The 99141-nt window shown below is 71.7% G+C and carries 97 protein-coding genes, 5 tRNA genes and 1 pseudogene (1 of these 103 cut by a window edge); 25 read left to right on the forward strand and 78 right to left on the reverse strand.

All coding sequences use genetic code 11. From position 1 onward, the window contains the following. The 17 genes from whiG to proS form a co-directional block, all read right to left on the reverse strand. On the reverse strand, positions 1–50 hold the 5' portion of the coding sequence (gene whiG, locus ACIP64_RS26170; RefSeq protein ID WP_360911209.1) for an RNA polymerase sigma factor WhiG. The gene continues 787 nt to the left of window position 1, outside the view; the window shows 50 of its 837 coding nt (coding positions 1–50); it begins with the start codon at positions 48–50; the stop codon falls past the left edge of the window. Between the two features lie 150 nt (positions 51–200). Then, entirely contained in the window at positions 201–1436 is a 1236-nt protein-coding gene (gene dprA, locus ACIP64_RS26175; RefSeq protein ID WP_401591364.1) for a DNA-processing protein DprA, read from the reverse strand. Next, entirely contained in the window at positions 1433–3058 is a 1626-nt protein-coding gene (locus ACIP64_RS26180) for a YifB family Mg chelatase-like AAA ATPase (protein ID WP_401591367.1), read from the reverse strand. The genes dprA and ACIP64_RS26180 overlap by 4 nt, the downstream gene beginning before the upstream one ends. Beyond that, the gene (locus ACIP64_RS26185) at positions 3058–3429 is read right to left on the reverse strand and encodes a YraN family protein (RefSeq protein ID WP_401591371.1); all 372 of its coding nucleotides are present in this window, start codon (positions 3427–3429) and stop codon (positions 3058–3060) included. The genes ACIP64_RS26180 and ACIP64_RS26185 overlap by 1 nt, the downstream gene beginning before the upstream one ends. A 119-nt stretch (positions 3430–3548) precedes the next feature. Further along, on the reverse strand, positions 3549–3875 hold the full coding sequence (locus tag ACIP64_RS26190; RefSeq protein ID WP_018562949.1) for a DUF2469 domain-containing protein: 327 nt from the start codon (positions 3873–3875) through the stop codon (positions 3549–3551). A gap of 39 nt (positions 3876–3914) precedes the next feature. Continuing rightward, positions 3915–4397, reverse strand: a complete 483-nt coding sequence (locus ACIP64_RS26195) for an NUDIX hydrolase (RefSeq protein WP_401591373.1) — start codon at positions 4395–4397, stop codon at positions 3915–3917. A gap of 2 nt (positions 4398–4399) precedes the next feature. Next, positions 4400–5173 (reverse strand): signal peptidase I, encoded by a 774-nt coding sequence (lepB, locus tag ACIP64_RS26200; RefSeq protein ID WP_401591375.1) that lies wholly within the window; start codon positions 5171–5173, stop codon positions 4400–4402. A 43-nt stretch (positions 5174–5216) separates the two neighbouring features. Continuing rightward, the gene (lepB, locus tag ACIP64_RS26205; protein ID WP_401591377.1) at positions 5217–6086 is read right to left on the reverse strand and encodes a signal peptidase I; all 870 of its coding nucleotides are present in this window, start codon (positions 6084–6086) and stop codon (positions 5217–5219) included. Further along, positions 6013–7152, reverse strand: a complete 1140-nt coding sequence (lepB, locus tag ACIP64_RS26210) for a signal peptidase I (protein WP_401591379.1) — start codon at positions 7150–7152, stop codon at positions 6013–6015. Before lepB (ACIP64_RS26210) ends, lepB (ACIP64_RS26205) begins: the two co-directional genes overlap by 74 nt. After that, positions 7145–7783 carry a signal peptidase I gene (gene lepB / locus ACIP64_RS26215; protein ID WP_401591381.1) on the reverse strand — a complete coding sequence of 213 codons (639 nt, stop codon included), beginning with the start codon at positions 7781–7783 and terminating at the stop codon, positions 7145–7147. The genes lepB (ACIP64_RS26210) and lepB (ACIP64_RS26215) overlap by 8 nt, the downstream gene beginning before the upstream one ends. A 42-nt stretch (positions 7784–7825) precedes the next feature. After that, positions 7826–8176: a 50S ribosomal protein L19 gene (gene rplS / locus ACIP64_RS26220; protein WP_401591383.1), complete on the reverse strand. Its 351-nt coding sequence runs from the start codon at positions 8174–8176 to the stop codon at positions 7826–7828. A gap of 131 nt (positions 8177–8307) precedes the next feature. Beyond that, positions 8308–9117, reverse strand: coding sequence for a tRNA (guanosine(37)-N1)-methyltransferase TrmD (gene trmD, locus ACIP64_RS26225; RefSeq protein ID WP_401591385.1), 810 nt, complete (start codon positions 9115–9117; stop codon positions 8308–8310). Next, positions 9117–9716 carry a ribosome maturation factor RimM gene (rimM, locus tag ACIP64_RS26230; RefSeq protein ID WP_401591387.1) on the reverse strand — a complete coding sequence of 200 codons (600 nt, stop codon included), beginning with the start codon at positions 9714–9716 and terminating at the stop codon, positions 9117–9119. The genes trmD and rimM overlap by 1 nt, the downstream gene beginning before the upstream one ends. Before the next feature lie 91 nt (positions 9717–9807). Then, positions 9808–10047 (reverse strand): RNA-binding protein, encoded by a 240-nt coding sequence (locus tag ACIP64_RS26235; protein WP_319659722.1) that lies wholly within the window; start codon positions 10045–10047, stop codon positions 9808–9810. A 2-nt stretch (positions 10048–10049) separates the two neighbouring features. Continuing rightward, positions 10050–10481, reverse strand: a complete 432-nt coding sequence (gene rpsP, locus ACIP64_RS26240; protein WP_401591389.1) for a 30S ribosomal protein S16 — start codon at positions 10479–10481, stop codon at positions 10050–10052. Between the two features lie 220 nt (positions 10482–10701). After that, positions 10702–11295 carry a hypothetical protein gene (locus tag ACIP64_RS26245; protein ID WP_360911184.1) on the reverse strand — a complete coding sequence of 198 codons (594 nt, stop codon included), beginning with the start codon at positions 11293–11295 and terminating at the stop codon, positions 10702–10704. A 190-nt stretch (positions 11296–11485) separates the two neighbouring features. Next, entirely contained in the window at positions 11486–12898 is a 1413-nt protein-coding gene (proS, locus tag ACIP64_RS26250) for a proline--tRNA ligase (RefSeq protein ID WP_401591391.1), read from the reverse strand. A gap of 227 nt (positions 12899–13125) precedes the next feature. Here proS and ACIP64_RS26255 point away from each other — a divergent pair, with 227 nt between their 5' ends. Continuing rightward, positions 13126–13950 (forward strand): methyltransferase domain-containing protein, encoded by an 825-nt coding sequence (locus tag ACIP64_RS26255; protein ID WP_401591393.1) that lies wholly within the window; start codon positions 13126–13128, stop codon positions 13948–13950. 52 nt (positions 13951–14002) lie between these two features. On the opposite strand, the gene ftsH is transcribed toward ACIP64_RS26255, so the two are convergent. The 7 genes from ftsH to ACIP64_RS26290 all read right to left on the reverse strand — a co-directional run bounded on the left by ftsH (position 14003) and on the right by ACIP64_RS26290 (position 24212). After that, on the reverse strand, positions 14003–15952 hold the full coding sequence (gene ftsH / locus ACIP64_RS26260) for an ATP-dependent zinc metalloprotease FtsH (RefSeq protein WP_401591395.1): 1950 nt from the start codon (positions 15950–15952) through the stop codon (positions 14003–14005). A gap of 48 nt (positions 15953–16000) precedes the next feature. Beyond that, positions 16001–16516: a GNAT family N-acetyltransferase gene (locus tag ACIP64_RS26265; protein ID WP_401591397.1), complete on the reverse strand. Its 516-nt coding sequence runs from the start codon at positions 16514–16516 to the stop codon at positions 16001–16003. A 73-nt stretch (positions 16517–16589) separates the two neighbouring features. Then, entirely contained in the window at positions 16590–18122 is a 1533-nt protein-coding gene (gene ffh / locus ACIP64_RS26270; RefSeq protein ID WP_401591399.1) for a signal recognition particle protein, read from the reverse strand. Positions 18123–18206: 84 nt separating this feature from the next. Beyond that, positions 18207–20684: a [protein-PII] uridylyltransferase gene (locus ACIP64_RS26275; protein WP_401591401.1), complete on the reverse strand. Its 2478-nt coding sequence runs from the start codon at positions 20682–20684 to the stop codon at positions 18207–18209. 61 nt (positions 20685–20745) lie between these two features. Beyond that, on the reverse strand, positions 20746–21084 hold the full coding sequence (locus tag ACIP64_RS26280; RefSeq protein WP_401591403.1) for a P-II family nitrogen regulator: 339 nt from the start codon (positions 21082–21084) through the stop codon (positions 20746–20748). Continuing rightward, positions 21081–22430 carry an ammonium transporter gene (locus ACIP64_RS26285; RefSeq protein ID WP_401591405.1) on the reverse strand — a complete coding sequence of 450 codons (1350 nt, stop codon included), beginning with the start codon at positions 22428–22430 and terminating at the stop codon, positions 21081–21083. Before ACIP64_RS26285 ends, ACIP64_RS26280 begins: the two co-directional genes overlap by 4 nt. A 318-nt stretch (positions 22431–22748) precedes the next feature. Further along, positions 22749–24212, reverse strand: a complete 1464-nt coding sequence (locus tag ACIP64_RS26290; RefSeq protein ID WP_401591407.1) for a hypothetical protein — start codon at positions 24210–24212, stop codon at positions 22749–22751. A 293-nt stretch (positions 24213–24505) separates the two neighbouring features. Here ACIP64_RS26290 and ACIP64_RS26295 point away from each other — a divergent pair, with 293 nt between their 5' ends. Further along, a complete protein-coding gene (locus ACIP64_RS26295) occupies positions 24506–25180 on the forward strand; it encodes a bifunctional DNA primase/polymerase (protein WP_360911164.1) in 675 nt (224 codons plus the stop codon). A gap of 97 nt (positions 25181–25277) precedes the next feature. Here ACIP64_RS26295 and ftsY read toward each other — a convergent pair whose 3' ends face one another. The 6 genes from ftsY to ACIP64_RS26325 all read right to left on the reverse strand — a co-directional run bounded on the left by ftsY (position 25278) and on the right by ACIP64_RS26325 (position 32978). After that, positions 25278–26504, reverse strand: a complete 1227-nt coding sequence (ftsY, locus tag ACIP64_RS26300; protein WP_401591410.1) for a signal recognition particle-docking protein FtsY — start codon at positions 26502–26504, stop codon at positions 25278–25280. A 160-nt stretch (positions 26505–26664) separates the two neighbouring features. Continuing rightward, positions 26665–28080 carry a sugar porter family MFS transporter gene (locus tag ACIP64_RS26305; protein ID WP_401591412.1) on the reverse strand — a complete coding sequence of 472 codons (1416 nt, stop codon included), beginning with the start codon at positions 28078–28080 and terminating at the stop codon, positions 26665–26667. A gap of 257 nt (positions 28081–28337) precedes the next feature. Further along, positions 28338–31895, reverse strand: a complete 3558-nt coding sequence (gene smc, locus ACIP64_RS26310) for a chromosome segregation protein SMC (RefSeq protein ID WP_401591414.1) — start codon at positions 31893–31895, stop codon at positions 28338–28340. Positions 31896–32071: 176 nt separating this feature from the next. Then, on the reverse strand, positions 32072–32260 hold the full coding sequence (locus tag ACIP64_RS26315) for a hypothetical protein (RefSeq protein ID WP_319659739.1): 189 nt from the start codon (positions 32258–32260) through the stop codon (positions 32072–32074). 61 nt (positions 32261–32321) lie between these two features. After that, on the reverse strand, positions 32322–32618 hold the full coding sequence (locus ACIP64_RS26320; RefSeq protein ID WP_401591416.1) for a hypothetical protein: 297 nt from the start codon (positions 32616–32618) through the stop codon (positions 32322–32324). A gap of 78 nt (positions 32619–32696) precedes the next feature. Next, positions 32697–32978 (reverse strand): acylphosphatase, encoded by a 282-nt coding sequence (locus ACIP64_RS26325; protein ID WP_401591418.1) that lies wholly within the window; start codon positions 32976–32978, stop codon positions 32697–32699. A gap of 127 nt (positions 32979–33105) precedes the next feature. On the opposite strand from ACIP64_RS26325, the gene ACIP64_RS26330 reads away from it, so the two are divergent. Further along, complete coding sequence (locus ACIP64_RS26330) at positions 33106–34005, forward strand: CAP domain-containing protein (RefSeq protein ID WP_401591420.1); 900 nt, start codon at positions 33106–33108, stop codon at positions 34003–34005. Positions 34006–34028: 23 nt separating this feature from the next. Here ACIP64_RS26330 and ACIP64_RS26335 read toward each other — a convergent pair. After that, positions 34029–34230 (reverse strand): annotated as a pseudogene (locus ACIP64_RS26335) (site-specific integrase); the annotation flags it as partial. A 192-nt stretch (positions 34231–34422) separates the two neighbouring features. Here ACIP64_RS26335 and ACIP64_RS26340 point away from each other — a divergent pair. Next, a complete protein-coding gene (locus ACIP64_RS26340; RefSeq protein ID WP_401591422.1) occupies positions 34423–34665 on the forward strand; it encodes a DUF5302 domain-containing protein in 243 nt (80 codons plus the stop codon). Between the two features lie 482 nt (positions 34666–35147). Here ACIP64_RS26340 and mutM read toward each other — a convergent pair whose 3' ends face one another. The 10 genes from mutM to ACIP64_RS26390 form a co-directional block, all read right to left on the reverse strand. Next, the gene (mutM, locus tag ACIP64_RS26345) at positions 35148–36026 is read right to left on the reverse strand and encodes a bifunctional DNA-formamidopyrimidine glycosylase/DNA-(apurinic or apyrimidinic site) lyase (RefSeq protein ID WP_401591424.1); all 879 of its coding nucleotides are present in this window, start codon (positions 36024–36026) and stop codon (positions 35148–35150) included. A 103-nt stretch (positions 36027–36129) separates the two neighbouring features. Beyond that, the gene (gene rnc / locus ACIP64_RS26350) at positions 36130–36876 is read right to left on the reverse strand and encodes a ribonuclease III (protein WP_401591426.1); all 747 of its coding nucleotides are present in this window, start codon (positions 36874–36876) and stop codon (positions 36130–36132) included. 19 nt (positions 36877–36895) lie between these two features. Further along, positions 36896–37069, reverse strand: coding sequence for a 50S ribosomal protein L32 (rpmF, locus tag ACIP64_RS26355; RefSeq protein WP_026251550.1), 174 nt, complete (start codon positions 37067–37069; stop codon positions 36896–36898). 2 nt (positions 37070–37071) lie between these two features. Then, complete coding sequence (locus ACIP64_RS26360; protein WP_401591428.1) at positions 37072–37698, reverse strand: YceD family protein; 627 nt, start codon at positions 37696–37698, stop codon at positions 37072–37074. Between the two features lie 92 nt (positions 37699–37790). Then, positions 37791–38882: a cell division initiation protein gene (locus ACIP64_RS26365; RefSeq protein WP_401591430.1), complete on the reverse strand. Its 1092-nt coding sequence runs from the start codon at positions 38880–38882 to the stop codon at positions 37791–37793. Positions 38883–38892: 10 nt separating this feature from the next. Further along, the gene (coaD, locus tag ACIP64_RS26370) at positions 38893–39372 is read right to left on the reverse strand and encodes a pantetheine-phosphate adenylyltransferase (protein WP_360911140.1); all 480 of its coding nucleotides are present in this window, start codon (positions 39370–39372) and stop codon (positions 38893–38895) included. Between the two features lie 35 nt (positions 39373–39407). Next, on the reverse strand, positions 39408–39989 hold the full coding sequence (gene rsmD / locus ACIP64_RS26375) for a 16S rRNA (guanine(966)-N(2))-methyltransferase RsmD (RefSeq protein WP_401591432.1): 582 nt from the start codon (positions 39987–39989) through the stop codon (positions 39408–39410). Positions 39990–40058: 69 nt separating this feature from the next. Then, positions 40059–40592, reverse strand: coding sequence for a hypothetical protein (locus tag ACIP64_RS26380; RefSeq protein ID WP_360911137.1), 534 nt, complete (start codon positions 40590–40592; stop codon positions 40059–40061). Positions 40593–40687: 95 nt separating this feature from the next. Continuing rightward, complete coding sequence (recG, locus tag ACIP64_RS26385; protein WP_401591434.1) at positions 40688–42886, reverse strand: ATP-dependent DNA helicase RecG; 2199 nt, start codon at positions 42884–42886, stop codon at positions 40688–40690. Positions 42887–43477: 591 nt separating this feature from the next. Further along, positions 43478–45136, reverse strand: a complete 1659-nt coding sequence (locus tag ACIP64_RS26390; RefSeq protein WP_401591436.1) for a DAK2 domain-containing protein — start codon at positions 45134–45136, stop codon at positions 43478–43480. A 274-nt stretch (positions 45137–45410) separates the two neighbouring features. Here ACIP64_RS26390 and rpmB point away from each other — a divergent pair, with 274 nt between their 5' ends. Further along, complete coding sequence (gene rpmB, locus ACIP64_RS26395; RefSeq protein ID WP_014628431.1) at positions 45411–45596, forward strand: 50S ribosomal protein L28; 186 nt, start codon at positions 45411–45413, stop codon at positions 45594–45596. An 83-nt stretch (positions 45597–45679) separates the two neighbouring features. Here rpmB and thiD read toward each other — a convergent pair whose 3' ends face one another. Both thiD and ACIP64_RS26405 read right to left on the reverse strand, forming a co-directional pair. Next, on the reverse strand, positions 45680–46471 hold the full coding sequence (thiD, locus tag ACIP64_RS26400; protein WP_401591438.1) for a bifunctional hydroxymethylpyrimidine kinase/phosphomethylpyrimidine kinase: 792 nt from the start codon (positions 46469–46471) through the stop codon (positions 45680–45682). A 22-nt stretch (positions 46472–46493) separates the two neighbouring features. Further along, on the reverse strand, positions 46494–47453 hold the full coding sequence (locus ACIP64_RS26405) for a thiamine-phosphate kinase (protein ID WP_401591440.1): 960 nt from the start codon (positions 47451–47453) through the stop codon (positions 46494–46496). A gap of 162 nt (positions 47454–47615) precedes the next feature. On the opposite strand from ACIP64_RS26405, the gene ACIP64_RS26410 reads away from it, so the two are divergent. Both ACIP64_RS26410 and ACIP64_RS26415 read left to right on the forward strand, forming a co-directional pair. Beyond that, positions 47616–47849: an Lrp/AsnC ligand binding domain-containing protein gene (locus ACIP64_RS26410; RefSeq protein WP_360911127.1), complete on the forward strand. Its 234-nt coding sequence runs from the start codon at positions 47616–47618 to the stop codon at positions 47847–47849. Positions 47850–47904: 55 nt separating this feature from the next. Further along, positions 47905–48369, forward strand: a complete 465-nt coding sequence (locus tag ACIP64_RS26415; RefSeq protein ID WP_401591442.1) for a DUF3515 domain-containing protein — start codon at positions 47905–47907, stop codon at positions 48367–48369. A gap of 19 nt (positions 48370–48388) precedes the next feature. Here ACIP64_RS26415 and ACIP64_RS26420 read toward each other — a convergent pair whose 3' ends face one another. From ACIP64_RS26420 to ACIP64_RS26430, 3 genes are read right to left on the reverse strand one after another with little or no spacing between them, the layout of a single operon-like run. After that, positions 48389–49525, reverse strand: a complete 1137-nt coding sequence (locus ACIP64_RS26420) for a D-alanine--D-alanine ligase family protein (RefSeq protein ID WP_401591444.1) — start codon at positions 49523–49525, stop codon at positions 48389–48391. Positions 49526–49552: 27 nt separating this feature from the next. Further along, positions 49553–50554 (reverse strand): NAD(P)H-dependent glycerol-3-phosphate dehydrogenase, encoded by a 1002-nt coding sequence (locus ACIP64_RS26425; RefSeq protein WP_401591446.1) that lies wholly within the window; start codon positions 50552–50554, stop codon positions 49553–49555. Continuing rightward, complete coding sequence (locus ACIP64_RS26430; RefSeq protein ID WP_401591448.1) at positions 50551–51276, reverse strand: lysophospholipid acyltransferase family protein; 726 nt, start codon at positions 51274–51276, stop codon at positions 50551–50553. Before ACIP64_RS26430 ends, ACIP64_RS26425 begins: the two co-directional genes overlap by 4 nt. A gap of 176 nt (positions 51277–51452) precedes the next feature. Here ACIP64_RS26430 and cofC point away from each other — a divergent pair, with 176 nt between their 5' ends. Both cofC and ACIP64_RS26440 read left to right on the forward strand, forming a co-directional pair. After that, positions 51453–52115 (forward strand): 2-phospho-L-lactate guanylyltransferase, encoded by a 663-nt coding sequence (gene cofC, locus ACIP64_RS26435; protein ID WP_401591450.1) that lies wholly within the window; start codon positions 51453–51455, stop codon positions 52113–52115. 55 nt (positions 52116–52170) lie between these two features. Continuing rightward, positions 52171–52389, forward strand: coding sequence for a hypothetical protein (locus ACIP64_RS26440; protein ID WP_360911115.1), 219 nt, complete (start codon positions 52171–52173; stop codon positions 52387–52389). A 76-nt stretch (positions 52390–52465) separates the two neighbouring features. Here the strand turns inward: ACIP64_RS26440 and ACIP64_RS26445 are convergent, their stop codons facing one another. The 4 genes from ACIP64_RS26445 to leuC all read right to left on the reverse strand — a co-directional run bounded on the left by ACIP64_RS26445 (position 52466) and on the right by leuC (position 55604). Continuing rightward, positions 52466–53071 (reverse strand): HU family DNA-binding protein, encoded by a 606-nt coding sequence (locus tag ACIP64_RS26445; protein ID WP_401591452.1) that lies wholly within the window; start codon positions 53069–53071, stop codon positions 52466–52468. Between the two features lie 123 nt (positions 53072–53194). Then, on the reverse strand, positions 53195–53428 hold the full coding sequence (locus ACIP64_RS26450; protein WP_401591454.1) for a hypothetical protein: 234 nt from the start codon (positions 53426–53428) through the stop codon (positions 53195–53197). A gap of 155 nt (positions 53429–53583) precedes the next feature. Continuing rightward, the gene (gene leuD, locus ACIP64_RS26455) at positions 53584–54177 is read right to left on the reverse strand and encodes a 3-isopropylmalate dehydratase small subunit (RefSeq protein WP_401591456.1); all 594 of its coding nucleotides are present in this window, start codon (positions 54175–54177) and stop codon (positions 53584–53586) included. 5 nt (positions 54178–54182) lie between these two features. Next, positions 54183–55604, reverse strand: coding sequence for a 3-isopropylmalate dehydratase large subunit (gene leuC / locus ACIP64_RS26460; RefSeq protein WP_401591458.1), 1422 nt, complete (start codon positions 55602–55604; stop codon positions 54183–54185). 160 nt (positions 55605–55764) lie between these two features. Between leuC and ndgR the strand changes: the two genes are divergently transcribed. Then, positions 55765–56481: an IclR family transcriptional regulator NdgR gene (gene ndgR, locus ACIP64_RS26465; RefSeq protein ID WP_360911105.1), complete on the forward strand. Its 717-nt coding sequence runs from the start codon at positions 55765–55767 to the stop codon at positions 56479–56481. Positions 56482–56511: 30 nt separating this feature from the next. Here the strand turns inward: ndgR and ACIP64_RS26470 are convergent, their stop codons facing one another. Continuing rightward, entirely contained in the window at positions 56512–57003 is a 492-nt protein-coding gene (locus ACIP64_RS26470; protein WP_401591461.1) for a DUF4188 domain-containing protein, read from the reverse strand. Positions 57004–57167: 164 nt separating this feature from the next. On the opposite strand from ACIP64_RS26470, the gene ACIP64_RS26475 reads away from it, so the two are divergent. Beyond that, a complete protein-coding gene (locus ACIP64_RS26475; RefSeq protein WP_401591462.1) occupies positions 57168–57812 on the forward strand; it encodes a MerR family transcriptional regulator in 645 nt (214 codons plus the stop codon). Positions 57813–57892: 80 nt separating this feature from the next. Here ACIP64_RS26475 and ACIP64_RS26480 read toward each other — a convergent pair. The 10 genes from ACIP64_RS26480 to ACIP64_RS26525 all read right to left on the reverse strand — a co-directional run bounded on the left by ACIP64_RS26480 (position 57893) and on the right by ACIP64_RS26525 (position 62732). Beyond that, positions 57893–57965, reverse strand: a tRNA-Glu gene (locus ACIP64_RS26480). 14 nt (positions 57966–57979) lie between these two features. Further along, positions 57980–58051 (reverse strand) — tRNA-Gln (locus tag ACIP64_RS26485). 12 nt (positions 58052–58063) lie between these two features. Beyond that, positions 58064–58136, reverse strand: a tRNA-Glu gene (locus tag ACIP64_RS26490). Between the two features lie 27 nt (positions 58137–58163). Next, a tRNA-Glu gene (locus tag ACIP64_RS26495) sits at positions 58164–58236 on the reverse strand. A gap of 17 nt (positions 58237–58253) precedes the next feature. Next, a tRNA-Gln gene (locus ACIP64_RS26500) sits at positions 58254–58325 on the reverse strand. Positions 58326–58410: 85 nt separating this feature from the next. Continuing rightward, positions 58411–59148: an HAD family hydrolase gene (locus ACIP64_RS26505; protein WP_401591463.1), complete on the reverse strand. Its 738-nt coding sequence runs from the start codon at positions 59146–59148 to the stop codon at positions 58411–58413. A 9-nt stretch (positions 59149–59157) separates the two neighbouring features. Continuing rightward, on the reverse strand, positions 59158–60111 hold the full coding sequence (locus ACIP64_RS26510) for a pseudouridine synthase (RefSeq protein ID WP_401591464.1): 954 nt from the start codon (positions 60109–60111) through the stop codon (positions 59158–59160). Between the two features lie 65 nt (positions 60112–60176). After that, positions 60177–61661: a glutamate--tRNA ligase gene (gene gltX, locus ACIP64_RS26515; protein ID WP_401591466.1), complete on the reverse strand. Its 1485-nt coding sequence runs from the start codon at positions 61659–61661 to the stop codon at positions 60177–60179. Further along, entirely contained in the window at positions 61654–62445 is a 792-nt protein-coding gene (locus tag ACIP64_RS26520) for a fumarylacetoacetate hydrolase family protein (protein WP_401591468.1), read from the reverse strand. Before ACIP64_RS26520 ends, gltX begins: the two co-directional genes overlap by 8 nt. An 86-nt stretch (positions 62446–62531) precedes the next feature. Then, positions 62532–62732, reverse strand: coding sequence for a hypothetical protein (locus ACIP64_RS26525; protein WP_401591470.1), 201 nt, complete (start codon positions 62730–62732; stop codon positions 62532–62534). Positions 62733–63478: 746 nt separating this feature from the next. On the opposite strand from ACIP64_RS26525, the gene ACIP64_RS26530 reads away from it, so the two are divergent. The 11 genes from ACIP64_RS26530 (at position 63479) to ACIP64_RS26580 (ending at position 75584) form a co-directional block, all read left to right on the forward strand. After that, positions 63479–66871, forward strand: a complete 3393-nt coding sequence (locus ACIP64_RS26530) for a nitrate- and nitrite sensing domain-containing protein (protein WP_401591472.1) — start codon at positions 63479–63481, stop codon at positions 66869–66871. A gap of 9 nt (positions 66872–66880) precedes the next feature. After that, complete coding sequence (locus ACIP64_RS26535) at positions 66881–67294, forward strand: roadblock/LC7 domain-containing protein (RefSeq protein ID WP_319660047.1); 414 nt, start codon at positions 66881–66883, stop codon at positions 67292–67294. 71 nt (positions 67295–67365) lie between these two features. Further along, positions 67366–67773, forward strand: coding sequence for a DUF742 domain-containing protein (locus tag ACIP64_RS26540; RefSeq protein ID WP_319659775.1), 408 nt, complete (start codon positions 67366–67368; stop codon positions 67771–67773). Further along, a complete protein-coding gene (locus ACIP64_RS26545; protein WP_319659776.1) occupies positions 67754–68362 on the forward strand; it encodes an ATP/GTP-binding protein in 609 nt (202 codons plus the stop codon). The genes ACIP64_RS26540 and ACIP64_RS26545 overlap by 20 nt, the downstream gene beginning before the upstream one ends. Before the next feature lie 456 nt (positions 68363–68818). After that, positions 68819–71962, forward strand: a complete 3144-nt coding sequence (locus tag ACIP64_RS26550) for a nitrate- and nitrite sensing domain-containing protein (RefSeq protein ID WP_401591474.1) — start codon at positions 68819–68821, stop codon at positions 71960–71962. A gap of 9 nt (positions 71963–71971) precedes the next feature. Next, entirely contained in the window at positions 71972–72385 is a 414-nt protein-coding gene (locus ACIP64_RS26555) for a roadblock/LC7 domain-containing protein (protein WP_018562059.1), read from the forward strand. A gap of 71 nt (positions 72386–72456) precedes the next feature. After that, on the forward strand, positions 72457–73020 hold the full coding sequence (locus ACIP64_RS26560) for a DUF742 domain-containing protein (RefSeq protein ID WP_401591476.1): 564 nt from the start codon (positions 72457–72459) through the stop codon (positions 73018–73020). Next, complete coding sequence (locus tag ACIP64_RS26565) at positions 73001–73579, forward strand: ATP/GTP-binding protein (protein ID WP_360911084.1); 579 nt, start codon at positions 73001–73003, stop codon at positions 73577–73579. The genes ACIP64_RS26560 and ACIP64_RS26565 overlap by 20 nt, the downstream gene beginning before the upstream one ends. Before the next feature lie 155 nt (positions 73580–73734). Beyond that, positions 73735–74715, forward strand: coding sequence for a hypothetical protein (locus ACIP64_RS26570; protein WP_401591478.1), 981 nt, complete (start codon positions 73735–73737; stop codon positions 74713–74715). Then, positions 74688–74840, forward strand: coding sequence for a hypothetical protein (locus ACIP64_RS26575; protein ID WP_401591480.1), 153 nt, complete (start codon positions 74688–74690; stop codon positions 74838–74840). Before ACIP64_RS26570 ends, ACIP64_RS26575 begins: the two co-directional genes overlap by 28 nt. A gap of 51 nt (positions 74841–74891) precedes the next feature. Then, complete coding sequence (locus ACIP64_RS26580) at positions 74892–75584, forward strand: hypothetical protein (protein WP_401591482.1); 693 nt, start codon at positions 74892–74894, stop codon at positions 75582–75584. 70 nt (positions 75585–75654) lie between these two features. Here ACIP64_RS26580 and ACIP64_RS26585 read toward each other — a convergent pair whose 3' ends face one another. From ACIP64_RS26585 to ACIP64_RS26600, 4 genes are all read right to left on the reverse strand, one after another. Next, complete coding sequence (locus ACIP64_RS26585; protein ID WP_401591484.1) at positions 75655–75873, reverse strand: acyl-CoA carboxylase epsilon subunit; 219 nt, start codon at positions 75871–75873, stop codon at positions 75655–75657. Between the two features lie 14 nt (positions 75874–75887). Then, a complete protein-coding gene (locus ACIP64_RS26590) occupies positions 75888–77510 on the reverse strand; it encodes an acyl-CoA carboxylase subunit beta (protein ID WP_401591486.1) in 1623 nt (540 codons plus the stop codon). A gap of 167 nt (positions 77511–77677) precedes the next feature. Beyond that, the gene (locus ACIP64_RS26595; protein ID WP_401591488.1) at positions 77678–78550 is read right to left on the reverse strand and encodes an HpcH/HpaI aldolase/citrate lyase family protein; all 873 of its coding nucleotides are present in this window, start codon (positions 78548–78550) and stop codon (positions 77678–77680) included. Next, the gene (locus tag ACIP64_RS26600; RefSeq protein ID WP_401591490.1) at positions 78547–79617 is read right to left on the reverse strand and encodes an HpcH/HpaI aldolase/citrate lyase family protein; all 1071 of its coding nucleotides are present in this window, start codon (positions 79615–79617) and stop codon (positions 78547–78549) included. Before ACIP64_RS26600 ends, ACIP64_RS26595 begins: the two co-directional genes overlap by 4 nt. 225 nt (positions 79618–79842) lie before the next feature. Here ACIP64_RS26600 and ACIP64_RS26605 point away from each other — a divergent pair, with 225 nt between their 5' ends. Then, the gene (locus tag ACIP64_RS26605; RefSeq protein WP_401591492.1) at positions 79843–80676 is read left to right on the forward strand and encodes an MOSC domain-containing protein; all 834 of its coding nucleotides are present in this window, start codon (positions 79843–79845) and stop codon (positions 80674–80676) included. Positions 80677–80752: 76 nt separating this feature from the next. On the opposite strand, the gene ACIP64_RS26610 is transcribed toward ACIP64_RS26605, so the two are convergent. The 11 genes from ACIP64_RS26610 to ACIP64_RS26660 form a co-directional block, all read right to left on the reverse strand. Next, a complete protein-coding gene (locus ACIP64_RS26610; protein WP_360911066.1) occupies positions 80753–81259 on the reverse strand; it encodes a hypothetical protein in 507 nt (168 codons plus the stop codon). Positions 81260–81440: 181 nt separating this feature from the next. Further along, positions 81441–81776 (reverse strand): hypothetical protein, encoded by a 336-nt coding sequence (locus ACIP64_RS26615; RefSeq protein ID WP_401591495.1) that lies wholly within the window; start codon positions 81774–81776, stop codon positions 81441–81443. Positions 81777–82220: 444 nt separating this feature from the next. After that, positions 82221–83822, reverse strand: coding sequence for a citramalate synthase (cimA, locus tag ACIP64_RS26620; RefSeq protein WP_401591497.1), 1602 nt, complete (start codon positions 83820–83822; stop codon positions 82221–82223). Between the two features lie 285 nt (positions 83823–84107). Beyond that, positions 84108–84713, reverse strand: a complete 606-nt coding sequence (locus tag ACIP64_RS26625) for a TetR/AcrR family transcriptional regulator (protein WP_401591499.1) — start codon at positions 84711–84713, stop codon at positions 84108–84110. A 25-nt stretch (positions 84714–84738) separates the two neighbouring features. After that, positions 84739–85773, reverse strand: coding sequence for an agmatine/peptidylarginine deiminase (locus ACIP64_RS26630; RefSeq protein WP_401591501.1), 1035 nt, complete (start codon positions 85771–85773; stop codon positions 84739–84741). A 14-nt stretch (positions 85774–85787) separates the two neighbouring features. After that, positions 85788–87476 (reverse strand): urease subunit alpha, encoded by a 1689-nt coding sequence (locus tag ACIP64_RS26635; RefSeq protein WP_401591503.1) that lies wholly within the window; start codon positions 87474–87476, stop codon positions 85788–85790. Next, positions 87473–88156 (reverse strand): urease subunit gamma, encoded by a 684-nt coding sequence (gene ureA, locus ACIP64_RS26640; protein ID WP_401591505.1) that lies wholly within the window; start codon positions 88154–88156, stop codon positions 87473–87475. The genes ACIP64_RS26635 and ureA overlap by 4 nt, the downstream gene beginning before the upstream one ends. 243 nt (positions 88157–88399) lie before the next feature. Then, positions 88400–89488: a branched-chain amino acid aminotransferase gene (locus ACIP64_RS26645; protein WP_401591507.1), complete on the reverse strand. Its 1089-nt coding sequence runs from the start codon at positions 89486–89488 to the stop codon at positions 88400–88402. A gap of 207 nt (positions 89489–89695) precedes the next feature. After that, a complete protein-coding gene (locus ACIP64_RS26650; RefSeq protein WP_401591509.1) occupies positions 89696–90733 on the reverse strand; it encodes a 3-isopropylmalate dehydrogenase in 1038 nt (345 codons plus the stop codon). Between the two features lie 609 nt (positions 90734–91342). Next, positions 91343–92974, reverse strand: a complete 1632-nt coding sequence (gene pruA / locus ACIP64_RS26655) for an L-glutamate gamma-semialdehyde dehydrogenase (RefSeq protein ID WP_401591511.1) — start codon at positions 92972–92974, stop codon at positions 91343–91345. 42 nt (positions 92975–93016) lie between these two features. Then, entirely contained in the window at positions 93017–93946 is a 930-nt protein-coding gene (locus ACIP64_RS26660; protein WP_401591513.1) for a proline dehydrogenase family protein, read from the reverse strand. A 143-nt stretch (positions 93947–94089) separates the two neighbouring features. On the opposite strand from ACIP64_RS26660, the gene ACIP64_RS26665 reads away from it, so the two are divergent. Together ACIP64_RS26665 and ACIP64_RS26670 are read left to right on the forward strand one after the other, a co-directional pair. Beyond that, complete coding sequence (locus ACIP64_RS26665; RefSeq protein WP_401591515.1) at positions 94090–95277, forward strand: PucR family transcriptional regulator; 1188 nt, start codon at positions 94090–94092, stop codon at positions 95275–95277. A gap of 133 nt (positions 95278–95410) precedes the next feature. Further along, positions 95411–96694 (forward strand): glycosyltransferase 87 family protein, encoded by a 1284-nt coding sequence (locus tag ACIP64_RS26670; RefSeq protein ID WP_401591517.1) that lies wholly within the window; start codon positions 95411–95413, stop codon positions 96692–96694. On the opposite strand, the gene serA is transcribed toward ACIP64_RS26670, so the two are convergent. Together serA and ilvC are read right to left on the reverse strand one after the other, a co-directional pair. Continuing rightward, complete coding sequence (gene serA, locus ACIP64_RS26675) at positions 96678–98267, reverse strand: phosphoglycerate dehydrogenase (protein WP_401591519.1); 1590 nt, start codon at positions 98265–98267, stop codon at positions 96678–96680. The two genes, ACIP64_RS26670 and serA, sit on opposite strands and share 17 nt — an antisense overlap. Before the next feature lie 250 nt (positions 98268–98517). Continuing rightward, on the reverse strand, positions 98518–99141 hold a 624-nt coding region (gene ilvC / locus ACIP64_RS26680; protein ID WP_401591521.1), incomplete at its 5' end, for a ketol-acid reductoisomerase.

A 99141-nucleotide genomic window follows, 5' to 3' on the forward strand; every position in this document is an offset into this window, starting at 1 on the left:
ACGGTGGTCGCCGCCGTCGCGCGGTCTGACCCGGGGGTGTGCGGGTGCATGCGTGGATTTGAGCCGTTCTGCTGTGACCTGCGGGGCGGACGGGAGTCGGACCTCCTTGAGCGTAGCGTGACGGCGAGGTCGCAGACCGCGACGTTTCGGCGTCGACATAAGCACGCCATCCAGGAGGTCCCAGGTCAAGAACCGTCCTGTCACCTGATGGTGTGTTCACCGGCGGAGCGTGTCGGCGCAGACCCCTCCTTCAGATGGTTTTCCGCCAACTTCCAGCGCGGGCCGTCACGTTCCACAAAGCCGAGAACATGCAGTTCAAGGAGGTGGCCGAGGGTGGCGTCGGGCGTGCTCGCGGCGGCCGCCGCGATCGCCGCGCACTCGGCGCCCGCCCGTCCGCCGGGCAGTGCCTCCAGGACCCGTGCGGTCTCCGGCGGGAGCAGATCGCGCGGCAGGAGGGCACCACGGCGCTCGGGCGCGAGGTCCTGGCCGATCCGGCCGACGAGTTCGGCCACATCGGCCGCGCCGGTCACCAGCGTGCCGTCCGCGCGCAGCAGTTCGTGCACCCCCTGGGACAGCGCCGACGTGCAGGGACCGGGCACTCCCATCACGAAGCGTCCCAGTTCACGGGAGCGGCGGGCGGTGATCAGCGAGCCGCTGCGGTACTGGGCCTCGACCACGACCGTGCCCCGCGTCAGGGCCGCGATCACACGATTGCGGAGCACGAACCGGGCCCGCGTCGGGTGCGCGGCGGGCGGCAATTCACTGAGGAGCAGACCCTGTTCGGCGATGCGTCCGATCAACTCGGCATGACCGGCCGGATAGGCCACGTCCACCCCGCAGGCGACGACCCCCACCGTCGCGCCCCTGACGGAAAGCGCCCCGCGGTGCGCGGCGCCGTCGATGCCGTACGCCGCGCCGGAGACGACGACCCAGCCCGACTCGGCGAGCTCCGCGCCGAGCGTGGAGGCCATGTGGGAGCCGTACTCCGTGCACGCGCGGGCGCCGACGACGGCGACCGAGCGCAGCGCCCACATCCGCAGTGAGGGCCGCCCGCGCGTCCAGAGCCCGAACGGCCGCTCGTCCCCGAGGTCGTCCAGCTGGGTCGGCCAGTCCGGGTCCCCCGGGCACAGGAACCGCCCGCCCAGGGCCCGCACGGCGGCAAGGTCCCGCGCCGGATCGGCGCGCGCCGCCCGCAGGGTGTAGCCCGCCCGCCGCTGCTCGCTCGCCCCGGGCAGGGCCTCGCCGGCCGTCAGCGCCTTGAGCGTCTCGACGGGGCCGAGTTCTCGCAGCCAGCGTTCGACGACCACATCGCCGGGATCGGCGACAGCGGTGAGCGCGGCCCGGGCGAGGCGCTCCTCCTCCGTCGGGGGCGGTTCGTCCCCGGGTCCGGGTCCGTCCAGCGTGTCGTCGGTGCCGAAGAGCGTGCCGTGCGTCATGGGACCTCCTTCGCCGCCGGCGCCGCCCCTGTCGCCGCGAGACCGCGGCGGATCCCGGTGCGCAGTTCCAGTGCGCGTTCCATGTCGACGCCGTCAGGCCGGTCACGACCGGCCAGGTCGGCGACGGTCCAGGCGACCCGCAGCACCCGGTCGAGACCGCGGGCGGTGAGCAGGCCGCGCTCCATGTCCCGTTCGACGGCGCGCAGGGCGCCCGGGGCGGCGGCCCAACGGGTCCGCAGCTCATGGCCGGGGACCTGGCTGTTGCTGCGCCAGGGGGTGCCCACGTACCGCGCGGCGGCCCGTTCCCTTGCCTCGCGCACCCGTTCCGCGACCGTCCGCGTGCTCTCGGAACCGGCGGCGCCGCCCATCAGTTCGGAGCGGCTGACCGCCTCGACCTCCACGCGCAGGTCGACCCGGTCCAGCAGCGGCCCGGACAGTCTCCCCTGATAGCGGCGGACCATGCTGGGTGTGCAGTCGCACAGGCCGCCGACCGACCCGTACCGCCCGCAGGGGCAGGGGTTGGCGGCCAGGACGAGCAAAAAGCGTGCCGGGAGGCGGACGACGCCGGCGGCGCGGGCGATGACAACGTGTCCGGCCTCCAGGGGCTGGCGCAGCGCGTCGAGCGCCTGGCCGCTGAACTCGGGTGCCTCGTCGAGGAACAGCACGCCCTTGTGGGACAGGGAGACGGCGCCGGGGCGCGGCAGGGCGTTCCCGCCGCCGACGAGCGACTGCATCGTCGCCGAGTGGTGCGGAGCGCAGTAGGGCGGCTCCTCGACCAGCGGCTTGCCTGCGGGCAGGATGCCCGCGACGGAGTGCACGGCGGAGACCTCGACCGACTCCTGCCGCGTCAGCGGTGGCAGGAGCCCGGGCAGGCGTTCCGCGAGCATGGTCTTGCCGGCGCCGGGCGGGCCCTTGAGGTAGAGGTGGTGGCCACCGGCCGCCGCCACTTCCAGGGCGAGGCGTGCCGCGCCCTGCCCGGCGACGTCGGCGAGGTCGGGTGTACCGGCGTCGGAGAACCCCGTGCCGTGTCCCGCGCCGGGCAGGGCGAGGCCGGCCAGCATGGGATCGGGGCGCCCTTCGCCCGGGTCCTCGGGTTCCTCCGGGGCCAGTTCGTCGTTGAGGAGCGCGATCAGCTGCCGCAGGCTGCGCACCCCGAGGACATGGACGCCCGGCACGAGCGAGGCCTCCGCCACCGTCCGCTCGGGCACCACCACGTGCCGGTAGCCGGCTTCGGCGGCGGCCAGGACGGCCGGCAGGACCCCGCGCACGGGCCGGACACGGCCGTCGAGCCCCAGTTCCCCGATCATCATCAGGTCGGCGATGTCCCTGGGGGCGACGCGCTCGTTGGCGGCGAGCACGGCGCAGGCGACGGCCAGATCGAAGCCGCTGCCGCCCTTGGGGACGGACGCGGGGCTGAGGCCCACGGTGAGCTTCTTCTGCGGCCAGGTCTCGCCGCTGTTGACGAGCGCGGCGCGGACCCGGTCGCGGCTCTCGGTCAGGCTCTTGTCGGGCAGCCCCACCAGCGTGAATGCCGGCACGCCGGGTTCCAGGTCGGCCTGGACCTCGACGACGACGCCCTCCACGCCGAGCAGCGCCACCGAACACGTACGGGCGAATCCCATCAGGCGGCCCCCCGTACGTGCTCGACCCGGGCGGCGCCCCGCTGCGGCAGGGTCACGCCGACGACGTCGATGCGGATCCCGCCCGGTGGCGGACCCCCGTGGTCGGCCAGCCAGCATTCGGCGAGCTGCCGCAGCCGTTCGGCCTTGCGTGCGGTGACCGCGGCCATCGGGTGCTCGCGGCCGCCCTCCGTCCGCGACTTGACCTCGCAGACGACCACGGCGTCCCCGTCGGCCGCCACGATGTCGATCTCGCCGTGGCGTTCGCGGTGCCGGCAGCGCCAGTTGCGCTCCAGCACCGTCATCCCGGCGGCCGCCAGGGATCGCGCCGCCACGTCCTCGCCGTACCGTCCGATCGCTCCTCGGGCGTTCATGTCACACCACCTCCGTCACTCACTGTGACGGAGGTGGTGCCCCAAAGATGATCTTGCCTGCGCCCTGTGGATAACTTTCCCGGGAGGGCCGAGGCGCCGAGCCCGCCGGGCCGGCCGACTCAGCCGTTGAAGCCCGAGTCGTCCGACGGGAGGTCCAGATCGGCCTTGTTGAGCTCCTCGATGTTCACGTCCTTGAACGTGAGCACCCGTACCTGCTTCACGAACCGCGCCGGGCGGTACATGTCCCACACCCACGCATCGGCCATCGACACCTCGAAGAAGACCTCACCCTGGACCGAGTGCACCTGCATCTCGTAGTCGTTGGTGAGGTAGAAGCGACGCTCGGTCTCGATCACGTACTTGAACAGGCCGACGACATCCCGGTACTCCCGGTAGAGCTTGAGCTCCATCTCGGTCTCGTACTTCTCGAGGTCCTCGGCACTCATGGCATGTTCCCCTTCAGCCGTACGTCCCCCCATTGTGCGTCAGTCACGCTCCGTCCCCAGGTGGATCGGGGACAGTGGGGGTCCTTCGCCCAGCAGCTTGCCCAGCAGTCCGGCGAGTCTGGTCGGATACACCGTCTCACGCGTGCCGAGAAGTTCTTCACAGGTCCACCATCGCAGGCCTGTGACGCTGCGCTGCTCCAATTCCGTCAATCCGGCGGTATGGAATCGGGTGTCGTCGGTACGGGCCAGGAAATACCACTCGTCCTGCTCCCAGCGCCGCCCGTCGAAGTCGAACGCGCACGACCGCTCCCAGAGCACCGGCCCGAGCTTCACGCCCGTGATGCCGGTCTCCTCGGCGAGCTCGCGCAGCGCCGCGTCCTCCAGGCTCTCGCCCTCCTCGACACCGCCGCCGGGGGTGAACCACCAGGTCACCGACGGGTCGTCCGGCTCGTAGCCGTGCAGCAGCAGGATCCGGTCAGTGGGATCGAGCAGGATGACCCGCGCCGCGCGCCGCCGCGCCACGGTCAGCGCGCCGTCCGCCGGCGGCCCGCGAGACGGGCCACCGGCCCGTACGCAGCCCCGCAGAAGATGAGCACGGCACCGCCCACCACCGCCGCCACGACCGCCTTCAGCGGCCCCGGAGCGGACGGTCCGTCCCCGGACAGGCCCGCGAAGGCCGTGGGGCGCTCCAGCATGCCCGCGCGGCCCGCGGGCCAGGCGATGGCGTCGGCGCGCGCGCTCACCGCGCTGCGCGGCACGGAGCCGTCGTCGGAGTCGGTGAGCCGGACCCGGGAGTCCTCTGACGTGGCGCGGTTGTCGCCCATCATGAAGAGATTGCCCTGGGGCACGGTGGCCGTGAAGCCGGTCGGCGAGGCCGGTGCCTTGGGATCGAGCAGGTACGGCTCGTCGATCGGCTTGCCGTTGACCGTCAGCCGCCCCTGCTTGTCGCAGCAGGCCACCTTGTCGCCGCCGACCGCCACGACCCGCTTGACCATGGGGACGTCGCCCCAGAGCGAGTCGTTGAAGACCACGATGTCGCCGCGGCGGACGTCGGAGCCGTCGATGCGCTGGGCGAGGATCCGGTCCCCCGCGTCCACGGTCGGAGTCATCGACCCGGTCGGGACGGTGTAGGGCTGGTAGAGGATCGCGCCCCAGACGAATCCGCCGAGGAAGAGAACGGAGCCGAGGGCGACGGCCAGCCCGGAGAGTATCCCTCCGGCCCGTCCGCCGCCCTCACCGCCCGTCCCGCGCGTGCCGCCCGTCGTCGTACGCGTGCCCGTGCGTGTGCCTGTGCTCATGCGACCGCACCCTACCCGGCGGTACGGATTCCGGGCAGCCCCGTCACTTCGCCTGGTTGATCAGCCGGCGCCGCCGGAGCAACACCAGCGGCACCGCGCCCGCGACACCGGCCGCGGCGGGCAGCCCCGCGGCGGCGGCCGCGCTGATGCCCGGCTGGTCGAAGGTGCTGGGGATGGGCAGGGTCGACCAGCGGCCGATCGGCCACGCCACGACGATCGCCCGTCCGACGACCTCGTCGTTGGAGACCGTGCCGTTGCCCGGGAGGTCCTGGTGGTAGCGGGAGTCCAGGGAGTCCTGGCGGTGGTCGCCCATCACCCAGATCCGGTCCTTGGGGACCCTGATCGGACCGAAGGGGCGGTCGCCGCAGGGCGTGTTCCCCGGGTAGATGTACGGCTCGTTCAGCGCCTTGCCGTTCACCTTGACCGGGCCGGTGCCCTGGCACTCCACGGTGTCGCCGCCGACCGCGATGACCCGCTTGATCAGGTCCTTCTCCTCGGCCGAGGGCATCAGGCCGACGAAGCTGAGGACCTTCTGGATCGCCGAGGTGACCGGGTTGGTGTCGACCGGCGCGGTCTCGCCGAGCCAGCCCCCCGGGTCGTGGAAGACGACGACCTCGCCGCGCTCGGGCTCCGAGCCGAACCAAGGCGTCAGTTTGTCGACGAGGACCCGGTCGCCCTCCTGCAGCGTGTTCTCCATCGACGCGGACGGGATGGAGAACGCCTGCACCAAAAACGTCTTGATCAGCAGCGCGAGCACCAGGGCGATCACGATGAGCAGCGGCAGTTCCTTCCAGAACGAGCGCTGCTTCTGCGGCGAGTCGCCTTCGCCGTCCGTCGTGTCATCCGCCTCGTCGGAGGAGCCTCCCGAGCCGCCCGAGCCGGATTCCGTGCGCGCCCCGTCTCCGGGCCTCACACCGTCCTCGCCGGTCGCGCCCTCCGAGGAACCCTGATCTTCCGGCTCTTCGCGTCCGGACCTTGCGCCGACCACCAGGTCCCCCACATCCACTCCTCACTCCACGCTGCCGCCCGCGCCGGATTCGGCCCAGGCCCACGACTCCCATAACGAGCGGGAGTTCCGCAGGAGGCGGGAGCGCAATCATTCCTTGCCGATTGTTGGATGTTGCCACCCTATGGCTCGCGGTGGCGGGAGACGCGCCAGGGAGAGCCGGTGCGGCGACGGTGGAGAAAGTTGTCGGTTCCTTCAGTCCGGCCCAGTGGCCCAAGGGCCAGGCCACCGCGAAGGCACGGCCGACGACCAGGCTTTCGGGCACGGTGCCGTTGCCGGCGTCCTTCAAATGGAACCGGGAGTCCGCGGAATTGGAGCGGTGGTCGCCCATGACGAACAGCCGGCCCGGCGGAACCTTGACCGTGAATTTAATGTCCGAGGGCGGATTGCCCGGATAGATGTACGGCTCGTCGAGCGGCGTGCCGTTGACCGTGACCCGTCCGTCCTTGTCGCAGCACTTCACCGTGTCGCCGCCGACCGCGACGACCCGCTTGATCAGGTCCTGCTCGTCAGCGGACGGCAGCAGGCCGATGAAGGTGAAGAACTCCTTGATCTGCTTGACCCCCACGGGGTCCTGGCCGCTCTGGGCCTGCTCGCCCTCCAGCCAGTTGCCGGGGTCCTTGAAGACGACGACGTCCCCGCGCTGCGGCTTGCTGCCGAACCAGGGGGTGAGCTTGTCGACGACCACGCGGTCGCCGATGCGGATCGTCTGCTCCATGGAGCCGGACGGGATGACGAACGCCTGGAGCAGGAAGGTCTTCAGGACCAGGGCGATCAGCAGCGCGACGCCGATGAGCAGCGGTATCTCGCGGGCCGCGGAGCGCCGGCGTTTGCGCTTGACCTTCCGGGCCAGCCTGCGGCGCTCGGCGCGGCCACCGCTCCTGCGCGGCCCCGCGGCGCCCTCCTCCTCGTCGTCGCCCAGGTACGCCGCGCGGACGGGCCTGCCCTCTCCCGACCGTCCCCGGCTACCCATGGGCGCCGTCCAGCGACCGGCGCCGGCTCAGCGGCCAGATGGTGAACTCGGCCCTGCCGATCACCTTGTCCACCGGGACCGTGCCTCCGCCGGGGTCACCGAGATGGTCCCGGGAATCCCGGCTGTCGGCACGGTGGTCGCCCATCACCCACAGCCTCCCCTCAGGAACCTCGATGTCGAACGCTACCCGTGACGGTGTGTCGCCGGGATAAAGATAGGTCTCGTCCAGCGGACGGCCGTTGACGGTGATCCTGCCCTGTCGGTCGCAGCAGGTCACCCGGTCGCCGCCGACGCCGATCACACGCTTGACGTAGTCGGTACGGCCGGACTCCTGCACGAACGATCCCTCGCCGTCGAACACCACGATGTCGCCCCGGGCCGGGGCGCCGCCGAAACGGTACGCCAGTTTGTCGACCAGCACTCGGTCCCCGGGGCGCAAGGTGTTCTCCATCGACCCGCTGGGAATCTCGAAGGGCTGCGCCACAAAGGTGTTGACCGCGGCGATCACGGCGGCGCAGGCCACGACGAGAAGCGCATACCGCTGTGTACGTACGCCGAAGCGCGACCGCTCATCCCGCTCTGGGGCGGGATCTGCGCGGTCGCGCTTCGCAGGAGGTACCTCGGTGTCCATCGAGCGCAGAGCCTATACGGCCCCGCATATGCCCGGACGGACTCAGCGGTCGCGCTTCTCCTTGATCTTCGCGGCCTTGCCGCGCAGCTCACGGAGGTAGTACAGCTTCGCGCGACGGACGTCGCCGCGGGTCACGAGCTCGATCTTCTCGAAGATCGGGCTGTGCACCGGGAAGGTACGCTCGACGCCGACGCTGAAGGAGACCTTGCGGACCGTGAAGGTCTCACGGACGCCGGAACCCTGGCGGCGGATGACAACGCCCTTGAACTGCTGGATACGGGAGCGGTTGCCCTCGATCACGCGGACGTGGACGTTGACGGTGTCACCGGGGCGGAAGGCCGGGAGGTCGCTGCGCAGCGACGCGGCGTCGACGGTGTCGAGCAGGTGGGACATGTGTGTCTGCTTTCTTCGCCCATGCCACAGGTCATCGGCGGACATAGTGATGGTGATGAGTGCCGCCGCGTCGGACGGGCGTCGTGTCCCCCTGTGGCAGGGGCGCGCGGCGGACGCAGAGCGGCAGCCGCCTATTCTTCCACGGCTTCCGGGGCTCGCCAAAATCGGCCGTCCTCGCGCGGTGCCCAGCCGAGGGCGGCGAGGATCGCCCGGTCGTGCTTGTCGAGGGCCGCGGGGTCGCAGCGCTCGATCAGATCCGGGCGATGAGCCGAGGTGCGGCGGAAGGCCTCGTCGCGGCGCCAGCGGGCGACCTTGCCGTGGTGGCCGCTGAGCAGCAGGTCCGGCACGCCGCGGTCCCGCCAGACCGGCGGCTTGGTGTAGACGGGGCCTTCGAGCAGGTCGGCCATCGCGCCGGGGGCGAAGGAGTCGTCGCGGTGGGACTCGGCGTTGCCGAGCACGCCCGGCAGCAGCCGGGCGATCGCCTCGACCATGACCAGCACCGGGGCCTCGCCGCCGGCCAGCACGTAGTCGCCGATGGAGACCTCGCGCACGTCGAGCCGGTCGCCGTACTCGTCGATGACGCGCCGGTCGATGCCCTCGTAGCGGGCCGGGGTGAACACCAGCCAGGGCCGTTCGGACAGTTCGACCGCGAGTTCCTGGGTGAAGGGGCGCCCGCTGGGGGTCGGTACGACGAGCACCGGCGCACCCTCGCCCGAGGCCAGGACGGCGTCCAGCGCCTCGCCCCACGGCTCGGGCTTCATGACCATCCCCGGGCCGCCGCCGTAGGGGGTGTCGTCGACCGTGTTGTGCCGGTCGTGGGTGTGCTCGCGCAGGTCGTGGACGCGGACGTCCAGCTGGCCGCGCGTCCTGGCCTTGCCGACCAGGGAGACGTTCAGCGGCTCCAGGTACTCCGGGAAGATCGTGACGACGTCGATGCGCATTACGCCGGCTCCGCCCCGCCCTCGCCGTCGGCCTTGCCTCCGTTGTCGGCGCTGCCGGTGCTGTCGGCGCTGCCGGCCGTCTCGGCCTCGGCCTCGTCGAGCAGGCCCGGCGGCGGGTCGATGACCGCCCGCTGCGCCTCCAGGTCGATCTCGGGCACGATCTCGCCGACGAAGGGCACCATGACCTCGCTGCCGTCCGGGCGTTCCACGACGAGCAGGTCGTGGAAGGGCAGGTGGGAGATCTCGGTGATGCGGCCGACCTCGGTCCCGTCGACGGTGACCACGTCGAGGTCGATCAGCTGGTGGTCGTAGAACTCCTCGGGGTCCTCCGGACGCTCCTCCGGGTCGACCTCGGCGATCAGCAGGATGTTGCGCAGCGCCTCGGCGCCGGTGCGGTCCTTGACGCCCGCGAAGCGCAGCATCAGCCGGCCGCTGTGCACGCGCCCGGTCTCGATCGTGAGCGGTCCGGCCGAGGCCGGGTCCGTGGCCAGTACGGCGCCCGGGGCGAGCCGCAACTCCGGCTCGTCGGTGCGTACCTCGACCGAGACCTCGCCCTTGATGCCATGGGCGCGGCCGATGCGTCCCACTACCAGCTGCACTTGTTCGCGCTCCTGTGCGTTGCCTGTCGGATACGGCTCGGGCCGGGGGCGGCGGTGACGCCTCCCCCGGCCCGTGCCGGTGCTTCGTGTCTCAGCGAACCTGGTCGACGTCGACGAGGTCGACGCGCACACCACGTCCGCCGATCGCGCCCACTACGGTGCGCAGGGCACGGGCGGTACGGCCGTTGCGGCCGATCACCTTGCCGAGGTCGTCGGGGTGCACCCGGACCTCCAGGACCTTCCCACGACGCAGAGTGCGCTCGGCGACCTGCACGTCATCGGGATTGTCGACGATGCCCTTGACCAGGTGTTCGAGGGCCTCCTCGAGCACGATCAGGCCTCGGTCGACTCGGCCGCCTCGGCGGCCTCGTCCTTCTTGTCCGACTTCTTGGCCTTCTGGGTGATGGCCTCACCCTTGGGTCCGTCCCCGGCGTCCTTGGCGGCAGCCTCGAACAGGTTGCGGTGGTCGGCCTTGGGCTCGGCGACGAGGAGCGGGGCCGGAGCCGGCTCGCCCTTGTACTTCTGCCAGTCGCCGGTCTTCTTCAGGATCGCGAGCACGGGCTCGGTCGGCTGCGCGCCGACACCCAGCCAGTACGCCACGCGCTCCGCGTCGACCTCGATGCGGGACGGGTTCTGGACCGGGTGGTACAGGCCGATCTCCTCGATGGCCCGGCCGTCACGGCGGGTCCGGGAGTCGGCGACGACGATGCGGTAGTGAGGCGAACGGATCTTGCCCAGACGCTTCAGCTTGATCTTGACTGCCACGGGAGTGGGTTCTCCTGGTGTTGACGTGGGTTGGGCACACCTGACCGCCACGTGGGGTTGTGGAGGCGGATGCCCGACGGACGCGTCAGCCGAAGGAGAGAGGGGTCCTGCACGGCTGCCGAGTGCTCAGCTGACCATTGTGCCATACGGCGGGCATGCCGCCGCACGCCGGGAGCGGCCCCGGCGGTGCTTGCCGTGCCCGCCGCCGCGGGCGGCCGCCTCAGGCGACGGCCGCCGCGGCCTCCGGAATCCGGAAGGGTGTCCCGCACGCCCCGCAGACGATCGGCGCCTGCGCGAGCACGGACGGCACGACGCGGACGTTGCGCCCGCAGTCGCAGACCGCCTTCACCCGTACGCCGCCGCCCGAGGACCCGTGCCGGGCGGCGGGCCCGCGGAAGCTGCGGGCGGTGTCGGCGGCGGTCGCCGCGGTGTGCGCTCTGAGGGCGCGCTGCAGCCGGTCGATCGTGGCCCGGTAGCGCTTCTTGGTGTCGGGGCGCATCTGGACCAGGGAGAAGCCGCTGCTGGGGTGCGGCTCCTCGGCGTGGTCCAGGCCGAGTTCATCGGCGATGGCCAGGAACCGACGGTTGTGGTAGCGGCCCGCCCGCGAGGTGTCCCGGACGCCGCGGGCGGCGGCGACTCCGTGGACGGCCTCGTGCAGCAGGCGCTCGAAGGAGAGCTCCGTGCCGCACGCGGACGAGGACTCTCCGATCAGGGACTCGGGGGCGGCCAGATCGGGCAGCTCGGGGTGGTGCCGTTGAATGTCGGCCCATGCGACTGCCAGCTCGGCGGCGAGGACTGGTGGTGTCGTGCTCACGTCGTGACAACGAGCCGGGGGCGCCCGGTGTTCCGATACCGGGCCATCCCAAATATTTTGCACGTACTAGTCAGTTCAGGATGATGAGTACGGCCGAGGGCGGGTGCGGAGAACAGTGGAGAAGTCACGCACCCGCCTCAAGGAAGGACGTACTGCCGATTACGTACGTCGCTTTTCAGTCACCTGACGGTCAGTATGCCCGCGCGACGACCGCGACGGTACCCGGCGCGTCGTCCGAATCCGGCACGGCCCCGTCCTCGGTGAGCAGGCAGCGCACGGACACTCCCTGCTCGGCGAGCTTGGCCTCGCCCTCCGGGCCCAGGTCGGCCCACGGAATGCGGGCCCAGCCGGTGGCCGCGGCCTCGGCGGCCTCGCCGATGGTCGCGACGTCCACGGTGCGCGACTCGCGGCGCTCGCGGGACTGGCGCAGCAGCGTGGCCTGGTCCTCCTCCAGCGCCTTGGGGATCAGCGCGGTGAGCTCGTCGATGGCCACCGGCTCCTTGCCCCCGGGGATGCGGCGGGCCAGCATCGCGGTGCCGTTCTCCAGGTCGCGCGGGCCGACCTCGACGCGGACGGGCACGCCCTTGAGCTCCCAGTCCACGGCGCGGCGGCCGAAGGGGGTGTCGGTGCGCACGTCCACCTGCACGCGGACGCCCGCGGCCTTGAGCCGGTCGCCGATCTCGCGGACCTTGGCGACGACCGCGTCGTCCCCCTTGATCGCGAGCACGACGGCCTGCACGGGTGCCAGCCGCGGCGGCACGCGCAGTCCGTTGTCGTCGCCGTGGCTCATGATCAGGCCGCCGACCATGCGGGTCGAGGTGCCCCAGGAGGTCTGCCAGACCAGCTCCTGCTGCCCCTCCTTGGACAGGTAGGAGGTGTTGAAGGCCTTGGCGAAGTTGGTGCCCAGCTCGTGGCTGGTGCCGAGCTGCAGCGCCTTGCCGTCGCCCATCATGCCTTCGAGCGTGAGGGTGTTGATGGCGCCGGCGAAGCGCTCGCGGGCGGTCTTGCGGCCGAGCAGGACGTCGATGCCGAGGATGCCGGTCATGAAGTCGCCGTAGACCTCGCGGTGGATCATCGAGGCGTAGTCGCGCGCGTCCTCGAAGGTGGCGTGCGCGGTGTGGCCCTCCTGCCAGAGGAACTCGCTCGTGCGCAGGAAGAGCCGCGAGCGCATCTCCCAACGGACGACGTTCGCCCACTGGTTGATGAGCAGGGGCAGGTCGCGGTAGCTCTGCACCCACTTGGAGAAGTACTCGTTGACGATGGTCTCGGAGGTGGGCCGGACGACGACCGGCTCCTCCAGCTCCTTGCCGCCGCCGTGGGTGACCACGGCCAGCTCCGGGGCGAAGCCCTCGACGTGCTCGGCCTCCCGGGTCAGGTAGGACTGCGGGATGAAGAGCGGGAAGTACGCGTTCTGGGCGCCCGCCTCCTTGATCCGCGCGTCCATCTCCTGCTGCATCCGCTCCCACAGCGCGTACCCGTACGGCCGGATGACCATGGTGCCGCGCACCGGGCCGTTGTCGGCCAGTTCGGCCTTGTTGATCAGGTCCTGGTACCAGCGCGGGAAGTCGTCCGCCTGGGGCGTGAGTACGGGAGCCTTTGCCATGCCGCAGATGGTACGGGTCCGCCGCCGCCGGACGTGAATCGACGGGGCGTGCGCCCCGTCGCGGGTTCGGCTCAATCCCCGCCTTCAAACCTCTGGACTACGGCCCGGAAGGGGAGTTGGCTGACCTAGGGGGCGTGCACCGCGTAACCGGGAACATGCGCGGCGTAACGGGGGAGCGGACGAGGAAAGCTTTCAGCGAGACCGCGACGCGGCTGAAGGGGCGATCTATGACACCTACGCTCGCACACCCACCGATCCACCGGACCGACCAAAGGGCGCGGGACTGGGCCGAGATCCAGGAGCGGATGCTCGTGCCGCTCTACGAGTCCGTGCACGAGCGCCTGAACGTCGGCACCGGAACCCGCCTGCTGGGCGTCGGATGCGGTGCGGGGCTCGCGCTGCTCATGGCCGCCGCCCGGGGCGCCACCGTCACCGGGTGCGACCCCGACGACCACCGGCTGGCACTCGCGCGGCAGCGACTGCTGCCCGCCCCGCAATGGGGCGTCCCCGCGCCCTCCTCCGGCCGCGTACGGCTGGTGCCCGGCGGACCAAAGGCGGCGGCCGTGCCCGGAGCGCGGCCGTTCACGGTGATCACCGCCTTCGACCCGGCGGCGCCGCCCTCGGACCTGGTGCCGGCGCTACGCACGGCGGCCGCCCTCGCCGAGCGCGGCAGCCCCGTCGTCCTGGCCGGCTGGGGTCCGCCCGAGCGGTGCGCGACCGGACGGGTGCTGCGGGTCGCCGCACGCCTGGCCGAGCCGCGCGGCGCCGCGGTGGAGACCCGCCTCAGCGGCCGCGACGACCTGGAGGACATGGCCCGCGGGGCGGGGCTGCGCCCGGACGGGTCGGGACGGGTCTCCTGCCCGTTCGGCTACCCCGACATGGACAGCGCGGTCCGCGGCCTGGTCTCCACCGGGCTCTTCGACGCGGCGGCCGCCGCCACGGACGGGGACCAGGTGCGCAAGGAACTGCGGGAGGCACTGCACCCGTACCGGCGTGCGGACGGCACCGTGCGGATGGAGAACGTCTTCCGCTACCTGGTGGCACGGGTCTGACCCGCTCCGGGCCCGGTTCACTTCAGGGACCCGGACCCTTGGTGTCGATCATCTAGTCGAGGTTCCCGGTCGGCTTCTCCAGCCGGGGGATGCCGGCGGCCGCGTACGCCTCGCCCTCCTCCAGCGTCTCCGCCTCCAGCAGCCGCTCCGCCAGCGAGTCCAGTTGCCCGCGGTGCTGGTCGAGGAGGCGGCAGGCGGTGCCGTAGCACTCGTCGACGATGCGGCGCATCTCCGCGTCGACCACGTCGAGGGTGGAGGGCGCGGCGGACAGCCCGTACGGCTGCTGGGCGTCGGACGGGATCGCCGACAGCGGCCCGACCCGGTCGCTCATCCCCCATCGGCCGACCATGCCGCGCACGAGGTTGGTGACCTGCTCCAGGTCGTTCTCGGCGCCGGTGGTGATCACCCCGAAGACGACGTGCTCGGCGGCCATGCCGCCGAGCGCGCCGATGATGCGGCCGCGCAGGTACTCCTCGCTGTAGGCGTAGCGGTCGGCGTCGGGCGTGGACAGGGTGACGCCCAGGGCGCGGCCGCGCGGCACGATGGTGATCTTGCGTACCGGGTCGGCGCCCGGCTGCAGCATGCCGAGCAGGGCGTGGCCCGACTCGTGGTACGCGGTGCGGCGCCGTTCCTCGGGGGAGAGCACGAGCGGACGCTCGGCGCCGAGCTGCACCTTCTCCAGGGCGTCGGACAACTCACGCTGCCCGACGGCCTTCTTCCCTCGCTTGACGGCGAGCAGAGCGGCCTCATTGGCGAGGTTGGCGAGTTCCGCGCCCGTCATGCCGGGGGTCGCGCGGGCGATCCGGGTGAGGTCGATGTCGTCCTGCAGCGGGACGTCCCGGAGGTGGATGCGGAGGATCGCCTCGCGGCCGGCGCGGTCGGGCGGGCTGACGTGCACCGTGCGGTCGAAGCGGCCGGGCCGGGTGAGGGCGGGGTCGAGGACGTCCGGGCGGTTGGTGGCGGCGATGACGACGACGCCCTCGGAGCCGGAGAAGCCGTCCATCTCGGTGAGGATCTGGTTCAGGGTCTGCTCGCGCTCGTCGTGGCCGCCGAGTCCGCCGGCGGCGCCGCGGGCGCGGCCGATGGTGTCGATCTCGTCGATGAAGATGATCGCGGGGGCGACCTTGCGGGCCTCGGCGAACAGCTCGCGCACCCGGCCGGCGCCGACGCCGACGATCATCTCGATGAACTCCGACGCCGAGGCGGAGAAGAACGGCACATCGGCCTCGCCCGCGACGGCCCGTGCCAGGAGCGTCTTTCCGGTACCGGGCGGTCCCGCGAGCAGGACGCCGCGCGGCATGCGCGCCCCGAGGGCCCGGTAGGCGTCGGGCCGCTTGAGGAAGTCCACGACCTCGTTGAGTTCGGCCTCGACCTCGTCGATGCCGGCGACGTCCTCGAAGGTGGTGCGCCGGCCCTGGTCGGGGCGGATCGGCACGGGCGTCTTGCGTCCGAATCCGCCGAGCCCGCCGAGGCCTCCCCCGCCGGCCAGCCGGCTCATGCGGCGCGCGACGAAGAGCCACAGCAGGACCAGCAGCAGCACCGGCGCCAGGGACAGCGCGATATTGTACAGGATGCCGCGCTGCTGGACGACGGGCTGCGCGGTGACGGTGACCTTGTTCTTGGTCAGCGCGCCCCACAGGTCGTCCTTGGCGAAGACCGGGCGCTGCGTCTTGAACTGGGTGTAGGTCTTCTCCCCCGAGCTCTTGGGTGCGGGGGCGGACTCCCTGAGCTGGCCCTCGATGGCATCGCCCTTGGAGTAGATCTTCGAGATGTTGTTCGCGGCGAGCTGCCGGCCGAACTCGGAGTACGAGATCGTGATCGGGCGTGCGCCGGCGACCAGCGACAGCACCAGGTCGGTGATGACGAAGACGACGACCGCGGCCAGGATCATGCCGCCCCAGCCGCCGAGCCTGCGCCGTCGCCGGGTGGGCGGTGACGGCGGAGCCCCCTCCGCCCGCCAGGGGTCGCCCGGGTTCTTCCGGGGCGGTACCGAATTGGCCATATTGGCACCATACGGACAGCCGCCCGCGCGCGCCCCTCAAGTTCCGGGTCAGGCCCCGGGCCACTCCTCGGCGGTCAGCGCGAAGCGCTCGTGGTCCCGCCAGGCGTCGTTCAGGTAGAGCATCCGGGGCGAGAAACCCTCGTGCCGGAAGCCGAGCCGCTTGGCCATGGCGACCGACCGCTCGTTCTCCGGCTGGACGTTGATCTCCAGCCGGTGCAGGCCCAGCCCGCGCGGCTCCGCGGTGAAGCAGCGGTCCACCACCAGGCGCAGGCCCTCGGTCATCCGGCCCGTGCCGACGAAGGGCACGTAGCTGTCGTAGCCCAGCGAGGCGTTGCGGAACCGGCCCATGACGATGTTGGCCACGTTGCACTTCCCCGCGATCAGGCCGGTCTCCTCGTCGACGATGAGGAAGGTCCGCAGGCCCGGCCCCTGGCGGCGCAGCAGCTCCGGCAGCCCGTCCGGTTCGACGGGATTCCACTGGCCCACGTGTTCGGCCGAGCGGAGGACGGCCTCGCGGTACGCGGGGGCGTCGGCGAATTCCGGCAGGCGGATGTGAACGCGCATGCGTCCATCATGCCCGTGCGCCGCGGGCACCCCCCTCCCGGGGGCGTCCGCGGCACGGCACGGGGCGACGGGCTCAGCCCATGAACTTCTTGAACTCGTCGGGCAGTTCGAACTGGTTGCCCTGGTCCTGCGGCACGCCGAAGGCATTGCCCGCCTGCTGCTCGCGGCGGGCGGCCTCGGCCTTGGCCTCCTCCGCGCGCTTCAGCGGGTTGCCGCTCTGGCGCTTGCCCTTGGCCTTCTTCTGCTGCTTCTTCTGGCGGCCGCCGCCCATGCCCGGCATGCCGGGCATCCCCGGGATACCGCCCTGGGCCATCCGGGACATCATCTTGCGCGCCTCGAAGAACCGCTCGACCAGGCCCTTCACCGCGCTGACGTCCACACCGGAACCGCGGGCGATACGGGCCCTGCGGGAACCGTTGATGATCATCGGGTCCTGGCGCTCGCCCGGGGTCATCGACTTGATGATCGCGGCGGTGCGGTCCACGTCGCGCTCGTCGAGGTTGTTGATCTGGTCCTTGATCTGGGCCATGCCCGGCAGCATGCCGAGCAGCTTGGAGATCGAGCCCATCTTGCGGACCTGCTCCATCTGCTGGAGGAAGTCGTCGAGCGTGAACTCCTTGGGACCCTTGGCCAGCTTCTCGGCCATCTTCTGGGCCTCGGCCTGGCTGAAGGTCTGCTCGGCCTTCTCGATCAGGCTGAGGACGTCACCCATGCCGAGGATGCGCGAGGCCATCCGGTCGGGGTGGAAGGCGTCGAAGTCGTCCAGCTTCTCGCCGTTGGAGGCGAACATGATCTGGCGACCGGTGACGTGCGCGATGGAGAGCGCGGCACCACCGCGCGCGTCGCCGTCGAGCTTCGACAGCACCACGCCGTCGAAGCCGACGCCGTCGCGGAATGCCTCCGCGGTGTTGACCGCGTCCTGGCCGATCATGGCGTCGACGACGAACAGGATCTCGTCGGGCTGCACGGCGTCGCGGATGTCCGCGGCCTGCTGCATCATCTCGGCGTCGATGCCGAGGCGGCCGGCGGTGTCGACGACGACGACGTCGTACTGCTTGGCCCGGGCGTGCTCGACGGAGTCCTTGGCCACCTGCACCGGGTCGCCCACGCCGTTGCCCGGCTGCGGGGCGAAGACGGCGACACCGGCCCGCTCACCGACGACCTGGAGCTGGTTGACGGCGTTGGGGCGCTGGAGGTCGGCCGCGACGAGCAGCGGGGCGTGGCCCTGCGTCTTCAGCCAGCGGCCGAGCTTTCCGGCCAGCGTGGTCTTACCGGCACCCTGCAGACCCGCGAGCATGATCACGGTCGGCGGCTGCTTGGCGAACCGCAGACGGCGGGTCTCGCCGCCGAGGATGCCGACCAGCTCCTCGTCGACGATCTTGATGACCTGCTGGGCCGGGTTCAGCGCCTGCGAGACCTCGGCCCCCGCGGCCCTCTCCTTGACCTGCTTGATGAACGCGCGGACCACCGGCAGGGCGACGTCCGCCTCCAGCAGCGCGATACGGATTTCGCGCGCCGTGGCGTCGATGTCGGCCTCGGAGAGGCGGCCCTTGCCCCGGAGGTTCTTGAATGTCGCTGCGAGGCGGTCGGAAAGGGTGTCGAACACGTCGGTCGCGGATCCTCAGGTCGGGGGCGGGAGGTGGATCGCCCTCCAGGGTATCCGCCCGGCCCCTGAAAGGTCTCCATGGCGTCAGCGCAGCGCCCGCTCCACCTGCTCGGCGAGCTCGGCCGCGCGTACGTCAGGAAGCGGATCGCCGTTGCCGTCGGTGACGTAGAAAGCGTCCACCGCGTTGGCGCCGAGCGTGCTGATCCGGGCGGAGCGCACATTGACGCCCGCCGTCTCCAGGGCGCTGCCGATCCGGTGCAGCAGCCCCGGGGCGTCATGGGCGCGGACCTCGATGACGGTCGCCGCCTTGGAGGTGCCGGGCGCGACGGTGACCCGCGGCGGGGGCGGGGTCACGCCGCGCCGCCGGGGGTAGGCCGACTCGCGCTCGGCGAGCCGGGTCCCGATGTCCAGCGAGCCCCCGAAGGCCCGGGCGAAGTCGTTGCGGAGCCTCGCAGCCTCGGGCAGGGAGCCGTACTCGGCGGCAACGCGCCAGCGCAGCAGGGTGACCGGGCCCTCGCCGATGGGGTCGACCGCACGCAGGTCGGCGGCGCGGACGGTGAGCCGGTGCAGGGCGAGGACGCCGGCGGCGGCCGCCAGCAGACCGGGACGGTCCGGCACGGCCAGCAGCAGCTCGACGCCGACCGGCTCCGGCTCGTCGTCCGCCGTGTCCCGCGAGGCGGCCTCCGGGCCGGGCTCGGTGTGGGCGTGCAGCGCGATCACCGGGCCGCGGGTACGGGCGGCCTCGACCGCGAGGCGCTCCTCCTCGGCGGTGGTCTCGGGGGCCGCGGGCTCCGGCACCTCACCGCTCGCCAGTACGGCGGCGACCCGCTTGACCAGGTCGGCGACCAGGGAGGCGCGCCAGGCGCTCCAGGCCGCGGGGCCGGTGGCCAGCGCGTCCGCCTCGGTGAGCGCGTGCAGCAGCTCCAGGGTCTCGGTGTCGCGCACGGCCTCGGCGACGGCCTCGACGGTGACCGGGTCGTCCAGGTCGCGGCGGGTCGCGGTCTCGATCAGCAGCAGGTGGTGGCGGACCAGCAGGGCCAGCGTCGCGACGTCGGCGCGGCCGAAGCCGAAGCGGGCCGCGGCGTCGCGTGCGATGATCTCGCCCGCCTCGGAGTGGTCGCCGGGCCAGCCCTTGCCGATGTCGTGCAGCAGGGCCGCGATGAGCAGCAGGTCGGGGCGGCCGACCCGGCGGGTCAGCCGGGAGGCGCGCACGGCGCACTCGACGAGGTGCCGGTCGACGGTCCAGATGTGCACGGCATTGCGCTGCGGTCGGCAGCGCACCCGCTCCCAGTCCGGGATCAGCCGGGTGACCATGCCCTCGGCCTCCAGCGCCTCCCACACCGGGACGGTGGACTCCCCCGCCCCCAGCAGCGTCACCAGCTGCTCGCGGGCCTCGGCGGGCCACGGCACCGGCAGCGGGCGGGCGGCCTGCGCGACGGCGAGCCGGCGGACCGCGTGCAGGGACAGCGGCAGTCCGTTCTGCGCGGCGGCCGCCGCGGCGCGCAGCGGCAGCGCCGGATCGCGCTCCGGCCGGACCGTACGGGCGAGAACGGCCTCGCCCTCGTGCTCCACGACGCCCTCGGCGAGCGGAGTGCGCTCGGCCGTTGCCGCGCTCTGCTCGGGGCGGCCGAGGCCGAGCAGGCCGCGCCGCCGGGGCCGGGTCTGCCGCGCGCGCAGGACCCGGCCGACCTCGCGCCAGGTGACGTCGGAGGCGTAGGAGACGGTGCGGGCCGACTCGTACACCTGGCGCAGGAGGGTGTCGGCGTCGAGCAGGCCGAGCGCGTCGGCGACCTGGTCCTGCTCCTGCAGCGCGAGGCGGTCGGTGGCGCGGCCGGTGACGATGTGGAGGGCGTCGCGGGCGTCGAGCAGCCGGGTCCGGGCGTCCTCCAGGCCCTCGCGGGGCGCGTCGGCCAGCCAGGAGGCGGCGACGGCGCGCAGTGCGGTGGCGTCGCGCAGGCCGCCGCGGGCCTCCTTGAGATCGGGTTCGAGGAGGTAGGACAGCTCGCCCTGGCGCTCGGCGCGCTCCAGGCAGAGTTCGTGGAGCGCGGGCAGCCGCTTGGGGGCCTGGTTGCGCCAGTCGGCGAGGACGGCGGAACGCAGGGACGCGGTCAGAGCGGCGTCGCCCGCGATGTGGCGGGCGTCGAGCAGGCCGAGCTGGACCTTGAGGTCCTCGCCCGCGGTCCTGCGGGCCTCGGCGGGGGTCCGCACCGAGTGGTCGAGGGCGACGCCCAGGTCCCACACGGGGTACCAGACACCGTCCGCGAGGGACGCGACGGTGGCGGCCTTCCCGGAACCGTCGTGCAGGAGCAGCAGGTCGAGGTCGCTGCGGGGGGAGAGCTCGGCCCGGCCGTAGCCGCCGACGGCGACCAGGGCCCAGGTGCCGGCGCCGGCCCGGGCGGCCGCGCCGTGGGCGAGCGCGGCCAGCCAGCGGTCGGTGATGCCGGCCAGTGCCTTGCGGCGCGCCGGCCCCGAGGGTCCGTCGCCGTTCAGCAGCGCCAGCCGGGCGGCGGCATAGCCCTCCGGGGTGTTGTCGCCGGCCTTGGCCTCGACGCTCTCCGTCACACTGTCTCCCGTCGCCGTGCGGACGGGGCGCGGCCGGATCCCGGCCGCGCCCCGCGCTGTCTCAGAGTGCGTCCGGCCCGCGCTCGCCGGTGCGGACCCGCACCGCCGTGTCGACCGGCAGGCTCCAGACCTTGCCGTCACCGATCTTGCCGGTGCGGGCCGCCTTGACGATGACGTCGATCAGCTGCTCGGCGTCGCTGTCCTCGACCAGCACCTCGATGCGGACCTTCGGGACGAGGTCGACGGTGTACTCGGCACCCCGGTAGACCTCGGTGTGACCCCGCTGCCGGCCGTAGCCGCTCGCCTCGGTGACGGTCAGGCCCTGCACACCGAAGGCCTGGAGGGCCTCCTTGATCTCGTCCAGCCGGTGCGGCTTCACAACTGCCGTGATGAGCTTCACGCATCCACCTTCTTCGAAGAGGCGCCGGCCTCGGTGCCACTGCTGCTGTCCAGGGAGGAGAGAACGGAGCGGACGGCGCCGGCCACACCCGCGAAGTCGTAGCCGGTCTCCGCGTGCTCGGCCTGGTCGATGCCCGCGACCTCCGTGTCCTCGCTCACCGTGAATCCGATCACCAGGTCGATGAGCTTGGCAAGGATGGCCGACGCGACCAGGGAGTAGGCGAGGACCACGCCGACACCGAGGAACTGCTTCCACAGCTGGTCGAAGCCGCCGCCGTAGAAGACGCCCTTGGCGGTCTGGCCGACACCGCCGGTGGCCAGGAAGCCGATGAGCAGGGAGCCGATGATGCCGCCGACCATGTGGACGCCGATGACGTCCAGGGAGTCGTCGAAGCCGAACTTGTACTTCAGGCCGACCGCGGCGGCGCAGGCCACACCCGCGATGACACCGACGGCGATGGCGCCGAGCGGGCTGACCGAGCCGCAGGCCGGGGTGATGGCGACCAGGCCGGAGACGGCACCGGAGGCCGCGCCCAGGGTGGTGAAGGAGCCGTGCTTGATCCGCTCGTAGGCGAGCCAGCCCAGCATGGCGGCGGCGGTGGCGACCTGCGTGTTGGTGAAGGCCACGGCCGCGACGCCGTCCGAGGCGAGCCAGGAGCCGGCGTTGAAGCCGAACCAGCCGAACCACAGCAGACCGGCGCCGAGCATGACCAGCGGCAGGTTGTGCGGCCGGAACGGGTCCTTCTTGAAGCCCACGCGCTTGCGGATCACGAGGATCACGCCCAGCGCCGCCGCACCGGCGTTGATGTGCACCGCCGTACCGCCGGCGAAGTCGATCACGCCGTGGGTGAAGAGGAAGCCGTCGGACGCCCAGACCATGTGGGCGACCGGGAAGTACACGACCGTGACCCAGAGCGCGACGAACAGCGACCAGGCGACGAACTTCACCCGGTCCGCGAGCGCCCCGCTGATCAGGGCGGGGGTGATGATCGCGAACATCAGCTGGAAGACGGCGAAGACGTAGACCGGGATGGTGTAGCCGTCCCAGAGCTGGGAGATCCCGATGTTGCGCATGCCGGCCCAGTCGAGGCCGCCGACGAAGGCATTGCCGGAGTCGAAGGCGAGGGTGAAGCCGTAGAGCGTCCAGAGCACGGTGACGATGCCGATGGCGATGAAGCTCATCATCAGCATGTTCAGCACGCTCTTGACCCGCACCATGCCGCCGTAGAAGAAGGCGAGGCCGGGGGTCATCACGAGCACGAGTGCGGCGCTCAGCAGCATGAACGCCGTGCTGCCGCTGTCCAACTTGGGCGTGTCTGCGGCAAGCGTCAAGATGCCTGCTGCCATCGGCGTCTCCTCGTCATCCGGACGGCCCGTGCGGGAAGGGGGCTTGTGGGCCGGTTTTCGCCATGAGGTTGTCCCAGGCGGGTTTCCGTGGGCGCCACCCGGTGTTTCGAGGCCGTGACGAAGAAGTCGGCTGTGTTACGTCACGATGAACCGCAGCCTCAGCGTAAGCCGCCGTGACTGCTCCGTGACCATTGGCGGGGCCGACGCGCTGTATACGGGACCGGCCGCGGACGGCCACCCGGTTGACCTGGCATGGGGGAGCCGAGTCGGGCTGTCGGGATGGCCGGCCGCGGCCGGAGTGCTGGGGCGGTGGCGGGATCAGGCCGTTTCCGCGGCCTCGGGGAGGGCGGTGGCGAGCCGTTCGGTGAGCTGGGCGACCTCGGCCACATGGCTGTAGTGGCGCAGTGCGGAGTCGGCGGTCTTGCGGATGCGGGTGTTGACCCGTTCGGAGCGCACGTGCCGGGCCACGTCGATGGCCTGCACGGTGAGGCGTGCCGCCTGCTCGGGTTCCTTCTCCAGGAGGTGCACCGTGGCCATGCCGATCAGGTTGAGGGCATAGGCGCGCTGATGGACGTTGTCGTCGGCGAAGAGGTCGACGGCCTTCTGCATCACCGGGCGCGCGAGTGAGGCGTACGCGGGGCTGCGGCCGGCCACATAGGCCAGGTCGCGGTAGGAGTGGGCGTTCTCGGCGTTGAGCTCGGCCTCGTTGAAGAAGCTGATCCAGTCGGGGTCCTCGGTGGGGCAGGAGTCGGAGAAGGAGTCCTCGGCCATCCGCACGGCCCGGTGGCACTTGTTGACCTGGCCCATCGTGGCGTAGGCGCGGGCCTCCACCGCGTGCAGCATCGCCTGGGTGGTGGCGGTCGCGGTGCCGCGGCTGCCGTACTGCGCCAGATGGATGAGCTCCAGGGCGTCCTCCGGCCGGTCCAGGTGGATCATCTGGCGGCTCATGCTCGACAGGATGAACGCGCCCAGCGGCTGGTCGTCGGCCTCCTTGGCCGAGTGCAGCGCGAGGACCAGGTACTTCTGGGCGGTGGGGTGCAGACCCACGTCGTACGACATCCAGCCGGCGAGCGCCGCCAGTTCCGCGGTGACGCGGTAGAGCCGGCGGGCGACGGCCTGCGGGTGCGGTTCCTGCAGCAGGTCGGTGACCTCGTGCAGCTGGCCGACGACGGCCTTGCGGCGCAGGCCGCCACCGCACTGGTTGTCCCACTGGCGGAACATCACCGTGGTGGCCTCCAGCAGCTCCAGCTCGGGGCCGGAGAGCTTCGGCCGGCGGTCGCCGGTCTCGCGGAGCGGTGACTGGTGGCCGACGCCGCCCTGCGGGGGCACGGGCACCAGCCAGCGCTGCATCGGTTCCACGAGGGACGGGCCGGCGGAGAGCATCAGGGAGGTGCCGAGGAATCCGCGGCGGCCCAGCATGAGGTCGCTGCGCGAGAACTCGTTGATCAGCTGGACGGTCTGCGGGCCGGCCCACGGCAGGTCGACCCCGGTGGCGGCGGGCGGCTGGTGGGCGGGGCGCAGCCCCAGGTCCTCCACCGGCACGACGCAGCCGAAGCGCTCGGAGAACAGCTCGGAGAGGATGCGCGGAATGGGCTCGCGGGGCTGCTCGCCGTCGAGCCAGCGGCGTACCCGGGAGGTGTCCGTGCTGACGTGCAGCGCGCCCATCTGCCGCGCCCTGCGGTTCACTTGACGCGCGAGTTCGCCCTTGGACCAGCCGCTGCGCACAAACCATGAGGTCAACTGCGCGTTGGGCTGCTTGTCCTGTGTGCCGCCCACGGTCATGCCCCCATTCCGTCGCCCAACACCTCGGAGGCTTGGACCCGTTGCCTGGTTCGGCCCCCAAGTGCTCAGTGTGCTACGAGCCTTGCCTCCGGCATACCCGCCGGCCCGCATACTCCCCGGGGCTTCCCAACCGAAAGTAATCCTACGATCACCCATCCGGCGACCCCCTTGCGGAAACGCCACCATTCGCCACCCCTTCGAATGAACTACGTCCGCACGCGGCGCGCTTCACTTGACACATGCCGACCAGGCACGGGCGTAACCATCGGCAACTGCGACCCGTTGGGGGTGTCATGGGCTTCACGATCGGCAGCATGCGCGAGATGCGAAACATCCGCTCCGGCGCGCGCCGCCGCACGCACGCCTCGGCGTGCACCACCGTGGCGGAGTACACGGGGTTGTGCGGCTGGGCGGTGGCGCCGGGTGCGCGCGCCACACGCGGGGGCGGCCAGTGCTCCTGCGGGGACCCGGGCTGCAAGGCACCGGGGGCGCACCGGCTGGACTTCGCCGGCGAGGTGCCGGCCGGGGCGACGCTGGAGCAGGCCGTGGCCGCATGGGAGCAGGTGCCGGGCGCGGCGCTCATGCTGCCCGTGGGGCGCACCTTCGACGTGATCGAAGTGGCGGAACGATCCGGCGTGCGCGCCCTGGTGCGTCTGGAACGCATGGGACTGCGCCTCGGGCCGGTCGTCGCCACCCCGGACGGCCGGGCGCAGTTCTTCGTCGCGCCGGGCGCCGCCGCGGAGCTGCCGCACCTGCTCTACCGCATGGGCTGGGACGACGCGGACCTCGACCTGCGCTGCCTCGGCCTCGGCGACGACATCACCGCGCCGCCCTCCGACCTCGGCGGCCTGGGCCCCGTCCGGTGGCTGCGGCCGCCGGCCCTGGACGCCGCCCAGCAGCCCCCCGAGGCGCGCCTGCTCCTCGGCACCCTGGCGTACGTCTGCCACCGCGACCGCGCGTACGCCTGAGCGGACCGCCGCACCAGGTCCCGCCTCCGCATGAGTAAGGGGCGCGCCCCAGGGAGCGCGCCCCTTACTCATGCACTTAAGGGCGTGCCGGCCGGGGTCAGGAACCGATCAGCGCGTCCACGAACGCCTCGGGCTCGAAGGGGGCGAGGTCGTCCGCGCCCTCGCCCAGGCCGATGAGCTTGACGGGTACGCCGAGCTCACGCTGGACCGCCACGACGATGCCGCCCTTGGCGGTGCCGTCGAGCTTGGTCAGCACGATGCCGGTGATGTCCACGACCTCGGCGAAGACGCGGGCCTGCACCAGGCCGTTCTGGCCGGTGGTGGCGTCGAGCACGAGCAGGACCTCGTCCACCGGGCCGTGCTTCTCCACGACGCGCTTGACCTTGCCCAGTTCGTCCATGAGGCCGGTCTTGGTGTGCAGCCGGCCGGCGGTGTCGATGAGCACGACGTCCGCGCTCTCGGCGATGCCCTCCTTGACCGCGTCGAAGGCGACCGACGCGGGATCGCCGCCCTCGGGCCCGCGCACCGTACGGGCACCGACCCGCTCGCCCCAGGTCTGCAGCTGGTCGGCGGCGGCGGCACGGAAGGTGTCGGCGGCCCCGAGGACGACGCTGCGGCCGTCGGCGACGAGCACACGGGCGAGCTTGCCGGTGGTGGTGGTCTTGCCGGTGCCGTTGACACCGACGACCATCAGCACGGCCGGCTGGTCCGCCCCGTCCGCGTTGGGCTTGCCCTCGGTGTGCAGGGTGCGGTCGAAGTCCGTGCCGACGAGGGTCAGCAACTCCTCGCGCAGCAGCGTGCGCAGCTCCGCGGGGGTCCGGGTGCCGATCACCCGTACCCGCGTGCGCAGCCGCTCGACCAGTTCCTGGGTGGGGGCGACACCGACGTCCGCGGTGAGCAGGGTGTCCTCGACCTCCTCCCACGTGTCCTCGTCCAGGTGCTCACGGGAGAGCAGGGTGAGCAGCCCCTTGCCGAGCGCGGTCTGCGAGCGGGAGAGCCGCGAGCGCAGGCGCACCAGGCGGCCCGCGGTCGGCTCCGGCAGCTCGATCTCGACGGCGGCGGGGCGCTCCTCGACGACGACGCCCGGGCCCGCGGCCCCTTCCGCGTCGGGGAGCTCGACCTCTTCGATGGTCCGGCGGGGTTCGTCCCGCGGTTCCTCGGCCTCGTCGCCGACATGAGGTTCGGCGGGCGGGGCGGTGATCGTCGGGGTCTCGGTGGGCGGGGCGGGGGGCAGCTGCTTCCTGCGGCGGCTGCCCACCACCAGCCCGCCGGCCGCGAGGATCACGACCAGGGCGATGACTACGGCAAGAATGACGGTTTCCATAACCCGTCCAGTATCGGTCACGCGGCGCCCTCCCCAGGGAGCCACCCGGGCACGGGTTCCCAAGTCCGCTCAACTGACGGCCGATCAGTGAGCACGCGGTGCCGTCCCCGGTCCCGACCGGACCGGGGGCGGCGCCACCGCGGAAGTACGGGCGGCGGGGCTAGCCCATCTCCTCCAGGGTCTTGCCCTTCGTCTCGGGCACGAATTTGAGCACGAAGGGGATCGACAGCAGCGCGAAGGCCGTGTAGATCACGTACGTCAGCGACAGATTCCAGTCGGCCAGGCTCGGGAAGCTCGCGGTGATCACCCAGTTGGCGATCCACTGCGCCGACGCGGCGACGCCGAGGGCCGCGGCCCGGATGCGGTTCGGGAACATCTCGCCGAGGAAGACCCACACCACGACACCCCACGACAGGGCGAAGAACAGCACGAAGGCGTGCGCGCCGATCAGCGCCACGGCGCCCTCGGCGCCCGGCAGCGTGATGTCGCCACCGCTGCCGGTCTTGTGGGAGAAGGCCCAGGCGACCAGGCCCAAGGAGACCGCCATGCCCACGGAGCCGATGAGCGCCAGCGGCTTGCGGCCGATGCGGTCGACGAAGACCATCGCGATCACGGTGCCGATGATGTTGATGATCGACGTGGTGAACGAGTACAGGAACGAGCTGCTCGGGTCGATGCCGACGGACTGCCACAGCGTCGCGGAGTAGTAGAAGATCACGTTGATGCCGACGAGCTGCTGGAACACCGACAGCCCGATGCCGATCCACACGATCGGGGCGAAGCCGAAGCGCCCGCCCAGCAGGTCCTTGAACGTGGACCGGTGCTCGCTCCTCATGTGGGAGCGGATCTCGGCGACACGCGCGTCGGTGTCGACGCCCTCGCCCTCGATGTCGCGCAGCACCTCCTTGGCGTCCGTGAGACGGCCGGCGGAGATCAGGAACCGCGGCGACTCGGGGATGGCGAAGGACAGCACGCCGTACAGCACGGCGGGCACGACCATGACGCCGAGCATCAGCTGCCAGGCCTCGACGCCCAGCAGGTGGCCGCGCTGGTCGCCGCCGGCGGCCTGGAGGATGCCCCAGTTGACAAGCTGGGACACGGCGATGCCGACGACGATCGCGGCCTGCTGGAACGAGCCGAGCCGTCCGCGGTAGGCGGCGGGGGCGACCTCCGCGATGTAGGCGGGGCCGATGACCGACGCCATGCCGATGGCGAAGCCGCCGATGACCCGCCAGAGGGCCAGGTCCCACAGGGCGAAGGGCAGCGCGGACCCGACGGCGCTGACGGTGAAGAGCCCCGCGGCGATCCGCATCACCCGGATGCGGCCGATGCGGTCGGCGATCCGGCCCGCGGTGGCGGCGCCGATGGCGCACCCGATGAGCGCGATGGCGACGACCTGGGCGAGTGCGGCGGAGCCGATGTCGTACTTCCCGCGGATGCCCTCGACGGCGCCGTTGATGACGGAACTGTCGTAGCCGAAGAGGAAGCCGCCCATGGCGGCGGCCGCGGTGATGAAGATGACGTGGCCGAGATCGGCATGGCCTGCCGTGCCGGCCTTGTGTGTGGTGGTGGTCACTGGTGAATCTCCCGGACTCGGCGATGAGCCCACAGGTGGGGGGCAGAAGCTACGAGTGCCGGGACTCCCCAAGTGACCGCCACTCGAACACTAAGCGAAACCTGAGCGAACCCAGAGCAAACGCTACAGACCCAGCAGACCCTAATCATTCAAGCTTCAAAGTCAAAATGCATACTTTGACCCCAGAAGGGAAGGGAGACCCACCCGCTCACCCTTCGATTGTTCGCATCTTGAACCCAAACGGCCGCCTGATCGGCTCACCCGTTCAGCCGCTGGCTGATCACCTTCGAGACGCCGTCGCCCTGCATGGAGACGCCGTACAGCGCGTCCGCCACCTCCATGGTGCGCTTCTGGTGCGTGATCACGATCAGCTGCGAGCTCTCCTGGAGCTCGCGCATGATGCGGATCAGCCGCTGCAGGTTGGTGTCGTCCAGGGCCGCCTCGACCTCGTCCATCACGTAGAACGGGCTGGGGCGCGCCTTGAAGATCGACACAAGGAGCGCGACGGCGGTCAGCGAGCGCTCGCCGCCGGACAGCAGCGACAGCCGCTTGACCTTCTTGCCCGGCGGCCGCGCCTCCACGTCCACACCCGTGGTCAGCATGTTCTCCGGATCGGTGAGGATCAGCCGGCCGTCACCGCCGGGGAAGAGCCGCGAGAAGACGCCCTCGAACTCGCGCGCCGTGTCGTGGTACGCGGAGGTGAAGACCTGCTCGACCCGCTCGTCGACCTCCTTGACGACCTGGAGCAGGTCGGCGCGCGTCTTGCGGAGGTCCTCCAACTGCTCGGACAGGAACTTGTGCCGCTCCTCCAGCGCCGCGAACTCCTCCAGCGCCAGCGGGTTGACCTTGCCCAGTTGCTGGTACGCGCGCTCCGCCGCCTTCAGGCGCTTCTCCTGCTCGCCCCGGTGGTAGGCGCGGGGCTTGTTGCGGGGGTGCTCGGGGTCCTCCGGCAGCTCCTCGCCCTCGGCGGGCGGTGACGGCGGCACGAGCTGGTCGGGGCCGTACTCGGCGATGAGCCCGGCCGGTTCGACGCCGTGCTCCTCCAGCGCCTTGGCCTCCATCTGCTCGATGCGCATCCGCTTCTCGGCGCCCAGCACCTCGCCCTTGTGCACGGAATCGGTCAGCCGGTCCAGTTCGGACTTCAGCTCCCGCCCCTGGCGGCGCTCGGTGTCCAGCTCCGCCTCGCGCTCCGCCTTGGCCCGCTCGGCCGCCGCGCGCTCAGCCTCGGCGCGGGAGAGCGACACCTGTACGTACGCGAGCAGGCCGTGCGCACCCTTGAGCACGGCGGACGCGACCTGCGCCTCGTACGCCAGACGCGCCTTGCGCCGCTCCGCGCGGGCCCGCGCCTCCCGCTCGGCGCGGGCGGCCCGGTCCAGGCCGTCGGCACGGCCGGCGAGACCCTTGACGCGCTCCTCGTGCGTCCGCACCTGGAGCCGCGCCTCCATCTCCGTCTGCCGCGCATTGGCGCCGTCGGCGGCGAGCCGGTCACGGACGGAGGTGTCGGGCTCCTCCTCCGCGGGCGCGGCCTCCGCCTCGCTGAGACGGAACGACAGCTCCTCGAACTCCTCTATGGCCGCGGCCATCGACTCCTCGGCACGTCCCACCGCCGCGGCCGAACGTTCCGCCTCACCGCCCGCGGCCCGGGCCTGGCCGGCCAGCCGGCCCAACTGCTGGGCGACGGCCGACTTCTCCTTCTCGGCCGCCCGGCGCCGCTGCGTGAGCTCGTCGACCTGACGGGCGGCCGCGGCCCGGCGCTCCTTGGCGAGCCCCTGCGCCTCGGCGAGCTCCGCGCAGCGCACGGCGAGCGACTCCAGCTCCGCCGCCGCCTCGTCCACGGCGGCCTGGACCTCCAGCAGACTGGGCGCGCCGGCCGAACCGCCGTGCGCGAAGTGGGCGCCCAGCACATCGCCTTCCGCGGTGACGGCGGTCAGCGCGGGATGGCCGGACACCAGCGTCTCGGCGTCGGAGAGGGTGTCCACGACAACGACGTCCCGCAGCAGCCGGCGCACCGCGGGCAGCAGCCCGTCGGGCCCCGCGACCAGCGAGGCCGCCGAACGGCAGCCCGGGGGAAGGGCGGCGCCCCCGGGGAGCGCGGTGTCGCCCGCCACCAGCAGCGCCGCCCGTCCGGCGTCGTCCTTGCGCAGCAGGCGCAGCGCCTCCGCCGCGGCCGAAGGCCCGGAGACCGCGACGGCGTCGGCGGCGGCGCCCAGCGCGGCGGCCACCGCGACCTCGTGCCCGGGGGCCACGGTGAGCAGTTCGGCCGCCGGTCCGAGCAGACCGGTCAACCGGTCGCCCGCAGCGAGCAGCGCGCCGGTGCCGTCCTTGCGGCGCAGCCCCATGGCCAGGGCGTCGTGACGGGCCGCCAGGGCGGCCCGTTGCCGTTCCGCGGCGGTCGCGGCCTCACGGGCGGCGGAGTGGGCCTCGTCCGCGGCGGCCTGCTCGGCCTTCGCGGCGTCCAGGCGTTCGTCCAGCTCGGTGTCGTCCGCGTCCAGGTCCTCGACCCGGGCGCGCAGTTCCTCGTACTCCTCCTGCGCGGACTCCGCGCGCTCGCGGGCCTCGTCGCGCGCGGCCGCCAGCCGGCCGATCTCGGCCTCGGCGGAGCCGGCCTTGGAGCGGGCGGCGTTGACCTGGCCCTGGAGCCGGGCCAGCCCCTCACGGCGGTCGGCGATCGCCCGGGCGGCGGCCTTGAGGGCCTTGTCCTCCTCGGCGAGCCGGCGTTCGAGTTCGGAGCGGTGGTGGACCGTGTCGTCCAAGGCGCGCTGCGCGGCCTCCAACGCCTCGCTGAGCTCGGCCTCCTGCTCGCGGATCCGGGCGGCCTCACGCTCCATGTCCTCCGGGTCGCGGCCGCGCCGCTCCTCCGGCTGCTGCGCCGTGGCGTGGCGCACGCGCTGCTCGGCCAGGCCGATGGTGCCGCGGACCCGCTCGGCCAGCTGCGACAGCCCGTACCAGGTGGCCTGGGCATCGGCCAGCCGCGGGGCCAGCGCCCGCACCTGCTCCTCCAGCCGGCTCTCGCGCTGGATCGCGGCGGCCAAGTCCGACTCGACAGTGTCGCGACGCTCCTTGAGGGCGGCCTCGTCGGCGACCTCGGTGCGCAGCGCCTCCCGCAGGGTGACGAGGTCGTCGGCCAGCAGGCGCAGCCGGGCGTCGCGCAGGTCGGCCTGGATGACCGCCGCCCGCCGGGCCACCTGCGCCTGCCGCCCCAGCGGCTTCAGCTGGCGGCGCAGCTCACCGGTGAGGTCCTGCACTCGGGCGAGGTTGGCCTGCATCGAGTCGAGTTTGCGCAGCGCCTTTTCCTTGCGCTTACGGTGCTTCAGAACTCCGGCGGCCTCCTCGATGAAGGCGCGGCGGCCCATCGGATCGGCGTGCAGCACGGAATCCAGCTGCCCCTGGCCGACGATCACGTGCATTTCGCGGCCGATACCGGAGTCCGAGAGGAGTTCCTGGATGTCGAGCAGCCGGCACGTGTCGCCGTTGATCTGGTATTCACTGCCGCCGTTGCGGAACATGATCCGCGTGATGGTGACCTCGGCGTAGTCGATCGGCAGGGCGCCGTCGCTGTTGTCGATGGTCAGCGACACCTCGGCACGGCCGAGCGGCGGGCGGCCGGTCGTGCCGGCGAAGATCACGTCCTCCATCTTGCCGCCGCGCAGTGACTTCGCGCCCTGCTCGCCCATGACCCAGGACAGCGCGTCCACGACATTGGACTTGCCGGAACCGTTCGGTCCGACGACACACGTGATTCCGGGTTCGAACCGCAGGGTCGTCGCCGAGGCGAATGACTTGAACCCGCGCAGGGTCAGGCTCTTGAGGTGCACGCCGTGGGACTCTACCTGCCGGTCCCGGTTTCACCGAGGAATGCCGGGGGCACATGGAACGTGAGGGCGGAGATCATGGGAGGGTGAGGGGGAAGGCAAAACGACGAAGGGACGCCGGGGCGTCCCTTGCACATTCCCAAACGGGGTCGTTTCCACTGATCGGCCGAAAGGCCGGATCAAGCGAGAACAGGCTCCGGGTGAGGTACGTCGACGAGCTCGCGCGAAGCGTTGGCAAGCGCATCGTTCTCGGCCTGAATCCGTACGAGTTCGGTTTCCAGGTCCTGGACGCGCTGCTGCAGCCTTCGCATCTCGGAGAGAAGCCGCGGGTCGGGACCGCCGACGTAACCGAGAAGCGCCTTTGCCATGATGGATGGTCCTCCACGCTGAGTGACCGACCGTTGTGCGGTGTGGGTCGTGAGTGAGGGGTCAGGAGACACCCGCGCTGTGTGCGCCGAGACTGCCCTTCGCCATGCATACAGCCGCGGTGCGCGGGGCTTCCAGCGTCTCACCAAATAGTTTGACGGTCAACACGATCACAGCCCGGCCGTCGGGTGCGCCTGGGAATTCACGGTGCGTACCGGCACCGGAGGCGTCCCGCGTGGGGTGGAGGAAAGGGCCCGGACAATACTTCCGGAAGATCACCGAATCCCCGATGTCGGCAGCCTTCCACGCGGTGCGCGAAATGGCAACCTCCTTGGCGCTCTTGCCAAGTGCGATTGCCATTGATCTTCTATTGATCTTCGATGTTCGTTCCCACCTGCGAGGACGCCTGCGGAACGGGCGGGGTGCGAACCCGGGCTCTCAGCGGATCGCGAAGCCCTCGTAGCCGCCGCGCGGCTCTCCCCAGATCTCGGTGACGCCGTCGACGCGTCCGGGCGTGTCGCCCTCGCGGAGCGAGTGCAGAAGTCGGTCGCACAGCTTACGGTCACCCTCGGCCACGACCTGGACCCTGCCGTCAGAGAGATTGCTCACATAGCCGGCGAGGTTGCCGATCTCCAGCGCGCTGGCCCGCGTCCACCAGCGGAAACCCACCTGGTGAACACGGCCGCGGACCCATGCGGTGAGGCGGACGGTCTCGTTCACGGCAGCACGCTAACCCGCCAGTTGCTCAGGGTTCACACCTGCCCCGCCAATGTTTCGGTACAGTCACGCCGCAACAGGGCTCACCCGAACGGGTGAACACGTTCGTCGATGTGAAGGACTGCACCGGATGGGCCGCCACAGCCGTAATGCCTTTGAGCCGGCGCCAGTCGCAGAGGCGCCGCGCCCCCGCGGCCACCGCAGCAACGCCCGGCGACGCAAGAGCAACCCCGTGCGCACCGGCCTGCTGGCCTCTTCCGCGGCACTGGCGGTGGGAGCGATCGGCGTCTCCAGCGGCCTCCTGCCGTCGCCCGACGGCTCGGGCGGCATCTCGTACCACGACAACGGGCCGGGCCAGATCCAGGCCGCCGGGCTGCCGAACTCCAGCAGCCCGCAGGACCTGGGCACCGTCCCCGCGGACCGCCCCTCCCAGCCGGCCAGCCGCGGCGACGCTCGGGCGACGCCGCCGAGATCGACGCCGCCCTCCGCGCCGGCGACCAGCGCGACGCCCGCGCCGCCGACGCCCTCCAGGCCCGCCACCCCGGCGGCTCCGCAGACCTCCGCCCCCGCGGCCCCGCAGACCTCGGCGCCCGCGTCGCTCGTGCCGACCACGCCGCCGGTGGCCACCGCCCCGCCCGTGGAGAGCGGCTCCGAGAGCGCCGCCGAGGCCGCCGTCCTCGCCCTGGTGAACCAGGAGCGCGCGACCGCGGGCTGCCAGCCGGTCACCGACGACCAGCAGCTGGACGCCCTCGCCTCGGACTTCAGCGCCGACATGGCCGCCCGCGCCTTCTTCGACCACACCGACCCCGACGGCGACGACCCCTGGGACCGCGCCGCGCAGGCCGGCGTGAAGGACCTCGGCGGCGAGAACATAGCCCGCGGCCAGGCCACGGCGGAGGAGGTCATGACCGCCTGGATGAACAGCGAAGGCCACCGCGCCAACATCCTCAACTGCGACTTCAAGACCCTCGGCGTCGGCGCGGTCTTCGGCGACGGCGGCCCCTGGTGGACCCAGGACTTCGGCTACTGAGGCGGCCGCAGGTCAGATAGGCCTCAGACGGCTCGGGCCGTCTCCGGGCCGTCGTCAGTCGTGGGCATGTAGCCGCATACGCGATCCACGGCGGCCCGCGTGCGTGTGTCGCTCGTGGAGCGTGAAGCCGGGGCCGGAATGACCGAGGTACTCGCTGACGGCCTTGCCGCTCTCCCCCGCGTCCAGGAGCACGGACGCGTCGAAGTGCCGCAGCGCGTGCATTCCCGTCCTCGCGCCCACTCGGGCACCGGCACCCGACGCACGGATCCGGGCCGGCACTCCGGCCCACGGCCCCCGGCGGACGGGCACGCGTGACAGCCTGTGCCACCGGCAACTATCGACGCCTGCCGCGGGCACCGCGCGCGGTGCCCCGCATGACAAGCTGTGCTTCCCACTGCCCGAGTCCAGGAGGTCACCATGGCTGACGCGTCTCCATCGCAAGAAGGTTCGGAGCCGGCTGAGCCCGAGCGCCCTGCCCTGGCCCCTGACGAGGACGGCCAGTACGACCTGAAGGCCAAGTTTCGGGAGGCCCTGGCGCGCAAGCGCGGCATGCAGGCGGAAGCAACGGCCCTCGCTGCGAACACCGACGCGTCGAAGGCCCGCGGCGCGCACGGCCCGGCTGCGAGCCAGCGGTCGTTCCGACGCAAGAGCGGCGGCTGAGGGGTCGCTGTCGGTGGCGTCGCGCGGCTTTCAGCCACCGGATGCTCACCTCCGCGCCCACCACCTGACTGTGAGCCACTCCGGCACCGGTACCGACCTCCTGAGAAAGCCACTGGCGGGACGGCCCGGGCCGGTGCCGGTCGCAGGCTTGCAGCCGGACGTGCGATCGACGGCGGCCAGGCGTGTGCGTGCTCACTCGTAACCGTCGGCACATGCGGCAAGCGTCCGGATGACGACCGGCCGCGGCCGCGTTCCTGACACAGCGCGCTGTCATCGAGATCCGGTCCACCTGGAAGACGGCAGGCCCGGCCGGGCGTCAGCGGATCGTGGCCACCCTGGACCAGGAAGGGCTCGGCTGGGCCCTGCCGCCAGACGACACCGGAGCCGACGCCGAGAACCGTCGCCCCGGGGCGGCTCGAGTCCCAGGAAAGCCCGGCGATGACGGGTGACCGCCACCCGCGGGTGCCCGCGGCGCGGGGCGGCTACGGGCGGGTAGCCGCGGGGCGCGGGGGGCGCTGGCAGCGGGGGCAGAAGTAGCTCGAACGGTTCATCCACGGACGGCGGCGGATCGGTGTGCCGCAGCGGCGGCAGGGCTCGTCCTCGCGGCCGTACGCGTCCAGGGAGCGGTCGAAGTAGCCGGACTCCCCGTTGACGTTGACGTAGAGGCTGTCGAAACTCGTGCCGCCCGCCGCCAGGGCGTCGCTCATCACCTCGCGGATGTGGGTGAGCAGTTCGTCGGTCAGCGGCCGGGTGAGGGTGGCGGTGGGGCGCTCGTAGTGCAGCTTCGTGCGCCAGAGCGATTCGTCGGCGTAGATGTTGCCGACGCCGCTGATCAGGGACTGGTCCAGCAGCGCGCGCTTGATCGTGGTGCGGCGGCGGCGCAGCGCCGTGTGGAAGGCGGCGTCGTCGAAGGCGGGGTCGAGCGGGTCGCGGGCGATGTGCGACAGGGGCCCGGGCAGTCCTTCCGGGTCGCCGGGGACCGCTTCGTGCAGCGACAGGCCGCCGAAGGTGCGCTGGTCGACGAAGCGCAGCTCGGTGCCGAGGGCGTCGTCGAAGCCCACCCGGATGCGCAGGTGCGTCTCGGCCGGCGCGTCCTGCGGCTGGACGAGCAGCTGGCCGCTCATGCCGAGGTGGCCGAGGAGGGTGAGCGGGGAGCCCTCCAGCGGCAGCCAGAGGTACTTGCCGCGGCGCCGCGCCGGGCCGAACGTCACGCCCTTCAGCCGGTCCGCGAAGTCCTCGGCCCCGGCGAGGTGGCGGCGGACGGCGCGCGGGTGCAGGACCTCCGCGTCGGCGACGGTGCGGCCGCTGACCCAGCGCTCCAGACCGCGCCGCACCACCTCGACCTCGGGCAGCTCGGGCACGGCGTGCACTCCTCTCGGCGGGTCCGGCGAACCGGGGCGTCCGGAAAAAACCGGAAGGGTCCTCCCGGACGGCCTGGGGCCGGCCGGGAGGACCCGACGGTGTTCAGCTCACGGCAGCCGTGTCGCCGTCCCGCTTGGCGCGGATCGCACGCCACGCGGCCTCGGCGGCCTGCTGCTCGGCTTCCTTCTTGCTGCGGCCGGTGCCGGTGCCGTACGCGACACCACCGACGCGGGCGGCAGCCGTGAAGGTCTTCTCGTGGTCGGGTCCGGTCTCGGTGACCACGTACTCCGGGACGCCCAGACCCTCGCCCGCGGTCAGTTCCTGGAGACTGGTCTTCCAGTCCAGGCCCGCACCGAGGTTGGAGGACTTCTCGATCAGTGGATCGAAGAGCCGGTGGACCAGCTCGGACGCGGCGTCCAGGCCCTGGTCCAGGTAGACCGCCCCGATCACCGCCTCCAGCGTGTCCGCCAGGATCGATGCCTTGTCCCTGCCGCCCGTGCCCTCCTCGCCCCGGCCCAGGCGGATGAAGCTGCCCAGGTCCAGACCGCGGCTCACATCGGCGAGCGCGCGCGAGTTGACCACCGCGGCCCGCAACTTGGCGAGCGTGCCCTCCGGAAGATCCGGGTGGCCGCGGTAGAGGGTGTCGGTGACCACCAGGCCGAGCACGGAGTCCCCGAGGAACTCCAGCCGCTCGTTGGTGGGCAGACCGCCGTTCTCGTACGCGTACGAGCGGTGGGTCAGCGCACGTACCAGAAGGGCGGGTTCGAGTGTGTACCCGAGCCGCCCTTCCAGAACCGCGGGGGACGAGGCTGCCTTACCGGCGTCTGTCGACGTTGTTCCGTCCGACATGAGGCCCCTCACCCGCCGATCAGACCTCGAGGACCTGACGACGGTTGTAGGTGCCGCAGCTCGGGCACGCGATGTGCTGCTGCTTCGGCTCGTGGCAGCGCTCGCACGCCACCAGGCTCACGGGCGCAGCCTTCCACTGCGAACGGCGGTGGCGCGTGTTGCTGCGCGACATCTTCCGCTTCGGAACAGCCACGGCTACTTCTCCTGGTTCTCGTCGGCGCCCTCGTCGGCACCGCTCAGCTGAATGTTCTGCAGGGCCGCCCAACGGATGTCGGCGGCCTCGTGACGGTGGTCCGGGTCGTCCGCCAGCCGTGCCCCGCACTCGGAGCACAGGCCGGGACAGTCGTCCTGGCACACCGGCTGCAGCGGCAGTTCGAGAACCACCGCGTCCCGCAGCACGGGCTCGAGGTCGAACAGGTCGCCCTCGAGGAGGTGAGTGTCCTCCTCCTCCGCGTCGTCACCGGCGTCGGCGGCACCGTGGTGCCCACCGGTCCGGGTGTCGGCGTCGGGGTAGGAGTACAGCTCCTGGAATTCCGTGTCGAGCTCGCGCTCGACCGGTTCCAGACACCTTACGCACTCCCCCGAGAGCGGCGCGTGGGCGGTGCCCGTGACGAGCACCCCTTCCATCACCGACTCCAGGCGGAGGTCCAGCGTGATCTCCGCGCCCTCGCGGACGCCGATGACCTCGATGCCGAGATCCTTGGGCGCCGGAACCGTGCGGGAGATCTTCTTCATCGCACCAGGACGACGGCCCAGCTCGTGCGTGTCGAACACGAGTGGGTTGCGGTGGTCGAGGCGGGTGTTCAGAACTCCTGCTTTCATCGGTTCGGTGCCCGTTCGTCCGGGAAGACGGTGGGCACGCCAAAACGCCGGGGATCACACGGCTGAGGGATCAGGATACCCGTCCCCCGGGCTCAGCCCAAACCGCGCTCCTGCTCCAGCTCCCGCAGCCGGTTCAGGTCGATCATGCTGGTGTCGAAGAAGCTGGTCTCGTCCAGCGCCGCGCCCTGGGGCTGGTGGTGCTGCTGCTGCGGGATGTACTGCTGCTGCTGCTCGTAGCCCCCCTGCGGCTGCTGCCAGCCGTAGTTCGGGTCGTAGTACGCCTGCTGCTGCGGCTGGGCCGCGTACGGGTCGGCGTACTGGGCGTGCTGCTGCTGGTACGGGTCGGGCTGCGGCTGCTGCTGGTACGGGTCCGGCTGCTGCTGGTAGCCGTAGGCCGGCTGCTGGGCCGCGTTCACGTCGTACCGGTAGTCGCCGGGAGCCGCGGGGGCGGCCAGGCCTGCCAGGTAGTCGGCGTCCGACTGGCCGGGGTCGTGGGCCTCGGCGTCGCCGGCGTCGTGGGCCAGGTGGGCGCCCAGTTCGTCAATCGGGCGGTGCCCGGTGAGCTTCAGGCGGCCGCGGCCGACGGCCTCCAGGGTCTTGCTCAGCACCGCCTCGAAGGCACCCAGCTTGGCGTCCACGTACTCGTCGGCGCTGCGGCGCAGCGTCTCGGGGTCGGCGCTGCGCTCGGGCGCGTCGTCGTCCTCGTACGGGTAGCCGTTCTCGTCCAGCGCGGGGCCGTGGCCGTGGCCGAGCAGCTTCTCGCGGCCGCGGTCGACCGAGCCGATGGTCTTGGTGAGGACGACCTCGAAGTTGGCCAGCTTGCTGTCCACGTAGTCGTCGGCCTCGGCCCGGATCTCGGTGGCCTCGCGCTGCGCCTCGCCGACGATGCGCTCGGCCTCCTGCTGGGACCGCCGGGCGATCTCGGTGTCGGAGATCAGCGAACCGCGTTCGGCGTGCGCGGCCTCGAGGATCCGGCCGGCCTCGGCGCGGGCCTCCTCGACCATCTGCTCCCGGCCGCCCAGCAGCTGCTGGGCCTGGGAGAGCGAGTCCGGCAGCGCGGCCCGCACGTCTTCGAGCATGGCGAGCAGCTCGGCACGGTTGACCACGCAGGAGGCCGACATCGGCATGGACCGGGCGGCCTCGACGGCGGCCACGATCTCATCGAGCTTCATCTGGACGTCCACGTCACAGACTCTACTGCTGCGCGAGCTTCTTCTTGAGGGCCTCCAGCACGACGGGGGGCAGCAAGTGGGCGACGTCACCGCCCCATTGCGCCACCTCCTTGACGAGACTGGAGGACAGGAAGCTGTAGGTGGGGTTGGTGGGGACGAAGAGCGTCTCCACTCCGGACAGCCCGTTGTTCATCTGGGCCATCTGCAGCTCGTAGTCGAAATCGCTGACCGCGCGCAGCCCCTTGACGATGGCGGGGATGTCGCGCTGCTTGCAGAAGTCGACGAGCAGGCCGTGGAAAGCCTCGACGCGGACGTTTCCGTAGTCGGCGGCGACCTCCTCGATGAGGGCGATGCGCTCCTCGATCGAGAACAGCCCCTTCTTGGACTTGTTGATCATCACGGCCACGTAGACCTCGTCATAGAGGCGGGAGGCACGGGCGATGATGTCGAGGTGTCCATTGGTGACGGGGTCGAAGGACCCCGGACAGACTGCGCGGCGCAACGGTGACTCCTCGCTCTGAGGGCTCTGCGGTTGGTTCATGACGCGTCAGTGACGTCGGCGGCGCGACCGTACCAAAGGGTCCCTTCGCCGTAGCGGCGGGCCCGCAGCCCTTCGAAGCCCTGGGGCCAGCGGAATTCCCCGCCTCGGGTGCTCCGTTCCACGGTGGCGACCGCGTCGCCGGCGAGCCACCCCTGCGTACGGAGTGTGAGCAGGATCTCTCGCAGCTCGTCGTCGGTGACGGCGTACGGCGGGTCCAGGAAGACCACGTCGTACGGTTCCCGCGGGGCCGGTCCGGCGATCACCTTCTCCGCCTTGCCGGCCCGGACCTCGGCCCCGGGCATGCCGAGGGTGCGCACGTTGTCCCGGATGACGCGGGCGGCCCGCGGGTCGGCCTCGACGAGCAGGACGTGCTCGGCCCCGCGGGACAGCGCCTCCAGGCCGACGGCGCCCGAGCCGCCGTACAGGTCGATCACCCGCGCGCCCGCCAGGGTGCCGCGCAGCGACTCCCAGGTGGAGAACAGCCCCTCCTTGGCCCGGTCCGAGGTGGGGCGGGTGCCGGTGCCCGGCGGTACGGCCAGGCGGCGGCCACCGGCGGCTCCTGCGATCACGCGGGTCATCTGCGGCTCATTCGTCTCGTGGGCGGGCGGAGCGGCACCCTGCGGCACCGCTCCCCCACGATACGTAGGTCAGTCCTGGCCCTGCTCGCCCCCGGCCTCCGGCGCGGGCGAACCCACCAGCGCGGGCGAGGCGTAGCGCGACCAGGACAGGCAGCCGTCGGGCGGGCAGTACTCGGGGCGGCGCGGGTCGTGGCCGAGTTCGCGCAGCTTCGTCCGCAGGGAGTCGGGGGTGCGGCCGAAACGGGCGGCTATCCGGGCGACGGAATCGCCGTCGTGGAACCGGCGGACCAGCTCCTCCTCGTGCTGCGGCACCCAGGGCGCGCCGTGCCCCGGGAACAGCTCCCGCAGCACGTCGCGGTCCGGGATGGGCTCGGACACGTCGGCCACGAGGGCGAGCGCGCGCAGCGCGCGGTTGAGGGCGATGCGCAGGGACGGGACGTCGGCGAGCGGCAGGGCGAGCGTGCCGGAGGCGAGGAGGGTGTCCGGGTCGTCCTCGGACCAGCCGGCCAGGGACAAGGTCACGGTGCTGTCGTCGTCGCTGGAGAGCTCGATCCGGAAGACCTTCTCACCGAGCGGCAGTTCGTTGAGATGACGGAACGACATGAAATCAGCCCCCAAAGGTCCAACTACGCCGATTCCCGAGCGGATCGGCGCGGACTGTGTCCATTCTCCCAGGGGGGTCTGACACTGACGGGCCGTCAGCCCTTGTCGAGGTACTGCTCACGGTCCGCGTCGACCAGGCTCTCCAGGGCACTGCGCAGATCGGGCTGCCCGGCCAGTTCCGGGTCCTCTGCGACCAGCGCGACGGCCTCCTCGCGGGCGGCCTCGATCACGTCCTCGTCGTCGATGACGGTGAGCATCCGCAGCGAGGACCGGGTCCCGGACTGCGCCTGCCCGAGCACGTCGCCCTCCCGGCGCTGCTCCAGGTCGATCCGGGACAGCTCGAACCCGTCCAGCGTCCCGGCCACGGCGTCCAGCCGGGCCCGGGCGGGGCTCGCCTCCGGCATCTCGCTCACCAGCAGGCACAGCCCCGGCGCCGAGCCCCGGCCGACCCGGCCGCGCAACTGGTGCAGCTGCGAGACGCCGAACCGGTCGGCGTCCATGATCACCATGGCGGTCGCGTTGGGAACGTTGACGCCGACCTCGATCACCGTGGTCGCGACGAGGACGTCGACCTCCCCCGCGGCGAAGCGGCGCATCACGTCGTCCTTGGCGTCCGGGTGCATCCTGCCGTGCAGGACCTCGACCCGCAGGCCCGCCAGCGGCCCCTTCACCAGCTGCTCGGCGATCTCCAGCACCGCCAGCGGCGGCCGCCGCTCCGCCTCGTCCTCCGCGGACTTCTTCTTCGGATCGGGCTCCTCGTCGCCGATGCGCGGGCACACCACGTACCCCTGGTGCCCGTTCTCGACCTCCTCGCGGACCCGGTCCCAGGCGCGCGACAGGAAGTGCGGCTTGTCCTTGGCCGGCACGACATGCGTCGCGATCGGCGAACGGCCGGCCGGCAACTGGTCCAGCACGGAGGTCTCCAGGTCGCCGAAGACCGTCATCGCGACCGTGCGCGGGATCGGTGTCGCCGTCATCACCAGCAGATGCGGCGGCTGCTTCGCCTTGCCCCGCAGCGCGTCGCGCTGCTCGACCCCGAAGCGGTGCTGCTCGTCGACCACGACCAGGCCGAGGTCGTGGAACTGCACCTTGTCCTCGATCAGCGCGTGCGTGCCCACGACGACGCCGGCCTCGCCCGTCACCAGGTCCAGCAGCGCCTGACGGCGCGCGGCGGCCCCCATGGAGCCCGTCAGCAGCACCACCTTCGTGCCGACCTCGGAACCGCCCAGCAGACCGGCCTCGGCGAGGTCGCCCATCATCTCCGTGATCGACCGGTGGTGCTGCTGGGCCAGCACCTCCGTCGGCGCCAGCATCGCGGCCTGACCGCCCGCGTCCACGACCCCGAGCATCGCGCGCAGCGCCACCATCGTCTTGCCGGAGCCGACCTCGCCCTGCAGCAGGCGGTGCATCGGGTGGTCCGTCGCCAGATCCGCGAAGATCTCCGCCGACACGGCCTCCTGGCCCTCGGTGAGCGTGAACGGCAGCCGCGCGTCGAACGCCTTCAGCAGCCCGTCCGCCGCCGGCACCCGCGGCACGGCCGGCAGCGCCGACTCCGCGGCCCGGCGCCGGGCGAGCGCCACCTGCAGCACGAACGCCTCGTCCCACTTCAGGCGGTCCTTGGCGACGGCGATGTCCGCCTTCGTCCGCGGCCGGTGGATCTTCTCCAGCGCCTCCGGCAGCGCCACGAGCCCGCGCGACTCGCGCAACGCCGCGGGCAGCGGCTCCCCCGCCCCGGCCCACCGCGTCGCCCCCAGCGAGGTCAGCACCGTGTCCACGGTCTTCGCGATCGTCCACGAGTTGACCTGCTTGCACGCCGGATAGATCGGCATCAGCCGGCCCGCGAAGGCGTCCACGGCCTCCTTGCCCTCCTCGGCGTCCAGCAACTGGTACTCCGGGTGCGCCAACTGCAGCGCCCGGTTGAACACCGACACCTTGCCCGCGAACATGCCGCGCCGGCCCGGGAGGAGGTCCTGCTCCGGCTTGAACACACCCCTGCCGAAGAACACCAGCGTCAGCGAGCCGCCGCCGTCGGTGACGACCACCTCCAGGCGGGCCTTGCCCGGGCCGTAGGTCTTCTTCGTCGCCTTCGCCACGCGCGCGACGACCGTCACGTGCTCGTCGAGGGGCAGGTCCGACAGGCGCGTCAGCTCGCCGCGCTCGGCGTAGCGGCGCGGGTAGTGGTGCAGGAGGTCGCCGACGGTGTGCAGGTCGAGGTGGTCGGCGAAGACCTTCGCGGTGCGGCCGCCGACGGATTTGGTGAGCGGTTCGTCAAAGGGAGCAGACATCGCGTCCATCTTTGCGCACGCGTCCGACATCGCGGCGCCGTCAGCGCGCCTGCGCTTCGCTGTGCCTGGGTTTTTTCCCCCGCCCTCCCACCCGAGTGCCCGGCACGATAAGTACGGGCCCCGCCCGTGTGCCGTGGGGTCGGCGCCGCGCCGGGGTACGTCCTCAGCGCTCGCGGGTTACCCCCACATCGTTCGGCATCGACCACGCCGTCACCGCTCGTCGCTTCCGGGCGCACCCCGCCACACCCCCTCCCGGGCCGGTTGGGGCGACTGACGGCCGGTGGGGTGTCTGTTGGCGGTGACGGCGGAGCATGCCGTTGGCGCGGCGTCTACGGGTGCCCGAGCACGGTGCCGCTTCAGACCACCCACCGGGGATCAGGCGCCGGACGAGACGGAGGGGGCGGGGTCGTAGGGGTGGCGTTCTGGACACTGGAGCATATTTGGGTGCATGACCCGGAGTGCGCAGCGGAAAGCGCCTGAGGCACCTAAATGTGCTGTCCAGAATGGCAGCCCCGGAGGCCCCGGACCCGGCCCCCGCACAACGCGCGTCGGGGCGCCCTGACTTCATGGAGCACACGGGCGGGAGGGCGGGGGAAAAAGCTACTCGACGCCGATCAGGAGCGGGCACCGCTCCTGCCCCCCGGCATACACCACCGTGTCCACCGCAAGGTGACTGTCCCGGACATGCGCCTCCAGCCGCCCCGCCAGATCCGCCGGCGCGCCCGCGCCGAGCACCAGGGTGACCATCTCCCCGCCCGCCGCCAGCATCCGGTCGAGCACCGTGATCCCGGTCTCGACGAGGTTGCCGCCGATGACGGCGACGTCGCCGTCGATGAGGCCGAGGACGTCCCCGGCCTGGCAGACGCCCGCCATGGTCCAGGACTGCGTCTCCGCGACGGCGAGTTCGGCGTAGCGCGTGGCGCCGGCCGCGGAGGTCATCGCGACGACGTCCTCGTCGAACCGCCGGGTGGGCTCGTGGACGGCGAGGGCGGCGATGCCCTGGACCGCGGACCGCGTGGGGATGAGGGCGACCCGGATCCCCTCCGTGCGGGCCTGTTCGGCCGCGGCCCCGGCCGCGTGGCGCAGTTCGACGTCGTTGGGGAGGAGCACGACCTCGCGGGCGTAGGCGCGGCGCACGGCCTCGGCGATCTCGCCGCTGGCGGGCGGTTCCCCGGGCCGGACGGCGATGACCACGGCACCGGCCTCGGCGCACAGCGCGGCGAGGCCGTCGCCGCGCACGACGGCGACGACGGCGCGCAGGGCGGGTTCGCCGCGCTGTCCGCGGCTGCCGCCGCGCTCGTGGGCGCGGGCCTGGTCGCCGAAGTGGGTGACCTTGATGCGGTGCGGCCGTCCGGCCTCGATCCCGGCCTCGATGGCGGCGCCGACGTCGTCGACGTGGACATGGACGTTCCACAGGCCGTCACCGCCGACGACCACCAGGGAGTCGCCGAGCACGTCGAGCCGGCGGCGCAGGCCGCCGACGGCGGTGTCGGGTGCGTCCAGGAGGTAGACCACCTCGAAGCCGGGTCCGCCGGGCACGACGTGCGGGTCGCCGGCGTCGCCACCGGGCGCGCAGCCGAAGGGGAGGGCGGGGCCCTTGGGGAGGGCGTCGACGAGCGGGCCCATCGGGGCCTGGCCGGAGACCGCGTCGGCGAGGGCTCCCAGGACGGCCACCAGTCCGCGGCCACCGGCGTCGACCACGCCCGCGTTCCCGAGGACGTCCAGTTGGGCCGGGGTCGCCGCGAGCGCGCGGCGCGCGCCCTCGTACGCGGCCCGGGCCACCGCCCAGGCGTCGGCGGCCGCGTCGGCTGTCGCGGCGGCGGCTTCGGCCGCGGCGGTCGCCACGGTGAGCATGGTGCCCTCGACGGGGTGCGCGACCGCCTGGTACGCGGATTCCGCGGCGCGGCGCAGCGCGGGCCGCAGGTCCCCCGAGCCGGAGGCCAGTACCTCGGTCATGCCGCGCAGCAGTTGGGCGAGGATGGTGCCGGAGTTGCCGCGGGCCCCGATGAGGGCGCCGTGCGCCATGGACTGCAGGCACGAGGGCAGGTCGGGCTCGGTGCCGGAGGCGGCGTGCCCGTCGAAGACCGCGTCGACGGCCTGCGCGGCGGATTCGACGGTGAGGTACATGTTGGTGCCGGTGTCCCCGTCGGCGACGGGATAGACGTTGATCGCGTCGATCTCCTCGCGCGCCCGGCCGAGGGCCTGGAGGGCGAGCCTGCACCATGCGCGCACCGCGGGGGCGTCGAGCGTCGGCGGCACGTGTTCCTCCTGCGGGGGGCGGCCAGGGACCTGGGGATGAGGCAGGGTTCCGCACGCAGCGTACTGAGGCGCGGGACCCGGCGGGGGACCGGGCCGTCCCGCTGACCATGGTAGTTTCGAGGGACAGGAGCGGACGTAGTATGCTGCTCCGGTTGCCCGGGGCTGTCCCGGGCCGTCCCTCGGTACCACCGGTTTTCCTTCAAATCCTTTTGAACGGACGTCCGACGCCGGTGGGATCTATCCGTTAGTGCATCTGAAGTCTTTGGAGTGACCCGTGGCTGCCAACTGCGACGTCTGCGGCAAGGGGCCGGGCTTCGGCAACAACATTTCGCACTCGCACCGCCGTACTCGCCGTCGTTGGAACCCCAACATCCAGACGGTGCGTGCTGTGGTCGGGCGGACGCCGAAGCGCCTCAACGTCTGCACCTCGTGCATCAAGGCCGGCAAGGTCGCGCGCTGACGCATTCGACGTCGTAGCGCAGCCTTGCGGCTACCCAGAGCCGGTCCACCTCGCGGTGGACCGGCTTTCTGCTGTGCCCGGGTTCAGCCGCGCTGACGCCAGGCGTGGTCGACGGGGCCGATGCCCGCGCCCAGGGGGAAGCCGGCGGCGATGGCGCCGGTGACGTACTCCTTGGCGGCACCGACCGCGTCGGGGACGTCCAGGCCCAGGGCGAGGTGGGAGGCGACGGCCGCGGCGAGGGTGCATCCGGTGCCGTGGGTGTGACGGTTGTCATGGCGGGGGGCGCGCAGCCAGTGCTCCTGGGTGCCGTCGGTGAGCAGGTCGACGGCGTCGCCGTCGAGGTGGCCGCCCTTGATCAGCGCCCAGCGCGGCCCGAGGGCGAGGACGGCGGCGGCGGCCTCGCGCATGCCGGGCTCGCCGTCCACCACGACGCCGGTGAGCTGCCGCACTTCGTCCAGGTTCGGGGTGGCGACGGTGGCCAGGGGCAGCAGCTCGGTGCGGACGACGTCGACGGCGTCGGCGGCCAGCAGCGGATCGCCGTGCTTGGAGACGCCGACCGGGTCGACGACCACGGGAACGCCGAGCGGGGCCAGGAGTTCGGCGACGGTCTCGACCAGGGCGGGCGAGGAGAGCATGCCGGTCTTGACCGCCTCCACGCCGATGTCGTCGACGACGCTGCGGAACTGGGCGCGCACCGCGTCGACCGGGAGCTCCCAGGCGCCCTGCACACCGAGCGAGTTCTGCGCCGTGACGGCCGTGACCACACTCATGCCGTGCGTCCCGAGGGCCAGCATCGTCTTGAGGTCGGCCTGGATGCCCGCGCCGCCGCCGGAGTCGGAGCCGGCGACGGTGAGCACACGCGGTGGGATCTTCATACGGCGAATCTAGTCGTCGCCCTCACGCGTCGCCGAAGTGGTCCCAGCCGCCCGCCGCGTCCCAGGGCGCGCCGTCGACGGTGACCTGCGGCGAGGTGGTGGCCTTCACCACGCGCCCGATCACCCGCCAGCGGGCGGGGAGCTTGGTGTCCGGTGGGAAGGCGGCGACCAAGGCGTGGTCCTCGCCACCGGTGAGCACCCAGTGCAGCGGGTCGACGCCGACGGCCTGCCCGATGTCGGCCATCTGCGCGGGGACGTCGACGTCGGCCGACGCGAGGTCGATGGTGACGCCGCTGGCCGCGGCGATGTGCCCGAGGTCGGCGACGAGTCCGTCGCTCACGTCGGTCATCGCGGTCGCGCCGAGCTCGGCGGCGGCCGGCCCCGCGTGGTACGGCGGTTCGGGCCTGCGGTGGGCCTCGACGAAGGCGCGGGGGGAGCGGAAACCGCGGGCGAGCACGGCCAGTCCGGCCGCGGACCAGCCGAGCCAGCCCGTGACGGCCACGATGTCGCCGGGCCGGGCGCCGGAGCGGGTGACGGGTTCGCGGTGGCGCAGGTCGCCCAGCGCGGTGATGGACACCATGATCGTGTCGCCGCGCACCACATCGCCGCCGACCACGGCCGCGCCCGCGACCTGGCACTCGTCGCGGATGCCGTCCATCAGCTCCAGCGGCCAGGTGACCGGCAGGTCCGCGGGGACGACCAGGGCGAGCAGCACGGCGGTCGGCACGGCGCCCATCGCGGCGATGTCGGCGAGGTTCTGCGCGGCGGCCTTGCGGCCGACGTCGTACGCGGTGGACCAGTCCCGGCGGAAGTGCCGCCCCTCCAGGAGCGCGTCGGTGGTGGCCACGACGCGCCCGTCGGGCGCGGTGACGACGGCGGCGTCGTCTCCCGGCCCGAGCCGTACGGCGGGACTGGAGGTGAGCCGCGAGGTCAACTCCCTGATGAGCCCGAACTCCCCCAGCTCGCCCACGGTGCCCTTCATCCCACTGTCCCCTTCACCTGGCCGGTCCTGATCCTGTTCTGTCATCGCTTCCGTGGCGGCTTTCGGGCGTCCGGTACCGCGCGGGTCTCCCCGCGGCGTGCGGCGACGCGGTACCGTGACGTTCCCTCCCACATGATCCTCGTAAGCCGCCCTGGAGGTTCCGTGGTACAGGCGTACATTCTGATTCAGACCGAGGTCGGGAAGGCCTCGGCGGTAGCGGAGGTGATCTCCAAGATTTCCGGGGTGATCCAGGCCGAGGACGTCACCGGGCCGTACGACGTCATCGTGCGGGCCCAGGCGGACACGGTCGACGACCTCGGCCGCCTCGTGGTGGCCAGAGTGCAGCAGGTGGAAGGCATCACCCGCACACTCACCTGCCCGGTCGTGCACCTCTGATCACCCCCTGTACGCTCGGCGGGTGATGTATCGCCGCCGGGTCGCACTTGTCTCCGTGTCCGCCGTCGCGTGCCTCTCCGCGGCGGCGGTCTACGTGTCCGCCGACGGAACGCCCACGAGCGGGATCGCCGTCCCGTCGCCCTCAGCCGAGGCCGCCACACTGTGCGGCCGCCTCCACGACGCCTTGCCGCGCCGGGTGGACGGGCTCTCCGCGCGGACGTTGTCGCCCGTCTCCACCCTCACCGCCGGCTGGGGGGATCCTACGGTGGTACTGCGCTGCGGTGTGCCCCGGCCCGAGACACTGACGCCGGGCAGCACGACGTACAACCCGGGCGCCGACGCGGTGGACGTCAACGGAGTGAGCTGGCTCATGGAGCGGACCGGCGACGGCTACCGCTTCACGACCACCGACCGCGCGACGTTCGTCGAGGTGAGCGTGCCGGCGACGTACGCACCCGAGGTCAACCCGCTGGCCGACCTCGGGAACGCTGTCGAGAAGTCCATCCCGTCCGAGCTCTGACGTCCCCGGACCGCGGGGGTCAGCGCAGCCCGGTGGGGCGGCGCAGCGCGGCCTGGACGAGCCGGTCCACGAGTTCCGGGTAGTCGACCCCGCTCTCCCGCCACATGCGCGGGTACATCGAGATCGGCGTGAAGCCCGGCATGGTGTTGATCTCGTTGATCACGAACTCGCCGCTGTCCAGCAGGAAGAAGTCCGCGCGGACCAGGCCCTCGCACGAGGCGGCCTCGAACGCGGCCACGGCGAGGCGCTGGACCTCGGCGGTCTGCTCGCCGGTGAGCGGCGCGGGCACCAGGCCCTCGGCGGAGTCGATGTACTTCGCCTCGAAGTCGTAGAACTCGTGCGCGGTGACCGGCGGGATCTCGGCCGGGACCGAGGCGCGCGGGCCGTCCTCGAACTCCAGGACACCGCATTCGATCTCGCGGCCCCGCAGCAGCGACTCCACGAGCACCTTGGGGTCGTGGCGGCGTGCCTCCTCGATCGCCTCGTCCAGGCCCGCGAGGTCGTCGACCTTGCTGATGCCCATGGAGGAGCCGGCGCGGGCCGGCTTCACGAAGACCGGCCAGCCGTGGTCGGCGGCGAAGTCCACGACCTTCTTGCGGGCCGCGGCCGGATCGCCGTCCCACTCGCGCGGCCGGATCACGACGTACGGACCGACCGGCAGGCCGAAGGAGCTGAAGACGCGCTTCATGTACTCCTTGTCCATGCCGACCGCCGAGGCCAGCACACCGGAGCCGACGTAGGGCACACCGGAGAGTTCCAGCAGTCCCTGGAGGGTGCCGTCCTCGCCGTACGGGCCGTGCAGCACGGGGAAGACGACGTCGACGTCGCCGAGCGCCTTGGGCACCGAGCCGGGTTCGCTGTAGACGACCTCGCGGCTGGCCGGGTCGACCGGCAGGACCACCGAGCCCTCGGCGGACTCGGCGAGCTGCTCGACGCTGGGCAGCGCGCGGTCGGCGATCGCCATCCGGGAGGGGTCGTCGGTGGTCAGCGCCCAACGGCCGTCGCCGGTGATGCCGATCGGCAGCACGTCGTACTTGTCGCGGTCGATGGCGCTCAGCACGGCGCCCGCGGTGAGAACCGAAATCGCGTGCTCGGAGCTGCGTCCGCCGAAGACGACCGCGACGCGCGGCTTGCGTGAAGAAGGCTGAATGCTCATGTCGCGTTGACCTTACCGTTCCGGACGTCAGCGTTCCGACTTGGCGGACCGCGACATCAGCTCCTTGACCGCGACGACCGGCTGCTTGCCGTTGTGGACGATGTCGACCACGGTCTCGGTGATGGGCATGTCGACACCGTGCCGGCGTGCCAGGTCGAGCACCGACTCGCAGGACTTGACGCCCTCGGCGGTCTGCCGGGTGACCGCGATGGTCTCCTGCACCGTCATGCCCCTGCCGAGGTTGATGCCGAAGACGTGGTTGCGGGACAGCGGGGAGGAGCAGGTGGCGACCAGGTCGCCGAGGCCCGCGAGACCCGAGAAGGTCAGCGGGTCCGCGCCCAGCGCGATGCCCAGCCGGGTGGTCTCCGCCAGACCGCGGGTGATCAGCGAGCCCTTGGTGTTGTCCCCCAGCCCCATGCCGTCGGCGATGCCGACGGCGAGACCGATGACGTTCTTGACGGCGCCGCCCAGTTCGCAGCCGACCACGTCGGTGTTGGTGTACGGGCGGAAGTACGTGGTGTGGCTGGCGGCCTGGAGCCGCTTGGCCACGGTCTCGTCGCGGCAGGCGACGACCGACGCGGCGGGCTGCCGGGCGGCGATCTCCTTGGCCAGGTTGGGACCGGACAGCACGGCGACGCGTTCCGGGCCGGCCTCGGCGACCTCCGCGATGACCTCGCTCATCCGCTTGGCGGTGCCGAGTTCGACGCCCTTCATCAGGCTGACCAGCACCGCGTCCGACGGCAGCAGCGGCGCCCACGCGGCCAGGTTGCCGCGCAGCGTCTGCGACGGTACGGCGAGGACGACGAACTCGGCGTCCTCCGCGGCCTCGGCGGGCTCGGTGGTCGCGGTGATCGCCGCGGGCAGTTCGACCCCGGGGAGGTAGCCCGGGTTGGCGTGGGTGCTGTTGACGGCCTGGACCACCTCGGGGCTGCGCCCCCACATGGTCACCCGGGCCCCGGCGTCGGCGAGCACCATCGCGAAGGCGGTGCCCCAGGAGCCGGTGCCGTAGACCGCGCAGCGCGTCGTCACTTGCCGGCTCCCCTCTGCTTGCGCGGGTCGAAGCGCTCGGACGGCGGGGTCGCGCCGCGCAGTTCTCCGAGCAGCTCGCTGATCGAGGCCATGATGACGTCCGTGGCCTCCTTGAGCACCTCGGCGGTGAGCTCCTGCCCGTAGTAGTCGGACAGGTCCACCGGCGGGCCGGCCAGCACCCTGAGCGTCTTGCGCGGGAAGAGGCGGACCTTGTTCTCCTTGGCGTACGGGGGGACGGCCTCGTTGGCGCCCCACTGCGCGACGGGGATGACGGGCGCCTTGGTCATCAGCGCGACACGGGCGACGCCGGTCTTGCCCACCATCGGCCACATCTCGGGGTCGCGGGTCAGCGTGCCCTCGGGGTAGAAGGCGACGCACTCGCCGGAGTTGATGGCGTCCACCGCGGAGCGGAAGGCGTTGGCGGCGTCGGTGCTCTCCCGGTACACGGGGATCTGGCCGGTGCCGCGCAGGATCGCCCCGACGAACGCGGGCTTGAACAGCGGCGCCTTCGCCAGGAAGCGCGGGACCCGCCCGGTGTTGTACTGGAAATGCGCGTACGACAGCGGGTCGAGGTACGAGTTGTGGTTGACCGCCGTGATGAATCCGCCGTCGGCCGGAATGTGCTCCATTCCCTGCCAGTCCCTCTTGAAGAGGACGACGAGCGGTGGTTTCGCGATGACTGCTGCGAGCCGGTACCAGAAGCCGATCCTGCGGCGGGACACCAGAACTCCTCCTCGTTCCGCCGCCGACCCGGGATCACCGGATCGCGGCCGTGCTGTGTGACGGCGCACCGGCGTACGGCCGGTGCGGCCGCACAAGTGTCGCCGGTAAGCCACCGTAACGCCAGGGTGGAGCGGCGGTGGCGGTGGCCTCGGGAAACCCCGAGCACAATAGTTCGGTGTCGGTAGCAGTGAACTCGTCGCAATGGTCACTCGTCGTTCCGCTGAAGCCCTTGGCCGTGGCCAAGAGCCGCCTCGCGACGGCCGCCGGGCCCGTGCGGCCCGGGCTGGCACTGGCCTTCGCCCAGGACACGGTGGCCGCGGTGCTGGCCTGCTCAGCGGTGCTGGACGTGACGGTCGTCACGGACGATCCGCTGGCCGGGGCCGCGCTGACGGCGCTCGGGGCGCGGGTGGTCGCGGACTCCCCGGCCGCGGGGCTCAACGCCGCGCTGGCGTACGGCGCGGGTCAGGTCCGCCGGCTGCGTCCGGAAGCCGCCGTGGCGGCCCTCAACGCCGATCTCCCGGCCTTGCGGGCCCCGGAGCTGGAGATGGTGCTCGACGCGGCCGCCCGGCGTCCTGGAAGGGCATTTCTGGCCGACGCGGCCGGAATCGGTACCACGCTGCTCGCGGCCACGTCCGGAACGCCCTTGGACCCGGCCTTCGGCGGCGCCTCCCGGGCCCGTCACCGGGCGTCCGGCGCGCGTGAGATCACGCTGCCGGGCGTGGACTCCGTGCGCCAGGACGTGGATACGGGCGAGGACCTGAAGGCGGCCCTGGTCCTGGGCGTCGGACCGCGCACCCGCGAACTGCTGCGGACCGGGCCGGTGGCCGCGACGGGCTGAACAGGCACGGGCCGGGCCGGGACCCGCCGCCGGGCGGCCGGATAGGCTGCCCTTCATGCAGGCGACCGCGTACACCTACGACCCCGAGACCCGCGCCGGCAGCGTGCTGCTGGACGACGGGACGCCGCTGCCCTTCGACGCGGCCGCGTTCGACGCCGGGGGCCTGCGGCTGCTGCGGCCCGGTCAGCGGGTGCGCATCCGCACCGAAGGCAGCGGCGAGGCGCGCCGGGTGGTCTTCGTGACGCTGCAGACCTTCCCCGACCCGGGGGCCTGAGGCAGCGGGACAACGCAGCGGGCCGGGCGCCCCCGAGGGGGTGCCCGGCCCGTCGCTGTGTCGGGTCGGTGCCGCTCTACCGCTTGGCGGCGCGCTTGGTGGCCGTCTTGCGGGCCGCCGACTTGGCGGGGGCCTTCTTGGCCGGCGCCGTCTTCTTGGCCGTGGCCTTCTTGGCGGTGGTCTTCTTCGCCGTAGCCTTCTTGGCCGTGGCCTTGGCCGCCGTGGTCTTCTTGGCGGTGGTCTTGGCGGCCGTGGTCTTCTTCGCGGCGGCCTTGGTGGTGACCGCCTTCTTCGCCGTGGTCTTCTTGGCGGCGGCCTTCTTCGTGGTGGCCTTGGCGGTGACGCCGCCGGTCAGGCTGCCCTTGGGCGCCTTCTTGACGGAGACCTCGCCGGCCTTGGGGAGCTTCTTCGTCCCGCTCACCAGGTCCTTGAAGCCCTGGCCGGCGCGGAAGCGCGGCACGGAGGTCTTCTTGACCCGGACCCGCTCCCCGGTCTGCGGGTTGCGGGCGTAGCGGGCGGGACGCTCCACCCTCTCGAACGAACCGAAGCCTGTCACCGAGACCCGGTCGCCGTTGACGGTCGCGCGGACGATGGCATCCAGGACCGCGTCGACCGCCTCAGCGGCCTGCTGACGGCCGCCGAGCTTGTCGGCAATCGCTTCAACGAGCTGCGCCTTGTTCACGTCTTCCCCTTCGGAAACTTGCCCGGCGATGAGTTCGGGCCTTTTTCGCACGCTAGGCGGATATATACCGCAAATCAAATACGAAACGGGCGAATCACCCTTGTGCCGCAACGAACTCCGGGCTCAGGAAGGCTCTTGATCGGGGAATCGGCCTTCGTCGAGGTCCTTCATCAGATCCTCCAGACGCCTTGCCGCACCTGCGAGATCGTGCTTCGAGGCGGCGGTGATGACGAGAAGTCTCCGGGTCAACTGCACCCGGACTTCATCCGGCACTTGCAGACCCGCCACACGGGTGTGGGCCTGCTTCAACCTGGCAGCGAGGAACGCGTACAGCTCGAGTTGGCCATCGTGTTCCATGTGCCGATTGTGTCATCTGCGGTGAGTTGTCACGAGGTGTGGAGCCGAACACGCCGCAGCGCCCCCCGCCCGGTGGGGGCGGGGGGCGCTGCGGGGAGGCGGGGAACCGGCCGCGAGGACGCGCGGCGCGGGGCGGGGAAGGGGCTCGGACCGGGTCAGACCTGGAGGGTGCGCGGCTTGTAGGACGGGCGCCCGACCTCGTAGGCGGCGATGTCGGCCTCGTTCTGCAGGGTGAGGCTGATGTCGTCCAGGCCGTTGAGCAGCCGCCAGCGGGCATTGTCGTCCAACTCGAAGGGCGCGGTGATGCCCTCGGCGCGGACCTCGCGGGTCTGGAGGTCCACGGTGATCTCGGCGGTCGGGTCGGCCTCGGTGAGCTCCCACAGCCGCTCGACCGTCTCCTGCGGCAGGATCACGGTGAGCAGGCCGTTCTTCAGCGAGTTGCCGCGGAAGATGTCGGCGAAACGGGAGGAGATCACGGCCTTGAAGCCGTAGTTCTGCAGTGCCCAGACCGCGTGCTCGCGGGAGGAGCCGGTGCCGAAGTCGGGGCCGGCGACCAGCACGCCGGCGCCCTGGCGCTCGGGCCGGTTGAGGACGAACTCGGGGTCCTTGCGCCAGGCCTCGAACAGGCCGTCCTCGAAGCCGTTGCGGGTGACCTTCTTCAGCCAGTGGGCCGGGATGATCTGGTCGGTATCGGTGTTGCTCCGGCGCAGCGGGACCGCCCGGCCGGTGTACGTGGTGAACGCTTCCATGGTTCTCAGGCCTCCAGGACGGCGACGCCGGGCAGATCGGCGGGGGACGAGAGGTGGCCGTTGACCGCGGTGGCGGCGGCGACCTGGGGGGACACCAGGTGGGTGCGGCCGCCCTTGCCCTGCCGGCCCTCGAAGTTGCGGTTGGAGGTGGACGCGGAACGCTCACCGGGCGCCAGTTGGTCGGGATTCATACCCAGGCACATCGAGCAACCCGCGTGCCGCCATTCGGCGCCGGCCTCCTTGAAGACCTGGTCCAGGCCCTCCTCGACGGCCTGCAGCGCGACCCGGACCGAACCGGGGACGACCAGCATCCGCACACCGTCGGCCACCTTGCGGCCCTTGACGACCGACGCGGCCGAGCGCAGGTCCTCGATGCGGCCGTTGGTGCAGGAGCCGACGAAGACGGTGTCGACCGCGACCTGCCGCAGCGGCGTGCCGGCCTCCAGGCCCATGTACTCCAGCGCCTTCTCGGCCGCCAGCCGGTCACTGGGGTCGGCGAAGGACGCCGGGTCCGGTACGGAGGCGCTCAGCGGGGCGCCCTGGCCGGGGTTGGTGCCCCAGGTGACGAACGGGGACAGCGAGGCGGCGTCGATGACGACCTCGTGGTCGAAGACGGCGTCCTCGTCGGTCCGCAGGGTCTCCCAGTAGGCGACCGCGGCGTCCCAGTCCTCGCCCTGCGGGGCGTGCGCACGGCCCTGCAGGTAGTCGAAGGTGGTCCGGTCCGGGGCGATCATGCCGGCCCTGGCGCCCGCCTCGATCGACATGTTGCAGATGGTCATCCGGGCCTCCATCGAGAGCTTCTCGATGGCGGAGCCGCGGTACTCGATGACATAGCCCTGGCCGCCGCCCGTACCGATCTTGGCGATGATCGCCAGGATCAGGTCCTTGGCCGTGACGCCCTCGGGCAGTTCGCCGTCGACGGTGATCGCCATGGTCCTGAAGGGGGCCAGCGGCAGCGTCTGGGTGGCCAGCACGTGCTCGACCTGGCTGGTGCCGATGCCGAACGCCAGCGCGCCGAAGGCGCCGTGGGTGGAGGTGTGGCTGTCGCCGCAGACCACGGTCATGCCCGGCTGCGTCAGGCCCAGCTGCGGGCCGACCACGTGCACCACGCCCTGCTCGACGTCGCCCAGCGGGTGCAGCCGCACCCCGAACTCGGCGCAGTTCTTGCGCAGCGTCTCCAGCTGCGTGCGCGAGACCGGGTCGGCGATCGGCTTGTCGATGTCGAGGGTCGGGGTGTTGTGGTCCTCGGTCGCGATGGTGAGGTCCAGCCGGCGCACCGGGCGGCCGTTCATCCGCAGACCGTCGAAAGCCTGCGGGCTGGTGACCTCGTGGAGCAGATGCAGGTCGATGAAGAGGAGGTCGGGCTCGCCTTCGGCGCGCCGCACGACGTGATCCTCCCAGACCTTTTCCGCGAGTGTCCTGGCCATCGCATTCCCTCCGACCGGCCGCGTTGCCGGCCTGTTCGTCGTTGCCGGGCGCCTCCGTCCGATTGCGGCGGACGGGGGCTCCGGGCCTGTTCATCCAGCGTGCCGCGTTCACGGGAAAATTGAACTTGCGTTTCACAGAGTGAGACGGGAGTATCGTTTCATGGACAACAGTAGTGGCGTCGGCGTTCTCGACAAGGCGGCTCTGGTGCTCAGCGCACTGGAGTCCGGTCCGGCCACCCTGGCCGGTCTCGTGGGCGCCACGGGTCTCGCCCGCCCCACCGCGCACCGTCTCGCTGTCGCACTGGAGCACCACCGCATGGTCGCCCGCGACATGCAGGGACGCTTCATCCTGGGCCCCCGGCTCTCCGAACTGGCCGCCGCGGCGGGCGAGGACCGCCTGCTGGCGACCGCCGGCCCCGTGCTCACTCACCTACGGGACGTGACCGGCGAGAGCGCGCAGCTCTACCGGCGCCAGGGCGACATGCGCATCTGCGTCGCCGCCGCAGAGCGGCTGTCCGGACTCCGGGACACCGTGCCCGTCGGCTCGACCCTGCCGATGAAGGCGGGTTCCGCCGCCCAGATCCTGATGGCCTGGGAGGAGCCGGAGCGGCTGCACCGCGGGCTGCAGGGAGCCCGGTTCACCGCCACCGCGCTGTCCGGCGTGCGCCGCAGGGGCTGGGCGCAGTCGATCGGAGAACGCGAACCGGGTGTGGCCTCCGTCTCCGCGCCGGTGCGCGGACCGTCCAACCGCGTCGTGGCGGCCGTGTCCGTCTCCGGCCCCATCGAGCGGCTGACCCGGCACCCCGGCCGTATGCACGCACAGGCCGTCGTGGACGCCGCGGGCCGGCTGTCCGAGGCGCTGCGCCGTTCCGGCTGAACCTCCGCCGCGGTTCGGCCACAGCGGCCGCTACCCCTTGGCGGACCGCAGCCGCTCGGCCGCCGTCTCGCCACGACGGCCCACCGGGACAACGCCGGTCGCGGCACCGAGCCCGAAGGCGGGCATGTCGACGTACACCGACTCGTAGGAACCGGCCGGCGCGGAGTAGGTCTCGTGCCATATGCCCACCCGCCCCTTGCCGGCCCGGGCCCGCCGGTTGAACTCCGCCCACGCGGGCCGGTGCTGCCTGTCGGGCTGCGAGGCGTAGGCGATGAGCTGCTCCTTGCTCGCCCAGTACTGCACGACGCACACCAGCCGCGGCAAGCCCATCAGCAGTTGGTAGCCGAGGAACCCGCTGTCCTGGTCCCGCGACAGCTCCCGCAGCATGCGCGGCATGGCCATGAAGGCCGGCAGCCAGCTGCGCAGCGCCCACCAGCGGTTGATCCGCATCCCGATGTGGAAGACGACGATCTCGCCCTCGGCGGCCGCGGTGTTGCGGCCCGGGACCAGTTGAACGGACATGGCTCTCCCCCTTCGCCCACGACGGATGCCGGGCACCCGTCGGCCGTGCCCCGTGCCCAGGCATGGCATGGCACGGCATGGCATGCCATGGCACGGCAGTCATTGGATAGTGACGCTATCCATGATTGGATACTGCCACTATCCAGCGAAGGGCGCAAGAGGACATGCGACTGGCGGAACTGAGCGAGCGCAGCGGTGTGCCGACGCCGACGATCAAGTACTACCTGCGCGAGGGCCTGCTGCCACCGGGCCGCCGTGTCACGGCCACCCAGGCCGAGTACGGCGAGGAGCACCTGCGCCGGCTCCGCTTCGTGCGGGCCCTGATCCAGGTCGGCAAGGTGCCCGTGGCCACCGCCCGCGAGGTGCTCGCCGCGATGGACGACGAATCGCTGAACCAGCACTCGCGGCTGGGCGCAGCGACCTTCGCGCTGCCGCACGGCCCGGAGCCCGACGAGGACGACCCGGCCACCGTCGTCGCCCGCGGGGAGGTGGACCTGCTGATGTCCGGGCTCGGCTGGACGTACGGGAACGAGGACCACGGCCCCTCCCCCGCCTACCGGATGCTCGTCGCGGCGGTCGCCGTGCTCACGCGGCTGGGATACCCCAGCGGGGCACGGCACTTGGAGCCCTACGCGCGCCTGGCCGCCCAACAGGCCGTCCACGACCTGGATCTGGTCGAGCTCTACGACACCCCGCTCGAACAGGCCGCGGCCGCCGTGACGCTGACCGTGCTCTACGAGCCCGTGCTGCTGAGCCTGCGCCGGCTCGCCGAGGCCGAGGAGTCCTTGCGGCGCTTCGGAGTTGAGTGACGCGACCGGGCGCGAGGCCCTCGTGGAGAACGGAGGAACGAAAGAGGCCCCCCGCCGAAGCGGGGGGCCTCTTCCCGATGTACCCCCGACCGGATTCGAACCGGCGCTACCGCCTTGAGAGGGCGGCGTGCTAGGCCGCTACACAACGGGGGCAAGTCAGAAATACGCTGGGGTACCAGGACTCGAACCTAGACTAAATGAACCAGAATCACTCGTGCTGCCAATTACACCATACCCCATGGTGTGTCAAGTACCCCCGACCGGATTCGAACCGGCGCTACCGCCTTGAGAGGGCGGCGTGCTAGGCCGCTACACAACGGGGGCCCTAGCGATCCCTGCGAGAGAGATCCGTACCCCCGACCGGATTCGAACCGGCGCTACTGCCTTGAGAGGGCAGCGTGCTAGGCCGCTACACAACGGGGGCTCTGCAAAAGAACTGCGCTGGGGTACCAGGACTCGAACCTAGACTAACTGAACCAGAATCAGTCGTGCTGCCAATTACACCATACCCCACCAAAACACAACCCCCCGTAGGGGGTGTTGTCTGGCGTGCGCTCCGGACCGGTTTTTCGGCCCGCCCGGCGGCGCAGGAAGAACATTACCCGATCGAAGACGGGGCTCCAAAACGGGTATCCGCCGCCAGGAGGGCCGGCAGCTGTGCCAGTCCGGTGATCCGCCGCAGGTCGGGGGCGGTGACGCTACCCGTTCGGTCCAGCCACACACCGTGAAGACCTGCGGCGTTCGCCCCGCGCGCGTCGGTGTCCGCCTTGTCCCCCACGTACGCCACCTCGGCGGGCGGCAGGCCCAGCGCCTCGCACGCGGCCAGGAAGGCCTCCGGCGCCGGCTTGGCGAACCCCAGTTCCTGCGAGCAGAGCAGGCACTCGAAGCGATTCCGCAGGCCGAGCCGGGCGAGCTTGCGTTCCTGGTGGGCGGTGGCGGAGTTGGAGAGCAGCCCGTGCCGGTAGCCGGGCGTGAGCGCGTCGAGGGCGGGGACGACGTCGGGGAAGACCGCCCAGGCGGCCTCGAAGTGGACGTAGTAGGCCGCGAACCAGGAGTCGGCCGCCGCGTCGGGCACATCCGGTCCCAGGAAGGCGCGAACGCGCTCCCTGCGCTGCTCCGCCCAGGTGATCTCGCCCGCGAGGAAGCGCTCGTAGTGCAGGTTCATCACCGCGTGCCAGCGCGCGACAGCTGTGTTCTCGCCGTCCTCGCCGTACTCGTCCTCGAAGGCGGAGAGCAGTCCCTCGTTCCGCAGATGGGTCAGGACCCCGGCACGCTCGGCCGCCGAGTAGTCGAAGATCGTGTCGTCGATGTCCCACAGCACGGCACGGATCGGCATGCCCGGACTCTATCCGTGCGCTTCCGCGGCCGGCGGCGCGGGTTCCGGCGGCGGGGACAGCGTCCGGCGGCTGACGAAGCGGCGCCGCTCGCCGGTGACCGGGTCGTCGAACTCCAGCAGCCGGGCGAGCAACTGGAGGGGCCGGCCGAAGTCGCCGGGGGCGGGCTCGGGCAGGACGCGGGGGTAGACGGGGTCGCCGAGAAGGGGCAGGCCGAGGCTGTTCATGTGCACGCGCAGCTGATGGGTGCGGCCGGTCTCCGGGTGCAGCCGGTAGCGGGCCAGGGAACCGTGGCGGGACAGGAGTTCCACGCGGCTGCGGGCGTTGGGCGGTCCGGGGACCTCCCGGGCGGCGATGACCCCGCGCTCCTTCTCGATCCGGCTCTCCACGGTGCGCGGCAGCTCCAGCGCCGGGTCGTACCCGGCCACGGCCTCGTACTCCTTGCGCACCCGGCGGTCGCGGAAGACGGTCTGGTAGGCGCCGCGCAGTTCGGGGCGGATCACGAACATGACCACTCCGGCGGTCAGCCGGTCGAGCCGGTGGGCCGGGCTGAGCGCGGGCAGGCCGAGGTCGTGGCGCAGGCGTGTGAGGGCGGTCTCGGTGACGTGGCTGCCGCGCGGGGTGGTGGCGAGGAAGTGCGGCTTGTCCACGACGAGCAGCGCGTCGTCCCGGTGCAGCACCTCGACGGGGAAGGGGACGGGGGCCTCCGGCGCGAACTCCCGGTGGAACCAGAGGAAGGCACCCGGCCGGTAGGGCGCGTCGGGGGCCAGCGGCCCGTCGGCCGTGTGGATCTCCCCCGCCGCCAGCATCGCCTCGACGTGCCCCGCGGGCAGCGCCGTCAGCCGCTCGACAAGGTGCTCGCGCACCGACGTCCAGGGGCCGGCCTCCGGCAGCCGCAGGCGCACCGCGTCGACCCCGTGGCGCTGGGGCAGCGGGGAGGGCGGGGGTTTGGGCCTGCGTCGCATCGGTGCTCCGGAAGCGCGCCGCCCCGGGTCCGCGGGGAACCCGGGGCGGTCGCGGGCGGCTTCCGTCAGCCGGCGAGCTTCGCCAGCGCGGCGTCGACGCGGGCCAGGGTGCGGTCGCGGCCGAGCACTTCGAGCGACTCGAAGAGCGGCAGGCCGACGGTACGGCCGGTGACGGCGACCCGGACCGGTGCCTGGGCCTTGCCGAGCTTGAGGCCGTGGGTCTCGCCCGCGGCGAGGACGGCGGCCTTCAGGGCCTCGGCGTTCCAGTCGGCGGCGGCGAGGTTCTCCCGGGCGGTGCTGAGCAGCGCGGTGGCGGCCGCCGGGTCCTTCATCGCCTTGTCCCAGGACGCCTCGTCCTCCACCGGCGCGCCGAGGAAGAGGAAGTCGACGTTCTCGGTGATCTCCGAGAGCACGGTCAGCCGCGTCTGGGCGTGCGGCGCGATCGCCTCGAAGGCCGCCTGGTCGAACGCCTCGGGCGCCCAGGGGGCGTGCGGGGCCCGCAGCCACGGACCGCAGGCCTCGGTGAACGTCTTCACGTCCATCAGGCGGATGTGGTCGGCGTTGATCGCCTCGGCCTTCTTCAGGTCGAAGCGCGCCGGGTTGGCGTTGACGGCGTCGATGTCGAAGGCGGCCACCATCTCCTCGATGCTGAAGACGTCGCGGTCGGCGGAGAGCGACCAGCCGAGCAGGGAGAGGTAGTTGAGCAGCCCCTCGGGGAGGAAGCCGCGCTCCCGGTAGAGGTTGAGGGAGGACTGCGGGTCGCGCTTGGAGAGCTTCTTGTTGCCCTCGCCCATGACGTACGGCAGGTGGCCGAACTGCGGGGTCGTGCCGTTGCCGACTCCCAGTTCGGCCAGCGCCCTGTAGAGCGCGATCTGCCGCGGGGTGGAGGACAGCAGGTCCTCGCCGCGCAGCACGTGGGTGATCTCCATCAGCGCGTCGTCGACCGGGTTGACCAGCGTGTAGAGCGGGGCGCCGTTGGCCCGGACGATGCCGTAGTCGGGCACGTTCTCCGGGGTGAAGGTCAGCTCGCCGCGCACCAGGTCGGTGAAGGTGATCGGCTCGTCGGGCATCCGGAAGCGGACGATCGGCTCGCGGCCCTCGCGCTCGTACGCGTCGATCTGCTCGGCGGACAGGGCGCGGCAGTGGCCGTCGTAGCCGGAGGGGCGGCCTGCGGCGCGGGCGGCGTCGCGGCGCTCGTCGAGCTCCTCGGTGGTGCAGTAGCACTTGTAGGCATGGCCCGACTCCAGCAGCCTGGCGGCCACGTCCCGGTAGATGTCCATGCGCTGCGACTGGCGGTACGGCGCGTGCGGGCCGCCGACCTCGGGGCCCTCGTCCCAGTCGAAGCCGAGCCAGCGCATGGCCTGCAGCAGCTGCTCGTACGACTCCTCGGAGTCGCGGGCGGCGTCGGTGTCCTCGATGCGGAAGACCAGGCTGCCCTGGTGGTGGCGGGCGAACGCCCAGTTGAACAGGGCGGTGCGGACCAGGCCCACGTGGGGGTTGCCGGTCGGCGACGGGCAGAAACGTACGCGTACGGGTGCTGCGCTAGTCACGCTTGATCACCTTGTTGGTGAGAGTGCCGATGCCTTCGATGGTGACGGCGACCTCGTCGCCGACATGGAGCGGTCCTACCCCGGCAGGGGTGCCGGTGAGGACGACGTCGCCGGGGAGCAGGGTCATCGCCTCGGAGATGTGGACGATCAGGTCCTCGACGGAGCGGATCATCTGGCTGGTGCGACCCGCCTGGCGCAGTTCGCCGTTGACGGTCGCGGTCACGGCGAGGTCGCCGGCGGCCGCGAGGTCGAGCCCCGTCTCGATCCAGGGGCCGATGGGGCACGAGGAGTCGAAGCCCTTGGCGCGGGCCCACTGCTTCTCGGCCTTCTGGGCGTCGCGGGCGGTGACGTCGTTGGCGCAGGTGTAGCCGAGGATCACGTCCCGGACCCGTTCGCGGGGCACCTCGCGGCAGAGCCGGCCGATCACCACGGCGAGCTCGGCCTCGTAGTGCACCTCCTGCGAGAAGGAGGGGTAGGCGATCGGGTCGCCGGGGCCGATCACCGAGGTGGACGGCTTGAAGAAGGCGACCGGCACCTCGGGTACCTCGTTGCCCAGTTCCGCGGCGTGCTCGGCGTAGTTGCGGCCGATGCCGACGACCTTGCTGGGCAGTACGGGCGGCAGCAGCCGCACCTTGCTCAGCGGCACCTTGGTGCCGGAGCGCTCGTACTCGGCGAACGGGATGCCCTTGATGATGTCGAGAACGAGTCCGTCCGGGACGGACTCGTCGCCCTCGACGACGCCGAAGGCGACATTGCCGTCGATGGAGAACCTGGCGATGCGCACGGGAAGCAGCTCACCTCACTGGCCGGAGACTGACGCTCCAGGTTATCCCGGGGGTGCCGCGCCCTCCCGTCCGGCGAGCCGGGGCCTCAGCCCGCGGGCTGCTCCTTGAGGTCCTTCAGGACGGTGCGGCGCGGGTTGGCGGTCTGCCGCGGCAGGATGACGACAGGGACCTCGCCCTCGACGGCCGGTGCGACCTCGGCGGTCCGCGTGTCCTCGGCGTCCGTGAGGTGCGCGAGGGTGGTGCGACGCGGATTGGCTATGGGTCGCATGATCATGGTCGTCTTCATGGGGCGGTCAGAACCTCGTGGAGTCCGGGCGCCCGACAGGGCGCGGGTTGACGTAGTACACGGTCGTGTCAAACGTCAATCTATCTGGCGGGCATTCCCCATTCCGGGTGACCGACACGGGCACACCCCTGTGATTTTGCTCACCAAGTGATCGACAAGAAGGGCGAATCGGACGGCGGCCCGATGTCCGTGAACCCGACATCACGGATGATCCACGCCATTTGCACCCGGCGGCCGGCAGCCGACTCGTGCAGGCAGAAGCCCATGAGCCCCTGGAGGCGCCCGAATTGACCACGCCCGCCCGAATGCGGCCGGACACCGCGTGACACGTCCGGTGCGCTGAGTCACGTATTCCACTCGATACCTGACGGGCCTTGTTGGAGGTCCGGCACTGTGCTGGAATTCCCCGGACCGCCGTATCAACAGATGCCGGCGCGCAAGGGGGAGCGTGCGATCGCCGAGCGGCGGCGGCTAACGGGTACCTGCCGGGGAGGGCGGGACTCCACAAACTCGACACCGTCCTGCCGCCCGCGCGGGGGACGCCTGGTCCAGAGGTTGCGACGCTAGTGCAGGGACGTTTCAAGAGGGATGGCGGCGCTGCGGGCGACCCGGAACAGCGCGGTGGGGCCGATACCGGCCCCGCCCGCCGGGAGGACACCGCAGACGTCGGAACCGCGGGCGCGGAGAGCGGCGCCACGCCGGAGAGCGGTGTGCGCTCAGGCCCCAAACACGGCTCCCGAATAGCCATGCGGAACTGGCGCATCAGCACACGTCTGGTGTCGCTGCTCGCGCTACCGGTGGTCGCCGCGACCACTCTGGGTGCCCTGCGCATCCAGAGCTCGCTGGAGAACGTGAAGCAGCTGGACGCGATGACGTCCCTGACCGACCTCACGGAACAGGCGACCAAGCTCGCCGCCGCGCTCCAGAACGAGCGGGACGTCTCCGCGGGTCCGCTGTCCAGCACTCCCCGCGACGAGAACGACGACGACATCGTCGCCGCCCAGCAGAACACCAAGCTGGCCCGCCAGGCCTTCAGCCAGGCCGAGGAAGGCATCGACCCCGACCTCACGGGTGTCAACGCCTCGCTCCAGGCGATCCACCGTCAGCTCGGCACCCTGCAGGCGATCCGCGAGCGCGCCTACGACCAGCCCGGCTTCGTCTCCTCGACGGTCAGTGAGTACGACGGCCTGATCCAGTCGCTGATCGACCTCTCCCAGGAGATGGCCGAGGCGACCGGCAACACCGAGATGATCTCCAGTACCCGCGCGCTGGCGGCGTTCTCCGCCGCCAAGGAGTACGAGTCCATCCAGCGCGCCGTGGTCAGTGCCGCGCTCGCCGACGGCAAGAAGCTCAGTTCCAACGACTTCCGCTTCATGGGCGGCGCGCTCCGTTCCGAGCGCACCTCGCTGGAGCAGTTCCGCCAGATCTACGGCCGGCAGAAGTCCGAGGACCTCCTCACGGGCCTCGAGCACGGCAACAACGCGATCACCCAGCACGACGAGCAGGCCGCCCGTATCGCGGCGTCCGAAGAGGGCATCCAGAACTTCGACGGCTCCTACCTCGACTGGGACGACGCCGCGAAGACCAAGCTCGACACGATGAAGGCCATCGAGCAGCACCTCCTCGAGGAGATGCAGCAGCAGGCCCTGACGCTGCGCAACGCGGCCCAGCAAGAGGCGATCATCAGCGGTGCGCTGATCCTCCTCGTGCTCGGCATCTCGGTCGTCGGCGCCTTCGTCGTCGCCCGCTCCATGGTCCGCTCGCTGCGCCGCCTGCAGGACACCGCTCAGGAAGTCGCCCAGAAGCGGCTGCCCGAGCTGGTCAAGCAGCTCTCCGAGTCCGACCCGCAGGACGTGGACACCTCGGTCGAGTCGATCGGCATCCACACCCGCGACGAAATCGGCCAGGTGGCCCGCGCGTTCGACGAGGTCCACCGCGAGGCGGTCCGTCTCGCCGCCGAGCAGGCGCTGCTGCGAGGGAACGTCAACGCGATGTTCACCAACCTCTCGCGCCGCAGCCAGGGCCTGATCCAGCGTCAGCTGAGCCTGATCTCCGAACTGGAGTCCCGCGAGGCCGACCCGGACCAGCTGTCCAGCCTCTTCAAGCTCGACCACCTCGCGACCCGTATGCGCCGGAACGGCGAAAACCTCCTCGTCCTCGCGGGCGAGGAGCCCGGCCGCCGGTGGACCCGCCCGGTCCCGCTGGTCGACGTCCTGCGCGCCGCGGCCTCCGAGGTGGAGCAGTACGAGCGCATCGAGCTCACCTCGGTGCCGGGCGTGGAAGTCACCGGCCGCGTCGTCAACGACCTCGTCCACCTGCTCGCAGAGCTGCTGGAGAACGCGACCTCGTTCTCCTCCCCGCAGACCAAGGTCCGGGTCACCGGTCACGCGCTGCCCGACGGGCGCGTGCTGATCGAGATCCACGACACCGGCATCGGCCTCTCGCCGGAGGACCTCGCCGACATCAACGAGCGGCTCGCCAACCCGCCGACGGTGGACGTCTCCGTCTCCCGCCGCATGGGTCTGTTCGTGGTCGGCCGCCTGTCCCTGCGACACGGCATCCGCATCCAGCTGCGTCCGTCCGACTCGGGCGGCACCACCGCGCTCGTCATGCTCCCGGTCGACGTCACCCAGGGCGGCGCCAAGCCGCAGCCCGGTGCCGCCGGCAACCGCGGCCAGCAGCCGGGCGGTCCCGGTGCGGGCGGTCCGGGCGCGCCGGTGGGCGCCGGTGCGGCGGCCGCCGGTGTCGGCCGCGCGCCGCAGCGCGGCCAGGTGCCCGGTTCCGCCCAGCGCCCGGCGCTCAACTCGGGCCCCGGCGGCCCGGGTCAGGCCCCGCAGGGCGGGCGCCCCGGTGCTCCCGCGGCCCCGCAGCGTTCCAACCCGAGCTGGGCGAACGAGCAGCAGGGCCAGGGCGGCCAGGGCCGTCCGCAGCGACAGGCCACTCCGCCGCAGCCCACGCAGCAGCCGCAGGCCCCGCAGTTCCCGACCGCACCGCAGCCGGTGGGCGCCGCTCCCGGCGGCCCGGCGGCGGACATGCCGCGCGGCCACGAGGACCTGGAGAGCACGGCGCAGTTCGAGCGCCCTGACTTCAACACGATCCCTCACACGGCTCCGCAGCGCGGCAGCATGAGTTCCGCCTTCGGCCGGCAGCAGCCCCAGCAACCGGCGCAGTACCAGCAGGACCAGAACCACCAGCAGTACCAGCAGGAGCAGCCGCAGCAGTACGGGCAGGAAGCCCAGCAGCCGCAGTACCAGCAGGACCAGAACCACCAGCAGTACCAGCAGGAGCAGTACCAGCAGCCGCAGTACCAGCAGGACCAGAACCACCAGCAGCCGCAGCAGACGGGCACCTTCACCCGCAGCGACGTCTTCCAGCGTCCGCAGGCCCAGATGCCCCAGGCGCAGATGCCCCAGGCCCCGATGCCGCAGGCGCCCATGCCTCCGGCCCCGCAGGCCCAGCGGCAGCGCGGTCCGGCCGCCGGTCAGCAGCGGCCCGCCGAGCCGCGGCACCCGCTGCCGGCCGCGTCCGAGCCGATGGCCCTGCCGCCGGCCCCGGTCCGTCCGGACGAGTCCAGCCCGATCTTCGACTCCCTCGAGTCGGACTGGTTCCGCACCGGCCGTGCCGAGCGCATGCAGCAAGTGCACGTCGAGCAGGGCCCGGTGGCCCCGCAGCAGAACGGCAGCGGTCCGCTCTCCGGCGGTGCCCCGACCCGTCCGCCGCAGCGCCCGCAGCAGCCGCCGCGGCAGCAGCACCCGCAGCAGCCCCAGCAACCGCCGCAGCGGGTCCGCGCCGAGCAGTCCCAGGCCCAGCAGGTCCCGCCGCCGCCCCGTCGTGAGCCCGCCGCCTGGCGCAGCTCGCCCAACGACGAGGTGTGGCAGCGGGCCGGCCAGGTCCGTGAGCCCTCCGCCGGCGGGGTCACCCCCTCCGGCCTCCCCCGCCGGGTGCCGCGCGCGAACCTCGTGCCCGGTTCCGGTACGACCCAGCAAGCCCCCCAGGGTGGTCCGCAGGTTTCCCGGGCCCCCGACGACGTGCGCGGACGCCTGACCAACCTCCGGCGCGGTATTCAGCAAGGCCGCCAGGCCGGTACGGGCACGACCGACGGCCGCGGCTTTGGCACCACTCACCAGCAGGAGCGTTAGTTGAGCCAGATGAGCCAGGCGGCACAGAATCTGAACTGGTTGATCACCAACTTCGTGGACAACACCCCCGGGGTGTCCCACACGGTGGTGGTCTCCGCCGACGGCCTGCTGCTGGCGATGTCCGAGGGTTTCCCCCGGGACCGCGCCGATCAGCTGGCGGCCGTGGCCTCCGGTCTGACCTCGCTGACCGCGGGTGCGTCCCGCATCTTCGAGGGCGGCAACGTCAATCAGACGGTGGTGGAGATGGAGCGCGGCTTCCTCCTCCTGATGACGATCTCGGACGGATCCTCGCTGTGCGTTCTCGCGCACCCCGAGTGCGACATCGGCCTCGTCGGCTACGAGATGGCGCTGCTCGTCGACCGAGCGGGCGCCGTCCTGACCCCCGACCTGCGCGCTGAACTCCAAGGCAGTCTGATGGGCTGAGCTCGTGTGAGCCCGGCCGACAACCGCCCCATGACAAGAGAACCGCGTCCGCTCTTATCCGGAGGACCTTCATGACACCGCCGCCTGCCTCGCCCGGCCCGTACGGCGCGCCCCACCATGCGCCGTACGGGGGCGAAGGCGACCAGCCGCTGGTGCGGCCGTACGCCATGACCGGTGGTCGCACCCGGCCTCGCTACCAGCTCGCCATCGAGGCGCTGGTGAGCACCACTGCCGAGCCGGGTGCCTACCAGGGGATGCTCCCCGAACACCAGCGCATCTGCCACCTGTGCCTGGAGATCAAGTCGGTCGCCGAGATCTCCGCACTGCTGGCGATTCCGCTGGGGGTGGCCCGGATCCTGGTGGCCGACCTGGCTGAGGCCGGGATGGTCGCCATCCACCAGCCGAGCAGCGGCGAGGCCGGCGGACAGCCTGATGTGACACTGCTCGAAAGGGTGCTCAGTGGACTTCGCAAGCTCTAGGCCGGGGCAGCAGGCGGCGTACGGTGCGCCGCCCGCGGCCCGTGCCACCACCTCGGCGAAGATCGTGGTGGCCGGTGGCTTCGGCGTGGGCAAGACCACGTTCGTCGGAGCGGTCTCGGAGATCAACCCGCTCCGCACGGAGGCCGTGATGACCTCCGCGTCCGCGGGTGTCGACGACCTGACCCACGTGGCCGACAAGACGACCACGACCGTGGCGATGGACTTCGGCCGTATCACGCTCGACGACGACCTGATCCTGTACCTGTTCGGTACGCCGGGTCAGGACCGCTTCTGGTTCATGTGGGACGACCTCGTGCGCGGCGCCATCGGCGCGGTCGTGCTGGTCGACACCCGCCGGCTGGCGGACTGCTTCCCGGCCGTGGACTACTTCGAGAACAGCGGTCTGCCCTTCGTCATCGCCCTCAACGGGTTCGACGGCCACCAGCCGTACACGCCCGACGAGGTGCGCGAGGCACTTCAGATCGGCCCCGAGGCGCCGATCATCACCACCGACGCGCGGCACCGCGCGGAGGCGAAGAGCGCGCTCATCACGCTCGTCGAACACGCATTGCTCGCTCGCCTCAAGTAAGCACTCCAGCTTGCCACTTCGGGTACGGACCGGCTGTGTCTTTTGACATGGCCGGTCCTTCTGTTCATAACGTTTCGACCGCGAATCGGAACATCTCGAACACCGCCCGCGCCCGACCGGCTTCACTGCGCATACATCGCCCTGCTGAAATGCCACCGCTTTATGCTTATGCCCCTTTTAACAAGCGCGTGATCATGGGTTCGGCATCGCCGCCGGAGGTTTGTGGAGCACCCCCATGACGTGCTGGAATTCATCGAAACCCGAGAGTAGGAACGACGCCGCCGGCGTCGTCGCCGAGAGGTTGTTGGTCGAGTGAGGAACACGAGGCGCGCAGAGCCGGGTCCCGCGGACCACCCGCGTGGCAATTTCACCCCGCCCGCGCGACACGGCGCGGCGCAGACCGCGACCGCTCCTGAGATCACGGAGCCGGTCGCCGCGTCGGGCAGCCGTTTTGCCATGCGCAACTGGCGGGTGGCCACCCGCCTGAACGTCATCCTCCTCATCCCGGTGCTCGTCGCCCTGGTCTTCGGCGGCTTCCGGGTGCAGACGGCCGTACAGACCTGGCAGGACGCCGACGACGCGGTGCGGACCGCGCGCGCCGTCCGGGCCGCGGTGGACTACGCCAATGCCGTGTTGAACGAGCGCGACGTCAGCGTGGTTCCCCTGCTCCAGGGCGACAAGGAGGACAAGACCGTGGTCGCGGCGCGTGCCGCCACCGACGCGGCCGCCTCCGCCTTCGACGCCACGGTGCGCGAGCTGCCCGCGGACGAGCGCCTCCAACGCCGTGTGGCCAACATCCGCGAGGGCGAGAAGGTCCTGGCCAAGCTGCGCGAGACCGCCTTCACCCGGCAGCTGCCCGGCGTGCAGACCGAGGAGAAGTACGTCGAGATCCAGCACCCGTTGATGGAGCTGGCGAACGAACTCGGTTTTGGCACCAGCAGCGTCGCCTCCTACGGACGCACGCTGTACGCCATCGAGCTGGCCAAGGCCGCCGAGTCGCTGACCCGCTCCATCGGCACCCACCTCCTGGTCGAGGACCGCTCCAAGCTGGCCCCCGAGGAACTGAAGACCCAGCTCACCTCCTTCGCCTCGTACGCCTACCTCCAGCAGGTCGCCGAGGCGGAGTACAAGGGCGGCGGCACCGCGGCCGACTACCAGCGCCTCCAGGACGAGCAGGCCGCGGCGCAGCAGAAGGGCAAGGAGCAGGTCACCCAGGCCGCGCAGGCGGCCAAGGACGCCGGCCAGCCCTTCGTCACCCCGCCGGACCTGCTGTCGATGATCAAGCTGATCGCCTCCGGTGAGGACCCGGCGAGCCTCAAGACGAAGGGCATCACGGAGCAGAGCTGGTTCGGCGCCACCACACTCGGCTTCGAGGCGTACCAGAACGTCGAGAAGCACCTGGCGGACCAGGCGCTGAAGGACTCCAGCGACATCGCCGACAGCGCCCGCATCGAGGCGATCGTCAACTCCGCCATCGTGCTGGTGGCCCTGATCATCGCCTTCATCGTCGCCGCGATGATGGCCCGTTCGATGAGCAACAGCATGCGGCGGCTGCGCACCTCGGCCTTCGATGTCGCCGAGCAGCGCCTGCCGGCGCTGGTCGACCAGCTGTCCCGGACCGACCCCGGCAAGATCGACACCCGCGTCGAGCCGATCCCGATCAACTCCAACGACGAGATCGGCGAGGTCGCCCGCGCCTTCGACCAGATCCACCGCGAGGCCGTGCGGCTCGCCGCCGAGCAGGCACTGCTCCGCGGCAACGTCAACGCGATCTTCACCAACCTCTCCCGCCGCAACCAGGGCCTCATCCAGCGCCAGCTGACGCTGATCACGGACCTGGAGAACAACGAGGGCGACCCGGACCAGCTGTCCAGCCTCTTCAAGCTCGACCACCTCGCGACCCGTATGCGCCGCAACGGCGAGAACCTCCTGGTCCTCGCCGGCGAGGAGCCGGGCCGCCGGTGGAACCAGCCGGTCCCGCTGGTCGACGTGCTGCGCGCCGCGGCCTCCGAAGTGGAGGCGTACGAGCGCATCGAGCTGGTCGGCATCCCGGAGACGGACATCCACGGCACCGCCGTGACCGACCTCGTGCACCTGCTGGCCGAGCTGCTGGAGAACGCCACGACGTTCTCGTCGCCGCAGACCAGGGTCCGCGTCACCGCGACCCGGCTGCCCGACGGCCGTGTGATGGTCGAGATCCACGACAAGGGCATCGGCCTCACGGCCGAGGACTTCGCGGACATCAACCACAAGCTGGCCGACCCGCCCACGGTCGACGCCTCGATCTCCAAGCGCATGGGCCTGTTCGTGGTCGGCCGCCTCGCCGACCGGCACGGCATCCGCGTGCAGCTGCGCCCCTCGGGCGAGCAGGCGGGCACCACGTCGCTGGTCATGCTCCCCGAGCCCATCACCCACGGTGGCGGCGGCGAGGAGATACCGCTGGACGACGACTTCACGGTGTCCCGGATGATGCCGGAGGCCGAGACCGAGTCCTTCGCCGCGTACGGGCCGACCGCCGCCGAGCTCGGCTTCGACGACTCCCGCTACGACCGCGCGGAGGCACCGGGCGACGCCCGTGCGCTGGACCCGGTCGGCCGCTCCCTGAAGCGCGGCGAGCGCCGTGCCCAGCTGGAGGCCGCGGCCAACGACCGCGGCGAGCGCCCGCTGTTCCGCGACGAGGCCGGCGGGCAGCAGGAGGCCTTCGACGGCTTCGAGTCCCCGGCCGCCGCGGAATCCTTCCCGCAGGAATCCTTCCCGCAGGACGCCTTCGCCCAGGAGGCCTTCCCGCAGAACGGGTTCGACGTCCAGGGATTCCCCGAGCAGCCCCTCCCGGCGCAGCAGGGCTTCGCGGAGCAGCACAGCTACGACACGCAGGCCGCGCCCTTCCAGGAGCCCGCGTACACCGACGGCGGCTTCCCGGCCCCGGCGCCCGAGTACGACGCCGCCCAGGCCGGCTACGGCCAGGACGGCTGGCAGCAGCAGAACGGCTACGCGCAGGACGGCTGGAGCGCCCAGCAGCCCGCGCCGCAGCAGGAGATGCCCCAGGCCACGGCCTACCCCGAGGCGCCCGCGGCCGATTCCGCCACTGGCGCCCCCTTCGAGGCCCCGGACCGCGTAGGCTTCGACGGGCCGGGACCGTCCTCAGGCCCGCTGCACACGACCGTGACGGACGCGGGCCTGCCGCGCCGCGACCGCGGGCGGCAGCAGTCCGGACCGTCGGTGCCGGCCCAGTCGGAGCCCCAGCCGACGACCGGCTTCCCCACGCAGCCGGCCCCCGCGACGCCGGCCGGGACGCCGGACACCTCGGTGGAGTCCTCCGAATGGCGTTCCACGAACGACGAGAACTGGCAGCGGGCCGAACAGGCCCGCAAGCCCAAGGCCGGCGGGGTCACCCCCTCCGGCCTGCCCCGGCGGGTCCCCAAGGCCAACCTGGTCCCGGGCACCGCACAGCAGACTCCGCAGGGCGGCCCCATGGTCTCCCGAGCACCCGAGGACGTCCGCGGCCGACTGAGCAATCTGCGGCGCGGTGTCCAGCAGGGGCGTACTGCGGGAACTGACACGAACGGCCAGGGCTTCGGCCCCAAGCACCAGGAGCGTTAGTTGAGTCCGATGAGCCAGGCGGCACAGAACCTGAACTGGTTGATCACCAGTTTCGTGGACCAGACCCCAGGGGTCTCCCATACGGTTGTGGTCTCTGCCGACGGCCTGCTGCTGGCGATGTCCGAAGGGTTCCCGCGGGACCGCGCGGACCAGCTGGCCGCCGTGGCCTCGGGGCTGACCTCGCTGACCGCGGGTGCCTCGCGGATCTTCGAGGGCGGCCATGTGAACCAGACCGTCGTGGAGATGGAGCGCGGCTTCCTCTTCATCATGTCCGTCTCCGACGGATCCTCGCTGGCCGTGCTCGCGCACCCCGAGTGCGACATCGGCCTCGTGGGCTACGAGATGGCCCTGCTGGTGGACCGGGCGGGCAATGTGCTCACCCCCGATCTGCGCGCGGAACTGCAGGGCAGCCTGCTCAACTAACGGACAGGCATGCGAGCGCGTCCGGGGACCCGTAGGGTTCTCGGACGCGCTACCCAGCTGGAGGAGGAACCGTGGCAACGCCCCCAGGCGGAGATCAGTACGGCAATCACCAACAGCAGCCGCCCCTCAAGCGGTTCAACTTCCCCTCGGCGCCCACCCCGGAGCCACCCCCCGCCTTCGGCGGTGGGACCCAGGAACCGGGCGGCAGGCCGTCGCATCGGCAGCCGAGGATCCAGCCGTACGAACCCCCGCAGGCACCGTCACCGCGCACGGCCCCGGCCGGACGCACCTCCCCGTCCGGGCTGGTCCGCCCGTACGCGATGACCGGTGGCCGCACCCGGCCGCGCTACCAGCTCGCCCTCGAGGCACTGGTCAGCACGACCGCGGACGCGTCACAGCTGCGGGGGCAGTTGCCGGAGCACCAGCGGATCTGCATCCTCTGCCGGGAGATCAAGTCGGTCGCGGAAATCTCCGCGCTTCTCTCCATCCCCCTCGGCGTCGCCCGAATCCTCGTCGCCGACCTGGCGGAGGCCGGTCTCGTCGCCATTCACCAGCCCGGTGGCGACGATGCCTCGGGCGGACAGCCAGACGTGACACTGCTCGAAAGGGTGCTCAGTGGACTTCGCAAGCTCTAGCGGTCCAGCTCGCTCAACCACCTCGGCGAAGATCGTGGTGGCGGGCGGCTTCGGCGTGGGCAAGACCACGTTCGTCGGTGCCGTATCGGAGATCAACCCGCTGCGTACCGAAGCCGTGATGACCTCCGCCTCGGCGGGCATCGACGACCTGACCCACGCGCCGGACAAGACCACGACCACCGTGGCCATGGACTTCGGCCGTATCACGCTGGACGAGGACCTGATCCTGTACCTGTTCGGTACGCCGGGTCAGGACCGCTTCTGGTTCATGTGGGACGACCTGGTGCGCGGCGCCATCGGCGCGGTCGTCCTGGTGGACACCCGCCGGCTGGCCGATTGCTTCCCGGCCGTGGACTACTTCGAGAACAGCGGGCTGCCCTTCGTCATCGCCCTCAACGGCTTCGACGGACACCAGCCGTACAACCCGGAGGAGGTCCGGGAGGCGCTGCAGATCGGCCCCGAGGCCCCCATCATCACCACCGACGCCCGCCACCGCGGCGAGGCGAAGAGCGCGCTCATCACGCTGGTGGAGCACGCGCTGATGGCGCGGCTGCGGTAACGGCGGTCCGCACGACGCGAAAGGCCCCGCACGGCGAGTGCGGGGCCTTCGCGTTTCTGCCATGTTTGTCGTGCAACTGCCAGGCCCCGCACGGCGTTTGACAGAAGTGGAACGGAAGAGGCGCTTCGGCGCGCCCGAGTCGGCGGGGGTGGCCCATGGGTGTCGTGCTGCCGGACGAACTGGCGTGGCTCCTCGACCTGATCGGCATCATGTGGCCGAACGTCGACGAGGACGACTACCGCGAAATGGCCACGGCCCTGAGGGAGTTCGCCGACGACGTGGACCACGGCGGAGGCGGCCTGCACGACGCGGTCGCGGGCCTGCTCGGGGCGACCGAGGGCCCCGCGGTCGACGCCTTCAACTCCCACTGGAACAAGGTCGGTTCCCATCTGGGCAATCTGGCGGACGCCGGACGGCTGGGCGCCACCGCGCTCGACGGGGTGGCCCTCGTCGTCGAGGGCGCCAAGATCGCCGCCGTGGTCCAGCTCGGCATCCTGGCCGCCGAGGTGATCGCCGCCCAGGCCGCCGCGCCGTTCACGCTCGGCCTGTCCGAACTCGGCGCCGCCGGGGCCACCCAGGCGACCCGGCTCATCGTCAAACGCCTGTTCAAGGAGGCCGCCCAGCAGGCCCAGGACCAAGTGATCGGGCTGGCGACCGGGCCGGTGTACGCGGCCCTCGGCAACATGGCCGGCGACCTGGCCATCCAGCTCGGCGCCAACGCGCTCGGCATCCAGCACGGCGTCGACCTCGGCCGTGCCGCCGACGTGGCAAGGGCGGCTTCGAGCAGGGCGTCCAGGACTCCCGTCACCAGCTCACCGGGGGCAAGGACGGCGGCTTTGTGCTGGCCTCCGCCGGCGGCGGCACTGGCGGCACGTCCGGGAGCGGGGGCGGCGGCGGTCGGATCCGGCACGACGAGAGCGCGTACGCCGACTTCGACACCCAGGTCGACAGCCACGGCCAGGACATGCGGTCCCGCGGCAGCGAGCGGATCCGGCGCGCCAACGACCGCCACGCCCGGGTCAAGGGCAAGGGCGGCGAACTCACCCAGGCCGCGGAGCAGTTCATCGAGACCCTCCCCCGGACCCCGGCGCCCCGCGGGCTGCGGGCGGTGTGGCGGCGGGCGGCCCCCGCGCTGACGGCGCTCGGCCTCACCGGGCCCGAACACGCCGCCGTCCTCCACACGGCCGCGCTGGCCGAGGACCCGAAACTGGCCGGGTACCTCGAACCCCTGGCCCGCCTGCACTCCTGGACGGCACGGTGAGCCACCACCGGGCCGGCGACGGCCCTGGCACCCGGCGGGGGCGGGCTGCTCGTGGCCGACCCGGTGGGCCGGCTGACCGTGCTGGACCCGGCGACCGGCGCGGTCCTCTCCCGCCTCCCGCTCGACGCCGCCCTGCGTCCGGTGGGCATCGCGCCGGCCGCGGGCGGCGGTCTGCTGCTCCTCGACGCGGACGAGGCCCTGCAGACCGCGGGTGCGATGTCCAACGCCCTGTCCCGGGTGGCCGACGTCCACAACGCCGCGAGGACGCCGCCCACGGCGGTCGCCGCCCACGGCAGCCGTGTCGCCGTGGGGGACGCCGACGGCCGTGTGTACGTGTGGGACGCCACGGCCCACGACCGCGGCCCGGTCACCCGCAGGCTGCATCCCGCGCCCGTCACGGCGGCGGCCCTCGTCGGCGCCGTCGGTCTCGCCCTGTGCCTGAGCGGTGGGGCGGACGGCACCCTGCGCCTGTGGGAGACGGGCGGCGACCCGATGCCGGAGCCCGTCGACCGCCGCGAGGCCGTCGTGACGTCGCTCGCGGCCGCCGAGACCCCCTCGGGGTCCGTGGCGGCCGTCGCCTGGTCCGACGGCGAGGTGCACCTGTGGGACCTCCCGGCGGGCACCCGGCGGGCGGTGGTGCCCCCGTACCGCGCGGAAGCGCTCGCGCTCTGTGGCGACGGCACGCTGTTCGTGGCCGGCACGGCGGGCGTCGCCGCGCTCGGCACCTCCCGCACGCCGTCCTGAACCTCGACACGACGGTGGCGCGGCACCCCCGGAGGGGTACCGCGCCACCGTTGCGAACGGGACCGGAGGGTCAGCTGCGCCAGCTGTGCGGCGCGCTGAAGCCGGACTGCCGCTCCAGGCGGCGCCAGCCGGCCGTGGAGCGGGGCTTGACGAAGGCGGTCGTGTCCTGGCCCTGGGCCGCGGCGCGGGCGAGGAGGACGGCCGTCAGGGCGGCCAGTTCCTCGTCGCTGGCGTGGCCGCGCTCGACGCGAACGAGCGCCGCGGCGGAGCTGTCGGCAGGAGTGCTCACGGGGTCGGTCTCCCTTACTGGGGCGGGTTGCCGTGCTTGCGGGACGGCAGGTCGGCGTGCTTGGTGCGCAGCATGGCGAGCGAGCGGATGAGGACCTCGCGGGTCTCGGCGGGGTCGATCACGTCGTCCACGAGGCCGCGCTCGGCCGCGTAGTACGGGTGCATCAGCTCGGACTTGTACTCCTTGACCATGCGGGCGCGCATGGCCTCGGGGTCGTCGGCGTCGGCGATCTGCCGCCGGAAGATGACGTTGGCGGCACCCTCGGCGCCCATCACGGCGATCTCGTTGGTGGGCCAGGCGTAGGTCAGGTCGGCACCGATCGACTGGCTGTCCATGACGATGTAGGCACCTCCGTACGCCTTGCGCAGGATCAGCGAGATCCGCGGCACGGTGGCGTTGCAGTACGCGTACAGCAGCTTGGCGCCGTGCCGGATGATGCCACCGTGCTCCTGGTCGACGCCCGGGAGGAAGCCGGGGACGTCCAGAAGAGTGATGAGCGGGATGTTGAAGGCGTCGCACATCTGCACGAACCGGGCCGACTTCTCGCTGGCCTCGATGTCGAGCACACCCGCCAGGGAGGCGGGCTGGTTGGCGATGATGCCGACCACCTGGCCGTCGAGGCGGGCCAGGGCGACGATGATGTTGGTCGCCCAGCGCTCGTGGATCTCCAGGTACTCGCCCTCGTCGACGATCTCCTCGATCACCTGGTGCATGTCGTAGGAGCGGTTGCCGTCGGCCGGGACGATGTCCAGCAGGACGTCGCCGCGCCGGTCGGCCGGGTCGCTGGTGGGGGCCGACGGCGGGTTCTCGCGGTTGTTCTGCGGCAGCATCGACAGCAGGTAGCGGACCTCTTCCAGGCAGGTCTGCTCGTCGTCGTACGCGAAGTGCGAGACACCGGAGATCTCGGAGTGGACGTCGGCGCCGCCGAGCCCGTTCTGCGTGATCTTCTCGCCGGTGACGGCCTGGACGACGTCCGGGCCCGTGATGAACATCTGCGAGGTCTCACGGACCATGAAGACGAAGTCGGTGAGCGCCGGGGAGTACGCGGCGCCGCCGGCGCACGGGCCGAGCATCACCGAGATCTGCGGGATGACACCGGAGGCGCGGGTGTTGCGCTGGAAGATGCCGCCGTAGCCGGCGAGCGCGGAGACGCCTTCCTGGATGCGGGCGCCGGCGCCGTCGTTCAGCGAGACCAGCGGGGCGCCGGCCGCGATGGCCATGTCCATGATCTTGTGGATCTTGGAGGCGTGGGCCTCGCCCAGCGCGCCGCCGAAGATCCGGAAGTCGTGCGCGTACACGAAGACGGTGCGGCCGTGGACGGTGCCCCAGCCGGTGATGACGCCGTCGGTGTACGGCTTCTTCGCCTCCAGGCCGAAACCGGAGGCGCGGTGCCGGCGCAGCGGCTCGACCTCGCTGAAGGTCCCCTCGTCGAGCAGCAGGTCGATCCGCTCGCGGGCGGTCAGCTTGCCCTTGGCCTTCTGGGCCTGGGTGGCCTTCTCGCTGGGGCCGAGCCGGACCTGCTCGCGGATGGCGTGCAGTTCCGCGACGCGCCCGCGCGCGTCGTTCGCCGGCTGGGCGGCTTCGTCGCCCTCCTCGGCCTCGGCAGGCTGGGTCGGCACCTCGTCCAAAACGCTCATGACATCGACCATACGAGCGCAGGGCCCTCGGAAACGGCGTCCACTTCGTACAGTGTCCGGACCCGCTTCATGGAGCATCTGGACAGAACCAACACAAGAAATGCCCCGCACGGCACGTGCGGGGCCCTTTCTTTGTAGCGGTCGTCCACCCGGACTTCAGTGAACGGTCAGCGTCCGGTCACCGCCGCGGCCAGGGCGAGGACACGCCGGGCGTCATCCACATGGAGGTTCTCGATCATCCGCCCGTCGACCGTGACGACTCCCCGGCCCTCGGCCGCGGCGGCCTCGAAAGCCTCGATGATGCGCCGGGCCTTGTCGGTTTCCTCCTCCGAGGGGGCGAAGACCCTGTTGCAGATCTCCACCTGCTTCGGGTGGATCAGCGTCTTGCCGTCGAAGCCGAACTGCCGGCCCTGGACGCACTCCGCCTCGAAGCCCGCCAGGTCCTGCACGTCGTTGTACACGCCGTCCAGGATCGCCTTGCCCGCCTCGCGGGCGCCCAGCAGGGCCAGCGACAGCCCGGTCAGCAGCGGGGCCCGGCCGGGGACGTGCTCGGCGTGCAGTTCCTTCGCCAGATCGTTGGTGCCCATCACCAGCACCGTGAGCCGCTCGGAGGCGGCCGCGACGGCACGGGCGTCCAGCATGGCGCGCGGGGTCTCGACCATCGCCCAGATCGCCGTGCGGTCGGGGGCGCCCGCGGCCTCCAGGGCCCGCTCGACGGCGTGCACGGTGGCCGCGGAGTCGACCTTGGGGACGACCACGGCGTCGGGGCCTGCCTCGGCGGCGGCCCGCAGGTCGTCCTCGTGCCACGGAGTGCCGGGCGCGTTCACCCTGATGGTCAGCTCCCGCGGCCCGTACTCCCCGGAGGCGGCCGCGGCGGCGACCCGCTTGCGGGCCTCGGCCTTGGCGTCGGGGGCGACGGAGTCCTCCAGGTCGAGGATGAGCGCGTCGGTGGGCAGGCTCTTGGCCTTCTCCAGGGCGCGCTCGTTCGCGCCGGGCATGTACAGCACGGAGCGGCGGGGCCGCAGGGTCGCGTCGGTCATCGGCTCTGCTCCTTCCAGGCGGCCTCGTACGCCTCGGCCAGTTCGGGGTCCCGGGCGGCCAGCGCGTCCGCCAGGTCGACGACGACCTTGCACTGCTTCACGGTCGCGTCGTCCTGCATCTTGCCGTCGAGCATCACCGCGCCGGTGCCGTCGCCCATCGCGTCGATGACCCTGCGCGCCCAGGCCACATCGGCGGGGGCCGGGGAGAAGACCCGCTTGGCGATGTCGATCTGCACCGGGTGCAGGCTCCACGCGCCGACGCAGCCCAGCAGGAAGGCGTTGCGGAACTGGTCCTCGCAGGCCGTGGTGTCCTTGATGTCGCCGAAGGGGCCGTAGTACGGCAGGATGCCGTGCGCGGCGCAGGCGTCGACCATGCGGGCGATGGTGTAGTGCCACAGGTCCTGCTGGTAGGTCAGCCGCGGCAGCTCCACGTCGGGGTCCTTCGGGTCCTCCCGCACGAGGTACCCCGGGTGTCCCCCGCCGACGCGGGTGGTCTTCATCCGGCGGCTCGCCGCGAGGTCGGCCGGGCCGAGCGAGATGCCCTGCATCCGGGGGCTGGCCCCGGCGATCTCCTCGACGTTGGCCACGCCCGAGGCGGTCTCCAGGATGGCGTGCACGAGGATCGGGCGGCGCACCCCGGCCCGGGCCTCCAGCTGGGCGAGCAGCCGGTCGACGTAGTGGATGTCCTCGGCGCCCTCGACCTTGGGCACCATGACGACGTCGAGCCGGTCGCCGATCTCGGTGACGAGCGTGATCAGGTCGTCCAGGGCCCACGGCGAGTCGAGGCTGTTGACCCGGGTCCACAGCTGTGTGTCGCCGAACTCGGTCCCCTTCGCGATGGCGACCAGGCCCGCCCGCGCGGCCTCCTTGCGGTCGGCGGCGACGGCGTCCTCCAGATTGCCCAGCAGGACGTCCACGGTGGGCGCGATGGCGGGGACCTTGGCCGCCATCTTCTCGTTGCCCGGATCGAAGAAGTGGATCATCCGCGAGGGCCGGAACGGGACCTCCCGTACGGGGGCCGGGGCCCCCACGGCCAGCGGTCGGAAGAAGTCCTTCGCGGAACGCATGCGGTCTCCCAGGGTTCGAGGGTGGGGAGCGTACGGCGCTCACCCTATGATCCGCGGGGGTTCGGCGTTACTGGTCAGTACGTGTGCTGTTGGTCACCGAGCGTCCACGGCCCCGGCGGCGGCAGGGGCACGCGGCCGCGCGCCGGTGGGCCGTCCGGGTGGCGGCGCCCGGCGGCCGGAACGTGGTCGAATGGCCTTTCCGCCGATCCGGGAGGAACACCGCCGATGACCACCGCGACCGTGCACAGCCTCACCCACTACCCCGTGAAGGGCTGCGCGGGCGTGCCCGTGAGCCGCGTCGAGGTGACCGCCACCGGACTGGCCCACGACCGGGTGTTCATGGTGGTGGACGCCTCCGACGGCACCTTCCGCAGCCAGCGCAAACTGCCGCGGATGGCCGTGGTACGCGCCGAGGTGACCGACGACGGCAAGCACCTGGCGCTGGCGGCGCCCGGCGCCGGGGAGGTGCGGGTGGAGGTGGCGCACGAGGGGGCGCTGCGCGAGGTGAGCATGTTCGACCGGCCGCTCGGCACGGCGGTCGACCAGGGCGAGGAGGCGGCCCGCTGGCTCTCCGACGCCCTGGGGCAGCCCTCGCGGCTGGTGCGGGTGCGGCCCGGCTTCGACCGGGACGGCTGGGGCGAGCACCCCGGAAAGGTCAACTTCGCGGACGCGCACGCCCTTTCGGTCGCGTCGCTGGCCTCGCTCGACGAGCTCAACCGGCGCATCGGCGAGCGCGGCGGTGCCCCGGTCCCCGTCGACCGCTTCCGCGCGAACATCGTGGTCGAGGGCTGGTCCGAGCCGCACACCGAGGACCGGGTGCGCCGCATGACCGCCGGCACCGCGGTGCTGGGGTACTCCGTCCGTGCGGTCCGCTGCGCGGTCCCGATGGTCGACCAGGCCACGGGGCGTACCGACGGGCCCGAGCCGGTGCGCACCCTGGCGGACTACCGGCGGGAGGCGGAGTACGGGAACAAGGTGAGCTTCGCGATGAAGGCGGCCGTGCTGCGGCCGGGAGTCGTCGCGGTCGGCGACCGCATCGAGGTCCAGGCGTGGGAGTGAGCGCCGCACCGGCCCGGACGGCGCTCCTGCGCCGCCCGGGCCGGGTCAACAGCGCTTCCTCTAAGCGCCGTCGGGGTCAGCAGCCCCCGCAGTTGTAGTAGAGGACGTCCCAGTGGTTGCCCTCGTCGGCGTAGATGTTGCCGGAGCCCGACTGGTACTGGGGCGCGCCGTCACCGCGCAGACCGATGTAGGCGAACGAGCCGTGGATGTAGTTGGTGACGCAGCTGTTCTTGCCGTAGTCGAGCTTGTAGCCGTTCCAGTGCGAGTACGTACCGCTCGCATGCCCGGTCTCGGTGCCGCCGGTGATGTTCAGGGCGCAGCCGCTCGCGTGCTTGAGCGTCACGGCACCCTGCGCGGTGGCCTGGTTCAGCTGGTCGAACGACGTGCAGGTGGCATTGTTGCGGTTGGAGCAGCCGCCGGACGACGACCAGGTGATCCCGGCGGACCGGAACATGGCCGTGGCCTGGGCGTGCGTCAACTTCGTGACGGCGTACGCGTCGTGCGGGGCGGCGAGCCCGGCGCCGGGCGCGAAGAGCACGCCGAGCGCGAGGACGAGCGCGCTCACGGCGGAGCGGAACTTCATGGGGGAACCCTCCTGCTGATGACCGTGCATCCTGTGGGGCGGCTGTGCAGGTGGAGCAGGAGGAGTGTTCCCGCGTTCTACGCGCGTATGCGCGGGAGTTGGGCCCGGCGGGCCTCACGCGGAAGGCCCCGCTGAGCGTGCGGCGGGGCCTTCGCGGGCCGACCGGCCGGGCATCCGCCCGTTACGGGAGGTCGCAGATCTGCGTCCAGCCGTTGTTGTAGCCGTTGCGGTAGCCCGTCCGGTAGTCCTGTCCGGGCTCCCTCGGGTTGAAGTTGAAGCCGAAGGCGTTGCAGGATCCGGGGGCACCCTGCTGGGCATCCGAGAGCCCGTCCCGGTTGCCCTGCTGGAATCCGCGCTGAGTGGCGGTCAGCGAGGGGACGACCTTGCCGTGCGAGGCCGTCGCCGCCGCGTCCGCGTGCGTGGGTGCGGCCGAGGCCTGCGACATCACGGCGGGCGAGAACGCGAGAGCCCCGGCTGCGACGAACGGGCTGGCCAGAAGTGCGATGGTTCGCTTCACGCGCATTTCTTGTCTTCTTCCTTCGAGACCGGGAATGCACAGACGGTGCCTCGACCTGACCAGGGCGCACGAGACGTGCCGTGATGAGTCAGGGAGCAAGAACTGCACTGCGATGCGCTGGGCACCGTCCAGCCGGCGGATTCCGGCTTCCGCCACCGTACGGCTGCGGTTTGTACTCTCCGCAACGGCGGCGTCCGTATTTCGACCGTAGCCACCCCTGGGTAAATTGTCCACCTTTGGGCTAACGCGCCTGATTGATTTGTCAACCGCCTCAACATCCGCCGCCGGAAAGGTGGATGCCTGTGGCAATCAATACGTGATGCGGTATGCCGCGCGCCTTTCTGACGGCCCATGGGAAATGGCGCGCGAGAACAACGAAAATGCGGACACGGGCCGGGGCCCGTGTCCGCATGTCGTCCTTCCTCCTACGACCCGCCGTCGCGCTCAGTCCCGGCGCGGCTCGACCCCCGCGCGCAGCAGCCCGTACGCGTAGGCGTCGTCCAGCGCCTGCCAGGAGGCGGCGATGACGTTCTCGCCGACGCCGACCGTGGACCATTCGGACGTGCCGTCCGAGGTGGAGATGAGCACCCGGGTCGTGGACTCGGTGCCGTGCTTGCCCTCCAGGATGCGGACCCGGTAGTCGACCAGTTCCAGCTTCGCCAGCTGCGGGTACGTGCGCTCCAGCGCGACACGCAGCGCCCGGTCCAGGGCGTTGACGGGGCCGTTGCCCTCGGCGGTGCCCACGATGCGCTGGCCGTCGGCCCAGACCTTGACGGTCGCCTCGTTGGCGTGGATGCCGTCGGGGCGGTCCTCCACGATCGCGCGCCAGGACTCGACGCGGAAGTAGCGGATGGGCCGGCCCTCGATCTCCTCGCGCAGCAGGAGTTCGAAGGAGGCGTCGGCCGCCTCGTAGGTGTAGCCCGCGAGTTCGCGTTCCTTGACGCGTTCGACGACCCGGCCGATCAGCTCGCGGTCCCCTCCGAGGTCGACGCCGAGCTCCTTGCCCTTGAGCTCGACGGAGGCGCGGCCCGCCATGTCGGACACCAGCATGCGCATGGTGTTGCCGACGAGTTCGGGGTCGATGTGCTGGTAGAGGTCGGGGTCGACCTTGATGGCGGAGGCGTGCAGACCCGCCTTGTGGGCGAACGCGGAGACTCCGACGTACGGCTGATGCGTGGAGGGCGTGAGATTGACGACCTCGGCGATCGCGTGCGAGATCCGGGTCATGTCGGCGAGCGCGCCCTCGGGCAGCACGGTGCGGCCGTACTTGAGCTCCAGCGCCGCGACGACGGGGAAGAGGTTGGCGTTGCCGACCCGCTCGCCGTAGCCGTTGGCGGTGCACTGCACGTGCGTGGCGCCCGCGTCGACCGCGGCCAGGCTGTTGGCGACCGCGCACCCGGTGTCGTCCTGGGCGTGGATGCCCAGGCGGGCGCCGGTGTCGGCGAGGACGGTGCGGACGACGGCGGTCACCTGCGCGGGCAGCATCCCGCCGTTGGTGTCGCACAGGACGACGACGTCGGCGCCGGCCTCGTGCGCGGCGCGGACGACGGCCTTCGCGTAGACCGGATTGGCCTTGTAGCCGTCGAAGAAGTGCTCGCAGTCGACGAAGACCCTGCGGCCCTCGGAGCGCAGGTGGGAGACGGTGTCCCGGACCATCTCCAGGTTCTCCTCCAGCGTGGTGCGCAGCGCCAGCTCGACATGGCGGTCGTGCGACTTCGCGACCAGCGTGATGACCGGCGCTCCGGACTCCAGCAGCGCCCTGACCTGGGGGTCCTCGGCGGCGCTGCCTCCGGGGCGGCGGGTGGCGCCGAAGGCGACCAGTTGCGCGTGGCGCAGGTCGAGCTCGCCGGCGGCCCGGGCGAAGAACTCGGTGTCGCGCGGGTTGGCGCCGGGCCAGCCGCCCTCGATGAATCCCACCCCGAAGTCGTCCAGGTGCCGGGCGATCGTCAGCTTGTCGGCGACGGTGAGGTTGATGCCCTCGCGCTGCGCGCCGTCGCGCAGCGTGGTGTCGAAGACGTGGAAGCTGTCGTCCAGTACGGCCGTCATGGTCTGATCCAACTCCTGTCGGGTGAGTGGTTCCGGAAAACCGGGTTCCACTTGCCCCCATTTTCCCTCGCGCTGGTCCGCGCCCGGCACGGGTGGGCCGGGAAACGAAAAAACCCCTCGCGGGTGCGAGAGGTCTGCGCGCGGGTCTGGGACACGGTGATCGCTTCCGCCGAGGTCTGCGGTGAGCGGTCACTGAGGACCGGCGCGCCTGCTGCCAATAATCATGACGAACGAGGGCACGCTCGCAGTCTGCCACACCCCGCCGACGGGTGGGACACGGTCTCACTATGCGGGCGACAGGGCCTCGTCCAGGAACTCCTTGACGTGCCCGAGCGCCTGTTCGCGGTCCATGCCCGGGAGCCCGATCACCAGCGGCACCCCGAAACCGTCCAGCAGCGCGCGCAGCCGCACCGTCGTCCGCTCGGGATCCACCGGCCGGAAGTCGCCGCGGGAGATCCCCTCGGCGAGCAGCGCGACCAGGTCCCGGTGCCAGACCAGTTCCAGTGCGAGCTGGCGGCGCAGGACGTCCTCGGCGGCCGTCGTCCGGTTCCAGACCTCCGACCACAGGGTCCAGCGCGGATCGCGGCGGCCGTCGGGCAGATACAGGCCGATCACCGCGTCCAGCCGCTCACGGGTGGACGCGGTGCGGCCGAGGACGCGGCGGCGTTCGGCCGCGAGCTGCTCCTCGCTCCACTCCAGGGTCTGCAGCAGCAACTCGTCCTTGCTGCCGAAGTAGTAGAGGATGTGGCCGCTGCTCATGCCCACCTGGCGGCCGAGGCCCGCCATCGTCAGCTCGGCCAGCCCGCGTTCGGCGATCGTCGCCATGGCGGCGGCCATCACCTCCTCGCGCGGCTGCTTGAGCCGCCGCCGGGGGCGGGCGGATCCGGTCACCTTGTGTCCTTCGGGGGCGGTCGTGTCACACCTGCGGCTGCTGCTGGGTGATGCAGTGGATGCCACCACCGTGCGCGAAGATCGTACGGGCGTCGACGAGCACGACCTCGCGGTCCGGGAAGAGCCGCTCGAAGATCGCCTTGTTGACCTCGTCGGCGGGGTCGTCGAAGGCGCACAGGATCACCGCGCCGTTGCAGAGGTAGTGGTTGACGTAACTGTGGTCCACCGGCTCCCCGTCGCTCTCCCGCACCCGCGGCGCGGGCAGCTCCACGACCTCCAGCCGCCGCCCCCGGGCGTCGGTGGCGGCCCGCAGCAGGGCTGCGGCCTCCCGCGAGACGGCGTGGTCGGGGTGGGACGGGTCGCGCTGGTCGTGGACGACCACGACGCCGGGGCGGACGAAGGCCGCGACGATGTCCACGTGCCCGCGGGTGCCGAAGCGCCCGTAGTCGGCGGTGAGGCCGCGCGGCAGCCAGATCGCCTGGCGGGTGCCGAGGAAGGCGTGGAGCTCCGCCTCGGCCCGCTCCCGGCTCCAGCCCGGATTGCGGCCCGGGTCGAGCTGCACGGTCTCGGTGAGCAGCACGGTGCCCTCGCCGTCCACGTGGATCCCGCCGCCCTCGTTGACGAAGGAGGTCGCGTAGCGGCGGGCGGCGGCCTTCTGCGCGACCAGGGCGCCGATCCGGGCGTCGTGCTCCCAGGACGCCCATTCCTGGGCACCCCAGCCGTTGAACGTCCAGTCCGCGGCGGCCAGTCCGCCGTCGCCGGTGAGGAAGGTGGGGCCGATGTCGCGCATCCATGCGTCGTCCAGCGGCGCCTCGGCGACCGTGGCGGCGGTCCCCAGCGCCTCCCGTGCCCCGGCGGCGTCCTCGGGGCGGGCCACGACCGTCACGGGCTCGAAGCGGGCGACCGCCCTCGCCACCGCGGCCCACGCGGCACGGGAGGCGGCCAGGTCCTCCGCACCGTCGAAGGTCGTGCTGGGGGACGGCCACGCCATCCAGGTGCGCGCGTGGGGGGCCCACTCGGCGGGCATCGCGTAGCCGTCGGCGGCGGGGGTTGCGGGCATGGTGCTGGTCCTTGTCAGAGGAAGTAGAGACGGCTGAGCGACACCTGTTCCGCGGGCTCGGAGCGCAGCGGGTCGCCGTCGAGCGTCACCAGGCCCGTGCGCGTGTCGACGTCCACATGTCCCGTACGGGAGTTGAGGACGAGATCGGCCGGGCCGATGCCGCGGGTGCCGCGCACGGCGACCCGCCGGCGCCGGGTGGGCATGCGGTCGTGCTCCAGGTCGAGTGCGGCCCGGGCGACGAAGGCCACCGAGAGGTCGGCGGCGGTGGCGCCGTGGGCCCCGAACAGCGGCCCGAGCACCAGGGGTTCGCAGGTGTCGGTGGCGGCGCCCGGGTCGCCGGTCACGCCGTAGGCGGGGAAGCCGGACTTGAGCACCATCTGCGGCTTCGCCCCGAAGTACTCCGGCCGCCACAGCACGATGTCGGCGAGCTTGCCGGCCTCGATCGAGCCGATCTCGTGGGCCAGGCCGTGCGCGATGGCCGGGTTGACGGTCAGCTTGGCGATGTAGCGCAGGACGCGGGCGTTGTCGTCGTCCGGGCCGTCGCCCTCCAGAGGGCCGGACTCGGCCTTCATCTTCCCGGCCATGGCGAAGGTGCGGCGCACGGTCTCCCCGGCGCGGCCCATGCCCTGGGCGTCGGAGGAGGTGATGCCGATCGCGCCCAGGTCGTGCAGCACGTCCTCGGCGCCCATCGTCCCCGCGCGGATGCGGTCGCGGGCCATCGCGGCGTCGCCGGGCAGGTCCGGCTTGAGGTCGTGGACGGAGACGATCATGCCGTAGTGCTCGGCGACCGCGTCACGGCCGAAGGGCAGCGTGGGGTTGGTCGACGAGCCGATGACGTTCGGCACCCCGGCCATCTTCAGCACATTGGGGACGTGGCCGCCACCGCAGCCCTCGATGTGGAAGGCGTGGATCGTACGGCCCTCCAGCACCCGCAGGGTGTCCTCCACCGACAGGCACTCGTTCAGGCCGTCGCTGTGCAGCGCCACCTGGACGTCGTGCTCCTCGGCGACCCGCAGCGCGGTGTCCAGGGCGCGGGTGTGGGCGCCCATGTCCTCGTGGACCTTGAAGCCGCACGCGCCGCCCTCGGCCAGCGCCTCCACCAGCGGCGCCGGGTCCGAGGACGAACCGCGGCCCAGGAAGCCGATGTTGACCGGCCATGCGTCGAAGGCGTTGAAGGCGTGCCGCAGCGCCCAGGGCGAGTTGACGCCGACCCCCCACACGGGCCCGAACTCCTGGCCGATGATCGTGGTCACGCCGGAGGCCAGCGAGGCCTCCATGATGCGCGGCGACAGCAGGTGGACGTGGGTGTCGACGGCGCCGGCGGTGGCGATCAACCCCTCGCCGGACACGATGGACGTGCCCGTGCCGACCACGACGTCCACCCCGTCGAGCGTGTCGGGGTTGCCGGCCCGCCCGATGGCGTGGATGCGGCCCTCGCGGATGCCGATGGAGACCTTGCGGATGCCGACCGCCGTGTCGATGACCAGCACATTGCTGATCACCACGTCGCAGGTCTCCCGTACGGCGGCGGCCTTCAGCGCCAGCCCGTCCCGCGCGGTCTTGCCGAAGCCGGCCAGGAACTCGTCACCGGGGCGCTGGGAGTCCGACTCGACGCGGACCACCAGGCCCGAGTCGCCCAGCCGGACCCGGTCGCCGGCGCGCGGCCCGTGCACGGCGGCGTACTCGTACGGATCGATGCTCATCGCTCCGCCCCCAGATAGCCGCACGCCGCGGCGCGCCGCAGTGCCTCCTGTCGCGCGCCGGGCGCGTCCAGCGGCCCGTCGACGAGCCCCGCGAAGCCGATCGCGACCCGGTCGCCGCCGATCGGGACGAGACCCACCTCCCGCTCCTCCCCCGGCCCGAAGCGCACCGAGGACCCGGCCGGCACGTTCAGCCGCATGCCGTAGGCCGCCGAACGGTCGAAGTCCAGCCGGGGGTTGGCCTCGAAGAGGTGGAAGTGCGAGGTGACGCTGACCGGGACGGGAGCGGTGTTGTGCACGGTCACGAACACCTCGGACGGCCGCTCGGGCAGGGCGGGACCGGGCAGCACCGCGCCGGGCGCCCGTTCCCGCAGGGAGCCCCCGCCGATCGGGTCCCCGACCACGGCCAGCCGCGAGCCGTCGTCGAAGACGGCCTCGACATGGACCTCGGTCACGATGTCCGCCACGCCGGGCAGCACGTCGTCCGGACCGAGCACGGCGCGGCCGGCCGCGACGGCCTCCGCGAGACGCGCGCCGTCGCGCGCGGCCTCGCACACCGCGTCGGCGATCAGCGCGGTCGCTTCCGGCACGTTCAGCCGCAGCCCCCGGGCGCGGCGCGCCCGCGCCAGTTCGGCCGCGCCGAAGAGCAGCAGCCGGTCACGTTCCGTCGGGGTCAGCCGCACGCTTCCGCACCTCCCACGAGGGTCACCGGGACACCGTTTAGAACGCCACTCTAAAGCGCGATGCCCTATGAGGGAAGCCTTGGCCGGGCCCTTGCTCGTCCTGGCACCGCATCCGCCTTGAGCGCCGTTCGAATCATCCCGCACGGCTGCCGCGCCGGGAAAGCGCGAAGCGGCCGCACGCGGCCCCGGAAAGTGCTCCGGGACCGCGTGCGGCCGCTTCGGACGTCGTGCGCCCCGCGGGGGTCAGGAACCCAGCGGGTGCATCCAGCCGTGCGTGTCGGGGGCCAGTCCGGTCTGGATGTCCAGCAGGGCCTTGCGCAGCTTCATCGTCACCTCGCCGGACTTCCCGTCCGCGACGCTCCAGTCCGCCCGCGTGGACTTCACGGAACCGACCGGCGTGATGACCGCGGCGGTGCCGCAGGCGAAGACCTCGGTCAGGGAGCCGTCCGCGTTGCCGTTCTTCCAGTCGTCGACGGAGATGCGGCCCTCGGAGACCTCGTAGCCCAGGTCCTCGGCGATGCGCAGGAGCGAGGCGCGGGTGATGCCGGGCAGCAGTGAGCCGGTCAGCTCGGGGGTGACGATCCTGTCCCCGTACACGAAGTACAGGTTCATGCCGCCCATCTCCTCGATCCAGCGGCGCTCCGTCGCGTCCAGCCAGACGACCTGGTCGCAGCCGTGCTCGATGGCCTGCGCCTGGGCGACCAGGGACGCGGCGTAGTTGCCGCCCGCCTTGGCCGCACCGGTGCCGCCGGGCGCGGCACGCACGTACTCCTCGGAGAGCCAGACCGAGACCGGCTTGACGCCGCTGGGGAAGTAGGCGCCGGCCGGGGAGGCGATGACGATGAACAGGTACTCGTTGGCGGGCCGCACGCCGAGCCCCACCTCGGTGGCGAACATGAAGGGCCGCAGGTAGAGCGACTGCTCGCCAGTGCTCGGCACCCACTCGCGGTCCTGGGTGACCAGGGCGTCGCAGGCGGCGATGAAGGTCTCGACGGGGAGCTCGGGCATGGCCAGGCGGCGCGCGGAGGCCTGGAAGCGCTCGGCGTTCGCCTCGGGGCGGAAGGTGGCGACCGAGCCGTCCGGCTGACGGTAGGCCTTCAGGCCCTCGAAGATCGTCTGCGCGTAGTGCAGCGTCATGTTGGCCGGATCGATCGACAGCGGCGCGTACGGCACGAGCTCCGCGTCGTGCCAGCCCCGGCCCTCCGTCCACCGGATCGTCACCATGTGGTCGGTGAAGTGGCGGCCGAACCCGGGGTTGGTGAGGATCGCCTCGCGCTGCGCCCGCGGCAGCGGGTGCGAGGAGGGCTTGAGCTCGATCGTGGGGATCGTCATAGATGATGTCCTTCGCGTCTGGTCATGGCGGACCGCACCCGCAGTCCTCCAAGGTGCCAGGACATCCGAGTTTCCCCTCGCACAGCGGCCCCACCGCCGATTATCGCAGCGGTGGGGCCGTGGACATACATGCGCGGCCCGAGAGGTCTGGGTCAGTCGTGGGAGTGCGCTGACCGTCCGGGCCGACTGAGGGGGCTGACCCGGCGGTCAGCCGGCTACTCGTGCGGCGAGCGTGTCGCCGATCTCACTGGTGCTGCGCGCACCGGAGCGCTCCGCGAGGTCCGCGGCGACCGCGCTCTCGATGCGCTCGGCCTCGGCGTGGTAGCCGAGGTGCTGGAGCAGCAGGGCGACGGAGAGCACCGTCGCGGTGGGGTCGGCCTTGCCCTGGCCGGCGATGTCCGGCGCGGAGCCGTGCACCGGCTCGAACATCGACGGGAAGTCGCCGCCCGGGTTGATGTTCCCGCTGGCGGCGAGGCCGATACCGCCGGTCACGGCGGCGGCGAGGTCGGTGAGGATGTCACCGAAGAGGTTGTCGGTGACGATCACGTCGAACCGCTCGGGCTGGGTGACGAAGAAGATCGTCGCCGCATCCACGTGCAGGTAGTCGGTGGTGACCTCGGGGTACTCCTCGCCGACCTTGTCGAAGATGTTCTTCCACAGGTGGCCGGCGTGCACGAGGACGTTGTTCTTGTGCACCAGCGTCAGCTTCTTGCGCGGACGCGCCTGGGCGCGGGCGTAGGCGTCCCGGACCACCCGCTCGATGCCGAACGCGGTGTTGAGGCTGACCTCGGTGGCCACCTCGTGCGGCGTCCCGGTGCGCAGGGAGCCGCCGTTCCCGACGTACGGGCCCTCGGTGCCCTCGCGGACCACCACGAAGTCGATCCGCGGGTCGCCCGCCAGCGGTCCCTTGACACCCGGGTAGAGCTTGGAGGGACGGAGGTTGACGTGGTGGTCGAAGGCGAACCGCAGCTTCAGCAGCAGCCCGCGCTCCAGCACACCGGAGGGCACGGAGGGGTCGCCGACCGCGCCCAGCAGGATCGCGTCGTGCGCCTTGAGCTGCTCCAGCTCCGCGTCGGGCAGGGTCTCGCCCGTCTCGTGCCAGCGCTTGGCGCCGAGGAGGTACTCCTTGGTCTCCAGCTTCACGTCCTGCGGGAGGACGGCGGACAGGACCTTGAGGCCCTCGGCCACGACTTCCTGGCCGATGCCGTCACCGGGGATCACTGCGAGGCTGATGCTGCGAGACATGCCGGTCACCTTACTCGGCCGTCCACTGGATGACACTTGCTGTCCGCATGGTGGGCAGCCCGGCCACCCGGCCGGACGGCGCCCAACCGGATGGCCGGGCCCGCCGGGCGGGCGTGCACCCTCACGGCACCGGGGACGGGACGTGCGGACGCTCGTACGGACGGATCACTTCACCATCGCGCACACGGCCAGGTAGGCGAGGCGGCGCAGGCGCCGGAAGGGGTGGGGGACGGTGGCGGTCATCGCTGCTCGTGTCCCGTGGAGCCGCCGTTGTCGCGGCGGTCGAGGGCGCGCTGCAGGGCCTCGGCGGCATTCTTGCGGGCGGTCTCGTCCATGGTGAACATCTCCCAGGTCAGAAGAGGAGGGTTGCGTCGCCATAGAACGGGGCGGGGAGCGGCGCTGCAGGGGGTGACCTGCCAGAGGTGCGCGGCTCACGACCGCCGGTCGCTGGTGGAGCGAGACGTTCGGCTTCTACAAAGCTAGGACAGCACGGCTCGTCTGTCTCCACAATTACTCGGACTTCCTACTATCTGAGACGGCGAAGGCCCGGCACCCCCCGATCGGGGGATGCCGGGCCCTGCCCCTTGCGGGTCAACCGGGGGCCGGAGCTCAGCCCATGTGCGGGTAGCGGTAGTCGGTCGGCGGCACCAGGGCCTCCTTGATCGACCGGGTCGACGTCCAGCGCATCAGGTTCTGCGCGGCGCCCGCCTTGTCGTTGGTGCCGGAGGCGCGGCCGCCGCCGAAGGGCTGCTGGCCGACGACGGCGCCGGTGGACTTGTCGTTGATGTAGAAGTTGCCGGCCGCGAAGCGCAGCTTGGCCATCACGTCGGCGACGGCGGCGCGGTCACGGGCGACGACCGAACCGGTCAGCGCGTAGGAGGCGACCGATTCCATCTGGGTGAGCATCGCCTCGAAGTTCTCGTCCTCGTAGACGTGCACGCCCAGGACCGGGCCGAAGTACTCCTCGCGGAAGATCTCGTGCTCCGGGTCGGAGGAGACCAGCACGGTCGGGCGGACGAACCAGCCGACGCTGTCGTCGTAGCTGCCGCCGGCGACGACCTCGACCGACGGGTCGGCCTTGGCGCGGTCGATGGCGGCCTTGTTCTTGGCGAAGGCACGGTCGTCGATCACGGCGCCGATGAAGTTGGACAGGTCGGTGACGTCACCCATGGTGAGGCCGTCGACCTCGGCCGCGAACTCCTCCTTGAAGCCGTTCTCCCACAGCGAGCGCGGGATGTAGGCACGGGAGGTGGCCGAGCACTTCTGGCCCTGGTACTCGAAGGCGCCGCGGGTCAGCGCCGTCTTCAGCACCGCCGGGTCGGCGGACGGGTGCGCGACGACGAAGTCCTTGCCGCCGGTCTCGCCGACGATCCGCGGGTAGCTGCGGTACTTCTCGATGTTGGTGCCGACCGTCCTCCACAGGTGCTGGAAGGTCCGGGTGGAACCGGTGAAGTGGATGCCGGCCAGGTCCGGGTGCTCGAGGGCGACCTCGGAGACGGCGATGCCGTCACCGGTGACCAGGTTGATCACGCCCTTGGGCAGCCCGGCCTCCTCCAGCAGCGCCATCAGCAGCACGGCGGAGTGCGTCTGCGTCGGGGAGGGCTTCCAGACCACGACGTTGCCCATGAGCGCGGGCGCGGTCGGCAGGTTGCCGGCGATGGCGGTGAAGTTGAACGGGGTGATCGCGTAGACGAAGCCCTCGAGCGGGCGGTGGTCCAGGCGGTTCCAGACACCGGGCGAGTTGGCGATCGGCTGCTCGGCCAGGATCTGCCGGGCGAAGTGCACGTTGAAGCGCCAGAAGTCGACGAGCTCGCAGGGGCTGTCGATCTCGGCCTGCTGCGCGGTCTTGGACTGGCCGAGCATCGTGGAGGCGGCGATCGTCTCGCGCCAGGGGCCGGCCAGCAGGTCCGCGGCGCGCAGGATGATCGCGGCGCGGTCGTCGAAGGACATCGCACGCCAGGCGGGAGCGGCGGCTAGGGCCGCCTCGACCGCGTCGCGGGCGTCGTCCTGCGTGGCGTTGGCGTACGTGCCCAGGCGGGCGCCGCGGTTGTGCGGCTGCACGACGTCGAAGCGCTCACCGCCGCCCATGCGCTTCACGCCGCCGATGGTCATGGGCAGCTCGACCGGGTTCCCGGCCAGCTCCTTCAGCTTCGCCTCCAGGCGGGCCCGCTCCGGGCTCCCCGGGGCGTAGGAGTGCACCGGCTCGTTCACCGGGGCGGGGACCTGGGTCACGGCGTCCATGAAAGACATCTCCTTGTGTCCTTGGGGGATCGGGGCGTGGGCTCAGCGGGAGGGGAGGAAGGACCGCAGGAAGAAGGCCAGGTTGGCCGGCCGCTCCGCGAGCCGGCGCATGAAGTACCCGTACCAGTCTGCGCCGTAGGGGACGTAAATGCGCATGCGCTCGCCGTCCTCCGCCAGCCGCCGCTGCTCGGCGGTGCGGATGCCGTAGAGCATCTGGAACTCGTACGAGCCCTGCTTGCGGCCGGCCCGGTGGGCCAGATCCTGGGCGATCGCGATCAGCCGCGGGTCGTGGGAGCCGACCATGGGGTAGCCCTCGCCCGCCATGAGGATCTTCAGGCAGCGCACATAGGCCCGGTCGACCTCGCCCTTGTCCTGGAGCGCGACGGAGGCGGGCTCCTTGTACGCGCCCTTGACCAGGCGGACCCGGGAGCCGGCGACCGCGAGGCGGCGGGCGTCCTCCTCGGTGCGGAAGAGGTAGGACTGGAGCACCGCGCCCGTGCCCGGGTGGCGCTCGCGCAGCTCGGCGAGGATCGCCAGCGTGGAGTCGACCGTGGTGTGGTCCTCCATGTCGAGCGTGACGGTGGTGCCGATCTCGCTCGCCAGCTCGGCGACCGGGCGGACGTTCTCCAGGGCGATCTCGTGGCCGCCGACCGGCAGCGCCTGGCCGAAGGCGGAGAGCTTGACGGAGACCTCGGCGCGGGTGCCGGCGCCCTCCTCGCGCAGCGCCTCCAGCAGCCGCAGGTACGCGTCCCGCGTCGCGACGGCGGTCGCCTTGTCGGTGACGTCCTCGCCCAGGTGGTCGAGGGTGACCTCCAGGCCGGACGAGGTCAGCGAACGCACGGTCTCCATCGCGGGCGCCAGCTCGTCGCCGGCGATGAAGCGGTTGACCACCGGACGGGTGATCGGCGCGCCCGCGACGACGCGGCGCATACGGTCGCTGCGCGAGGCGGCGAGCAGTACGGGACCCAGCACGGTCTCCTCCTGGGGCAAGGGCTGCCCAGGGGACAGGCAGCGTCGTCCGTGAAATCTAGGGTTCGCCTACCCCCGTCACCATCGACACCTGTCACGCGTGGGAACGGCGTCCCTCATACAGATGTATGAGGGAGAATGACGGCGTGCGAGGTGACTACCAGGAGCTGGTCGACGAGGTGTCGGCGCTCCTCGGCGCACCCGCGACCCTGGAGGACCGGGACTTCCGGCTGATCGCGTTCGGCGCGCACGACAGCGAGGACGACGCGGTGATGGACCCGGTCCGCACCCGTTCCATCCTGACCCGGCGCTCCACCGCCGAGGTCCGCGCCTGGTTCGAGCGGTTCGGCATCGCCCGCGCCACCGGCCCCGTCCACATCCCCGCGGCGGCCGACGCCGGGGTCTTCCGGCCCCGGCTGTGCCTGCCGGCACGGCACGGCGGCGTGGTGCACGGCTACGTGTGGCTGCTGGAGAACGCCGGGCACACCCCCGCACAACTGGCCGCGGCCATGGACGTGGCCGCCCGGATCGGCGCACTGCTGGCCGCCGAGTCCCGGGCGGGCGCCGACGCCGGCCGCGCGCTGGCCGCCGTGCTCACCGCCCGTCCGGGCCGCGGCCGGGACGGTGCCCGCGAGGAGTTGCAGGCCGCCCTGGGGCCCGACGCGGAGGAGGTGCACGCGCTGGTGTGCGTGCTGCCGTGGCGGTCCGGCGAGGGAGCCGGCGACGGCGCAGAGGCACCGGGACCGCGGACGGTGCCGGGCGCGGCCGCCTTGTGCGTACTCCCTCCGGGCGACATCGAGGGCGTCCCGCTGCCCGGGCTCGCGGCCCTCGTACGGCTGCGGTCGGCATCGGTCCCGGCCCCCGCCGTGAGCGCAGCCGGCCGGCTGCTGGAGGGCAACGGCACCCGGCAGGCCGCGCCGGACGCACGGGCCGGGGTCAGCGCGCCGCGCCAGGGCCTGGACGCCCTGCCCGGCGCCTGGCACGAGGCCGTGGCCGCCGCCCGGGCCGCCCGGGCGCAGCCGCGGCTCGGCCCTGTCGCCGAATGGGGCGCGATCGGCCCCTACCGGACGCTGGCCGCACTGCCGTCCGGCGCGGTCGACCCGGCCGTGCGCCCGCTGCTGGAAGCCGCGCACGCCGAACTCGCGCGCACCGCGGAGGTGTTCCTCGACTGCGCGGGCCAGGCCGGGCGTGCCGCCGGTGAACTGCGGATCCACCGGCAGACCCTTTACTACCGGCTGTCGCGCGTCGAGCGGCTCACCGGCCTCGACCTGGACGACGGCGAGGACCGGCTGCTGCTCCACATGGCGCTCAAGGCGGCACGCCTCGGCGACTGACCGGACTGTTGCCGACCGAAGGGGGCACAAGTAACGTGGCGCGGGGCCTCGGGGGGTCTGACCAGCGCGCGCAGGACGCGGGGGGATCCCGCGCCCGGCTCGGCCGACGGCGGGACAAGGGGATCGGGAACCGGTGACTCACTCCACGGAGGCGTTCGACCGCGAGCGCACGGCCCGGCCCGGCGCGCCCGCGAAGGGATCCGCCGCCCGGCCGCGACCGGACCGCCGACTGGTGCTCTCCCTCGTGCTGCTGGCGCTGTCACTGGCCGCCTTCACCGCGCTGTGCCTGTCGATGCCCGTGCCGATGGCCGACATGCAGGTCTACCGGGCCGAGGGCGCGGCCGTCGTGAACGGCACGGATCTGTACGGCTTCACGGTCACCGAGTGGAACCTGCCGGCGACCTACCCGCCCTTCGCCGCGATGCTCTTCGTCCCGACGACCTGGCTGCCGGTCCCGCTGCTCAAACTCGTCTTCATGGCCGGCAACCTGGCCCTGCTCGGCCTGCTCGCCCACCTGTCCTGCCGGACCGTCGGCCGGCCGCGGTCGCGCGGTACGCGGTGGACCGTGGTGGTGCTGGCGATGGCCGTCGGGCTGTGGCTGGAGCCGGTGTTCCAGACCATGCTGTACGGCCAGATCAACCTGCTGCTCGCGGTGCTGGTGCTGTGGGACCTCAGCCGGCCGGACGGCGCCCGGGGCAAGGGCGTGGCCATCGGCATCGCGGCCGGTATCAAGCTCACCCCGGCGATCTTCGCCCTCTACCTGCTGCTGACCGGCCGCCGCAAGGAGGCCGCCGTGGCCGGGGCGAGCTTCGCGGGAACGGCGCTGCTCGGCGCGCTGGCCCTGCCGGGCGCGACCGTCGACTACTGGACGCGCTGCATCTTCGACACCAGCCGGATCGGCAAGGTCTGGATCGTCGACAACCAGTCGCTGCAGGGGCTGGTGGCACGTGTCCTGCACACCCCGCACCCGGGGATGATCTGGGCGGCCACGGCGTTCGCCGTGGCCTGCGGCGGACTGGCGCTGTCGGTGTGGCTGGGGCGGCAGGGCCACGAGGCGTGGGGTGTGGTCAGCTGCGCGGTGACGGCCCTGCTGATCACGCCGATCAGCTGGTCCCACCACTGGGTGTGGTGCGTGCCGCTGCTGATCCTGCTGGCCGCGGACGCGCCGCGCTGGGTGCTGCGGGTGACCGCCGTGGTGTTCGTCGCCCGCAGCCTGTGGCTCGTGCCGAAGGCCGGCGACCTCGACCTGCACCTGGCGTGGTGGCTCCAGCCGTTCGCGTCCCCGTACCCGGTGCTGGGGCTGCTGTTCCTCGCGGCGGTGGCCGTGCGGTTCGTGACAGCGCAGGGGCGGCCGTCCCGGATCTCCCGGGACGACCGCTCCCAGCGGAGCCGGACCGCTGTCAGTTCTCGAGATTGACCGCTCGGGCCGAGGTCGCCCCGATCTCCGCGGCGATGTCGCCCAGCACCGGCGCCGGAACGGCGGTGTCGACCGTCAGCGCCACCAGGGCCTCGCCACCGGCCTGGTCACGGGCCACCTGCATGCCGGCGATGTTGACCCCGGCGTCGCCCAGGACACGGCCGATGGTGCCGACGACACCGGGCCGGTCGGTGTAGCGGAGGAAGGCCATGTGGTCGGCGAGGACCAGGTCCACGTCGTCGTCGCCGACGGCCACGATCTTCTGCACGTGCTTCGGGCCCGCGAGCGTGCCGGAGACCGAGACCTCGGTGCCGTCGGACAGCGTGCCGCGGACGGTCACCAGGTTGCGGTGGTCCGGGGACTCGCTGCTGGTGGTCAGGCGCACCTCGACACCGCGCTCCTGCGCGAACAGCGGGGCGTTGACGTAGGAGACCGTCTCGTCCACGACGTCCTCGAAGACGCCCTTGAGGGCGGACAGCTCCAGCACCTTCACGTCGTGCTGGGTGATCTCGCCGCGCACCTCGACGTCCAGGCGCACCGCCACCTCGCCGGCGAGCGCGGTGAAGATGCGGCCCAGCTTCTCGGCGAGCGGCAGGCCCGGGCGGACGTCCTCGGCGATCACGCCGCCCTGGACGTTGACCGCGTCCGGTACGAGCTCGCCGGCCAGGGCCAGGCGCACCGAGCGGGCGACGGCGATGCCCGCCTTCTCCTGGGCCTCGTCGGTCGAGGCGCCCAGGTGCGGGGTGGCCACCACGTTGTCGAACTGGAAGAGCGGCGAGTCCGTGCACGGCTCCTTGGCGTACACGTCCAGGCCCGCGCCGCCGACCCGGCCCTCCTTGAGGGCCGCGAACAGCGCCTCCTCGTCCACGATCCCGCCGCGCGCGGCGTTGACGATGCGGACGTGCGGCTTGACCTTGCGCAGCGCCTCGTCCCCGATCAGGCCGACCGTCTCGGGGGTCTTGGGCAGGTGCACCGTGATGAAGTCGGAGACCTCCAGCAGCTCGTCGAGGCTGAGGATCTTCACCCCCATCTGGGCGGCGCGCGCCGGCTGGATGTAGGGGTCGTAGGCGACGATCTTCATGCCGAAGGCCGACATGCGCTGCGCGACCAGCGCGCCGATACGGCCGAGGCCGACGACGCCGAGGGTCTTCTCGGCCAGCTCCACGCCGGTGTACTTGTTGCGCTTCCACTCGCCCTGCTTGAGCGCGGCGTTGGCCGGGGCGATGTTGCGCGCGACGGAGATCAGCAGACCGCAGGCGAGTTCGGCGGCGGTGACGATGTTGGAGGTCGGCGCGTTGACGACCATGACACCGGCCTTGGTGGCGGCGGAGACGTCGACGTTGTCCAGGCCGACGCCCGCGCGGGCCACGACCTTCAGCTTGGGGGCGGCGGCGACTGCCTCGGCGTCGACCTTCGTGGCGCTGCGGATCAGGATGGCGTCGGCCTCGGCGATCGCGCTCAGCAACTCGGCTCGGTCCGCGCCGTTGCAGTGCCGGATCTCGAAGTCCGGCCCCAGGGCCTCGACGGTGGCGGGAGAGAGCTCTTCGGCGATGAGTACGACGGGGTTGCTCACGTGAGTCCTCACTAGTCCCTGGCCGGCGGCCGCGTCCCGACGGCCGGAGGCGGTGGAAGGGAGATGGCATGCCGCGTGGAAGACGCACGACGCTGTGAGCCTGACGCGCTTGTTAAGGGAGTGTATCGGCGGCGGGCCCCGCATCCTGCGCCATCGCGGAAGGATCACCCGCACGAGGGTGTACGACGTGGCCAAAGCGGACGGTCCCGGGGGCGAGGAGCCTCCGGGACCGTACAAACCGCGGGAGGCATTACGCCTCTTCGTCCACCCAGCTCATGAGCTTGCGGAGCTTCTTGCCGGTGGTCTCCAGCAGGTGGCTCTCGTCGGCCTTCTTGTACTCGTTGTACTTCGGCAGGCCGGCGTTGTACTCGGCGATCCAGTTGTTGGCGAAGGAGCCGTCCTGGATCTCGCCGAGGATCTTCTTCATCTCGGCCTTGGTGGCGTCGGTGATGATGCGGGGGCCGGTGATGTAGTCGCCCCACTCGGCGGTCTCGGAGATGGACCAGCGCATCTTCTCCAGGCCGCCCTCGTACATGAGGTCCACGATGAGCTTGAGCTCGTGCAGGCACTCGAAGTACGCGATCTCCGGCTGGTAGCCGGCCTCGGTCAGCGTCTCGAAACCGGCCTTGACCAGGGCGGTGGTACCACCGCACAGGACCGCCTGCTCACCGAACAGGTCGGTCTCGGTCTCCTCGGTGAAGGTCGTCTTGATGACGCCGGCGCGGGTGCCGCCGATCGCCTTGGCGTACGACAGCGTCAGCGCGAAGCCGTTCCCGGTCGCGTCCTGCTCGACGGCCGCGATGCACGGAACGCCGCGGCCCTCCTCGTACTGACGGCGCACCAGGTGGCCCGGCCCCTTGGGGGCGACCATGCA

It is taken from the genome of Streptomyces sp. NPDC088733, from assembly GCF_044751185.1.
GTDB lineage: Bacteria > Actinomycetota > Actinomycetes > Streptomycetales > Streptomycetaceae > Actinacidiphila.

What these genes read in the sequence shown, in the direction of transcription:
- dprA (WP_401591364.1), bottom strand. Translation starts at nt 1,436, where the DNA reads ATGACGCACGGCACGCTCTTCGGCACCGACGACACGCTGGACGGACCC.
- ACIP64_RS26180 (WP_401591367.1), bottom strand. Translation starts at nt 3,058, where the DNA reads ATGGGATTCGCCCGTACGTGTTCGGTGGCGCTGCTCGGCGTGGAGGGC.
- ACIP64_RS26185 (WP_401591371.1), bottom strand. Translation starts at nt 3,429, where the DNA reads ATGAACGCCCGAGGAGCGATCGGACGGTACGGCGAGGACGTGGCGGCG.
- ACIP64_RS26190 (WP_018562949.1), bottom strand. Translation starts at nt 3,875, where the DNA reads ATGAGTGCCGAGGACCTCGAGAAGTACGAGACCGAGATGGAGCTCAAG.
- lepB (WP_401591375.1), bottom strand. Translation starts at nt 5,173, where the DNA reads ATGAGCACAGGCACACGCACGGGCACGCGTACGACGACGGGCGGCACG.
- lepB (WP_401591379.1), bottom strand. Translation starts at nt 7,152, where the DNA reads ATGGGTAGCCGGGGACGGTCGGGAGAGGGCAGGCCCGTCCGCGCGGCG.
- lepB (WP_401591381.1), bottom strand. Translation starts at nt 7,783, where the DNA reads ATGGACACCGAGGTACCTCCTGCGAAGCGCGACCGCGCAGATCCCGCC.
- rplS (WP_401591383.1), bottom strand. Translation starts at nt 8,176, where the DNA reads ATGTCCCACCTGCTCGACACCGTCGACGCCGCGTCGCTGCGCAGCGAC.
- trmD (WP_401591385.1), bottom strand. Translation starts at nt 9,117, where the DNA reads ATGCGCATCGACGTCGTCACGATCTTCCCGGAGTACCTGGAGCCGCTG.
- proS (WP_401591391.1), bottom strand. Translation starts at nt 12,898, where the DNA reads ATGGCAAAGGCTCCCGTACTCACGCCCCAGGCGGACGACTTCCCGCGC.
- ACIP64_RS26255 (WP_401591393.1), top strand. Translation starts at nt 13,126, where the DNA reads ATGACACCTACGCTCGCACACCCACCGATCCACCGGACCGACCAAAGG.
- ftsH (WP_401591395.1), bottom strand. Translation starts at nt 15,952, where the DNA reads ATGGCCAATTCGGTACCGCCCCGGAAGAACCCGGGCGACCCCTGGCGG.
- ACIP64_RS26265 (WP_401591397.1), bottom strand. Translation starts at nt 16,516, where the DNA reads ATGCGCGTTCACATCCGCCTGCCGGAATTCGCCGACGCCCCCGCGTAC.
- ACIP64_RS26285 (WP_401591405.1), bottom strand. Translation starts at nt 22,430, where the DNA reads ATGGCAGCAGGCATCTTGACGCTTGCCGCAGACACGCCCAAGTTGGAC.
- ACIP64_RS26290 (WP_401591407.1), bottom strand. Translation starts at nt 24,212, where the DNA reads ATGACCGTGGGCGGCACACAGGACAAGCAGCCCAACGCGCAGTTGACC.
- ACIP64_RS26295 (WP_360911164.1), top strand. Translation starts at nt 24,506, where the DNA reads ATGGGCTTCACGATCGGCAGCATGCGCGAGATGCGAAACATCCGCTCC.
- ftsY (WP_401591410.1), bottom strand. Translation starts at nt 26,504, where the DNA reads ATGGAAACCGTCATTCTTGCCGTAGTCATCGCCCTGGTCGTGATCCTC.
- ACIP64_RS26315 (WP_319659739.1), bottom strand. Translation starts at nt 32,260, where the DNA reads ATGGCAAAGGCGCTTCTCGGTTACGTCGGCGGTCCCGACCCGCGGCTT.
- ACIP64_RS26320 (WP_401591416.1), bottom strand. Translation starts at nt 32,618, where the DNA reads ATGGCAATCGCACTTGGCAAGAGCGCCAAGGAGGTTGCCATTTCGCGC.
- ACIP64_RS26330 (WP_401591420.1), top strand. Translation starts at nt 33,106, where the DNA reads ATGGGCCGCCACAGCCGTAATGCCTTTGAGCCGGCGCCAGTCGCAGAG.
- ACIP64_RS26340 (WP_401591422.1), top strand. Translation starts at nt 34,423, where the DNA reads ATGGCTGACGCGTCTCCATCGCAAGAAGGTTCGGAGCCGGCTGAGCCC.
- rnc (WP_401591426.1), bottom strand. Translation starts at nt 36,876, where the DNA reads ATGTCGGACGGAACAACGTCGACAGACGCCGGTAAGGCAGCCTCGTCC.
- ACIP64_RS26360 (WP_401591428.1), bottom strand. Translation starts at nt 37,698, where the DNA reads ATGAAAGCAGGAGTTCTGAACACCCGCCTCGACCACCGCAACCCACTC.
- rsmD (WP_401591432.1), bottom strand. Translation starts at nt 39,989, where the DNA reads ATGACCCGCGTGATCGCAGGAGCCGCCGGTGGCCGCCGCCTGGCCGTA.
- ACIP64_RS26380 (WP_360911137.1), bottom strand. Translation starts at nt 40,592, where the DNA reads ATGTCGTTCCGTCATCTCAACGAACTGCCGCTCGGTGAGAAGGTCTTC.
- recG (WP_401591434.1), bottom strand. Translation starts at nt 42,886, where the DNA reads ATGGACGCGATGTCTGCTCCCTTTGACGAACCGCTCACCAAATCCGTC.
- thiD (WP_401591438.1), bottom strand. Translation starts at nt 46,471, where the DNA reads ATGAAGATCCCACCGCGTGTGCTCACCGTCGCCGGCTCCGACTCCGGC.
- ACIP64_RS26405 (WP_401591440.1), bottom strand. Translation starts at nt 47,453, where the DNA reads ATGAAGGGCACCGTGGGCGAGCTGGGGGAGTTCGGGCTCATCAGGGAG.
- ACIP64_RS26420 (WP_401591444.1), bottom strand. Translation starts at nt 49,525, where the DNA reads ATGAGCATTCAGCCTTCTTCACGCAAGCCGCGCGTCGCGGTCGTCTTC.
- ACIP64_RS26440 (WP_360911115.1), top strand. Translation starts at nt 52,171, where the DNA reads ATGCAGGCGACCGCGTACACCTACGACCCCGAGACCCGCGCCGGCAGC.
- ACIP64_RS26450 (WP_401591454.1), bottom strand. Translation starts at nt 53,428, where the DNA reads ATGGAACACGATGGCCAACTCGAGCTGTACGCGTTCCTCGCTGCCAGG.
- leuD (WP_401591456.1), bottom strand. Translation starts at nt 54,177, where the DNA reads ATGGAAGCGTTCACCACGTACACCGGCCGGGCGGTCCCGCTGCGCCGG.
- leuC (WP_401591458.1), bottom strand. Translation starts at nt 55,604, where the DNA reads ATGGCCAGGACACTCGCGGAAAAGGTCTGGGAGGATCACGTCGTGCGG.
- ndgR (WP_360911105.1), top strand. Translation starts at nt 55,765, where the DNA reads ATGGACAACAGTAGTGGCGTCGGCGTTCTCGACAAGGCGGCTCTGGTG.
- ACIP64_RS26470 (WP_401591461.1), bottom strand. Translation starts at nt 57,003, where the DNA reads ATGTCCGTTCAACTGGTCCCGGGCCGCAACACCGCGGCCGCCGAGGGC.
- ACIP64_RS26475 (WP_401591462.1), top strand. Translation starts at nt 57,168, where the DNA reads ATGCGACTGGCGGAACTGAGCGAGCGCAGCGGTGTGCCGACGCCGACG.
- ACIP64_RS26505 (WP_401591463.1), bottom strand. Translation starts at nt 59,148, where the DNA reads ATGCCGATCCGTGCCGTGCTGTGGGACATCGACGACACGATCTTCGAC.
- ACIP64_RS26510 (WP_401591464.1), bottom strand. Translation starts at nt 60,111, where the DNA reads ATGCGACGCAGGCCCAAACCCCCGCCCTCCCCGCTGCCCCAGCGCCAC.
- ACIP64_RS26525 (WP_401591470.1), bottom strand. Translation starts at nt 62,732, where the DNA reads ATGAAGACGACCATGATCATGCGACCCATAGCCAATCCGCGTCGCACC.
- ACIP64_RS26530 (WP_401591472.1), top strand. Translation starts at nt 63,479, where the DNA reads ATGCGGAACTGGCGCATCAGCACACGTCTGGTGTCGCTGCTCGCGCTA.
- ACIP64_RS26535 (WP_319660047.1), top strand. Translation starts at nt 66,881, where the DNA reads ATGAGCCAGGCGGCACAGAATCTGAACTGGTTGATCACCAACTTCGTG.
- ACIP64_RS26540 (WP_319659775.1), top strand. Translation starts at nt 67,366, where the DNA reads ATGACACCGCCGCCTGCCTCGCCCGGCCCGTACGGCGCGCCCCACCAT.
- ACIP64_RS26550 (WP_401591474.1), top strand. Translation starts at nt 68,819, where the DNA reads ATGCGCAACTGGCGGGTGGCCACCCGCCTGAACGTCATCCTCCTCATC.
- ACIP64_RS26555 (WP_018562059.1), top strand. Translation starts at nt 71,972, where the DNA reads ATGAGCCAGGCGGCACAGAACCTGAACTGGTTGATCACCAGTTTCGTG.
- ACIP64_RS26570 (WP_401591478.1), top strand. Translation starts at nt 73,735, where the DNA reads ATGGGTGTCGTGCTGCCGGACGAACTGGCGTGGCTCCTCGACCTGATC.
- ACIP64_RS26590 (WP_401591486.1), bottom strand. Translation starts at nt 77,510, where the DNA reads ATGAGCGTTTTGGACGAGGTGCCGACCCAGCCTGCCGAGGCCGAGGAG.
- ACIP64_RS26595 (WP_401591488.1), bottom strand. Translation starts at nt 78,550, where the DNA reads ATGACCGACGCGACCCTGCGGCCCCGCCGCTCCGTGCTGTACATGCCC.
- ACIP64_RS26600 (WP_401591490.1), bottom strand. Translation starts at nt 79,617, where the DNA reads ATGCGTTCCGCGAAGGACTTCTTCCGACCGCTGGCCGTGGGGGCCCCG.
- ACIP64_RS26605 (WP_401591492.1), top strand. Translation starts at nt 79,843, where the DNA reads ATGACCACCGCGACCGTGCACAGCCTCACCCACTACCCCGTGAAGGGC.
- ACIP64_RS26610 (WP_360911066.1), bottom strand. Translation starts at nt 81,259, where the DNA reads ATGAAGTTCCGCTCCGCCGTGAGCGCGCTCGTCCTCGCGCTCGGCGTG.
- cimA (WP_401591497.1), bottom strand. Translation starts at nt 83,822, where the DNA reads ATGACGGCCGTACTGGACGACAGCTTCCACGTCTTCGACACCACGCTG.
- ACIP64_RS26630 (WP_401591501.1), bottom strand. Translation starts at nt 85,773, where the DNA reads ATGCCCGCAACCCCCGCCGCCGACGGCTACGCGATGCCCGCCGAGTGG.
- ACIP64_RS26635 (WP_401591503.1), bottom strand. Translation starts at nt 87,476, where the DNA reads ATGAGCATCGATCCGTACGAGTACGCCGCCGTGCACGGGCCGCGCGCC.
- ACIP64_RS26645 (WP_401591507.1), bottom strand. Translation starts at nt 89,488, where the DNA reads ATGACGATCCCCACGATCGAGCTCAAGCCCTCCTCGCACCCGCTGCCG.
- ACIP64_RS26650 (WP_401591509.1), bottom strand. Translation starts at nt 90,733, where the DNA reads ATGTCTCGCAGCATCAGCCTCGCAGTGATCCCCGGTGACGGCATCGGC.
- pruA (WP_401591511.1), bottom strand. Translation starts at nt 92,974, where the DNA reads ATGGACGCCGTGACCCAGGTCCCCGCCCCGGTGAACGAGCCGGTGCAC.